Annotated in this window: 100 protein-coding genes (1 of these 100 running past the window's edge); 45 read left to right on the top strand and 55 right to left on the bottom strand. The window is 34.5% G+C overall.

All coding sequences use genetic code 11. From position 1 onward, the window contains the following. From GJJ64_RS11380 to fumC, 7 genes are all read right to left on the bottom strand, one after another. A partial coding sequence (locus GJJ64_RS11380; RefSeq protein WP_154287884.1) for a beta strand repeat-containing protein occupies positions 1 to 3655 on the bottom strand: 3655 nt, incomplete at its 3' end. A gap of 111 nt (positions 3656 to 3766) precedes the next feature. Beyond that, positions 3767 to 4981, bottom strand: coding sequence for a helix-turn-helix domain-containing protein (locus tag GJJ64_RS11375; RefSeq protein WP_154287883.1), 1215 nt, complete (start codon positions 4979 to 4981; stop codon positions 3767 to 3769). Between the two features lie 159 nt (positions 4982 to 5140). Further along, positions 5141 to 6523, bottom strand: coding sequence for a histidine--tRNA ligase (hisS, locus tag GJJ64_RS11370; protein WP_154287882.1), 1383 nt, complete (start codon positions 6521 to 6523; stop codon positions 5141 to 5143). A 55-nt stretch (positions 6524 to 6578) separates the two neighbouring features. Continuing rightward, positions 6579 to 6998: a hypothetical protein gene (locus tag GJJ64_RS11365; protein WP_039450992.1), complete on the bottom strand. Its 420-nt coding sequence runs from the start codon at positions 6996 to 6998 to the stop codon at positions 6579 to 6581. A 31-nt stretch (positions 6999 to 7029) separates the two neighbouring features. Continuing rightward, positions 7030 to 7467: a low molecular weight protein-tyrosine-phosphatase gene (locus GJJ64_RS11360; protein WP_039450990.1), complete on the bottom strand. Its 438-nt coding sequence runs from the start codon at positions 7465 to 7467 to the stop codon at positions 7030 to 7032. Between the two features lie 11 nt (positions 7468 to 7478). After that, positions 7479 to 8012 (bottom strand): hypothetical protein, encoded by a 534-nt coding sequence (locus GJJ64_RS11355; RefSeq protein ID WP_052176853.1) that lies wholly within the window; start codon positions 8010 to 8012, stop codon positions 7479 to 7481. Positions 8013 to 8078: 66 nt separating this feature from the next. Beyond that, positions 8079 to 9476, bottom strand: coding sequence for a class II fumarate hydratase (gene fumC / locus GJJ64_RS11350; protein WP_154287881.1), 1398 nt, complete (start codon positions 9474 to 9476; stop codon positions 8079 to 8081). A 159-nt stretch (positions 9477 to 9635) separates the two neighbouring features. Here fumC and GJJ64_RS11345 point away from each other — a divergent pair, with 159 nt between their 5' ends. Genes GJJ64_RS11345 through GJJ64_RS11335 form a run of 3 tightly spaced genes read left to right on the top strand, consistent with a single transcriptional unit; the run spans position 9636 to position 11942 of the window. Next, complete coding sequence (locus GJJ64_RS11345; protein WP_154287880.1) at positions 9636 to 10856, top strand: serine hydrolase domain-containing protein; 1221 nt, start codon at positions 9636 to 9638, stop codon at positions 10854 to 10856. Between the two features lie 58 nt (positions 10857 to 10914). Then, the gene (locus GJJ64_RS11340) at positions 10915 to 11238 is read left to right on the top strand and encodes a YbaB/EbfC family nucleoid-associated protein (RefSeq protein WP_154287879.1); all 324 of its coding nucleotides are present in this window, start codon (positions 10915 to 10917) and stop codon (positions 11236 to 11238) included. Positions 11239 to 11249: 11 nt separating this feature from the next. Further along, positions 11250 to 11942, top strand: coding sequence for a metal-dependent hydrolase (locus GJJ64_RS11335; RefSeq protein ID WP_154287878.1), 693 nt, complete (start codon positions 11250 to 11252; stop codon positions 11940 to 11942). A 175-nt stretch (positions 11943 to 12117) separates the two neighbouring features. On the opposite strand, the gene GJJ64_RS11330 is transcribed toward GJJ64_RS11335, so the two are convergent. From GJJ64_RS11330 to trmB, 7 genes are all read right to left on the bottom strand, one after another. After that, the gene (locus GJJ64_RS11330) at positions 12118 to 13389 is read right to left on the bottom strand and encodes a glucose-1-phosphate adenylyltransferase (protein ID WP_154287877.1); all 1272 of its coding nucleotides are present in this window, start codon (positions 13387 to 13389) and stop codon (positions 12118 to 12120) included. Next, a complete protein-coding gene (locus GJJ64_RS11325; protein ID WP_154287876.1) occupies positions 13376 to 14806 on the bottom strand; it encodes a glycogen synthase in 1431 nt (476 codons plus the stop codon). The genes GJJ64_RS11330 and GJJ64_RS11325 overlap by 14 nt, the downstream gene beginning before the upstream one ends. Before the next feature lie 73 nt (positions 14807 to 14879). After that, positions 14880 to 17681 carry a DNA polymerase I gene (gene polA / locus GJJ64_RS11320; RefSeq protein ID WP_154287875.1) on the bottom strand — a complete coding sequence of 934 codons (2802 nt, stop codon included), beginning with the start codon at positions 17679 to 17681 and terminating at the stop codon, positions 14880 to 14882. A 91-nt stretch (positions 17682 to 17772) separates the two neighbouring features. Continuing rightward, positions 17773 to 18342, bottom strand: coding sequence for a DNA-3-methyladenine glycosylase I (locus tag GJJ64_RS11315; protein WP_154287874.1), 570 nt, complete (start codon positions 18340 to 18342; stop codon positions 17773 to 17775). A gap of 51 nt (positions 18343 to 18393) precedes the next feature. Next, on the bottom strand, positions 18394 to 18738 hold the full coding sequence (locus GJJ64_RS11310) for a carboxymuconolactone decarboxylase family protein (protein ID WP_026902677.1): 345 nt from the start codon (positions 18736 to 18738) through the stop codon (positions 18394 to 18396). 73 nt (positions 18739 to 18811) lie between these two features. Then, entirely contained in the window at positions 18812 to 19153 is a 342-nt protein-coding gene (locus GJJ64_RS11305; RefSeq protein ID WP_149075154.1) for an MGMT family protein, read from the bottom strand. Beyond that, positions 19154 to 19804, bottom strand: coding sequence for a tRNA (guanosine(46)-N7)-methyltransferase TrmB (gene trmB / locus GJJ64_RS11300; RefSeq protein ID WP_317162927.1), 651 nt, complete (start codon positions 19802 to 19804; stop codon positions 19154 to 19156). 105 nt (positions 19805 to 19909) lie between these two features. Between trmB and fcl the strand changes: the two genes are divergently transcribed. Further along, entirely contained in the window at positions 19910 to 20839 is a 930-nt protein-coding gene (gene fcl / locus GJJ64_RS11295; protein WP_154287873.1) for a GDP-L-fucose synthase, read from the top strand. Positions 20840 to 20890: 51 nt separating this feature from the next. Here fcl and GJJ64_RS11290 read toward each other — a convergent pair whose 3' ends face one another. The 5 genes from GJJ64_RS11290 to GJJ64_RS11270 all read right to left on the bottom strand — a co-directional run bounded on the left by GJJ64_RS11290 (position 20891) and on the right by GJJ64_RS11270 (position 23892). After that, positions 20891 to 21640, bottom strand: a complete 750-nt coding sequence (locus GJJ64_RS11290; RefSeq protein WP_154287872.1) for a zinc ribbon domain-containing protein — start codon at positions 21638 to 21640, stop codon at positions 20891 to 20893. Beyond that, entirely contained in the window at positions 21640 to 22737 is a 1098-nt protein-coding gene (locus GJJ64_RS11285; protein ID WP_154287871.1) for a Nif3-like dinuclear metal center hexameric protein, read from the bottom strand. Before GJJ64_RS11285 ends, GJJ64_RS11290 begins: the two co-directional genes overlap by 1 nt. Before the next feature lie 80 nt (positions 22738 to 22817). Continuing rightward, positions 22818 to 23177, bottom strand: coding sequence for a TM2 domain-containing protein (locus tag GJJ64_RS11280; RefSeq protein WP_154287870.1), 360 nt, complete (start codon positions 23175 to 23177; stop codon positions 22818 to 22820). 12 nt (positions 23178 to 23189) lie between these two features. Continuing rightward, positions 23190 to 23477 carry a DUF2752 domain-containing protein gene (locus GJJ64_RS11275; protein ID WP_317162926.1) on the bottom strand — a complete coding sequence of 96 codons (288 nt, stop codon included), beginning with the start codon at positions 23475 to 23477 and terminating at the stop codon, positions 23190 to 23192. A 1-nt stretch (position 23478) separates the two neighbouring features. After that, on the bottom strand, positions 23479 to 23892 hold the full coding sequence (locus tag GJJ64_RS11270; protein ID WP_154287869.1) for a DUF4199 domain-containing protein: 414 nt from the start codon (positions 23890 to 23892) through the stop codon (positions 23479 to 23481). Between the two features lie 107 nt (positions 23893 to 23999). On the opposite strand from GJJ64_RS11270, the gene mfd reads away from it, so the two are divergent. Then, on the top strand, positions 24000 to 27350 hold the full coding sequence (mfd, locus tag GJJ64_RS11265; RefSeq protein WP_317162925.1) for a transcription-repair coupling factor: 3351 nt from the start codon (positions 24000 to 24002) through the stop codon (positions 27348 to 27350). 126 nt (positions 27351 to 27476) lie between these two features. On the opposite strand, the gene GJJ64_RS11260 is transcribed toward mfd, so the two are convergent. From GJJ64_RS11260 to GJJ64_RS11230, 7 genes are all read right to left on the bottom strand, one after another. Beyond that, positions 27477 to 28703: a DUF3570 domain-containing protein gene (locus GJJ64_RS11260; protein WP_154287868.1), complete on the bottom strand. Its 1227-nt coding sequence runs from the start codon at positions 28701 to 28703 to the stop codon at positions 27477 to 27479. Between the two features lie 9 nt (positions 28704 to 28712). Next, positions 28713 to 28934, bottom strand: a complete 222-nt coding sequence (locus tag GJJ64_RS11255) for a DUF4266 domain-containing protein (protein ID WP_154287867.1) — start codon at positions 28932 to 28934, stop codon at positions 28713 to 28715. Beyond that, a complete protein-coding gene (locus GJJ64_RS11250; RefSeq protein WP_154287866.1) occupies positions 28935 to 29885 on the bottom strand; it encodes an FAD:protein FMN transferase in 951 nt (316 codons plus the stop codon). Then, a complete protein-coding gene (locus GJJ64_RS11245) occupies positions 29872 to 30309 on the bottom strand; it encodes a thioredoxin family protein (protein ID WP_154287865.1) in 438 nt (145 codons plus the stop codon). Before GJJ64_RS11245 ends, GJJ64_RS11250 begins: the two co-directional genes overlap by 14 nt. An 83-nt stretch (positions 30310 to 30392) precedes the next feature. Then, entirely contained in the window at positions 30393 to 30821 is a 429-nt protein-coding gene (locus GJJ64_RS11240; protein ID WP_154287864.1) for a QcrA and Rieske domain-containing protein, read from the bottom strand. A gap of 144 nt (positions 30822 to 30965) precedes the next feature. Continuing rightward, positions 30966 to 32477 carry a glutamate--tRNA ligase gene (gene gltX, locus GJJ64_RS11235; protein WP_154287863.1) on the bottom strand — a complete coding sequence of 504 codons (1512 nt, stop codon included), beginning with the start codon at positions 32475 to 32477 and terminating at the stop codon, positions 30966 to 30968. A gap of 86 nt (positions 32478 to 32563) precedes the next feature. After that, positions 32564 to 33586: a dipeptide epimerase gene (locus tag GJJ64_RS11230; RefSeq protein ID WP_154287862.1), complete on the bottom strand. Its 1023-nt coding sequence runs from the start codon at positions 33584 to 33586 to the stop codon at positions 32564 to 32566. Positions 33587 to 33639: 53 nt separating this feature from the next. Between GJJ64_RS11230 and GJJ64_RS11225 the strand changes: the two genes are divergently transcribed. The 3 genes from GJJ64_RS11225 (at position 33640) to GJJ64_RS11215 (ending at position 37412) form a co-directional block, all read left to right on the top strand. Next, complete coding sequence (locus tag GJJ64_RS11225; protein ID WP_154287861.1) at positions 33640 to 34776, top strand: hypothetical protein; 1137 nt, start codon at positions 33640 to 33642, stop codon at positions 34774 to 34776. A gap of 66 nt (positions 34777 to 34842) precedes the next feature. Then, complete coding sequence (locus GJJ64_RS11220) at positions 34843 to 35616, top strand: TerC family protein (protein WP_154287860.1); 774 nt, start codon at positions 34843 to 34845, stop codon at positions 35614 to 35616. A 110-nt stretch (positions 35617 to 35726) separates the two neighbouring features. After that, a complete protein-coding gene (locus tag GJJ64_RS11215) occupies positions 35727 to 37412 on the top strand; it encodes a S41 family peptidase (RefSeq protein ID WP_154287859.1) in 1686 nt (561 codons plus the stop codon). Between the two features lie 33 nt (positions 37413 to 37445). Here the strand turns inward: GJJ64_RS11215 and GJJ64_RS11210 are convergent, their stop codons facing one another. Continuing rightward, complete coding sequence (locus GJJ64_RS11210) at positions 37446 to 38285, bottom strand: energy transducer TonB (protein WP_154287858.1); 840 nt, start codon at positions 38283 to 38285, stop codon at positions 37446 to 37448. 91 nt (positions 38286 to 38376) lie between these two features. Between GJJ64_RS11210 and GJJ64_RS11205 the strand changes: the two genes are divergently transcribed. Further along, the gene (locus tag GJJ64_RS11205) at positions 38377 to 39777 is read left to right on the top strand and encodes an MBL fold metallo-hydrolase RNA specificity domain-containing protein (protein ID WP_154287857.1); all 1401 of its coding nucleotides are present in this window, start codon (positions 38377 to 38379) and stop codon (positions 39775 to 39777) included. Positions 39778 to 39882: 105 nt separating this feature from the next. Further along, complete coding sequence (locus GJJ64_RS11200) at positions 39883 to 40869, top strand: pyruvate dehydrogenase complex E1 component subunit beta (protein ID WP_154287856.1); 987 nt, start codon at positions 39883 to 39885, stop codon at positions 40867 to 40869. Between the two features lie 72 nt (positions 40870 to 40941). Here the strand turns inward: GJJ64_RS11200 and GJJ64_RS11195 are convergent, their stop codons facing one another. Together GJJ64_RS11195 and GJJ64_RS11190 are read right to left on the bottom strand one after the other, a co-directional pair. Beyond that, complete coding sequence (locus tag GJJ64_RS11195) at positions 40942 to 42522, bottom strand: M56 family metallopeptidase (protein WP_154287855.1); 1581 nt, start codon at positions 42520 to 42522, stop codon at positions 40942 to 40944. Beyond that, positions 42519 to 42899, bottom strand: coding sequence for a BlaI/MecI/CopY family transcriptional regulator (locus tag GJJ64_RS11190; protein ID WP_154287854.1), 381 nt, complete (start codon positions 42897 to 42899; stop codon positions 42519 to 42521). The genes GJJ64_RS11195 and GJJ64_RS11190 overlap by 4 nt, the downstream gene beginning before the upstream one ends. Before the next feature lie 247 nt (positions 42900 to 43146). Between GJJ64_RS11190 and GJJ64_RS11185 the strand changes: the two genes are divergently transcribed. The 11 genes from GJJ64_RS11185 (at position 43147) to GJJ64_RS11135 (ending at position 53970) form a co-directional block, all read left to right on the top strand. Then, entirely contained in the window at positions 43147 to 43563 is a 417-nt protein-coding gene (locus GJJ64_RS11185) for a cobalamin B12-binding domain-containing protein (protein ID WP_154287853.1), read from the top strand. 2 nt (positions 43564 to 43565) lie between these two features. Further along, positions 43566 to 44342, top strand: a complete 777-nt coding sequence (locus tag GJJ64_RS11180; RefSeq protein ID WP_154287852.1) for an enoyl-CoA hydratase/isomerase family protein — start codon at positions 43566 to 43568, stop codon at positions 44340 to 44342. Between the two features lie 139 nt (positions 44343 to 44481). Then, a complete protein-coding gene (locus tag GJJ64_RS11175) occupies positions 44482 to 45912 on the top strand; it encodes a sigma-54-dependent transcriptional regulator (protein WP_154287851.1) in 1431 nt (476 codons plus the stop codon). A gap of 2 nt (positions 45913 to 45914) precedes the next feature. Further along, a complete protein-coding gene (locus tag GJJ64_RS11170; RefSeq protein ID WP_154287850.1) occupies positions 45915 to 48734 on the top strand; it encodes a PAS domain-containing protein in 2820 nt (939 codons plus the stop codon). After that, on the top strand, positions 48731 to 49138 hold the full coding sequence (locus GJJ64_RS11165) for a response regulator (RefSeq protein ID WP_154287849.1): 408 nt from the start codon (positions 48731 to 48733) through the stop codon (positions 49136 to 49138). The genes GJJ64_RS11170 and GJJ64_RS11165 overlap by 4 nt, the downstream gene beginning before the upstream one ends. 11 nt (positions 49139 to 49149) lie before the next feature. After that, complete coding sequence (locus tag GJJ64_RS11160) at positions 49150 to 50610, top strand: hybrid sensor histidine kinase/response regulator (protein ID WP_154287848.1); 1461 nt, start codon at positions 49150 to 49152, stop codon at positions 50608 to 50610. 69 nt (positions 50611 to 50679) lie between these two features. After that, positions 50680 to 51669 (top strand): OmpA family protein, encoded by a 990-nt coding sequence (locus tag GJJ64_RS11155; RefSeq protein WP_154287847.1) that lies wholly within the window; start codon positions 50680 to 50682, stop codon positions 51667 to 51669. Positions 51670 to 51747: 78 nt separating this feature from the next. Continuing rightward, the gene (locus GJJ64_RS11150; protein WP_154287846.1) at positions 51748 to 52791 is read left to right on the top strand and encodes an AI-2E family transporter; all 1044 of its coding nucleotides are present in this window, start codon (positions 51748 to 51750) and stop codon (positions 52789 to 52791) included. A 67-nt stretch (positions 52792 to 52858) separates the two neighbouring features. Next, positions 52859 to 53125 carry a YtxH domain-containing protein gene (locus GJJ64_RS11145; protein WP_154287845.1) on the top strand — a complete coding sequence of 89 codons (267 nt, stop codon included), beginning with the start codon at positions 52859 to 52861 and terminating at the stop codon, positions 53123 to 53125. Between the two features lie 42 nt (positions 53126 to 53167). Continuing rightward, the gene (locus tag GJJ64_RS11140; RefSeq protein ID WP_154287844.1) at positions 53168 to 53503 is read left to right on the top strand and encodes a phage holin family protein; all 336 of its coding nucleotides are present in this window, start codon (positions 53168 to 53170) and stop codon (positions 53501 to 53503) included. A 2-nt stretch (positions 53504 to 53505) separates the two neighbouring features. After that, complete coding sequence (locus tag GJJ64_RS11135; protein WP_154287843.1) at positions 53506 to 53970, top strand: hypothetical protein; 465 nt, start codon at positions 53506 to 53508, stop codon at positions 53968 to 53970. Between the two features lie 33 nt (positions 53971 to 54003). Here GJJ64_RS11135 and GJJ64_RS11130 read toward each other — a convergent pair whose 3' ends face one another. The 5 genes from GJJ64_RS11130 to rsfS all read right to left on the bottom strand — a co-directional run bounded on the left by GJJ64_RS11130 (position 54004) and on the right by rsfS (position 59455). Further along, positions 54004 to 55086 (bottom strand): 3-oxoacyl-ACP synthase III family protein, encoded by a 1083-nt coding sequence (locus tag GJJ64_RS11130; protein ID WP_154287842.1) that lies wholly within the window; start codon positions 55084 to 55086, stop codon positions 54004 to 54006. Positions 55087 to 55145: 59 nt separating this feature from the next. Next, the gene (locus GJJ64_RS11125) at positions 55146 to 56213 is read right to left on the bottom strand and encodes a PA0069 family radical SAM protein (protein ID WP_154287841.1); all 1068 of its coding nucleotides are present in this window, start codon (positions 56211 to 56213) and stop codon (positions 55146 to 55148) included. Positions 56214 to 56259: 46 nt separating this feature from the next. Beyond that, entirely contained in the window at positions 56260 to 56904 is a 645-nt protein-coding gene (locus GJJ64_RS11120; RefSeq protein ID WP_154287840.1) for a LutC/YkgG family protein, read from the bottom strand. A 65-nt stretch (positions 56905 to 56969) separates the two neighbouring features. Continuing rightward, positions 56970 to 59054 carry an ATP-dependent zinc metalloprotease FtsH gene (gene ftsH, locus GJJ64_RS11115; protein ID WP_154287839.1) on the bottom strand — a complete coding sequence of 695 codons (2085 nt, stop codon included), beginning with the start codon at positions 59052 to 59054 and terminating at the stop codon, positions 56970 to 56972. Between the two features lie 26 nt (positions 59055 to 59080). Beyond that, positions 59081 to 59455 carry a ribosome silencing factor gene (gene rsfS / locus GJJ64_RS11110; RefSeq protein ID WP_154287838.1) on the bottom strand — a complete coding sequence of 125 codons (375 nt, stop codon included), beginning with the start codon at positions 59453 to 59455 and terminating at the stop codon, positions 59081 to 59083. A gap of 36 nt (positions 59456 to 59491) precedes the next feature. Here rsfS and GJJ64_RS11105 point away from each other — a divergent pair, with 36 nt between their 5' ends. Genes GJJ64_RS11105 through pfkA form a run of 3 tightly spaced genes read left to right on the top strand, consistent with a single transcriptional unit; the run spans position 59492 to position 63296 of the window. Beyond that, positions 59492 to 60256 carry a biotin--[acetyl-CoA-carboxylase] ligase gene (locus tag GJJ64_RS11105; protein WP_154287837.1) on the top strand — a complete coding sequence of 255 codons (765 nt, stop codon included), beginning with the start codon at positions 59492 to 59494 and terminating at the stop codon, positions 60254 to 60256. 7 nt (positions 60257 to 60263) lie between these two features. Beyond that, positions 60264 to 62315 (top strand): protein-disulfide reductase DsbD family protein, encoded by a 2052-nt coding sequence (locus GJJ64_RS11100; RefSeq protein WP_154287836.1) that lies wholly within the window; start codon positions 60264 to 60266, stop codon positions 62313 to 62315. Further along, entirely contained in the window at positions 62316 to 63296 is a 981-nt protein-coding gene (gene pfkA / locus GJJ64_RS11095) for a 6-phosphofructokinase (protein ID WP_154287835.1), read from the top strand. A 73-nt stretch (positions 63297 to 63369) separates the two neighbouring features. On the opposite strand, the gene GJJ64_RS11090 is transcribed toward pfkA, so the two are convergent. Further along, complete coding sequence (locus tag GJJ64_RS11090) at positions 63370 to 63696, bottom strand: DMT family transporter (protein ID WP_154287834.1); 327 nt, start codon at positions 63694 to 63696, stop codon at positions 63370 to 63372. 2 nt (positions 63697 to 63698) lie between these two features. Then, positions 63699 to 65765 carry a carboxy terminal-processing peptidase gene (locus tag GJJ64_RS11085; protein ID WP_195759280.1) on the bottom strand — a complete coding sequence of 689 codons (2067 nt, stop codon included), beginning with the start codon at positions 65763 to 65765 and terminating at the stop codon, positions 63699 to 63701. A 207-nt stretch (positions 65766 to 65972) separates the two neighbouring features. Between GJJ64_RS11085 and GJJ64_RS11080 the strand changes: the two genes are divergently transcribed. Beyond that, a complete protein-coding gene (locus GJJ64_RS11080) occupies positions 65973 to 67250 on the top strand; it encodes a replication-associated recombination protein A (protein ID WP_229655521.1) in 1278 nt (425 codons plus the stop codon). Between the two features lie 40 nt (positions 67251 to 67290). Beyond that, the gene (locus tag GJJ64_RS11075; protein WP_317162924.1) at positions 67291 to 67839 is read left to right on the top strand and encodes an HPP family protein; all 549 of its coding nucleotides are present in this window, start codon (positions 67291 to 67293) and stop codon (positions 67837 to 67839) included. Positions 67840 to 67842: 3 nt separating this feature from the next. Here the strand turns inward: GJJ64_RS11075 and pepT are convergent, their stop codons facing one another. Beyond that, positions 67843 to 69081, bottom strand: a complete 1239-nt coding sequence (gene pepT / locus GJJ64_RS11070) for a peptidase T (RefSeq protein WP_154287831.1) — start codon at positions 69079 to 69081, stop codon at positions 67843 to 67845. 115 nt (positions 69082 to 69196) lie between these two features. Between pepT and GJJ64_RS11065 the strand changes: the two genes are divergently transcribed. From GJJ64_RS11065 to GJJ64_RS11055, 3 genes are read left to right on the top strand one after another with little or no spacing between them, the layout of a single operon-like run. Continuing rightward, positions 69197 to 69997: a hypothetical protein gene (locus GJJ64_RS11065; protein ID WP_154287830.1), complete on the top strand. Its 801-nt coding sequence runs from the start codon at positions 69197 to 69199 to the stop codon at positions 69995 to 69997. A 4-nt stretch (positions 69998 to 70001) separates the two neighbouring features. Beyond that, positions 70002 to 70355, top strand: coding sequence for an MmcQ/YjbR family DNA-binding protein (locus GJJ64_RS11060; protein ID WP_154287829.1), 354 nt, complete (start codon positions 70002 to 70004; stop codon positions 70353 to 70355). Positions 70356 to 70363: 8 nt separating this feature from the next. Further along, on the top strand, positions 70364 to 70987 hold the full coding sequence (locus GJJ64_RS11055) for a rhomboid family intramembrane serine protease (RefSeq protein WP_154287828.1): 624 nt from the start codon (positions 70364 to 70366) through the stop codon (positions 70985 to 70987). Here GJJ64_RS11055 and GJJ64_RS11050 read toward each other — a convergent pair. Together GJJ64_RS11050 and GJJ64_RS11045 are read right to left on the bottom strand one after the other, a co-directional pair. Beyond that, positions 70984 to 71712 carry a diacylglycerol/polyprenol kinase family protein gene (locus GJJ64_RS11050; protein WP_154287827.1) on the bottom strand — a complete coding sequence of 243 codons (729 nt, stop codon included), beginning with the start codon at positions 71710 to 71712 and terminating at the stop codon, positions 70984 to 70986. The two genes, GJJ64_RS11055 and GJJ64_RS11050, sit on opposite strands and share 4 nt — an antisense overlap. A gap of 38 nt (positions 71713 to 71750) precedes the next feature. Then, positions 71751 to 72737, bottom strand: coding sequence for a hypothetical protein (locus GJJ64_RS11045; RefSeq protein WP_154287826.1), 987 nt, complete (start codon positions 72735 to 72737; stop codon positions 71751 to 71753). Positions 72738 to 72858: 121 nt separating this feature from the next. On the opposite strand from GJJ64_RS11045, the gene GJJ64_RS11040 reads away from it, so the two are divergent. The 3 genes from GJJ64_RS11040 to GJJ64_RS11030 all read left to right on the top strand — a co-directional run bounded on the left by GJJ64_RS11040 (position 72859) and on the right by GJJ64_RS11030 (position 78410). Next, positions 72859 to 74037, top strand: coding sequence for an MFS transporter (locus GJJ64_RS11040; RefSeq protein ID WP_154287825.1), 1179 nt, complete (start codon positions 72859 to 72861; stop codon positions 74035 to 74037). Positions 74038 to 74141: 104 nt separating this feature from the next. Continuing rightward, the gene (locus GJJ64_RS11035; RefSeq protein ID WP_154287824.1) at positions 74142 to 75854 is read left to right on the top strand and encodes a glycoside hydrolase family 3 protein; all 1713 of its coding nucleotides are present in this window, start codon (positions 74142 to 74144) and stop codon (positions 75852 to 75854) included. Positions 75855 to 75899: 45 nt separating this feature from the next. After that, the gene (locus GJJ64_RS11030; RefSeq protein ID WP_154287823.1) at positions 75900 to 78410 is read left to right on the top strand and encodes a ligase-associated DNA damage response DEXH box helicase; all 2511 of its coding nucleotides are present in this window, start codon (positions 75900 to 75902) and stop codon (positions 78408 to 78410) included. On the opposite strand, the gene GJJ64_RS11025 is transcribed toward GJJ64_RS11030, so the two are convergent. Continuing rightward, positions 78407 to 78991, bottom strand: coding sequence for a hypothetical protein (locus tag GJJ64_RS11025; protein WP_154287822.1), 585 nt, complete (start codon positions 78989 to 78991; stop codon positions 78407 to 78409). The genes GJJ64_RS11030 and GJJ64_RS11025 overlap by 4 nt on opposite strands. 136 nt (positions 78992 to 79127) lie before the next feature. On the opposite strand from GJJ64_RS11025, the gene GJJ64_RS11020 reads away from it, so the two are divergent. After that, a complete protein-coding gene (locus GJJ64_RS11020) occupies positions 79128 to 79685 on the top strand; it encodes a 30S ribosomal protein S16 (protein ID WP_154287821.1) in 558 nt (185 codons plus the stop codon). A gap of 82 nt (positions 79686 to 79767) precedes the next feature. Here GJJ64_RS11020 and GJJ64_RS11015 read toward each other — a convergent pair whose 3' ends face one another. The 3 genes from GJJ64_RS11015 to GJJ64_RS11005 are packed head-to-tail and all read right to left on the bottom strand — an operon-like array spanning position 79768 to position 82264. After that, on the bottom strand, positions 79768 to 80742 hold the full coding sequence (locus GJJ64_RS11015; protein ID WP_154287820.1) for an MlaD family protein: 975 nt from the start codon (positions 80740 to 80742) through the stop codon (positions 79768 to 79770). Positions 80743 to 80744: 2 nt separating this feature from the next. Next, positions 80745 to 81524: an ABC transporter ATP-binding protein gene (locus GJJ64_RS11010; protein WP_154287819.1), complete on the bottom strand. Its 780-nt coding sequence runs from the start codon at positions 81522 to 81524 to the stop codon at positions 80745 to 80747. Continuing rightward, positions 81524 to 82264 (bottom strand): MlaE family ABC transporter permease, encoded by a 741-nt coding sequence (locus GJJ64_RS11005; protein ID WP_229655520.1) that lies wholly within the window; start codon positions 82262 to 82264, stop codon positions 81524 to 81526. The genes GJJ64_RS11010 and GJJ64_RS11005 overlap by 1 nt, the downstream gene beginning before the upstream one ends. A gap of 288 nt (positions 82265 to 82552) precedes the next feature. On the opposite strand from GJJ64_RS11005, the gene GJJ64_RS11000 reads away from it, so the two are divergent. Then, on the top strand, positions 82553 to 84238 hold the full coding sequence (locus tag GJJ64_RS11000; protein WP_154287818.1) for a glutamine--tRNA ligase/YqeY domain fusion protein: 1686 nt from the start codon (positions 82553 to 82555) through the stop codon (positions 84236 to 84238). 77 nt (positions 84239 to 84315) lie between these two features. On the opposite strand, the gene GJJ64_RS10995 is transcribed toward GJJ64_RS11000, so the two are convergent. Beyond that, on the bottom strand, positions 84316 to 85128 hold the full coding sequence (locus GJJ64_RS10995; RefSeq protein WP_154287914.1) for an N-acetylmuramoyl-L-alanine amidase: 813 nt from the start codon (positions 85126 to 85128) through the stop codon (positions 84316 to 84318). Between the two features lie 109 nt (positions 85129 to 85237). Here GJJ64_RS10995 and GJJ64_RS10990 point away from each other — a divergent pair, with 109 nt between their 5' ends. Next, complete coding sequence (locus tag GJJ64_RS10990) at positions 85238 to 85540, top strand: YtxH domain-containing protein (protein WP_154287817.1); 303 nt, start codon at positions 85238 to 85240, stop codon at positions 85538 to 85540. A gap of 38 nt (positions 85541 to 85578) precedes the next feature. Here GJJ64_RS10990 and GJJ64_RS10985 read toward each other — a convergent pair whose 3' ends face one another. Beyond that, positions 85579 to 86547: an NAD(P)H-quinone oxidoreductase gene (locus tag GJJ64_RS10985; protein WP_154287816.1), complete on the bottom strand. Its 969-nt coding sequence runs from the start codon at positions 86545 to 86547 to the stop codon at positions 85579 to 85581. Positions 86548 to 86551: 4 nt separating this feature from the next. Next, a complete protein-coding gene (locus tag GJJ64_RS10980) occupies positions 86552 to 86956 on the bottom strand; it encodes a BLUF domain-containing protein (RefSeq protein WP_154287815.1) in 405 nt (134 codons plus the stop codon). Between the two features lie 194 nt (positions 86957 to 87150). On the opposite strand from GJJ64_RS10980, the gene GJJ64_RS10975 reads away from it, so the two are divergent. Next, positions 87151 to 87873 carry a DUF4397 domain-containing protein gene (locus tag GJJ64_RS10975; RefSeq protein ID WP_195759279.1) on the top strand — a complete coding sequence of 241 codons (723 nt, stop codon included), beginning with the start codon at positions 87151 to 87153 and terminating at the stop codon, positions 87871 to 87873. A gap of 48 nt (positions 87874 to 87921) precedes the next feature. On the opposite strand, the gene GJJ64_RS10970 is transcribed toward GJJ64_RS10975, so the two are convergent. After that, entirely contained in the window at positions 87922 to 89223 is a 1302-nt protein-coding gene (locus GJJ64_RS10970) for a sensor histidine kinase (protein ID WP_154287813.1), read from the bottom strand. A 44-nt stretch (positions 89224 to 89267) separates the two neighbouring features. Further along, positions 89268 to 89690: a secondary thiamine-phosphate synthase enzyme YjbQ gene (locus tag GJJ64_RS10965; protein ID WP_154287812.1), complete on the bottom strand. Its 423-nt coding sequence runs from the start codon at positions 89688 to 89690 to the stop codon at positions 89268 to 89270. A gap of 137 nt (positions 89691 to 89827) precedes the next feature. On the opposite strand from GJJ64_RS10965, the gene htpG reads away from it, so the two are divergent. The 3 genes from htpG (at position 89828) to GJJ64_RS10950 (ending at position 93638) form a co-directional block, all read left to right on the top strand. Continuing rightward, positions 89828 to 91711, top strand: a complete 1884-nt coding sequence (gene htpG, locus GJJ64_RS10960) for a molecular chaperone HtpG (RefSeq protein WP_154287811.1) — start codon at positions 89828 to 89830, stop codon at positions 91709 to 91711. Between the two features lie 122 nt (positions 91712 to 91833). Further along, the gene (locus GJJ64_RS10955; protein WP_039450816.1) at positions 91834 to 92070 is read left to right on the top strand and encodes a hypothetical protein; all 237 of its coding nucleotides are present in this window, start codon (positions 91834 to 91836) and stop codon (positions 92068 to 92070) included. A gap of 134 nt (positions 92071 to 92204) precedes the next feature. Next, on the top strand, positions 92205 to 93638 hold the full coding sequence (locus GJJ64_RS10950; protein WP_154287810.1) for an alpha-L-fucosidase: 1434 nt from the start codon (positions 92205 to 92207) through the stop codon (positions 93636 to 93638). A gap of 75 nt (positions 93639 to 93713) precedes the next feature. Here GJJ64_RS10950 and GJJ64_RS10945 read toward each other — a convergent pair whose 3' ends face one another. Both GJJ64_RS10945 and GJJ64_RS10940 read right to left on the bottom strand, forming a co-directional pair. Beyond that, positions 93714 to 95981, bottom strand: a complete 2268-nt coding sequence (locus GJJ64_RS10945; RefSeq protein WP_154287809.1) for a Tex family protein — start codon at positions 95979 to 95981, stop codon at positions 93714 to 93716. Positions 95982 to 96078: 97 nt separating this feature from the next. Continuing rightward, the gene (locus GJJ64_RS10940) at positions 96079 to 96864 is read right to left on the bottom strand and encodes a T9SS type A sorting domain-containing protein (protein WP_195759278.1); all 786 of its coding nucleotides are present in this window, start codon (positions 96862 to 96864) and stop codon (positions 96079 to 96081) included. A 113-nt stretch (positions 96865 to 96977) separates the two neighbouring features. Between GJJ64_RS10940 and def the strand changes: the two genes are divergently transcribed. Beyond that, positions 96978 to 97547 (top strand): peptide deformylase, encoded by a 570-nt coding sequence (def, locus tag GJJ64_RS10935; RefSeq protein ID WP_154287807.1) that lies wholly within the window; start codon positions 96978 to 96980, stop codon positions 97545 to 97547. A gap of 14 nt (positions 97548 to 97561) precedes the next feature. Here the strand turns inward: def and GJJ64_RS10930 are convergent, their stop codons facing one another. The 3 genes from GJJ64_RS10930 to GJJ64_RS10920 all read right to left on the bottom strand — a co-directional run bounded on the left by GJJ64_RS10930 (position 97562) and on the right by GJJ64_RS10920 (position 99705). Continuing rightward, positions 97562 to 98191 carry a peptidase associated/transthyretin-like domain-containing protein gene (locus GJJ64_RS10930; protein ID WP_154287806.1) on the bottom strand — a complete coding sequence of 210 codons (630 nt, stop codon included), beginning with the start codon at positions 98189 to 98191 and terminating at the stop codon, positions 97562 to 97564. A 116-nt stretch (positions 98192 to 98307) separates the two neighbouring features. Further along, positions 98308 to 98598, bottom strand: a complete 291-nt coding sequence (locus GJJ64_RS10925; protein WP_154287805.1) for a NifU family protein — start codon at positions 98596 to 98598, stop codon at positions 98308 to 98310. 42 nt (positions 98599 to 98640) lie between these two features. Next, positions 98641 to 99705 carry an Mrp/NBP35 family ATP-binding protein gene (locus GJJ64_RS10920; protein WP_154287804.1) on the bottom strand — a complete coding sequence of 355 codons (1065 nt, stop codon included), beginning with the start codon at positions 99703 to 99705 and terminating at the stop codon, positions 98641 to 98643. A 128-nt stretch (positions 99706 to 99833) separates the two neighbouring features. Here GJJ64_RS10920 and GJJ64_RS10915 point away from each other — a divergent pair, with 128 nt between their 5' ends. Beyond that, positions 99834 to 101963, top strand: coding sequence for a biosynthetic peptidoglycan transglycosylase (locus GJJ64_RS10915; RefSeq protein ID WP_154287803.1), 2130 nt, complete (start codon positions 99834 to 99836; stop codon positions 101961 to 101963). A gap of 78 nt (positions 101964 to 102041) precedes the next feature. After that, the gene (locus GJJ64_RS10910) at positions 102042 to 103823 is read left to right on the top strand and encodes a glycoside hydrolase family 15 protein (protein ID WP_154287802.1); all 1782 of its coding nucleotides are present in this window, start codon (positions 102042 to 102044) and stop codon (positions 103821 to 103823) included. A 131-nt stretch (positions 103824 to 103954) separates the two neighbouring features. Here the strand turns inward: GJJ64_RS10910 and GJJ64_RS10905 are convergent, their stop codons facing one another. Next, positions 103955 to 106126 (bottom strand): bifunctional alpha,alpha-trehalose-phosphate synthase (UDP-forming)/trehalose-phosphatase, encoded by a 2172-nt coding sequence (locus GJJ64_RS10905; RefSeq protein WP_154287801.1) that lies wholly within the window; start codon positions 106124 to 106126, stop codon positions 103955 to 103957. A 126-nt stretch (positions 106127 to 106252) separates the two neighbouring features. On the opposite strand from GJJ64_RS10905, the gene GJJ64_RS10900 reads away from it, so the two are divergent. Together GJJ64_RS10900 and GJJ64_RS10895 are read left to right on the top strand one after the other, a co-directional pair. Next, positions 106253 to 107353, top strand: a complete 1101-nt coding sequence (locus GJJ64_RS10900) for a mechanosensitive ion channel family protein (RefSeq protein ID WP_229655519.1) — start codon at positions 106253 to 106255, stop codon at positions 107351 to 107353. 86 nt (positions 107354 to 107439) lie between these two features. Continuing rightward, positions 107440 to 108078 carry an NAD(P)H-dependent oxidoreductase gene (locus tag GJJ64_RS10895; protein WP_154287800.1) on the top strand — a complete coding sequence of 213 codons (639 nt, stop codon included), beginning with the start codon at positions 107440 to 107442 and terminating at the stop codon, positions 108076 to 108078. 62 nt (positions 108079 to 108140) lie between these two features. Here the strand turns inward: GJJ64_RS10895 and GJJ64_RS10890 are convergent, their stop codons facing one another. Continuing rightward, complete coding sequence (locus GJJ64_RS10890) at positions 108141 to 109043, bottom strand: hypothetical protein (RefSeq protein ID WP_154287799.1); 903 nt, start codon at positions 109041 to 109043, stop codon at positions 108141 to 108143. 239 nt (positions 109044 to 109282) lie between these two features. Here GJJ64_RS10890 and GJJ64_RS10885 point away from each other — a divergent pair, with 239 nt between their 5' ends. Further along, positions 109283 to 109986: the 5' end (the start) of a glycoside hydrolase family 10 protein gene (locus GJJ64_RS10885; protein WP_154287798.1), read on the top strand. The gene runs 826 nt beyond the window's last position; the window shows 704 of its 1530 coding nt (coding positions 1-704); it begins with the start codon at positions 109283 to 109285; its stop codon lies beyond the right edge, outside the window.

Raw genomic sequence — 109986 nt, 5'->3', positions numbered from 1 at the left:
TTGTATAAGTAAATGCTCCTGTACTGTTTGAGCTTGGTGCTGTTAAACTAAAGGATGCATCGCCAAAATTTTTAGCAATATTTGCAAAAGCGCCAATTGTTGGATTTATTTTTGAAACTGTTAAAGTTGCCGTAATAGTACCTGCACTATAACTTGTTGTAGCAGCTTGTGTTGCTGTTATCGTTGCCGTTCCAGCCCCTACTATAGTTACTGTAGAACCCGAAACTGTAGCTACCGCCGTATTGCTACTGCTGTAAGTAAACGCTCCACTACTGTTACTTGTTGGTGCTGTTAAAGTAAATGATGCATCGCCAAAGTTTTTAGTTATAGCTTGGAAGTTACTTAAAGTTGGAGCCGCTTGTGCAACTGTAAGCGTACTAGTAGCTGTTGCACTGTTATAATTACTAGTGCTTGCTTGTGTTGCTGTTATCGTTGCTGTTCCTGCACCAACTATAGTTACTGTATTTCCTGATACCGTTGCTACTGCTGTATTGCTACTGCTGTAAGTAAACGCTCCACTACTGTTACTTGTTGGTGCTGTTAAAGTAAAGGCCCCATCACCAAAAGTCTTATTCTCATTTGCAAATGCACCTAGTGTTGGGTTTGCTTTTGCTACTGTTAAGGTACTTGTTGCTGTTCCTGAATTGTAATTGGTAGTTGCTGCTTGGTTTGCCGTGATAGTAGCAGTTCCTGCCCCAACAATAGTTACCGTATTTCCTGATACTGTTGCTACTGCTGTATTGCTACTACTGTAAGTAAATGCTCCGCTACTGTTACTTGTTGGTGCTGTTAAACTAAAGGATGCATCGCCAAAAGTCTTATTCACATTTGCAAATGCACCTAGTGTTGGATTTATACTGTTTACCGTTAATGTACTGGTTGCTGTCCCTGAATTGTAATTAGTTGTGGCTGCCTGTGTTGCTGTTATAGTTGCTGTTCCTGCACCAACTATAGTTACTGTATTTCCTGAAACAGTGGCGACTGATGCATCACTACTTGTATAAGTAAATGCTCCTGTACTGTTTGAGCTTGGTGCTGTTAAACTAAAGGATGCATCGCCAAAATTTTTAGCAATATTTGCAAAAGCGCCAATTGTTGGATTTATTTTTGAAACTGTTAAAGTGCTTGTCGCTGTTCCACTATTATAGTTAGTAGTAGCTGCTTGAGTTGCTGTAATGGTGGATGTACCTGCACCAACTATGGTTACTGTATTTCCCGAAACAGTGGCGACTGATGCATCACTACTTGTATAAGTAAATGCTCCCGTACTGTTTGAGCTTGGTGCTGTTATAGTATATGCTGCGTCTCCAAAAGTCTTATTCACATTAGCAAAACTTCCTATAGTTGGATTTGCTTTTGAAACTGTTAAGGTGCTGGTTACTGAGCCCGAGGTATAATTGTTATCCTCTGCCTGAGTTGCCGTGATAGTTGTTGTACCTGCACCAACTATGGTTACTGTATTTCCTGCTATTGTTGCAACGGATGTATTACTACTGCTGTAAGTAAACGCTCCACTACTGTTACTTGTTGGTGCTGTTAGAGTATATGCTGCGTCTCCGAAAGTCTTATTCACATTAGCAAAACTTCCTATAGTTGGATTTACTTTTGAAACTGTTAAGGTGCTGGTTACTGAGCCCGAGGTATAATTGTTATCCTCTGCCTGAGTTGCCGTGATAGTTGTTGTACCTGCACCAACTATGGTTACTGTATTTCCTGCTATTGTTGCAACGGATGTATTACTACTTGTATAGGTAAAGGCTCCTGTACTGTTTGAGCTTGGCGCCGTTAGAGTATATGCTGCGTCTCCGAAAGTTTTTGTAACGTTTGCTGGACTCGAAATAAGAGGTGCTGTTTTAATAGTAACAGTACCAACGGAACTGTAGGCGGTTCCACAAGTACCGTTTTGTAATAATACCCTAAATAAAGTTGTAGAATTTACTCCAGTAAAATTATATGTGGTTAATGTATGGTTGATATCGGTCCATATTAAACCATTACTGGTTGATGACTGCCATTTAATTATTGTACCTGAATTACCTGTTAGGGTTAAAGTTCCTGAAAAATTCCCAGTACTAGAAGATAATGAATTTAGGCTTCCACCAACAGGAGGTGTTCCAGAAGTAACCGTAATAGGATATTCTGCAGATGTTACGGCACTACCACAACCTGGTATTTGAACTACAGCTCTATATAGGTAACTTCCAGCTTCACTTAAACTTTCTGTAAAACTATTTGAGGTTCCTGTTAAAGAAGTCCATGTAGATGCAGTTGATAGTTTTCTTTCCCACCTGATGATATTACCTTCTTCTCCAGATAATGTAAGATTGACTACACCACCTATACATATACTATTGTTCAGTGCTGAAATATTACCACCTATAGCTGTAGTTACATTTATAGCAACACTTCCAGTTGGTAAAGCTGTACAACCTGTTCCAGTATTAACAACCGCCCTGTAATAGGTAGTCTGAGTTAAGTTTGAAACAGTCAAATTTGGCGAAGTGTTTGATATAGGTACCCCAGCTGTGTAAAAATTATCCGCAGAGCTTTCCCATCTCACAACAGTACCAGAATATCCTGTTAAGGTTAAAGTTGTTGAATTTGTTCCAGAACAAACACTACCACCACCTGTAATTCTTCCGCTTGCAGAGCCAGAAACTAATAGCTCTTTTGTAAAAATAGTAATGCTAGAATTATCGTCTAAAGCTGAACCTCCATACTCTATAACACTTCTTAGAGAAGATCCATTTGGTAAATCATTCCATAGACCATTATTTGCTGAATATAACTGTATATAATGCTCGGATCCTGAATTATTAGGCTCTCCACTAGCCCAATTAATAAAGGCCCCATTAACACTAGATACACCATTAACACTATTACCATTACTTATTCTAGTTCCAGCCTCTGGACCTGTTACCCAATAATATTTACCTTCAGTTTCGGTAGTACTTGCAGCGTTGTAAGAAGTCCCTTGAGAACTAAAAACATTTCTTCCTAAAGCTTTATTGATTTCTAAATAATCATCTGAACCCCCAACCCATGCATCACTACTCATTAATTTCCAAATAAAATTATTCTCAGCTTGTGATGTCAAGGTTGCTAAATAACCCACTTTCCCAAAAAAAGTAGAACTTGCAGCGTTAGCTTTTGCTGTTGCCCAATTTGAACTGGTTGTACTTGCCTCATACCAATGTTGGGTTAAAGGATTGTAAAACTTATCCCCTAAAGAAAAGGTAATAAGCCTTTGCTCTGGATAACAACTAGCAGATGTAGATGTAATTGCTACATTTCTGAGAACTGTTTGCCAAGTACTTGCATTAGCAACACCTGTCAAAGACATTACACCGGTTGTATTATTGTAAGATTGCGTTATACCAGATGGTAGCGTTCCAATAACACTTAAAATATCTCCTGTAGAACCTGAGATATACCCTCCAGATATAATAACCTTAGCTCCGCTTATGGTACCATTACTTAAAACCGTAATACTATTATCTATTACGGTTCTTATTCCTTTATCAACTGGAGTTATAGCGGTACTACCTGCTATATTAGCTTGAGTGGCTGTTTGAGAAAATACGTTACCGGAAGTTAATATGAATACCGTAATAATTAGTAATTTCTTAATAATATTTACAAACTTTAAAGACATAATGATTTATTTGAAAGGGTAAAGTTATTTTAACGTTGTACTGAAGATGGCACCTTTAATTGCTTCGTTTGTGCTAAAATGATATTTAAACACAAAGTTCTATTGCAATAACTAAATGGGATTAAATTCTTCTTTGCTGATTAAAAATCTATTTTGAACTTCTAAAAAATAATCCTTTGGATTTTGTCCTACAATTGCTTTGAAAGTTTTACTAAAAGCACTTCTACTTGCGAAACCACACTCAGAAGCTAATGCTTCTATGGTACTTTTCACTAAAAAGCCTTCTTCTATCAATTTCACCGCATATTGCATTCTTAGATTATTTCTATAGCTAGAAAAACTTATTCCATAGTGGTGATTAAAGAAATAAGACAAATGATGTACAGGAGCTTCTAAATAACTAGCTAGTATGGTTATATCAAACTTTGGAGACAAATAAAGTCGCTCAACTTCTACCTTTTTTAATGAGCTATTGTACCATTCTACATGTAAACCATATTTCTCTTTTTCTTCTTCAATTATTTTACCATCGGAAAATTTAGATAGTTTATTGCGCTTGATATCATCAGGCGATGAGAATGGACTTGAGAAATTTAAAAAGGCGATTGGAAAATAAAATGGAAGTATAACCAAAAAGAAAGAACTCATAAACATAAAACTCATTAGCACCGTGTAAGAATGAGTTGAGACTAATATTTCTTCTGGAAAGCACTTTTCTACAGAAAGAACAAGGGTTAAACCTATAACAACAGAAAGTAAAGCTAAAAAAGCAGACAACCAGTTATTAGTTTCTTTATTAATTGAAGATTTCAAGAAAAAGGGTAGCTTAAACCATAATAAGCATATCGTTAAAAGTGCTATGGCGGAGCGCATTAAAAAATGCTCTTTTAAAGCAAATAGGCCATATTGCTTTTCAAATCTATCTGCCGGATTTAAAATAGCATCGTTTATGATGGCTATTTTTTCTGTATCTGGTTTTAAATAAAATAAGAAAACATCAGCTATTGCTAAAAGAAAAGGAATAAAAAGGAGTGTATATGATGCCTTCCAAGTAATACTTTTATCTAATATGGAGTTAAAATAGAAGAATATAACCACATGCATTAAGGCATAAATTGGTAGTGGCCAAATGTAAAACCAGGGTAAATCCTTTAAATAACCAGCCTCAATAACAAAACCTTGAAGTGAATATAAAAAAACAATGAAAAAGAAAACTGATAGTAAAGAATTAGCTCTTTTATCGCTCCCTTTTCTCAGTAATAGGATAGAAACCTTTACTAAACTTAATACAGAAACAATGATTAAAACTGAACTAAACAACCCCATTAATCTTTATTATTTTGATTATCAGTAGAATAAAACTTTAAAATATCACTTTAATAAGCGATATTTTATGCTACGATTTTAATCAAAATACTAAAGGGCTTTCTCCCTTAAATTAGGTATATCCTAACACTTTAATCTAATCACTGTAGATAGTAAATCTTAGGAAATCATTAGTTTTTCTATTATTTCATCAATGCTTAACTTGTCTTGCGTACCGCTTTGCATGTTTTTAAAAGTTAACTTTCCGCTTTGCATTTCATCGCTACCAATAACAATAACATAGGGGATGTTTTTGTCATTAGCATATTGCATTTGCTTTTTAATTTTTGCCCCAAATGGGTAAAGCTCTGTATGAATATGCTGTGCTCTTAAAGACGCCAAAAGTGGTAAAGCGTATTTTTCTTCTTCTTTACCAAAAACACATATCAAAACTTTGGTACTTTCTTGCGTTGTATGAGGGAAAAGGTTTAATTCTTCTAAAACATCATAAATTCTATCGGCACCAAAAGAGATACCTGCACCGGTAAGGTTTTGCAAACCAAACATCCCGGTAAGATCATCATACCTGCCACCACCACCAATAGAGCCCATAGTAACTTCGTTGGTTTTAACCTCAAAAATGCAGCCTGTATAATAGTTTAAACCACGGGCTAAGGTTAAATCGAGTTCTATTTTAGCTTTGTTAAGCTTAAAACTAGCTAAGTAATCAAACACTTCTCTTATTTCTGAAATACCTTTTAAGCTATTTTCAGATGTTTTTAAAATGGTATCTAATTGTGCTAATTTTTCTTCGTTAGTTCCGGCTAATAATATGACAGGTTTAAGCGTTTGTAAATCATCGGCTGTAAAGCCTTTGCTTAAAAGCTCTTTTTCTACCCCTTCTAAGCCAATTTTATCTAGTTTATCTATAGCAACTGTTAAATCTACAATTTGCGACGGTTTACCAATAAGCTCTGCAATGCCGGTTAAAATTTTTCGGTTATTGATTTTGATGGTGAAATCTGTTAAACCTAGCTTGCTTAAAGCTTCATCGTAAATGCAAATAAACTCTGCTTCATTAAGTAAAGAGTTTGAGCCTACCACATCGGCATCACATTGGTAAAACTCGCGATAACGGCCTTTTTGAGGCCTATCTGCTCGCCATACGGGCTGTATCTGGAATCTTTTAAAAGGAAAAGCTATTTCGTTTTGATGCATCACCACATATCTGGCAAATGGTACGGTTAAATCATAACGCAAGGCTTTTTCTGAGATTAGTGGTAGTAAGTTTTTAGATGATAACTCCTCGCCTTTTTGCTTTAAGCCATCCGCTTTAAGCATATAATCTCCACTATTCAGGATTTTGAAAATCAATTTATCGCCTTCATCGCCATACTTACCGGTTAAAGTATCTAAGTTTTCCATCGTTGGCGTTTGTATTTCTTGGTAGCCAAACTTTTTGAAAACGCTTTTAATGGTATCGTAGATGTGGTTTCTACGAATCATTTCTACCGGACCAAAATCTCTTGTACCTTTTGGGATGGATGCTTTAATACTTGCCATGCGGCAAAAATAGAAAAAAAGCTTTAGGAAAGTACAGGCTTAAGCCGATGTTGTTTTACTTCAATACATCAGAGAAATACCATTTATCTATGATATTTTGTCTTTCTGCTGGTGTGAGTTTATAAAATTCTGGGTTTTTCTTGATGAAGGTCTTAAGCGCATTTAGCTGATTAAACCAGATTTTAGCATAATCGCCACCGTTTTTCATGCCATATTTATTTAGAAACTCGGCGTAGCTTTTTTCGTTTTTTAAGATTTTAGTCTCGTTAGCCTCTAGTTCTTTAACGGCTTCCTTAGAAACTGGGAGTTTAAAGTCTACCTTTTTACTTTCAAATTCTTTTCTAGCCTTTAAATAAGACATAAAGCTTTCATCTTGGTTAAGATAATAATAAAAGTATTTGATGTCTTTCTCTTGTTTTTGAGCAAAAACTTGTAAGCCTGCAAATAAGAATAATAGTAAAATGAGATTTTTCATTAAAACGCTATTTTTTACAATGCTAAAGCTTTTACTTACTTAATTCTTGCAAAAGTTTTTCACATTGTGTGTAAACCATATCAAAAACAGGTAGAAATTCTTCGTCGTTATAATAAGGGTCTGGTACAAAACCATCAGGAATAAAGAGCTTTACTTTTTCCTCTTGTACAGGTGTTTTGGCTTGTGCGATAACATCACGGTAGTTTTGTTTATCCATCACCAAAATAAGATCAAAATCATTAAAATCAGCCGAGCTAAACTGCCTTGCTCTTTGGTTGGTGATATCAATGCCGTTTGCTTTGGCTACAGCAATAGAACGTCTATCTGGCTGATGACCAATATGCCAAGAACCTGTACCGGCCGAGTCTATTTTCCAGTTTAAACCTTTTTGTTTTACCAGATGTTCCATCACGCCATGGGCTAAAGGCGATCTGCAGATATTGCCTAAACAAACCATTAAAATTTTCATAAAAGCTTTAGTTATAATTTACAAGAAGTTCTTTCTTTAAGAACTATTAAGTGTGGTAAGGTTTGTAATTTGCTTTTAATTTGCAGGGTATCCTGATGCTTTTTCTGCATCAAAAAATCATATTCAAACTTACCAAAGCGATAACAACTATTCTCGGGTTTATATTTATAGTCTTGAGTTACAAACGCACCGTTAAGTTTCAAAGTATCAGCTACAACAGTGTATGTTCCTTTTACATACTCGCTCCAAGTATCGGTATTATAACACTCGCCGCCATATAAATTCACTTTAGAGTGTGTGTTAATCTGGAGATAAAAAGAATCGCAAGTAAATTTAAATTGATATTGCTCGTAATTAACCAATTGGTTTTTAAGCGGGATGCTATCTTCTGTCCAAGTTCCTTGTAAAAAAGCATCTCCTGTACTAGGTACTTGCTCATTAAAAGAACATGCTTGTAGAGAAATAAAAAATACGGCATAAAGTAGTTTGGATTTATGATATCTTATCATCATCTCATTAAAAAACCCAACCGTAAAATTTAGCATGTATTTGTACTTTTTATAAAAGCAGAGGCTTTTTCAAACCTCTGCTGTATGAAATTACTTATGTAACTATTTAAACGAGCCCACCATATCTTCTGGCTTTACCCACTCTGTAAACTGTTCGCTGGTTAACAAACCAAGCTCTACAGCAGCTTCACGTAATGTTTTATTTTCTTTATGTGCTTTTTTGGCAATTTTGGCAGCATTTTCATAACCAATATGCGGGTTTAAAGCAGTTACCAACATTAAAGAGTTTTCTAAATGCTTCTTAATTTCTGGTAAGTTAGGCTCTATACCTACGGCACAGTTGTTATTGAAAGATACGCAAGCATCACCAATTAAACGGGCAGATTGCAATACATTAGCCGCAATTACAGGTTTGAAAACGTTAAGCTCGAAATGCCCATTTGAGCCTCCAAAAGAAACGGCTACATCATTACCTATAACTTGTGCACAAACCATTGTTAAAGCCTCTGGTTGCGTAGGGTTTACTTTACCTGGCATAATAGAAGAACCTGGCTCGTTATCTGGGATAATGATTTCGCCAATGCCGCATCTTGGACCAGAACTTAACATTCTAACATCATTACCTATCTTCATTAAAGAAACTGCCGCTCTTTTTAATGCTCCTGATAATTCTACCATAGCATCATGTGCTGCTAAAGCTTCAAATTTATTAGGTGCTGTTACAAATGGTAAACCTGTTAAATCTGCAATATGTTTAGCCACTAAAACATCATAACCTTTTGGTGTATTTAAACCTGTACCAACTGCTGTACCACCTAAAGCCAACTCTTTTACTGCTTCTAAAGCTTGTTTAATGGCTTTAATACTGTTGGTTAGTTGTTGCGCATAGCCAGAAAATTCTTGCCCTAAGGTTAAAGGTGTAGCATCCATAAAATGGGTGCGACCGGTTTTTACAATTTCTGCAAAATCTTGTGATTTTTTTACCAAAGTAGCTTTTAAAAGCTCTAAGCCTGGTAAAGTAACTTCTACCACTTGCTTATAAGCAGCAATGTGCATAGCTGTTGGGAAAGTATCATTAGATGATTGTGATTTATTTACATCATCATTAGGATGCAACACTTTTTTATCATCATTTAAAGAACCACCATTGATAACATGCGCTCTGTAAGCAATTACTTCATTAGCATTCATGTTAGACTGTGTACCAGAACCTGTTTGCCAAATCACCAATGGAAACTGATCATCCAATTTACCTTCTAAAATTTCTTCGCAAGCTTTTGCAATTAAATCTCTCTTCTCTGTAGAAAGTACGCCTAAATCGCAATTAGCCATTGCTGCTGCCTTTTTTAAATAGGCAAAAGCATAAATTATTTCTTTAGGCATGGATGCCTCTGGACCAATTTTGAAATTGTTTCTTGAGCGTTCTGTTTGTGCTCCCCAGTATTTATCTGCCGGAACTTTAACTTCGCCCATGGTATCATGTTCTATTCTGTATTCCATTTCGCTAATTAATTTTTAAATGCCTTCAAATTTATAATTTTTGTCCGTTTTATATGATATAAACAAACAAATAGCCGAATGTTTAAAACTCATTTCTGTTTTCTTTTATATAATTTCTAATTTTCCCTCGTTTACAATTGCGAACCATATTTTTTTTAGATGATACAACGTAGCTTTTTCATAGCCTCTATTTGCGCTATTTTATGCTCTTCCTGCTCTTCTAACACAGAAAACAAGGACAAAAACCCTAAAGTTAGAACTATAGATGATGATAAAACTGATAGCCTTCTTTTAGTTTACGACGAAAAAAAAGAAGATAAATATATTGCCGAGTTTGCTCAAAGACTTCATAAACGCTCTGGTTTTAACGGAAATATACTGGTAGCTAAAAAAGGAAAAATCATATTTCAGAAATCTTTAGGTTGGGCAGATTACCTTCATCGCGACAGCTTAAAAATAAATTCTGTTTTTGAATTGGCTTCTGTAACCAAAACTTTTACTGGCGTAGCCATCATGCAGTTGATAGAACAAGGAAAACTTTCTTTAACTGATGATGTAAAAAAGTTTTATCCAAACTTCCCTTATGAGGGCATCAACATAAAGTTATTACTTACCCACAGAAGCGGCATGATGAATTATGTTTATTTTATTGATGATATCTGGCGTAAAGAAAAAAGAGATATGAAGAAAGGTCTCACTAATGATGAGGTCATGAATATTATTGCAGAACGCAAACCTAACCCTTACACCAAACCCGATAATCGGTTCCATTATAACAATTCTAACTACATGGTTCTAGGTGCCATCATAGAAAAAGTTACAGGCATGAGTTATGCCGATTACATGATGGAAAATATTTTTAAACCTGCCGGGATGAAAAATACCCACGTATATTCTAAAGCCGTTTATGATAAAATTCCGGTAGATGTTGTTGGGCATGACCGTACCTGGCGCTACTCGGTTGTGCAAAATTTCTTAGATGGCCCAGTTGGCGATAAAGGCATATACAGCACCATTCATGATTTAGTTCTGTATGATAATGCCTTAAAAACTGGCAGATTATTAAGTAAAGAAAGTTTAGACTCTGCCTATACCGGCAGAAATACACCTGTTAACGGTCATTTTAACTACGGCTATGGTTGGAGAATTTTTGATGGCGATAAAGGCGAAAAAGTTGTTTACCATACCGGATGGTGGCATGGATTTAGACACATCTACGTAAGAGATCTTAAAAAAGACATTGTTATTGTTTTATTAGGCAACTTAACCAATGGCAGTTTGTTACATTTAGATGATTTATACAAGCATCTAAAAGTACCAGTCATTAGAAAAAATGCTTACCACGGCAGCGGAAGCTTACCCGGAAGCGATGAAGATTAACATGATTTAAAACATTTTATCCATAAAATTTATTTAACCATTTAACAATAAAGCCAACATGTTTGATAAGTTATTTGAAGCACAAAAGAAAGCAGAAGAAGTTAAGAAAAGACTTGAAACCATTAGCGTAACTGGCGAGGCAGAAAACGGTGCTATAAAAGTTATTGCTACTGCTGGTAAAACCATTAAATCTATAGCTATTACTGATGATTTTTATACCTCAACAGATAAAGAAGCTTTAGAAGAATTAATAGCCGTTGCAGTAAATAAAGCTTTAGAACAGGCAGAAAAAATTTCGCAGGCAGAAACTGCCGCCATGACGCAAGAAATGCTAGGCAGCATGGGTGGCTTAGGCGCATTAGGCAATCTATTTGGTAAATAAATAAACATTTTATGAAGGTAAATTATTTAGGACACTCTTGCTTTTTACTACAAACAGGAGGAAAGAAAATTTTAATTGATCCATTCATTTCTCCTAATGAATTGGCAAAACATATTGACATCAATACCATTGAATGTGATTATATTTTAATCTCTCACGGACATGGAGACCACGTAGCCGATGTACAAAACATAGCGCAAAGAACAGGTGCTAAATTGGTAAGTTCTTATGAAATTGTAGAGTGGTTTTCTAAACAAGGTGTAGCCGGCGGGCATCCACTAAACATAGGTGGCTCTTGGAATTTTGATTTTGGCACTGTTAAGATGACTTATGCAGCGCACTCTAATTCTTTGCCAGATGGTACTTACGGTGGCACAGCAGGCGGTTTTATTATTAAAACAGAAGGAAAATCTTATTACTACGCTGGCGATACTTCTCTTACCCAAGACATGAAGTTAATTGGCGAGTTTCATGATATTGAGCATGCCTTTTTGCCTATTGGCGATAATTTTACCATGGGCGTTGAAGAAGCTACCATAGCTGCAAAGTTTGTAGGCTGTAAAAAAGTTATAGGTATGCATTACGATACTTTTGGCTATATCAAAATAGATAGCGAAGCAGCTAAACAAAAATTTGCTGATGCCGGGCAAACGCTTACGCTGATGAAAATAAGTTTAAAAGAAGAAGATAGTGTAGAGATTTAAAAATCCCTACTCCATAAAAAAAGCGTGTTTCAAATTAATGAAACACGCTTTTTTTATGATTTTTTTAAACTTCGACTCCGCTTAGGATAGCAAAAAAATTCATCCCCTACACTTCCTTCTCCTGTGTCCAGAAGAAATTCTCTTTGAAGGAAAGGGATTGAGGGTAAGGCTATCCCTACCCTATAACAGTACCATCAGCAATAACGGCTTTTTTCTTGATAACAATGATACCATCTTTACAAGTATGGGTATCAAAATCTCCGTCTTGTAAATGTGGACCACCATTAATTACTACATTATTGCCAATGAAACAATTTTTATCTAAAATGGCATTGTTAATCGTACAATTTTCGCCAATACCGGTTAAAGGTTTATGGGTTTGTTTTAAACCTTCAATTTCCTCGAGGGTTTGATAATAATCGCTACCCATAACATAACAGTTAGAAATTTTAGTGCCTGCACCAATTCTAGTTCTAATACCTATAACCGCTCTGGTAATTTCTTCTGCATGTATGATGCAACCATCGGCAATAACTGTATTGGTTAATTTTGTGCCTGATATTTTAGATGGAGGAAGCATCCTAGCTCTAGAGAAAATAGGGCAAGGACTAAATAAATTAAATTGAGGAACTTCATCTGTGATACCTAAATTGGCTTCAAAGAAAGAATCTATATTTCCTATATCTGTCCAATAACCTTCATATTGGTAACTTACAATCTTATTTACCCCAACCGCTTGTGGGATAATTTCTTTGCCAAAATCATGACGCTCGTTACCCTCTAACATACTAATCAATACATCTTTATTGAAAAGATAAATACCCATAGATGCTAGATAATGCCTGCCTTGTTTAGCCATCTCTTCGCCTACTTCAGACTCCCAACCTATAATTTTCTCGGCATTTGGCTTCTCTGTAAAAGCTGTTATAGAAAGGTTTTCATCGGCTTTTAAAATCCCAAAACTGGTTCCATCTTTGGCATTAACTGGTATAGTTGCGATAGAAATATCAGCACCTTTTTCTATATGCGAATCAACCATCGCTTCAAAATCCATCTGGTAAAGCTGGTCGCCAGATAAGATTAATACATATTCAAAATCATGCTGTTTTACATGATGTAAACTTTGTCTTACAGCATCAGCCGTACCTTGGTACCAAGTTGTATTTAAAGGAGTTTGCTCTGCTGCCAAAATATCAACAAAAGCATCGCTAAAAACGCTAAAATGATACGTGTTTTTAATGTGTTTATTTAAAGATGCCGAGTTAAACTGAGTTAAAACAAAAATCCTTTTTAAGTTAGAATTTATACAATTTGATATAGGAATATCAACCAAACGATATTTACCAGCAATAGGCACTGCAGGTTTAGAACGTGTTGCTGTTAGAGGATAAAGACGAGAGCCTTGCCCGCCACCTAGGATAATTGAAATGACTTTAGATGGTACCATTTTGTAGTATTAAGCTGTTGTATAAATGAATGTATTGCTGTGCCGATTTATTCCATGAAAAGTCTAAACTCATCATAGATTTTCTTATTTGTGTTAGTTTTTTATTGTCTTGATAGAGGTAGATAGCCCTTTCGATTGCTTTTACAATATCACTTACCTCACAATTATCAAATCTTATACCATAGCCATCAGTATCATCAATATCAATAATAGAATCTTTTAATCCGCCGGTTGCCCTTACGATAGCTACGGTGCCATATTTTAAAGCATATAATTGGTTTAAACCGCAAGGTTCTACTCTTGATGGCATCAAGATAAAATCTGCACCAGCATAAATCTGATGTGAAAGCTCCTCATTATAACCGATATAAACATTATAGTCTTTAAATTCTTCTTTTAAATCTACCAGTTGTTGCTCTATATATTTCTCGCCAGAACCCAATACCAAGACGCTAATTTGTCCATCAAAAGCTTTTAAGCTATCTCTTATGGCATCGGCAAGTTTATCTGCCCCTTTCTCTAAAACCAACCTACCTATAAATGTAAAAAGTGGTTTTGTTTCATCTAAACCAAAAGCTCGGCAAATTTCTGCCTTATTAAACGCTTTACCTTGCACCACACTAGCAGCGGTATAAGTTTTGGCAATCATTTTATCTTTAGCAGGATTCCAAACGGCTGGATCTATACCATTTAAAATACCTATTCCTTTTTGCTGCTCCAACTCGAATAAAAATTCTAATCCGTTAGCTTGATGTTTTAACTCGGCCAAATAACTTGGCGAAACGGTAGTGTAAGCCCAGCAACATTTTACTGCTGCGGCCAAAGAATTAATACAGCCACCCCAATCTAGAAGACCTGTTTTGCTGGTGTCTGCATCTGGCAAATAGTAAAATTTATCCCAACCCAACCAACCTTGGTATTGCCCATTATGGATAGTTAAAACTGTAGGAATATCTTTTAGGGCGTTAAATCTGGATGAATGCTGCATAAGAAAAGGCACTAAACCAGCATGATGATCATGGCAATGCACCAAATCTACTTGAATATTGGCTTTTACCAACCAATCTACAACAGCAATTTGATAGGCCACAAATTGCTCTATTTCATCTGGATAGCAGTATATTTCTTCGCGGTCTAATAAACTTGGTATTTTAACTAAATAAAGCTCAAAACCTAGTACATCTTTTTCTTCCTTCAGGATTTCATAATCAAAAACTCTTTGCCCCAAATTAGAAGAACTACTAAAAACGTTTATTAAATGATGCTCTTGCGTAAATTTCCGATTATAAAAAGGCATCACCACGCTTGCCTGTACACCTTCTTGCTTTTGATATTTTGGAAGTGCACCCACAACATCGCCCAAGCCACCTGCTTTGGCTACCGGATAACATTCTGCACTTAAATGTAATACATTCATTAAAGATAAATTGGTGCTTTAATTTAGTATTTTGTTATTTAAATGAAGAATTATTTCTTAATAAATTATGATTTTAATGTGCCTCTAACCAGTTTTGTCCTTCACCAATTTCTACCACAATTGGTACAGTTGTTTTTAGAGCATTTTTCATCCTGTTTTGGATAATGGTTTTCATTTGCTCTTTCTCAGAAATCAAAACATCAAAAACCAACTCATCATGTACCTGCATAGTCATTTTAGATTGTAGCTTTTGGCTGATGATATCTTGATGTATTTGAATCATGGCAACCTTAATCATATCTGCCGCAGAACCTTGTATAGGTGCATTAATAGCATTTCGCTCTGCAAAACCTCTTACAGTTTGGTTGGCCGAGTTGATATCTCTTAAATATCTTCTACGCCCCATAATGGTTTCTACGTAACCATTTTCACGAGCAAAATTCATGGTATCTGACATATATCTTTTGATACCTGCGTATTGCGTGAAGTAGTTTTCTATAATTTCTGCCGCTTCTTTTCTTGGGATGCCTAAATTTTGAGATAAACCAAAAGCAGATTGACCGTATATAATTCCAAAGTTTACCGCTTTAGCATTTCTTCTTTGTTCTGATGTTACTTCTGATAACGCTACACCATAAACCTTAGCTGCGGTTGCGGTATGGATATCTAAACCATTTACAAAAGCTTCCATCATGTTTTCATCTTTACTAATTTCTGCAATAATCCGTAGCTCAATTTGAGAATAATCGGCAGATAAAAGGATATGATTTTCATCTCTAGGGATAAATGCTTTTCTTACTTCTCTGCCTCTTTCTGTCTTTATGGGGATATTTTGCAAGTTTGGATTATTAGAACTTAACCTTCCTGTTGCAGCTACCGCTTGATTATATGAAGTATGCACCCTATTGGTTTTAGGATTTATCATCAGCGGAAGCGCATCTACATAAGTAGACTTTAACTTACATAACTGGCGGTAATCTAATATATCTCTAACAATGTCTGATTTATTGGCGAGTGCAAGTAAAACATCTTCACCAGTTTGGTACTGCCCGGTTTTGGTTTTCTTAGCTTTATCATCAAGCTTTAGCTTATCAAATAAAACTTCGCCTAGTTGTTTTGGTGAACCGATATTGAATTTTACACCAGCTTTATCAAAAACTGTAGCTTCTAAACGGTTTATTTCTACCTCTAAATCTTTAGAATAGGTTTGAAGTTGCTCAACATCTATCCTTACCCCTTCTTTCTCCATATCTGCCAAAACGTAGATTAATGGATTTTCCAAGTTTTGAGCTAAATTATCAGCTTGAACATCTTTAAGCAAAGGCTCAAAAACTTCTTTTAGTTGTAGGGTAATATCGGCATCCTCAGCAGCGTAATCTTTTGCTTTCTCTGGCTCAACATCACGCATATTACCTTGGTTTTTTCCTTTTTTACCAATCAACTCGGTAATAGAAACAGGCGTATAACCCAAATAATTTTCTGCCAATACATCCATATTATGGCGAGTGTCTGGGTCTAGCAGGTAATGGGCTAGCATGGTATCAAACAATTCGCCTTTTAGGTTAATGTTATACCATTTTAAAATGAGTAAATCGTATTTAATATTCTGACCAATTTTTCTGATGTTTTCATTTTCAAAAACAGGTCTAAACTCTTCTAAAACAGCTTTACATTCTTCCTGATTTTCTGATAGCGGAATATAATAACCCTCACCAACTTTAAAACTAAAAGATAAACCTACCAACTCTGCTTCATGGGCATCTAAACCAGTAGTTTCTGTATCAAAACAAATTTCTTTTTGTTTTAATAGTTCTTGAATAAGGTTTTGCCTACTTGCTGCATCATTAACCAAATGATACTCGTGTGGCGTATTATCAATATTTTTTGATGGTATTATAGCTTCTGCCAGCTCTGTAACTGGCTTTTGTACCAAATTACTTGCAGCCGGACTACCAAATAAATCCATTTGTCCGCTGCTGTTGGTTTTAGCATCATTTACAGAAAAATCTTCTCCAAAAACACGTTTTCCTAAAGTTCTAAATTCTAACTCGGCAAATAAAGGCTCTAAAACCTCCTTATTGGGCTTATCTAACCTAAAGCTTTCTTCATGAAATTCTACTGGAGCATCTAATAAAATTGTTGCTAACCTTTTAGAAAGTAAACCTTGAGCTGCAAAAGTCTCCACATTTTCTCTTTGTTTGCCCTTAAGCTCGTGACTATTGGCTATGATATTTTCCATAGAGCCGTATTGCTTAATTAAAGCCTTAGCGGTTTTTTCTCCAATACCCGGTATACCCGGGATATTATCAACAGCATCGCCCCAAAGGCCTAAAATATCTATCACTTGGTGGATATGCTCTATCTCCCATTTTGCCAATACCTCTTTCACCCCTAAAATCTCCATATCATTACCCATTCTGGCGGGTTTGTAAATAAAAATATTTTCTGATACAAGTTGGGCAAAATCTTTATCCGGAGTCATGCAGAAAACGGTAAAACCTTCTTTTTCTGCTTTTTTAGCTAGGGTTCCAATTACATCATCGGCTTCGTAACCATCAGAAGTAATTACTGGGATGTTAAAACCTTCTATCAGTTTTTTTACATAAGGCAGGGCAAGAGATAAATCCTCTGGCATGGCTTGCCTATTGGCTTTATAAGCTAAAAAATCAGTATGCCTTTCTGTTGGTGCTTCAGTATCAAAAACTACCGCAATATGAGATGGATTTTCTTTCTTTAAGACTTCTAACAACGTATTTGCAAAACCCATTACTGCCGAAGTATTGATACCTGTTGAAGTAAAACGTGGATTTTTACTTAATGCAAAATGGGCTCTGTAAATTAAAGCCATCCCATCTAAAAGAAAGAGTTTTTTCATTTTTATTGATTTGAGTGATGATACCTTCTTGGTTTAAAAGAGGCATCATCCAAATTTATAAATATATTAAAGATTATGGCTGTTGCCGATGCTATTTATGTGTACAAGTAATTAAATGATCATTCACCATACCAGTTGCCTGCATGTGTGCATAGCAAATGGTTGTACCAAAAAATTTAAAGCCTCTTTTTTTCATATCTTTAGCAATGGCATCAGATATTTCTGTACGGGCGGGAACATCTGCCATGCTTGAAGGAAAATTTATAATGGGCTTTTGGTTAGGCATAAAGGAATATAAGTAGGTATCAAAAGAGCCAAATTCTTGCTGCACCTTTAAAAACAGCTTTGCATTGTTAACCGCCGAAACTACTTTTAAACGATTACGAATGATGCCCGGGTCTTGTAAAATACGTTCTATATCGGCATCAGTAAATTGAGCTACTTTTTCTGCATCAAAATTGGCAAAAAGCCTGCGGTAGTTTTCTCTTTTACGTAATACAGTTATCCAACTTAAACCTGCCTGTGCTGCTTCAAGAATTAAAAATTCAAAAAGTATTTTATCATCATGAACTTCTTTGCCCCACTCTTCATCGTGGTATTTTACATAAAGTGGATCTGTGCCACACCATGGGCAACGAGGGTTTAATTGGGGTTGGTTCATGAGATGAATTTATAAAAATTGTAATAAATGTTTAAATACGATGGTATATACTTAACCCGCATTCAACTCGTCCCAATACTCTACTGCCCTTCTATAGTGTGGAATTACAATAGAACCGCCAACCAAATTAGCAATCATAAATATTTCATTCATTTCGGCATGGTTTACACCAGCTTCATGACATTTTCCTAAATGGTATTTGATACAATCATCACAACGTAAAACCATAGAGGCAACCAAACCCAACATTTCTTTGGTCTTTACATCTAAAGCACCTTCTGCATAGGTTGTAGTATCTAGCGCAAAAAAACGTTTGATATTGGTATTTGCACTTTCCATTATCCTATCGTTCATTTTTGTACGATAGCTATTAAAATCATCAACCAGTTTTCCCATGTTATTTTTTTATTACGAATATAAAGATGCTAGGTACTAACCTTGCTATAGCTTTGTGTAAAAAAGATGATGCTTACTTTTCTAAATCAATTTCTACTGCCGGATCCCAAAAAAGCTGTTTAAAGTTTATAATTTGATCGTTTTCTACCTTGATACCCTCTTTTTCTAATAACTCTTGCATCGCGGTAGCTGTACCAAAATAAAACTTACCGGTTAGTAAACCATTTCTATTCACTACCCGATGAGCCGGAACTGGCGGATGCGCTGTAAAAGAACTATTCATGGCGTAACCTACCATTCTAGAAGAACCCTTTGCACCTAAAAAACCTGCAATTGCCCCGTAAGAAGTAACCCTACCTTTTGGAATAAGCCTCACTACCTGATAAACCTGTTCAAAAAAAGTAGCTTTGTCCATTTAAGAAAATTTAAACCTTACGTAATTGATGTTTTTTCCTTTTTGCAGATACAAACGTTCGTAATGCGTTTTTATAGATAAAATCTCATCAGTAGGATGCGTTTTGTAAACATCAGTAGTTTGCTCTTCTATAGGGAAATTAAGTTCTGTAATTTTTTCTAACGTGTAATCGTAAAAACCATCATTATCGGTTTTTAGATGCATAGCACCATTGGCTTTGGTTACGGTTTTATACTTTTCTAAAAATGTAGGATTGGTTAATCTTTTTCGTTCTAAAGGACTTTGCGCTTGAGGGTCTGGGAAGGTAAGCCAAATTTCATCAACCTCACCAGCCTCAAAATAATCTAGTAAATTCTGAATCTGTATTCTTAAAAAACCTACATTATCTAAATTTTCATCTAGAGCCATTTTTGCTCCAACCCAAATTCTGTTACCTTTATAATCTATCCCTAAAAAATTCTTATCAGGGTATTTACGACCTAAATTAACGCTATACTCGCCTTTTCCGCAGGCCAGCTCTAATATCAAAGGATTATTGTTCTTAAAAAATTCTTTCTTCCAGTTTCCTTTAAAAGGTTTTCCGTTTTCTAGCTGCACCACATTTTTAAAAGTGCCTATCTCTGCAAAGCGCTGTAATTTTCTTTTTGCCACGTAATTAGTATTTGCACAAAAATAACCTTTCTTTAAAATTTAGCGCTAACAATAATAGCAACTGCCAAAAGAATTATATTTTTGCAGACATCTTAATATAAAGTTTTGGAAAAATCAGCAAAAATTTATGTAGCAGGTCACCGTGGTATGGTTGGCTCTGCCATCACCAGAAAACTTCAAAAAGAAGGTTATACCAATATCATTACCAGAACATCTGCCGAACTTGATTTAAGAAACCAGCAAGATGTTACTGATTTTTTCGCTACAGAAAAGCCAGAATATGTTTTCCTAGCAGCAGCAAAAGTAGGTGGCATTGTAGCTAATAATACATACAGGGCCGAGTTTTTGTACGATAATTTACAAATACAAAACAACATCATACACAACGCTTATTTAAATAACGTTAAGAAATTATTGTTCTTAGGTTCTAGCTGTATTTATCCGAAATTGGCCCCACAGCCTTTAAAAGAAGAGTATTTATTAAGTGGTTATTTAGAAGAAACAAACGAGCCCTACGCTATAGCTAAAATTACAGGCATAAAAATGTGCGATGCTTACCGCAGCCAATACGGTTGTAATTATATATCTGCAATGCCAACCAATTTATATGGTTATAACGATAATTATCATCCACAAAACTCGCATGTTTTACCTGCTTTAATTCGCAAGTTTCATGAGGCTAAGGTTAATAATTTATCTAATGTTACCATTTGGGGAACCGGAAGCCCTATGCGTGAGTTTTTATTTGCTGATGATTTAGCCGATGCTTGTTATTACCTGATGTTAAACTATAATGAACCTCATTTAATTAATATTGGTACTGGCGAGGATATTACCATTAAAGATTTGGCTTTAACCATTAAGGAAATTGTAGGTTTTGATGGCGAATTAAAATTTGATACTTCTAAACCCGATGGTACGCCACGTAAATTGATGGATGTAAGTAAACTACACAGCAAAGGCTGGAAACATAAAATAGAGTTAAAAGAAGGTATTAAATTAGCTTATGAAGATTTCTTAAGCAAACATGCTTAAAACAAAAAAGGTGGTTGAAATTTCAACCACCTTTTTTATGCTTTTAACAGTTTAAACTGTAACGTTTTTAATATCCTCAGACATCGTCTCGTCTATTAAAATACGTCCGCAATGCTCGCAAACGATAATTTTCTTACGTTGGCGGATATCAGACTGACGTTGAGGTGGAATTTTATTGAAACAACCAGAGCAAGAATCTCTCTCGATAGTTACTACCGCCAAACCATTTTTAAAGTTACCTCTTAAACGGTTGTAGGCAAATAATAAACGCTCTTCGATTTTTTCTTTAGCTTTCTCTGCTTGACTTAGTAAAACTTCCTCTTCTTTTTGAGTTTCAGCAGTAATTGTCTCTAACTCTGATTTTTTAGCTTCTAAGTCTTTTTTACGATCTTCTAAGTTCTGAGCAGCATTCTCATAAACATCAGTTTTAGTTTTAATTTCATACTGATGTTCTTTGATTTTCTTCTCGCAAACTTGTATTTCTAAACCTTGGATTTCAATTTCTTTTGCAAGAGCATCAAACTCGCGGTTATTTTTTACATTGTTTTGTTGTGTTTCGTATTTTTTGATTAAAGCCTGAGCTTCTTTAATCATATTCTTACGATTTACAATCGCATCTTCCAGATCATCAAGCTCTGCTTTGATTTTTTGTATACGGGTTTCTAAACCAGCAACATCGTCTTCTAAATCAGCAACTTCCATCGGAAGCTCGCCTCTTGTCTGACGAATTTTATCAACTTTAGTATGAATTGTCTGCAGTTCGTATAAAGCTTCAAGCTTTTGTTCTACGGTTTGTTCCATTAAGACAAATATTTTATTGGGTTTGTATTATGTACAGTTAAACGGAGTGCAAAGTTAGGAAAATTATTTTGAATTATTTCCAATAGTAACTCTTGCGTAAATTGCTCACTTTCAAAATGTCCGATATCGGCAATTATAATTTTCCCATCCGCATCAAAAAACTCGTGATATTTAAAATCTGCGGTTATAAATATATCGGCCCCAGCCTGTATAGCCTGTTGTAACAAAAAGCTTCCAGAGCCGCCACAAACCGCTATTTTACTTATTTTCTTACCTAAAAGTGCAGTATGTCTAATCACAGAAACCTGCATATTTTGCTTTAATAACTGTAAAAATTCTAGCTCATCCATAGGTACTTCTAATTCACCAAACATACCTGCACCTACTGTTTTTAAGGTATTAGAAAGTAAAAATAAATCGTAAGCTACTTCCTCATAAGGGTGTGCTTGCAGCATAGCTGCTACAATTTTATGCTCTAAATGTGCTGGAATTAATACCTCTAAACGATACTCTTCTTCTGTATGTCGTTTATTTTTTTCGCCTAAAAACGGGTTAGCACTTTCATTGGCCTTATAATTCCCTTGCCCTACTTGTTCAAAACTACACTCGGTATAATTTCCAATACTGCCAGCACCAGCATTAAATAGGGCTTCTTTTACTTGTTCTTTATGCTGCGTAGGCACAAAAACAACCAGTTTTTTTAAGAGTGCTTCTTTAGGAGCTAATATCTGGGTATTTATTAAACCCAATTTATCGGCTATTTTTTTATTTACACCATTGTAAACATGGTCTAAATTGGTATGGATGGCATAAATGGCAATATCATGTTTAATAGCCTGCATAACCACACGCTCCACATAATTTTTACCATTAAATTTCTTTAGACCTTTAAAAACTATAGGATGATGAGCAATAATGACATCACATTGCTCATCAATAGCTTCTTGTACAACGGCTTCTGTACAATCTAAACATATTAAAGCTTTTTTTATTTCTTGATGAGGATGACCAACTATTAAACCTGCATTATCATAAGCCTCTTGATAAGAAGCTGGTGCTATAGTTTCTAGAAAAGTGCTAAGCTCTTTAATCTTCATAAGCACTAAGTTAGTTTTTTATGGCAAATCATCTGCAATAAAAGCTAGTCTTAATACCTAACTGCATCCAATCAATAAAATTACATACTAGCCATACCAACAAAATGACGACTTTCTAAAGCCATTTTATGGTTGTACTCGTTTGCTAAGCTTTTATAATTGATTAAATCTACAATAGTACCTATAAAGCATAAACCTGCTGTTAAGAAATATAGAATACCCATACCCATTTGGTTGGTTACAAAACGTTGTATACCTGCTATCCCAAAAAAGCCCAGAATAGTAAATAATAAAACGTGTTGAGGGTCGCGGCGTTTACCTGTATAAACTAACTCGAAGTTTCTTACTTGGTTTTCATTTAAGTCTTTCGTTATCTCTTGTATGAAGATCATTTCTTCAGTAGTAACGTTAGCCAAGTGGAAAAGGAAATTATGTTTCATTTGCTCCATTTTTTAAGGTTCAGAAAAGTATGTTTTTCTAATTAGAGTGTAAATGCGAACAATTATTACAACAAAAGCAAAAAAACCTAATGGATGCATCTTCCACGATGCCGAAAACTGAAAATGTAAGAGGTAATAAATAGAACGTCCTAAGCCACAGCCAGGGCAAAAACCTATCTCAAAATAGGCTAAAGGGCAAATAGAATGATGCTCTTGACTTGGATTTAAAAAGTACAAGGCAATAATTGCAGCAGAAAAAAATAAAAGCTCGAGCGGAATTTTTACTATTTTTTTAATCACTTTACAACTGCTTTGGCTTTGTCATTAATAACAATGAGCTAGCTAAGGTAACTAAGAAACCTATAATTGCAGCACCAAAAATACGTTCCATATAATCAGAAGAAAACTCTAAGTTTAAAAAACTAAAATAAAGCGAGCTAAAAGCACCAGCAATTAAACCACTAATAGCCATTATTTTAAAGCCTTCAAATACGCCTTCAAAAAAAGTTAAGCTATTATTGTTTCTATTTTTAAAGCCTCTAATTCCTAAATATAAACCAATTATTGGGATAATAACAGAAGTATACTCTAGCCATCTATTATCGCTTTCCTTTACATTTTCTGGGTTAATACCTGCAAAATGCATGATGATTACCCATATTACTGAAACTACACCAATGATGATACCTGATAATATTGCGTTTTTCATTTTCATAATAAGATGTTTTTAATGTTGAAGGTATTGATAATTGAAGAAGCTAATTTGATGCCATTTACAGATTATAATTATGCTTTGGTATATTTGTAGCAAGAGATTTTAAAGTGAACATCAGAGAGATTTTAGAAAGATATAAGCAAGATAACCGAGTTGAGCAATTAACTCAGGCATTACAGCAAAAGAAATCACGTGTACATTTAAAGGGTTTAATTGGTGCTCAAGATGCTTTTGTAGTAGCTGCAAACTATTTTCTTACCCATAGAAATATGGTTTTTGTACTACCAGACAGAGAAGAAGCTAATTTTTTCCAGGCCGATTTAGAAAATCTGATGGATAAAGATATCCTACTTTTTCCATCGTCTTATCGCAAATCTTTTGATTTTACCCAAACAGATTCTGCTAATGTACTTTTAAGAGCCGAAGTGTTAAACGAGCTTAACCATACACATGAGTATGGAAATTTGATTGTTACCTACCCTGAAGCTTTAGCAGAAAAAGTTATTGATAGAAACGCACTTGAAAAGAATACGCTTGAAATTATCTTAAACAACAAACTTAGTATTGATTTTATCAACGAGTTTTTAATTGAATATGATTTTGAACGTACCGATTTTGTATATGAACCAGGACAGTTTTCTATTCGCGGTGGCATCGTAGATATCTTCTCTTTCTCTAACGATTTACCTTACCGGATAGAATTTTTTGGTGACCATGTAGAGTCTATCAGAACTTTTGAAATAGAAAGTCAGCTTTCTGTAGAACAGGTAAAATCTGTTACGATAGTTCCAAACGTACAAGCTAAGTTTCTTACAGAAAGTAACATCTCTTTATTAGAGTTTATTGATGATGATGCCGTTATCTGGTTTAAAGATGTGGTTTTCACTTTAGATACCATCAAAACCGGATACAAAAAAGCTACAGAACTATGGAAAGCTTTATCAGCAAATGATAAGCAAACCAACCCAGAGTGGCTAGACCCTAAGTTTTCTTTTACTGATGAAAAACTACTGGCAGACCAACTGAGCGATTTCCCTCTGATAGAATTTGGGAAGCAGTTTTTTTATCCTGCAACGCAAACAATCTTGTTTGATACCAAGCCTCAACCTTCTTTTAACAAAGATTTTAATCTGCTTATCCATAACCTAAAAGAAAACGAAAAGCAAAAAATAGAGAATTTTATCCTTACTGATTCTTCTAAACAACAAGAACGTTTATTTGCCATTATAGAAGATTTAGGTAAGCAAATTACTTTTACACCTATCAATATATCTATCAGAGAAGGTTTTATAGATTATGAGCAAAAACTGGCTTGTTATACAGACCATCAGATATTTGACCGCTATTATAAATACAAACTTAAAAGAGGCTATACCAAATCTCAAGCCATCACCCTTAAAGAGCTTAGAGATTTAAAACCTGGCGATTTTATCACCCATATAGACCATGGCGTTGGTAAATACGGCGGCTTAGAAAAGGTTGAAGTAAACGGTAAAATACAGGAAATGATTAGGCTTATTTATGCCGATAATGATTTGCTGTATGTAAACATCAACTCTTTAAACCGTATTTCTAAGTATTCTGGTAAAGATGGGCATATTCCTAAAATGAATAAATTAGGAACCGATGCTTGGGATAAACTCAAGAAAACCACAAAAAAAAAAGTTAAAGACATTGCCCGCGACCTGATAAAACTTTATGCCCTGCGTAAAGCACAAGAAGGTATGGCTTTCTCGCCCGATACTTACTTACAAAACGAACTGGAGGCTTCTTTTATTTATGAAGATACGCCAGATCAAGAAAAAGCTACCGCCGATGTAAAAAAAGATATGGAATCGCCACACCCTATGGACCGTTTAGTTTGTGGCGATGTTGGTTTTGGTAAAACAGAAGTAGCTATAAGAGCAGCATTTAAAGCCGCTACAGATGGTAAGCAGGTTGCTATTTTGGTGCCTACAACCATTTTGGCTATGCAACATTACAAAACCTTTAATGAGCGTTTAAAAGATTTCCCGGTAAGGATAGATTATATCAACCGATTTAAATCTACCAAGCAAGTAAAAGATACTTTAGAAGCCTTAAAAGCCGGAAAAGTAGATATCATTATTGGCACCCATAAATTGGTGAGTAAAGATGTTAAGTTTAAAGATTTAGGCCTTTTAATTATAGATGAAGAGCAAAAATTTGGTGTTACCGTAAAAGAAAAATTAAAACAATTTAGGGCTAATGTTGATACGCTTACATTAACTGCAACACCAATTCCTAGAACGCTCCATTTTTCTTTGATGGGTGCTAGAGATTTATCTATCATCCAAACGCCACCACCAAACCGCCAACCTGTTTTAACAGAACTACATGTTTTTAATGAGAAATTGATTAAAGAAGCTGTGGAGTTTGAATTAGATAGAGATGGGCAAGTTTTCTTTATCCATAACCGTGTTGCAGATTTACGTCAGCTGGGCGGTTTAATACAAAAGCTGGTGCCTAAAGCAAGAATAGCAATTGCACATGGCCAGTTAGAAGGCGATAAGCTTGAAGATATCATGCTTGATTTTATTGATGGAAAGTATGATGTTTTAGTTGCTACTACCATTATTGAAGCCGGATTAGATGTACCAAACGCCAATACCATGCTTATAAACCATGCTCATATGTTTGGTTTAAGCGATTTACATCAGATGCGTGGACGTGTTGGCCGCTCTAACAAAAAGGCGTTTTGTTATTTGTTAAGTCCGCCTTTGTCTACCCTTACACCAGAAGCCAGAAAGCGTTTAAGCGCCATAGAAGAGTTTTCTGATTTAGGTAGCGGATTTAACGTGGCTATGCGAGATTTAGACATCCGCGGAAGCGGAAACCTTTTAGGTGCAGAGCAAAGCGGTTTTATTGCTGAAATTGGCTTTGATATGTACCACAAAATCTTGGATGAAGCTATACAAGAATTGAAAGAAGATGAGTTTAAAGGACTGTTTCAGGATGAAAAACCTCGTCCTTTTGTAAGCTTTACCCAAATAGAAACCGATATGGAACTACTTATTCCTGATGAGTATGTAACCAATATCCAAGAACGTTATAATTTATATACCGAGCTTTCTAAAATAGAGAATAAAACAGTTTTAGATGCTTTTGAAAAAGAACTTCACGACCGTTTTGGACCACTACCAAGACAAGTGAAAGACCTACTCAGAACGGTAGAATTACAGTGGATTGGGAAAGAAATAGGCTTAGAAAAAATCAGCTGGAAAAAAGGAACTTTAAGGGGTTATTTTATTACCGATAAACAATCTAAATATTTTGAAACAGATATGTTTGGGCGTATCCTTCAATATGCGCAGCAGCATCCACGTAAAGTAAACCTGAAAGAGGTTAAAAACACCTTGCGTATAGCTGTTGAGGACATCAAAAATATTGATGAAGCTATTTGGGCTTTAGAGCAAATGAGAGACCCAGTTTTGATATAAACTGACTGAATTAACGTAAATTAAGTCAGTTGATTGACTGAATTAATGTTTTTCCAAAAAAATTATCCCAATGCTAAGTTTAACCTCATCCATCGGGATAATTATATAGATTTTATTGTGGCAGAGCTACTTAAATCTTAAGTTCATACTTATAATATTAGAGCTTAAGCCATTACTTCTGCTGTAGTGCCCGTAACGTAACTCAACCATGGTAATTCTTTGTAATTTTAATACGCCTGCTGGAGGTGCAAAACGTATACCTGCTCCAAAATAATTGCTATTAAATTTAGATAAGTCGTAATCACTGGTATAAAAAGTATTAGACAGCTGATGCTGATTGATACCTGCAAAATATTCAGAAGCACTTTGCTGATAATATCTGTAAAAAGGACTTACAGATGCAAATGGAGTAATTTTAACTACTGTTTCTAACTCGGCAGTGCTAGAGTTTATTCCCCAATCATCTGTATAGTAACGGGCAAAAGATCTTAATACTAAATGATCTCCCCAGAAATAGTTTAGCCTAGCGCCTATAGGTAATTTCAATCTATTATCAGGTAAAAATTCTGATTTTAATGTTCCTCTTGAACCATCCGGATTAAAATTATTGATATCATTAAAATAAACCCTTTGGTAACGTGTAGAAAGTAAACCGCTTTGATAAGCCGGCTCTACCATAATTAGAACCTGTAAATCTTTACTGATAACCTGTGCTAAAGACAATGCTGCACTAAAAGAATTTCGCGGAGCGTTATCACCTTGCGTATAGCCTTCAAACCGATAATTAGACCTTAGCTCTATAGGCATAATAACCGCCCAAGTATCAAAAAAGGCTTGTAATTTTACAGAAAAATCGCGGTTTTTATCTTTAGATGATTTGGTATAATTTAAACCTCCGCCTATAGAAGTGTAATCATACTCGCCAGAGAAAGAGGCCGAAAAACCAATGCTATTTCCTTTTTGTTCGTTTGCGATATTCCAGCTTAAAGAAGGATAAATTCTTACATCAGAGTAAGATGCTGAAGTTACTGTTGCAGGGTCTATTTTATCAGACGATGCCGAGGTATAAGTATCAAAACCTACTTCAAAAGTATAAGTATGCTTTAAACCTGTCTTCCCATAACGGGATAATTTTAAATCAAAGCTATTAGAAATATCGGTTAGTTTTTCTGTACCAACACCACCCGTTACGGCAGAATTATTACCATCTTGACTGTAATAGCTGTTTACCAAATTAGCCTCTTCAAACTTAAGTTTTCTTTTCTCAAAAGAAGCCTCGGGCGACTTTATTTGCGCAAAGCTTGCTATAATACTGAGGTAGAAAAATACAATGGTTAAAGATATATATCTCATACTTCTACATTAATTACATCCACAACCACCACCACTTTTACCACCATTTGCGCCAGAAGAGCCTTCGCGGTAAAGTTGTGAATTTTGTTCAAATTTTTCTGCCTTACGGGCTGATAGCTCCATCTCAGAATCATTCAATTTAATTTTCTCATAGGCCTTTACTGCCGTACATGAGCTCATTCCCGAAACATAAAATGCTGCAAGAATAAAAAGTAAACCTATTTTTTTCATTTAACTGATATTGATGTTTTTAGAAGTATGTAACCTGTTATCGTCATCTATCACAATACACGCTACGCCTTTCAATTGGTTTATTAAATCTAAACCCACATGAACGCCCATCACCATAACCGGTGTGGCTAGTGCATCGGCAAGCTCTGCTTGTGGACAAATAATACTTACGCTTTTTATCCCGCTAACGGGCAAACCTGTTTTAGGATTTATTGTGTGCGAGTATTTTTTTCCTTTTATAACAGCAAATTTTTCATAGTTACCAGAAGTAGCTATAGCCATATTACTGATGTTTAGGTAAGAAAAAGCTTGTAGTTTTTGGTCGGGGTTTGCAATGGCCGCTGTCCAAGGTTTACCATCAATTTGGGTACCCCATGTTACTAAATCGCCAGAAGCGTTAACAATACCACTTTTTATGCCCAACTGTTGTAAAACTAATTTTGCTTTATCCGCCGCGTAACCTTTACCTATCCCTCCAAAGCCTATACGCATTCCTTTTTGCTTCAAGAAAACAGTTTGTTGCGCTTCATCTAACACCACATTCCTATAATTGATTAAAGCAACCGTTTTCTTAGCCGTTTCTGCATCTGGCATGGCAGTCATGTTTACATCAAAGTTCCAAAGGCTTTTATCTATAGAACCATAAGTAATATCAAAAGCGCCTTGTGTAATTTCTGATATTTTTAGGGCTCTTTTTATCAAATCAAAAACCTCTTTATCTACTTTAACAGGCTTAATTCCGGCAAAATCATTAATTAAATTGGTTTGGCTATGAGCTTTAAAGGTGCTCAATAAATCTTCTATTCTACTTATCTCTGCAACTGCTTTTGCTATATACTCGTACGCTTCTTGCTCTTGGTGATGAACTATACTGATTTCAAAATGGTTACCCATTAATTTCATTCCCTTTTTATAAACTTGGGGAATTAGTATTTCATCAGTTTTTAGCATGCTGAGTTTTATCTATCTGAGCAGTAAATTCTTGAGCATTTGCTTGAGGAAAACCATCCCATTTTTTCACAACTTTTCCTTGCTCATCTAATAATAATGTGAGCGGAAAAACACCATCAGGATTATATTTTAAAGCTAAATCGTTATTTTTCTTGAGCTGTTCTGCTGGTAATTGATTTTTCTTTAAGCGAGGGAAATCTGCCCTAAGAAGTACTAAATTTTCTGATGCATATTTTTGAAAGTCATTAGCTTCAAAAATCTCTTTATGCATGCGGATACAAGGCCCGCACCAATCAGACCCGGAAAAATTTAAAAGGATATATTTCTTGGAGTCTGCTGCTTTCTTTTGCGCAACATTAAAATCATTCTCCCAAATATTTCCGAAGAAAAACATGGATATAAAAAGTGTGAGTACTAATTTCATTTCAAAAATCTTTCTATCAAATTTAGGTAATAAATATCCAAGTAAAAGTGATATTCATCACAGTAGATAATATTTATCAGAACTTAAGAAAAAACTCTCAAAGTTGTGCCATTTAAAGAGGTATTATATCTTTTTAAAGCTACCGTAGCGGGACCCAAAGTTACTGCGCCATTTTCTGCAAACTGCGCCCCGTGGTTTGGGCATACAAACAATCTTGCATTTGAATTATAGGTTACTGATGTACCTTCATGCGTACAAGCTTGAGCTACTGCTAAAAAAGCTCCACTCATGCTTCTAGCAACAATAATACGGTTGATGTAGATAAAGCCTCCATTATTATTTAAAGCGGCATTAGAGGCTGCTGTTAAATCTATGGTAAAATCTACACCTGTTGGAGGATTAGTTGAATTTGAGGGTCCTTCATTGTCAGATTTTGAACAACCAACGCAGCTAAAAACAACTGCTGATGCTGCGGTAAGCCCAATAGCAGATAAAAATTCTTTACGGTCCATAATTTTAGGTTTTTATTTTCTATAAAGAAACGTGAAAATTGAGCTTTGGTTTTTTAAATTTTCAAAATAATTACAATTTTTTTTATAAAAAAGCCAGTTAGCTTTGAATACTAACTGGCTACTTATCAAGAAGATATTTTTAGCTTACTTAAAAAAAGCTAAAGCATTTTTAATCCTGCTTATTGTTTCTGCTTTACCTAACATCAAAGCAATATCAAATACTTGTGGACCAAATTTTCCGCCTACTAACATCACTCTAAAAGGTAGCATAACTTCGCCAATTTTTAAGTTTTTATCGGCAGCTAAAGCTTTAAACAACACTTCTAAAGCAGTACTGTTTTGAAACTCAATTTCCTCAAATTTTTCTATCAAGGTAGAGAAAAATGCTGCTTTTTCTTCGTTCCATTTTGGCTTTACAGCATCTTCATCATAAGCCGTTGGTGCTTTAAAAAAGAAAGCACCTTGCTGATAAAAATCAGGCAATAAAGTGCAGCGTTCTTTCACGGCATCAATAACTTTTTCTAAATATGTATCGTTTGGAGTAATGCCTTTTTCAGCTAAAAGTGGTTTTACATAAGGCAATAAATGACTTGACGTACTTCTCTTTATCCACTCGGCATTGTACCATTTGGCTTTTTCATAATCAAATTTAGCACCGCCTTTATGGATACGATCTAAAGAGAATTTTGAAATCAATTCATCTAAAGAAAAAAGCTCTTGGTCTGTACCATCATTCCAACCTAGCATAGCCAAAAGGTTTATCATGGCTTCTGGCAAGAAACCTACATCTTTAAAGCCATCTGCTTTTTCTTGAGTTTTTGGGTCTATCCAATCTATAGCGTAAACAGGGAAACCTAATCTTTGACCATCACGCTTACTTAATTTACCATGGCCATCGGGCTTTAATATTAAAGGTAAATGTGCCCATTCTGGCATATCTGCCTCCCAACCTAAATATTTCCACAATAAAATATGAACCGGGGCAGATGGTAGCCACTCTTCGCCTCTAAAAGCATGAGATATCTTCATCAGATAATCATCAACCACAACTGCTAAATGGTAAGTAGGCATCCCATCGGCTTTAAGCAAAACTTTATCATCAACATCGTTACTGTTAAAACTTACATCGCCACGTATTAAATCTTTAAAATAAACCTGCTCGTCTTTTGGCATTTTTATCCTAACAACATGCGGAGCACCTTCTTTAATTAAGCTTTCTGCTGCTTCATGAGGTATGGTTAAAGAATTTCTCATTTGTAAACGATGGTTATGATCGTACTTAAAGTTTTCTATAACCTGTCTTTTGCTTTCTAATTCTTCTGGCGTATCAAAAGCATAATAAGCATAACCGTCTTTTACCAGTTGCTCTGCATAAGCTCTATAAATTTCTTTACGTTCGCTTTGTCTGTAAGGACCATAAGCGCCCCCAACATGCGGACCTTCATCTGGGTTTAGTCCGCACCATTTTAAGCAATTGATGATATAATCTTCTGCGCCTTCAACAAAACGAGTTTGGTCTGTATCTTCAATTCTTAAAATAAACTCGCCTTGCTTTTGCTTTGCAAAAAGGTAATTAAACAAAATGGTACGTACACCACCTATATGTAAGCCTCCAGTTGGGCTTGGGGCAAATCTTACCCTTACTTTTTTATCCATAGCCTTTGAAAATGTAAGCAAATGTTGATGCTTTTCTCAGAAGCCAAAGTTAAGAGATAAGCTTGTACAAACCAGCTTTTTTATCATTAATCACGATTTTTAAGTCCTAAACCTGGTTCATCGCTTAAAATATATTTACCGTCAATAAAATCTGGCGTTTTAAAAGGGTTATTAGTGGTCATGAAAGGTCCGTCTAAATCGGCCCAATCACATAAAGGAGCCAAAGCCACCCCGGCTAAGGTAGCTACACTGGTTTCACTCATGCAACCAATTAGTATTTTCAAATCATTAACTCTGGCCATTTTTATCATCTCATATGCTTCATATAAACCTGCAGATTTCATTAGCTTGATATTAATACCATGATAAACACCTTTAGCTTTTGAAACATCTGCTAAGCGCTGTACAGCTTCATCGCCAATAATTGGGATAGGGCTGTGAGATGTAATCCAGGCATTTCCATCTATGTTTTCTTTAGGCATAGGTTGCTCTATTAACACAACACCTTGCTCTTTTAGCCAAAAAGCCATATCTAAACCTTCATTTTTATCGGCCCAGCCTTGGTTAGCATCAACAAACAAAGGTAAATGGGTAATATTTCTTATGGTTTGAATGATTTGCTTATCGTTTTCTCTACCCAATTTTACCTTTAAGATTTTAAAATCGTACTTTAAAGCATCTTCAACTTTCTTGATAATCATTTCGGGCTCATCAATACCAATAGTATAAGTTGTTTCTGGCATATTTTGAGGTACCGAGTCAAAAAAATTATAACAAGGCTTTTGGGCTATCTTACCCGCTAAATCATACAAGGCAATATCAATAGCTGCTTTTATGGCTGGCATTCCGGCTGTTATATCATCCATATATTGATGAATAGCGGCGAAATCAAAAGGATAGGTGAATTTTGATAAATCTAATTTTGACAAAAAAGAACTTGCTGTTTCTTCATTTTCGCCCATATAAGGTACCATAGAGGCTTCTCCAATACCAGTATATCCTTCATGAAAAATTTCTACCAGCATAATAGGTGTGCTGGTTCTAGAGAACTTAGCTATAGTAAAAGGAAATTTTAGTAAAAGATTAAAACTCTTGTAACTTATTTTCATGTATTTTCGTCTAAAAATTAAATGTAAAAAATTAGCTTTTAATTCAACCTTAAATGATAAAGAAATACTCTCTTAAAATTATTCTTTTTCTGCTTATAACCATTTTAGGCGCTTGTAGTAGTGGGAAAAAACTATTAGAACAAGGCGATTATGACCGAGCTGTATATACCGCTGTTGACCGTTTAAAGGGCAGCCCTAGTAACAGAAAAGCCCGTCAAACTTTAACCGCAGCCTTTTCTTATGCTGTACAAAGGCACCTAAAAAGGATTGATGAAGCTAAACTAAGTACAGCCCCTTTTAAATGGGAAAGTATAGTAAGTGATTATTCTGCTTTAAATAATTTAGCTAATGCAGTAGAAAATTGTCCGGCTTGTTTAGAACAAATTCCCGATACTAGAAAATTCATTAAAGAACTTGATGATGCCCGCTTCTACGCAGCTGAAGAACGTTATAATGCCGGCAAAAAATTATTAGCACAAGGCACCAGAGAATCTGCCAGAACTGCTTATGATCATTTTGACAGAGCAAATCAGTTTTATCCTGATTTTAAAGATGTTAGAAAGCTTTTAGATGATGCTTATTTAGCTGCTGTTTTAAAAGTTATTGTTGAGCCTGTGCAGGTAAACTCTAGACTTTACCAATTGAGTAACGAGTTTTTTCAAGGTAAAATAGCTGAGTTTATGGCCGCTTATGAAGAACGTAGCTTTGTTAAATTCTACAGCCCTGAAGAAGCAAAAAAAATAAAATTAAAAGCAGACCATTTATTAAGTTTAAGCTTTGATGATTTTGTAGTTGGACAAACTTATGTAAAAGAGCGCATTCAAGATGTAAAAAGAGATAGTGTAAAACTTGGCGAAACTGCACAGAAAAGACCTGTATATGGAACAGTAAAAGCCCGAGTTACTACATTTGAAAAAACTATCAGCTCTTCCGGATTACTAGATTTTAGGATAAGAGACTTTAACAATGGCAGAATTATATCCCAAGAAAAAATGCCGGGCACTTTTATTTGGAGAGACGTTTGGGGAACCTTTAATGGCGATGAAAGAGCTTTAACAGAAGAAGAAAGGAGAATTTGCAGAAGAAAAGAGATTATGCCTCCGCCACCACAGGATCTGTTTATAGAGTTTACTAAGCCTATTTATAGCCAGTTAACTACTAAAATTAGAGGTTTTTATAGCAGATATTAATTTTGGTATAATTTTATATTAAACTTGTAAAAACAATAAAAATTAACGCAAACAACACACATCAATATGGAATGGATAACTAATCCAGAAATCTGGATTTCACTACTTACCTTAACAGTTTTAGAAATCGTATTAGGTATAGATAATATTGTATTTATATCTATTCTGGCAGGAAAATTACCTGTAGACCAACAAAAAAGAGCTCGCTCTTTAGGGCTAGCTTTAGCCATGATAACTAGAATTTTACTATTGTTATCTTTAAGTTGGGTTATGTCTTTAACGGCTACGCTTTTTAACCCGGCAGAATGGTTTGGAGTTAGCGATAGCACTTTATTATCAAAATTCGCCATCTCGGGTAGAGATTTAATTCTACTTCTAGGAGGTTTATTCTTGATTTATAAAAGTACCCACGAAATTCATGAAAAACTAGAAGGTGCAGAAGAAGATAACACTGTTAAGAAAACTTATTCCTTTACAGGAGTTATCATCCAAATTTTAATTCTGGATATTGTATTCTCTTTAGACTCGGTAATTACTGCGGTTGGTATGGCCGATGAAATTATGGTCATGATAGCCGCTGTGACCATAGCTGTTGTAGTAATGATGTTCTCTGCAGCTGCCATTTCTAACTTTGTAAACCAGCATCCTACGGTAAAAATGTTAGCTTTATCTTTCTTATTACTTATTGGTTTTTCTTTAGTAGCAGAAGGATTAGACCAGCACATACCTAAAGGATATATTTATTTTGCAATGGCTTTCTCTGTACTGGTAGAAGTACTAAACTTAAAGTCAAAGAAAAAATCAAAGCCGGTTGAGTTAAGAAATACCCCGCAAGAATAATTAAAAGCCTCCTTCATGGAGGCTTTTTTTGACATCTATTTAAAAACTACTACCTTAATAGCTTGTTATATTAAAGTCTTCAAAACGCTGCGCATCTTAACATATTCAACATGTATAAAAAAATTAAGCTCCTAACCGTTTTGTTTAGCATTGCTTTTATAGCATTTTCTTTCAAAACAGACTTATTTCAAGTTTCTAAAAACCTTGACATTTTTGCATCGGTATATAAAGAACTTAATCTTAATTATGTGGATGAGGTTAACTCGGCTAAGCTTATCAGAACCAGTATTGATGCGATGCTAAGTGATTTAGACCCTTATACAGAGTTTGTTCCAGAATCTGAGATTGAAGATTACCGCATGAAATACGTTAGTACCCAATATGGCGGTATTGGTGCAGCAGTTATACATAGAGATGGGCGTGTTTTTATATCAGACCCATTTGAAGGTTACCCAGCACAAAAAGCAGATTTAAAAGCTGGTGATGAAATTATTGCTATTAACGACCAAATCCTAAAAGGTAAAAATAACGACCAAGTAAGTTTGCTATTGAAAGGACCAAAAGAAACTCCTGTAAAATTAAAACTAGCTAGAGATGGTAAGGTATTTGAAAAAGAGCTAAAAAGAGCTGATATTAAACAACCCAATGTTAGTTATTATGGTATGATTGGCAATACAGCCTACATCAGATTAGATAAATTTTTAGAAAATTCCGCTCAAGAAGTTAAAGATGCCCTAATAGACCTTAAAAAGAATAATCCAACAGGGCTTATTATAGACCTGAGAAATAATGGTGGTGGCATTTTGCAAGAAGCAGTAAAAATTGTAAATCTGTTTGTAGGTAAAGATGTTGAAGTGGTTTCTCAGAAAGGGAAAAACCCTGAAAAAAACATCAATTACAAAACATTTTTATCAGCCCTAGAGCCAGATTTACCTTTAGCCATTTTAATTAATAATAGGTCTGCATCGGCATCAGAAATTGTAGCTGGCTCTTTACAAGATTTAGACAGAGCGGTTATTATTGGTCAGCGTAGTTTTGGAAAAGGCCTGGTGCAACAAACTTTTAATTTACCTTATAATACTCTGGTAAAAGTAACGGTAGCTAAATATTATACTTCATCCGGAAGGTGCATTCAAGCTTTAGATTATACCCACCGTACAGAAGATGGTGTGGTAGAAAAAGTGTCAGATTCTTTAATTAACGAGTATAAAACCAAAGGTGGCCGTTTAGTTTATGATGGCAGCGGTATTTATCCTGATATCAATATTGATCCTTATAAGTATCATCAAATTACACAAACCTTAGTATCAAAATATCATGTATTTGATTTTGGAAACTTATTTGTAAAAAACAACCCTACCATTGCTCCTGCCGCAGACTTTAAGCTATCTGATGCAGATTATGATAGTTTTTTAAACTTTATAAAGGATAAGAATATCTCTTACAAAACATCTTCAGAAAGGCTATTAGCTAACTTAAAAGAGGAAGCACAAAAAGAAAAGAAATTAAACGATGTAAAAGCAGAAATAGAAGCTTTACAAAACACTTTAAGTAATAGTAAAAAGGCAGATTTAACAACCTATAAAGCAGAGATTATGCGAGTGTTAGAATCTGAAATTGTACAACGTTATTATTACGAGAAAGGCCGTATTGTACAAACTTTCCAGTACGATGAAGAGATAAAAAAAGCAAAAGAGTTTTTTAATGATAAACAAAAATATAATGCTGTTTTAGCTGGTATTGGTAGCTATAAAACTATAGGTAAACCAGTAAAAGTTGTAGCTAAAGCTGATTAAAATAAAAAGCGGTTTTTAGCCGCTTTTTATCATTTATCTTTTCAATGGTTCTGATATTTCTATGGTTTTAAAGGATGTAAATTTAAAAGCCATAGTTTTACTACTCTTAACTGGAATTTCATTGATAGAACCTGACACCCATTTAGGAGATAGAGCTAATAACCTTGTTATTTCCTCATCAAAACCAAAACCGCCAGGTCTTAACACTTTTATATCCGTTAAACTACCCTCTTTATCTACAACAAAACTCACAAGCACCATTTTTTCCAAATTCTTATTTAATGCTCCTGCAGGATATTGTAAATTCTTATTTAAGAAAGCCTCAAATTCTTTTAAGCCTTTAGCTGGTTCTGCTTGATTATGATTTAATGTATAAACTGCATCTAAATTTTCAGGTAAGGGAGGGCTAAAAAGCTTAATTTTAAGGTCTGGATTATTGTTTTCTAAGGAAAATGTAATATTTAATCTCCTATTTACCCGAACTTTTTCTCCATTTCTAACTCCACTTTTCCATTTCTTTGCTAAGGATAACAATCTTTTAGCTTCTTCTCCAAGACCAGAACCTTTAACATTTCTAGTTATAGAAATATTACTTAAACTCCCGTCTTTTTCTACTATAAAATCCAAATGAATTAATCCTACAATATTATTCTCTAAAGCATTTTTAGGATACTTAAGATTTTCTTTCATCAACTTTTCAAGCCCCTCTAAGCCATCCAGATATACGGGGCTTTCATCTACTTGTACATAAACATAATCGGCTTTATGATTAGCTTCCTTTTGTTGAGCGTAAAAATCATTTGCATTAGAGTAAGAGAAAGTTGACAACATAAAACATGTTGTACAAGCTATAGCCTTGATTAAATTTTTCATAAATAGGGTAATTGGTTTAAAAACCAAAGAAACATATTGTTTTCTAAAATATCAATAGTTAATACCTAAATTGCTTTTTTAAAAATCAGATATGAAAATAACTTTTCATGGTGCTGCACAAACAGTTACCGGCAGTAAACATTTATTAGAACTAGCCAATGGCCAAAAAATTCTTTTAGACTGTGGCATGTTCCAAGGGCATGGAAAACAAACGGGAGAATGGAATTTACATTTCGGTTTTCAGCCTTCTGAGATAGATTTTCTGATTTTATCTCATGCACATATAGACCATTCTGGTTTAATACCTCGCTTAGTTGCGGAAGGTTTTACTGGCGATATTATTTGCACACCAGCTACGAGAGAGCTTTGTAAAATCATGCTTCAGGATGCAGCAAAAATTCAAGAGTCAGACGCTAAATTCATCAACAAAAAAAGAACAAAACTGAATAAAAATTTAGTAGAGCCACTTTATACTATGGAAGATGCTTTGTTAGCCCTTTCATTTTTTAAAAGGGTAAAATACAACCAGCCTTATACGATAACAGATGGTGTTGAACTTTTATTTACAGATGCTGGCCACATTATAGGCAGTGCAGCCGTACATTTAGATATTACAGAAAATAATAAAACCACTAAAATAACCTTTAGTGGCGATGTTGGCCGTTATAACGATTTACTATTAAAATCTCCTGCAGCTTTTAGGCAGGCAGATTATGTAATTCTAGAAAGTACCTATGGAGATAGTTTACATGATATGGCTATGCCAACAGAAGGCAGACTTTTAGAGGTCATACAAGATACTTGTATCCAAAGAAAAGGAAAAGTTATTATCCCAGCGTTTAGCGTTGGACGCACACAAGAGATATTATATGCGCTTAACGGTTTAGAATTAAAAGGCGTATTGCCAAAAGTAAAATACTATGTAGATAGCCCTTTATCAGAAAAAGCCACATTGGTGGTAAAAGCCCACCCTTGGAATTTTAATGACCAGGTACAAGAGGTCTTAAAACAAGATGATGACCCCTTTGATTTCGAGGGTTTATCTTTCATTGAAGATACCGAAGCTTCAATAGCTTTAAATGAAGACCAAACACCGATGGTTATTATCTCGGCATCCGGTATGGCCGAAGCAGGCAGGGTAAAACATCACATTAAAAATAATATTGAAAATCCAAATTGCACCATTTTACTGGTTGGTTATAGTGAGTCTGGCTCCTTAGCCGGACGTTTAAAGAGTGGTGTTAACCCGGTATCTATTTTTGGCGAATATTATCAAGTTAATGCCAAAGTTATCAGCATACAAACCATGAGCGCCCACGGAGACCAAAAAGATTTAATTCGTTTTATAGAAAATCAGGATAAAAGCCTAGTAAAAAAAATATTTTTAGTGCATGGCGAGCCTGATACACAAGAAATTTTCAAGCAAAAACTGTATGAAAAAGGCTTTCAGAACATAGAAATACCTTATCGTCACCAAAGTTTTGAACTTTAAGCCACATTTTAGTAAAAAATAGATTTCTAAGCATATAAGACTAATTGTAATTCAGGCAACAATCTTTATATTTGCCTCCGTAAATTCAGATTTTAAGACATAATCATGAGAGTAATACAATACAGAGAAGCACTTCGTGAAGCCATGAACGAAGAAATGCGCAAAGACGATAAAATTTTCTTAATGGGTGAAGAAGTTGCCGAGTATAACGGTGCTTACAAAGTTAGCCAAGGCATGCTTGATGAATTTGGTCCGAAAAGAATTATTGATACGCCTATTGCCGAGCTTGGCTTTGCTGGTATTGCTATTGGTGCTGCTATGAATGGCTTGCGCCCAATTGTAGAATTCATGACTTTTAACTTTTCTTTAGTTGCGATAGACCAAATTATCAACGGTGCAGCTAAAATGTTATCTATGTCTGGTGGTCAAATTTCTGTACCAATTGTTTTTAGAGGTCCTACTGGTAATGCTGGGCAATTAGGTGCGCAACACTCTCAAAATTTCGAGAATTGGTTTGCTAACTGCCCTGGTTTAAAAGTAGTAGTTCCATCAAACCCTTATGATGCAAAAGGTTTATTAAAATCATCTATTCTAGATCCAGACCCGGTTATTTACATGGAGTCTGAATTGATGTATGGCGATAAAGGTGAAGTGCCAGAAGAAGAATACTATATTGAAATAGGAAAAGCAAAAGTAACCAGAGAAGGTTCTGATGTTACCATTGTTTCTTTCGGTAAAATGATGAGCAGAGCTGTACAACCTGCTGTAGAAGCTCTGGAAAAAGAAGGTATTAACGTAGAAGTTATAGATTTAAGAACTGTAAGACCAATTGATTTTGAAACTATTTTAACTTCTGTTAAGAAAACAAACAGACTGGTAGTAGTTGAAGAGGCTTGGCCTTTAGCATCTATTTCATCTGAAATAGCTTTCCATGTACAAAAAAATGCTTTTGATTATTTAGACGCACCAGTTTTACGTATCACTTGTGCTGATGTTCCTCTACCTTATGCTCCAACCCTAATTGCAGCCAGCTTACCAAACGCAGAGCGTATTGTTAAAGCGGTAAAAGAAGTAATGTACATCAATAAATAATCTTATTCAAGATATATGAAAAAGCCGAGTTGTGATAAACAGCTCGGCTTTTTTTGTGGATAGGGTTTATAATTATTGCTTTTCCTTTAGCGTAATGACAACAACTCCATTCTTACCTTGCTCGCCATATTTATCTGTAGCATTTTTATCTTTCAAGACTTCTACTTTATCGATGTTTTCAGGCTTAATTTTTTTCATATCCTCTTCAGTAATTACTTTTCCATCTAAAATAAATTGAGGTTTAGGAGTATAACCTGTTAGATTAAAAGAAATAGGTAAAGCAAAGTTTACCCTTACAACTTTTCCATTCTGTTGACCTGGCTCCCAGTTTGGTGAAAGTTTTATTACCCTTAAAGCTTCTTCATCCAATTCCTTACTCACACCTCTTAAAATTTTAATATCACTTAAAGAACCATCTTTCTCTACAATAAAGTTAACAATAACTCTTCCTTCTATTTTTTTTTCTTTAGCTTCTATCGGATATTGTAAATTTTTCATTAAAAATTCCGGAAATTTTTGAGGCCCACCTTTAAACATCGGTAAAACATCTACATCATTTGACACAACCTCCTCATTTTTATAGCCATACACTTTTACTTCTTTTAAAATTGGTGCATCTAAAGCAGGTTCTTTAGTAAGTTCTTTTTTTATTGTGTCCCTATTAAAAGAAGCTTCCGTCTCATCAAAATCAACTATAGTTTCAGATTTTGGCTTTAGCTGCTCTGTTTTAATCTTGTATAAGGTAGTTTCTTTAAAAGTAGGAATCAAGGTTTGAATTGATTCTTGAAATTCTATTTTGCTAGCCACGTTTTTGAGTGTTTTATTTTCATTGATGGTAGCAGAAGATAGTATCAATGCTAATAGAAATAATGGAACAGACAATCCATACTTTAGAATGGCTGCTTTACTTGATTTTTGCTTTTGTAACATAAGGATTCTCCTTTTTAATAAAGATTGGTTAAAAAATGTGTTGGTTAACTTATGTGGATTTATACCGAGGCTTTCACTAAATAGGAGTAAAGCATATTCTTTTTTACTAGACGCAGATTGTACAACTACCTCATCAGCAATAAATTCATGAATTTGCTTTATTGCAACTTTATAGAAATATACAATCGGGTTAAACCAATTTATGATGCTAATTATCTCAAAAAATAAAACATCAGCTGTATGTAATTGCTTAGCATGTGTAAGCTCGTGTTTCAAGATTATATCTTTCTGAGGAAGGTTTTCATCAATTTTAATTTGATTGAAAAATGAAAATGCTTGCTGATGGTTATCGGTTTTTAAAAGCCTCCTTAATTTTACAAGCCTGTAAACAAGTCTTGTAAAACATACAAGAACACCACCTATATAAATGAAAGTTACATAATCACTCAAGGTATGAGCTTGTGTATTTATTGGTTTAGCAAAACCTTCTGTAACTGCAATGTAAACTCCAGACCATCCTTGCTCTACCTTATCTGTAATAAAAAATTGGCGTATCCAATCTAGGTAAAACAAGGGTATACATAAAGAAATTAAAGCCGACCCTACCAAGTATATCCTGTTAAGCTGAAAAAAGGTTTCATTTCTTAAAAACAAGAAGTAAAATCCATAAAATAACATCAAGTAAATGTTGATTTGAATAAGGTAGTTTGCCCAGTTCATCATTTATCGTTTTTAAGTTTTTCAATAAGTTTTAATATTTCATCCGCTTCTTTTAAATCAATTTTTTGCTTTTTCACAAAAAAGGAGAACATACTCTCTACAGAGTTTTCAAAATAACCGTTCAGTAGCTTATCAGTTGCGTAGTGTTTATATTCTTCTTTTGTAATTGATGGTAAGTATTGATGACTTTTACCAAAAGCTTTATGCTTAACAAAACCCTTAGTTTCTAAAATCCTAATGATGGTTGATACTGTATTGTAAGCCGGTTTAGGTTCTGGCAAATGCGCTATAACATCCTTAACAAAGCCTTGTTGTATCTCCCAAATCACCTGCATAATTTGTTCTTCTGCTTTTGTAAGTTCTTTAAATTCTCTTTCCATATGATTTGCTAACGTTTAAACTAATGTATAACTAATTTTTTAGTTATACAACTAAAAAATTAGTTATTTTAAGAAAATATAATTTAAAATTTTGAAAATCAGACAACTAAAGTGATTACAATGATAAAACTACTTCATCACATGAACTTTCAGAAAATATTACTCCCATAAGATTAATACAAATAGACTCAACTCAACAGCCAAAATTTTGTTTACATTTATATAAAACCAATGAAACCTGTTTGATATGAAAGAACTCAACAGACCAGTAAGAGTTTTAGTTGCCAAAGTTGGCTTAGATGGACATGACCGTGGAGCCAAAATAATAGCGACTTCTTTAAGAGACGCCGGTATGGAAGTTATTTATACAGGCTTAAGGCAAACGCCAGAAATGGTGGTTAATACAGCCTTACAAGAGGATGTTGATGCTATAGGTGTATCTATATTATCAGGTGCGCACATGACTGTTTTTCCAAAAATCATCAATCTTATGAAAGAGAAAGGTATGGATGATGTATTGGTAACAGGTGGTGGTATTATTCCGGATGAAGATATGCAAGCGCTAAGGAAAATAGGTGTTGGCGAGTTATTTCCGCCGGGAACTAATACAGTAACCATTGTAAATTATATTAAAGATTGGGTTCTAAAACACAGAGACTTTTAATTATGAAAAACTATCTTAACCTTCTTACAGACTTACAAAACAATATTCTCTATTTAACTATCAACAGAGAAGAGAAACTTAACGCTCTTAATAAAGATACTTTAGCCGAATTACATGATTGTTTTATAGCCGCATTAAATGATGAATTGATAAAAGGTATCATCATTACTGGTAAGGGAGAAAAAGCATTTGTGGCTGGTGCCGATATTAAAGAATTTTCTGATTTTAATGCTGAAGAAGGAAAAAACTTAGCTAAAGAAGGTCAAACAAAGGTTTTTGATCTAATTGCTAACAGTAAGAAACCAGTTATTGCTGCTATTAATGGCTTCGCTTTAGGAGGTGGTTTAGAATTAGCTATGGCTTGTCATATCAGAATAGCATCGCAAAATGCCAAATTAGGACTTCCAGAAGTTAGTTTAGGGTTAATTCCGGGTTATGGGGGTACTCAAAGATTAACAGAATTGGTGGGTAAAGGAAAAGCACTTGAAATGATTTTAACTGCTGATATGATTTCTGCCGAAGAAGCAGAAAAATTAGGATTAATAAATTATGCGGTATCTGCAGCAGATTTATTACCAAAATCAACAGCTTTAATGCAAAAAATACTTAGTCGCTCGCCAGAAGCTATTGCAGCCGCCATACAGGCTATCAATGCGTTTAACCATAGTCAAAGTGGTTACCAAGCAGAAATAGATGCTTTTGGAAGTTGTTTCTCTACCTCCAATTTTAAAGAAGGTGTATCCGCATTCTTAGAAAAGCGTAAGCCCAATTTTCGCTAATATGATTTTATCTATCATATGAATTAATTTTACTATAATTAAAATTAATTATGTAGAATTATTTTCCCATTTAAAATAAATATCTATATTCGCTTAAAAGAAGCTTGATGGTTTCTTGTTCTGGCAAGTAAATACAGATATGAAAAAAATACTAATCGTTGATGATGAAGTTAACATTGGGTTACTTCTCTCTAAATTTCTATCAAGAAATGGTTTTGAAATAAAGACTGCTACTTCAGGAACTTCAGCCTTTGATATCCTCAGTAAAGAAACTTTTAACCTTGTGCTTTGCGATTTTAGGTTGGAAGATACAGATGGCCGAGAAGTATTAAAAAAAATCAAATTACTTTATCCAAGAACAGGTGTTATCATTATTACAGGTTATTCTGATATAAAATTAGCTGTAGAGCTCATTAAAATGGGTGCCTATGACTATATAACCAAACCTCTTTATCCAGATGAGATTCTCAACACCATCAATAAAGCTATTGAAACTCAACAAGCTTTAAATGAAGAATTAGACAATCCTTCTACTATTGCAGAAGAAACCCCTAAAACAAAAGAGGCTAAAAAAACTTCAGGAAGTTTTGATGAATATGTAATAGGTCAAAGTACTGCCGCTAAAGAACTAATGAGGCAGATAGAATTGGTGGCTCCTACCAATTACAGCGTTATTTTAATAGGAGAAAGTGGAACAGGTAAGGAATCGGTTGCTAAAAGTATCCATATGAAAAGTAATAGAAGAGACAAACCTTTTATTGCGATGGATTGCGGTTCTTTAACTAAAGAATTGGCAGGATCAGAGTTTTTTGGGCATGAGAAAGGCTCTTTTACTGGCGCATTATACACCAAAATTGGTCACTTTGAAATGGCAAATGGTGGCACACTATTTTTAGATGAAGTAGGAAACCTTTCTTACGAAATACAAGCCGCTTTATTAAGAACGGTACAAGAAAGAAAAGTAAAAAGAATTGGCTCTACTAAAGAAATAGACCTTGATGTAAGAATTATTGTTGCTACCAATGAAAACTTAATTGATGCTATATCTAAAGGTAAATTTAGAGAAGATTTATATCACAGGTTTAATGAATTTGGAATCTATATGCCTCCCTTAAGAGAAAGAGGAAAAGATATCTTAATTTTTGCAGAACACTTTCTAAACGCAGCAAATGCAGAACTTAACCGAGATGTTAAAGGCTTTAGTGAAGAGGTAGAAGAATGTATACTTACTTATACATGGCCAGGTAACGTTAGAGAGTTAAAGAACGTTATGCGTAGAGCAGTTCTGTTAACTGAGGGAGATTATATCCTTTTAAAAGCCTTACCATTAGAAATTTCAACCTTCACAAAAATATCAGCATTAGAAACCATTTTAGACAAACCATCAGGAGGTGGGGAAGGTAGAAGAGAGAAAAAACTAGATTTAAAAAATGCAGCCTTAGAGGCAGAATACGAAACCATTTTAAAAGTACTTAAAGAAGTAAATTTCAATAAAACTAAAGCAGCCAAACTTTTAAATATTGATAGGAAAACGCTTTATAACAAAATGAAAGCTATTAATCTAGAATAATAATGACTTCTAACCTCTCATTTTTAAAATCTAGAAAAGGATTTGATATCCCTATTCCGTATTTCATAGCAATATTTACGCTATGTATTTTTCCGTTCATGCTTTCAGTTTTAAGGCTTGATATTGATTTACTTGGCTATCATATCATATCTTTTGAAAACAATACTATCCACAGAAATATGAATGTTGGCAAAGCATTTAATACAGCTTGGATATTATTTAGTGTTGCTACCGGATTATTTACCTGCATCTTAACTTTAATTGATTTTAAGGTTAAAAAAGATATCGCAGCCCCCATTATTGGCCTAGTACTACTTTGCACAGCAATGATAGACTTATTACATCTTATAGTTGCCGCTGATTTAATTCAACTAGCCATTAATGATACAGATGCACTTTATATTACATGGTTTGCTAGTAGGATTCTACAAGTTACATTTTTAATTGTAGGTACAGGACTCATCCTAGTTGTTAAAACTAAAACCATCAGAAAAATAGAGCAAAAAGTTAAACTATTGCAAAGTTTAACACTCATATTTGCTATTATAACTGTAACTGTAATATACTTTCTACTTACAGTAAAAACTCTACCAGATCTACTTAAAACCAGCAATTCTTTTCTGATACATCCAACAGAATTAATAATTATAGGATTATTCTTTTTATGGGGTTCGGTTATCATGCCAAATGTGATAAAAACCTACCCTAGTATATTTTCGCAACTTTTAGTTTTAAGTATGATTCCTGCAATTTTTGCAGCCGTACATATGTCTATTTCAACCTTTCCTTTTGATGCTAATTATAATGTTGCGCAGTTTTTAAGGCTAATAACCTATTTTATTCCTTTAACAGGAATTAGCCTAAACTATTCAAGAAGCATCTCTAAACAACACCATACTAATTTAAAATTAGATAGAGAGATACAGGAAAAAAAGAAAATACAGCAAAACTTAGAAAGCAGACAAAATTTGCTAAAATATGCCGAGTCTATGGCTAATATGGGTAGTTGGGAAATGCAAACAACTACCGATAAGATGATATGGTCTGATGCACTATACCACGTTTTAAATTTAAATCCACAACAAACCCAGCCAACTCTTGAAGCTATTCTTCACCTTTTTCAGGATGATGATAAAAACAACTTCAAACAAGCTTTACAAAACTGTATCAAAACTCAAGGTTCTTTTCAGTTAGAGTATCAAATTACAGATCATCATACATCGAAACAGCGCTTTTTACAAATAAAAGGACAGTATATCCAAACAGAGAACAAAATTATAGGCACCTGCCTTGATGTGACCAAACTTAAAGAAGCCACATTTAAACTAGAACAAAATGAGGCCATTTTAAAAGAAGCAGAATCAATTTCTCATAATGGAAGTTTTGAATGGAATCAAGGCTCTTCTTCTATTTTTTGGTCTGATGAACTTTATAGGATACACGGCTTAGACCCACAAAATATTAAACTAGATTTTGGCTTTTATAAAACCTTAATTCATCCAGAAGACCTTAAAAGATGCGAATCTACAGTAGAAAAAGCTTTTAATCTGAAGCGTAACTTTGTTATTGAGTACCGTATTATTAAACCAGATAAAGAGGTTAGATTCTTGTATGGAACAGCAAAAATTATCATCGATAAAAAAACCGAGGCCATAAAAGTTTTAGGTACCATTCAGGATATTACAGAGCTTAAAAACACAACCATATTATTAGAAAAAACAGAAAGTATTTATAAAACTATTGCCAAAAATGTTCCAGATTCTGCTGTGATGATGTTTGATAAAGATTACAAATTAATCTTATTAGATGGCCCAATAGTTAAAGACTTAAACTTTAAAACCCAACCACAAACTGGTATTTTTCTACCTGATTTATATCATGATGAACTAGCATCAAAAATTAAAAAATCTCTCGATAAAGCATTTGCAGGTTTAGAAGTATCTTTTGAAAAAGAAGAGAATAATCGTTTTTACAAGATAGACTACGTACCGGTAAGAAACGTAGCAGGAGAAATTTTTAGTGTGATGGTGGTAAAGCATGATATTTCTGAGATTAAAGCCGCACAAAAAGATTTAGAATCTAAGGTTGATGAGTTAAATAGGTCTAACCAAGATTTAGAACAATTTGCTTATGTAGCCTCTCACGATTTACAAGAACCCTTAAGAAAGATAAGAGCTTTTGGAGACCGTTTGCAAAACAAATATGCCCAAGAAATTTCTGAAGAAGGTTTAGATTACATAAAAAGGATGCAAAGTGCATCAGAGAGAATGCAAACTCTTATTGATGATTTACTTACCTATTCTAGGGTTACCCGCGGAGACGAAGGTTTTGTAGAGGTAGATCTACATGAGCAAATACAAATGACTTTAGAAAATCTTGAATTTGCTATAGAGAAAAAAGGCGCTACCATAGATATGATGGTAAACCATACCGTAAAAGCAATACCTGGGCAAATTAGACAGCTTTTCCAAAATTTATTTAGTAATGCTATTAAATTCAGTAGAGAAAATATTGCTCCGGTAATAGAAGTAAAATCTGAAATAATAAGTGGTTCTTTACTTCATATACCAGGAGTTTATCCCAACAAAGATTACTGTGTTATTAAAATTAAAGATAACGGTATAGGTTTCGACCCTCAATACGGCGATAAAATATTTGCACTTTTCCAAAGATTACATACCAGAAATGAATACGAGGGAACAGGTATTGGATTAGCTGTTTGTAAAAAAATAGTTGAGAAACACGATGGTTTTATACAAGCTGATAGTAAACCAGGAGAAGGCACATTATTCACCATCATTTTACCTTACAAAGCTTCATGAGTAAAAAAATAATAAATAGTACTATTTGGATTGCAGAGGACGACCCTGACGATAGATTAATGCTTAAAGAAGCTTTTGAGGAAGTTAATTATACCAAGCCTTTAGTTTTTTTTGAGGATGGCGAAAAAGTTATTGAAAGCTTAAAAAAGAAACGCATTAAATTAAGGCCAAATCTTATTTTGCTGGATTTGAATATGCCTAAAATAAACGGACATGAGGTATTAGCCTTTATTAAAGCTAATGAAAACACCAAAAATATACCGGTTATAATTTTTACTACTTCTAAAAGCGAAGAAGAAAAAATAGAAAGCCTAAAACTAGGTGCTAGTGATTTTATTACTAAACCCTATAAATTTAAAGATATGATAAAAATTGCCGGAGATTTAATCAAATCATACGGATAAATGATAATAATATGAAGCCTGTTAAAGTATTATTAATAGATGATGATGAGGATGACTACATCCTTACCAAAGAAATATTTAACGATATTCCTCAAAAAGAAAAATATCAGTTAAGCTGGATTAACAACTATGAAGAAGGTATTAATGCCATGCTCAAGAGCCATTATGATATCTACCTGGTAGATTATCGTTTGGGTAAATATACTGGTATTGATTTGCTGAAAGAAGCTATAAAATCTAACGTTGGAGAACCTATTATCATCTTAACAGGAAAAGGTGATTCTAAAGTAGATGACGAAGCTTTACAAATTGGTGCAGCAGATTATCTTATCAAAGATAAAATAGACCCTTACACTATAGAACGCTCTATACGATATGCTTTAAAACATACTTTAGCCTTAAAAGCGTTAAAAGAAAGTGAAAACAAGTTTAAAATTATTTTTGAGCGCTCTAAAGAACCATTTGTAATTATAGATTCTTTTGGTGCCATTAGAGATATTAATGAAGCTGGTTTAAGATTTTTCAAATACACCAGAGAAGAACTTGAGCTCATAAAAGGTGTTGATTTATACCTTAACCGTAAAGATAATACCCAATTTGTTCAGCAAATGGATGAAAAAGGTTCTGTTAATGATTTTGAAACCCAGCTCATCACCAAAGAGAAAGAAATAAGAACAGTAGCCATATCGGCCTTTTTACAAATAGACCAACACGCCACACAAGAGCTTTATTACTGTATCATCCATGATATCACCAATAGAAAAAAAGAAGAAAAAGCTATTGTAGATATTGAAAAGCTAGCCGTAACAGAAAGAATTGTTAAAGGCTTATCAAATGAAATAAGAAATCCTTTATCTAACATCAACTTATCCTTAGAACAACTTAAGCTTGATTTAAATACAAATGATGAAACCATCAATCTTTATTTAAACATCTTAAAAACAAATTTTGATAAGATTAACCTATTAGTTTCTAATTTAGTTAGCTCTACACAAAACAGAGAACTTAATATTCAAACTAAAGTTATCAACCATATTCTAGAAGAGAGCATTATCAAAACAGAAGATGAGTTAACTCACCAATCGTTAAAAATAGATAAAGACTTCAATACTACTGATATTATGGTTGATGTTGATGAGGAACAAATTTTACAAGCTTTACAAAATGTTTTCATCAACGCTATAGAGGCAGGTGCAAACTATATATCAGTAAAAACAGCAGTAAAAAATAATGAAGTAGAAATACTTATTTCTGATAATGGAAGCGGAGTACAACCAGAAGACCAAAAAAGAATATTTGAGCCATTTTTCACCCATAAAGCAAAAAGCTTAGGTATGGGTTTAGCAAATGCTCAAAAAATTCTTTTGAATCATAAAGGTAAAATTAGCTTAGAGGATACTTCAGCAAATGGTTCTACCTTCGCTATTTCAATACCTGTAAGTAAACAAATAAATTTATGGGATGCTTTATAATTAAATTTTTTATTATTTAGCATATTATAATCAAGAAATTTATTAACATTGCAAATTAAAATAATAGAGATGAGAAAAAACATTAAAAATTTTTTAGCATTATACACGCTTTTTGCATCAACAACCTTTGTAGCTCTTGCTCAAGATACTAAAATGTCTACAGCAAAAACTTTTGGCGGCAGAGGTCAATACAGAACTTGGTCTGTAGGTGTTAATGCTGGAGCTTTAACTCCGGTTGTATTAACAGGAGGTTCAAATGACTTTACCAATTGGGATGCTAACTTTGGATATGGTTTAAGCCTAAACAAACAAGTTGCACATTCTTTCAGCTTACAAGCTAATGCTTTTTTTGGTGATTTATCAGGTAATAATGCTGATGCACCAGGCGGTAGAGTAGGCAACTACAGATCTTTTGAAACACAAATAGGCTTCGGAATAGATTTAAGAGGTGTTGCTAACGTAGCTACTGTTGATTTCCTTAAAAGAGAAAATGCACTAAACTTTAGTGTTTCTACTGGTTTAGGTGTCTTAGGTTACGCTCCTAGCTATGTAAACCAAGCTAATGCAATTATAGATTGGAAAGGTGTTTCTGGTGCTTCTGGCGATAAAGATTTTATAAAGAGTGCTTATGTACCTGTAGGTGTTGGCGCAAAATTCAAAGTTTCTGAATTGGTAAGCTTTAACTTAGGGTATACTATGAATTTCTTAGATGCGGATAATCTAGATGCTAATTCTGCTAAAGAAAATTCTAAAGATAAATTTTCATACACTCATGCTGGTTTAGAATTTTCTTTAGGTTCTAAAAGCAAACCAAATTTAACTTGGGCTAATCCAGTAGCTACCATGTATGATGAGCTTAACGATTCAAAACTACGTGAAGATGTTAACAAGTTAAAAACTCGTACTTCTACAGCAGAGCAAGATGTACAAGATCTTAAAAAAGATACCGATGGAGATGGTGTTGCTGACCACCTAGATAAGTGCCCTGGAACACCAGTAGGCACCAAAGTAGATGGTGCAGGTTGTGCATTAGTTGTTCCTCAAACTAAAGCAAAATAATCTTTACCATCATCATAAAAAAGCTTCGAAATAATTTTCGGAGCTTTTTTTGTTTTAAAAGCTTTCATATATTTAATTATGTCAGTTTTTACTTATAAGCAAAGAAATTCTATTGTTCTTATCGTACTATTAATTTTAGCCGCGGTAATACTGTACAGTTTAAGAGACTTATTTACTGCTTTCTTAGGCGCTATTGTAATTTACACCATTTTCAAACCGCTATATCTATATCTGGCTAAAAGAATAAAGAGTTATTTAGCTGCTGCAACGGTTATTTTATTATCCTTTATCATCATTATTTTACCTTTTTTTGCTCTCAGTTATATGATTATAGATCGTGTAACTGATTTAAAACAAAATCAGTTTCAACTTAAAGCCTTAATTTCCAGATTAGATGATTTTGTAGGACTTCAGTTAAATCAACCTCATTTGGTAGATAAATACGTAAATAAGCTTTCCATATTAATTCAAGAGCTATTTCCAACTTTTGTTGGAGGCGCATTTTTCATATTTCTTGCCCTTACGCTGATGTATTTTATACTTTACTTTATGTTGGTAGAGATGGAATCATTCGAAAATATCCTTTTAAAATATGCACCATTAAGAGAACATCATGCCAAACAATTTGCAGAAGAACTCAAAAACACCACCTATTCTAACATTTTAGGTCAAGGTTTAATAGCTCTAGTACAAGGTATGCTGGTAAGTCTATCATTTTTCATTGTTGGGATAAACGATGCCATATTTTGGGGTGTGTTGGGTATATTTTTATCATTTTTACCTGTTGTTGGTGCCCCACTGATTACCTTGCCTGCTGCCATTATTTTATTTTTAAACGGAGAAACGGGGAATGCTATTTTTCTAAGCATTTTTACGCTAACTATACTTATCAATATAGACAATATCATTCGTTTTATCATCAATAAAAAAGTAGCTGATACGCATCCTATCATCACTGTTATAGGTGTTATTATTGGTATACCCATGTTTGGTTTTGTGGGTTTAGTATTTGGTCCTTTGCTACTCTCTTGGTTTATACATTTAGCTGCCATCTATGAAATAGATATCATAGCAACAGAAAGATTAGAAAATCATTTAGAAAACAAAAATTCAAATTCATAGCATAAAAAAACATTTTGGCAGGATATTTTCTTGTTAAACATAGTTATTCACATTAAAAAAAATCATCATGACAGAGAATTCAAAAACAGTTATAGCACTTTTAGCCGGATTAGCTGCTGGTGCTGCTTTAGGTTTATTATTTGCTCCAGAAAAAGGTTCAGACACAAGAGATAAACTTGCTGAATCTTTAAAGAATTTAGGCGATAGTATCAAAGAAAAAGCCGCAGAAGAAATTGATAATCTTACAGATTTAAAGGAAAAAATTGTAGGTAATATAAAATCAAAAATTAAGCAAGCAGAACATGAATATGCTGATGATACGGAACACGCTTAATTTTTAATCATCTAATTTTTAATGACAGACACACGTTAAGTAATGGAAGAGTTAATAGAAAAAATAAAAGAGCATTTAAATACAAGAATGAAGCTTGCTAAGCTTACACTTGTAGAGAAAGGAGTACTGCTCTTCGCCAATTTAATTACGGATGGTTTAGTAATTATATTCATTGTACTTGCATTTCTTTTCGTGAGTCTGGCATTTGGTTTTTACTTATCAGAATTGCTTGGCAATAGTTACGGAGGCTTCTTCTTGGTTTCTCTTTTCTATTTTTTAATGGCAGTATTAGTATATGCTACCAAAGACAAATACCTAGAAAAACCTATAATTAATAACATGATTAAGAAAATTTTTAAGAAACAAGAGGAGGAATAGCAGTGGAAACTCAAGTTAAAATAGAGAATCTTCAACAGTTAAGAGCTCAAATAAAAACATTACGCTTACAACAAGCAGAACAAGAGCTTTATTTCTTAGAAAAAAAGCAGAGTTTTCAAGAAGCAATTAAATCTCCCTTTAAGTTCTTAAAAAAAGTAGGTTCATTTTTAGGTTTTAATAGTAAAGAACAGCAAGGTGTAAGCCCTAAAAACGCAGATTGGGTTACCTCTCTAGCAAGAATATTTGTACCATTTGTACTTAATAAAACCTTATTAAGAGGTAATGGCTTGTTTTTAAAATCTGTACTTACGCTTATCTCACAAAGGGCTATTAACCCACAAAATGTTAATCAACATACATTAAGTAGTTTAATAGATAAAGTAAGCTCTTGGATAAACTCTACCCTAAAAAGTAAAAAGAAAAAAGATATAGATTATGGCATCCCGCCAGATAGCGAAACTTTTTAACAAAAAAGAGAGCTTTTTATAAGCTCTCCCTTTTTAAAATTTATAGACAACAGTATTGATATTCATACCTGCACCTACAGAGGTAAATAAGACAACATCATCTTTCTTAATTTCATGCCCCTGATATTTAGTTTTCAAGATTAAGTCTAATAAAGTTGGCACTGTAGCTACTGAAGAGTTACCAAGTTTTGCAATAGACATCGGCATTACATCTAGTGGAGCATCATCAATATCATAAAGCTTGAAAAATCTTTTTAAAATAGCCTCATCCATTTTTCCATTGGCCTGGTGGACTAAAACTTTCTTTACATCACTTGGTGTTAAATTGGCTTTTTCTAAAGCTGTCTTCATCACCAATGGTACATTTTTTAAAGCATATTCATACACTTTACGTCCGTCCATTTTTAAGAAAATATCAGTGTAAGCAGCATAATCTTCTTTACTACTGCCTTCCATTCTTAAAAACCAAGCTTCATTTTGCGTATGTGTTTGGGCTTTATGAGATAGCATACCCACATTTTCATTTGTTTCTACAGCACTTAATATCACAGCACCAGCACCATCAGCATAAATCATGCTATCTCTATCATGTGGGTCGGTAATTCTTGATAATGTTTCTGTACCTATTATTAAGACATTTTTTGCATCGCCAGCTTGGATATAGTAGTTAGCTTGTATTAAACCTTGCACCCATCCTGGGCATCCAAAAGGTAAATCATAAGCTATACAGTCTGGATTTTGTATTTCTAATTTATGCTTAATACGACTAGCTAATGTTGGCACCATATCAGAGCGGTTTGTACCATAATTTATATCACCAAAATTATGTGCTACAATGATATAATCTAAAGACTCTGGATCTATCAAAGAAGATTGTAAAGCATCTTGCGCAGCTAGAAAACCTAACTCAGAAGCTGTTTGATTAGGCTCAGCATATCTTCTCTCTTCTATATCGGTAATGGTAACAAATTTCTTAATAATGTCTGCATTACTACGATTGATGCGTTGCCCGTCTCTTTCAAAGAATTCATGGTTAATAAAATCTTCGTTCTTAACTACAACACCAGGAATATAACTCCCAGTTGCAGTAATAACAGCTTTAATTGATTTAGTCATACGTTAAATTTGAACTATATACCAAATTAGTATAAAGTATCGGAATTAGGAAATATTTATTAAAACAAACTCGTTTGCCTATTAAAATCATTCCTAAAAAGATCTAATCTTTGAATTTTCATTGATCTTCCTGTTAGATATTTTTTAACAGCTAAATTAAAAAGTTGATGTATGGCTTGAGCCTCTATCCCATCTCCAGAGATACGCTTACCCCACCTTGTATCGTTTAACTTACCTGCATGGCAAGCTTGTATTTGGTGCAACACTTTTTGGGCCGCATCCGGAAAGGCTTTTTCTATCCAATCTGTAAAAATATGAGCGATGGCACCATTTAAACGCACAATAGTAAAAGCAGCAGCCTGCGCCCCATGAGATGCGGCTGCCTTAACAATATCCGTAATTTCATGACTATTTAAGCCTGGTATAATGGGGGCAACCATTACTCTTACAGGTATATCATACTTTGCCAACGTTTCAACAACTTTTAGTCTTCCTTTACCAGTAACAGTTCTAGGCTCTAGTTTCAGGCGCAAATCCTCATTCAATGAAGTAATAGAAATATTTACATGCAGTAAATCATGCTTGTTTAATTCTTGTAATAGGTCTAAATCTCTAAGGATAAGATTATTTTTAGTGATGATACTAACCGGATGCTTGTATTTTAGTAATACTTCTAAAAGCGACCGTGTTATTTTAAATTTTCTTTCTGCAGGCTGGTAGCAATCTGTATTTCCGGATAGTAAAATAACTTTAGGTTGGTAGTTTGGCTTATTTAATTGCTGTTCTAATAGCTTGGCAGCATCAGGCTTTATGATGATTTTACTCTCAAAATCTAAACCTGCATCAAAACCCCAATACTCATGCGAGTTTCTTGCATAGCAATAAATACAACCATGCTCGCAACCATGATATGGATTAACTGATGCTACAAAAGATAAATCTGGACTGTTGCTTTCGCTGATGATTTTTTTTGGATATTCTTTGATGAATTCTGTCTTTATTTCATCAATAAAAGGTTCATCTAAACCTTCAATATGCTCTAAACTATATTTTAAATTTTGGAATTTATTATTGATATTTCCCTGCGCTCCACGACCTTTTAGGTAAGATTCTTCATTATTCAACATAACCTAAAAATACTAAAATTTTTAGTATTTTTAGATGGAAAATAAATTATTGATAAGAATCATCTAACAAGAAAACAAAAAGTTCTTTAGGGCCATGAGCGCCTATAACCAATGTTTTTTCTATATCAGCAGTACGACTTGGACCGGTAATAGTACTAATCATTGTTGGTAAGTTATTGCCGTATTTATCTTTTAATAATTTAAACCCGTCTTTTAAATCCATTACCAATTGTGAGGTATAAGCTATTACTACATGAAAATGCGGGTAAATACTTAATCTCCTACCAGCAGCACCGGCATTGCTTACTAATATAGAACCATTTCTGGCTATAAGTGCTTCGCATAAAGTAAAACCTACTTCTGCAAGTTCAAAATCTTTATCGCTTTCGTAAAATGGATACTCGTACTTTCTTAATAAATCTTGTAAAGGTTTTTCCCAGCAGTATATTTTACGCCACTTTTTCTCATCAGCTAAAAGCAAAATATTTTCTATGAGTTGTATTTCATCTTCGCAAAAAACAAACTGACCGCTTACGTTTATAAATTGTTCGGCAAATACTACTTCTGGTACTTCATTTACCGGTGGATATAAAGGAAGATCTTCCAGATTTGGATATGGATTATCTCTTTTCTCTAATAAAGCTTTTCGTATTTTTTTTAATAATTTCTCTTTCGAGGTACTTTCCTTCATTTCCTATGATATAAGCTGCAAATTTAGGATATAAAAAATCCCCTGAAAACAGGGGATTTAAAATTTTATATTTCAGATGATTCTGATTTAAGAGGTTCTGTACTATCGCCTACAGGCTCTGGATGTATATTTTCTGCAATTACACCCTGCTCACCACCTTCTTTACCGTTCACAAATTCATCGTAAGTGGTTCTGTGGTCAAATGGTCTTTTACCTAAAATCTCTTCTAAATCACTTTGGAACAAGATTTCTTTCTCCAAAAGTTTTTGAGCTAATAACTCTAAACCTTCTCTTTTTTCGGTAAGTAATTGCTTAGTTCTATTATATATACCTTCAATTAATAACCTAACTTCTGTATCAATAAGCTCAGCAGTTTTATCAGAATAAGGTTTGCTGAAATTATATTCGTTATTAGGATCGTGGAAAGAAACATTACCTACTTTAGGGTTCATACCATAAATGGTAACCATGGCGTAAGCAAGTTTGGTGATACGCTCTAAATCGTTTTGTGCACCTGTAGAGATTTTCCCGAAGATGATATCCTCTGCAACACGCCCACCCATAGTCATACATAAACCATCAGAAAGTTGTTCTGTAGTGTACAAAAACTGTTCTTTTGGTAAATATTGCGCATAACCTAAAGCCGCTACTCCACGTGGAACAATAGAAACTTTAACCAATGGATCTGCATGTTCTAAAAACCAACCTGCAATGGCATGGCCAGCTTCGTGATAAGCAACAATTTTCTTTTCTTCTGGAGATATGATTTTATTCTTTTTCTCTAAACCACCAATTACACGGTCAATCGCATCCTGAAAATCTTGCATATCAATAGCTTCTTTGTTTCTTCTAGCTGCAATAAGAGCGGCCTCATTACAAACATTAGCTATTTCTGCACCAGCAAAACCTGGGGTTTGTGCCGATAATTTTTTAGGATCTATCTCTTTAGCAAGTTTTAAGGGCTGCAAATGCACTTTAAAGATTTGCTCTCTACCAACTAAATCTGGCTTATCAATAGAAATTTGTCTATCAAAACGACCTGGACGTAATAAAGCGCTATCCAATACATCTGGTCTGTTAGTTGCTGCCATAATGATGATACCAGAATCGGTACCGAAACCGTCCATTTCAACCAATAACTGGTTTAAGGTGTTTTCACGCTCATCATTACCACCAACCATACTATTTTTGCCTCTAGCTCTACCAATAGCATCAATCTCATCAATAAAAATAATACATGGCGCTTTTTCTTTAGCCTGCTTAAATAAATCTCTTACCCTTGATGCACCAACACCTACAAACATCTCTACAAAGTCTGAACCTGATAAAGAGAAGAAAGGAACTTGAGCTTCACCTGCAACAGCCTTAGCCAATAAAGTTTTACCTGTACCAGGCGACCCCACTAACAAGGCTCCTTTAGGGATTTTACCACCCAAATTAGTGTATTTTTTAGGGTTTTTAAGGAAATCTACAATTTCCATTACCTCTTGTTTAGCTTCTTCTAAACCAGCAACATCATTAAAAGTAACGGTTACCTGAGATTCTTTATCAAAAAGCGTAGCTTTTGATTTACCAATATTAAAGATTTGACCACCAGCACCACCTCCGGCACCGCCACCCATTCTTCTCATGATAAATATCCACAACAAAGCAAAAAGGATAATAGGGAATATCACACTCCAGAACCATCCAGAAATTGGGTTGCTTCTAGTTTCTGGGATAACATTAACACGTTGGCCATCAGGAATACCTTCTTGTGAAGCCTGTAAACGTTTCTCTAAGGCCTCAAAAGAGCCATCCTTAAAATAATACTGAGGACTTGTGCCAGTTACAGAGAAATTAGAATTATCTCTAACATCTTTAAACTTATCCTTTTTTAAACTATCCTTTTTAATATAAACCTCTGCAATGTAAAGGTCTTCTTGCTTGTAGCCAACTAGTTTATCTACATCACCAGTTTTAAGCATTTCTTGCTCAAATTTTTGGTAAGTAATTAACTTAGAATTGTTACCACTCATGAAAAACTGAACCGCCAAAATAGCCAGTATAATGATACCATAAATCCACATGATATTGAATTTTGGTGGCTTTGGAACTACACGTTTACCCGGAACTTTTTTTATTGATTTTTTATCTTGATTTTCTTTCATTTTCTTCTTGATAATACTTCTTTGGTTTAGGCGCTTTGATAAAATTTAACTTCCGCGTCTCCCCATAAATCTTCTATACCATAGAAAGCTCTTTTATCGGTTTTAAAGATATGTACTACAACGTCCGAATAGTCTAGAATTACCCATTCGGCATTGGTTAAACCCTCTTTTCTTGAAGGCTCTTGCCCAGTTGCTTTATAAACTTCTTCTTCTACGCTATCAGCTATTGCTCTTATTTGAGTAGATGATTCTGCATGACAAATCACAAAAAAATCTGCAACAGAACTATGAATATTTCTAAGGTCTAACCGCACTATTTCATTCCCTTTTTTTTCCTGAATTCCGTGGACCACGAGAGCAGATATATCTGTAGATGAGATTTCTGTTTTATTTTTTACCATTAAAAAATTTTAGTTTTGAACTTTAATTAAAACATATTGCAAAATAACACTTTTTCATCACTATTTGTTGGACAAAATATTGTAAAATTAAAGGAGATTGATTCTACAAACAATTACCTTAAACATTTACTTTCAAATTGCGAGCCACTTCAAGAAGGTACTGTTATAATGGCAGATACGCAATTTGCTGGAAGAGGGCAAAGGGGTAATGTTTGGCTAAGCGAAGCTGGAAAAAATCTAACCATAAGTATTCTTTTAAAACCTGTATTCTTAGCTGCATCACAACAGTTTGAACTTACAAAAGTTATTTCCTTGGGTGTTACAGATTGTTTAACGAAATTATTAGGTGAAGATTGTAAAGTTAAATGGCCCAATGATATTTATGTTAAAGACCAAAAGATAGGTGGTATTCTGATAGAAAACACCCTTAAAGGAGCTTTTTTAAAGGATAGTGTGGTGGGTATAGGCTTAAATGTTAACCAGAACATTTTTGCAGATGGGCTTAAAGCCACCTCTGTTGCTAATATTTTACAAATAGAATATCATCTTAACCAGTTATTATCAGAACTTTGTTACTATATAGAAGGTAGATACTTACAACTTAAAGCCAATAAAAAAGATTTACTTTATGCCGATTACATGAACCGGTTATTTAGGTTTAACCAGCTGTCAGACTTTATCATTAATCATGAAAAAGTGTCTGCCAGAATTATTGATGTTAACCAAGATGGCAAGCTTGTGGTAAGTATAGCCGGAGATATACAAGCATTTGATTTTAAGGAAATCACTTTCGTAATTTAATGTTACAATGAAAAAAAATATTTTATTCACCCTCTTCCTTCTCAGTTTAACTGTCACAAGCTGGGCTCAAATTTTAAAACCTGTAAGTTGGTCTTTTACAACAGAAGCTATCAATGATAAAGAAGCTTATGTTGTTGCTACAGCTAAAATTGATAAAGGTTGGCATGTATACTCATTAAATATTGAGGATGGTGGACCAATTGCAACATCATTAACATTAAGCCCTAGCAAAAGCTATACGCTGGTGGGTAAAACCACAGAAGCGCCAGAAGCTGAAAAAGCCTTCGACCCAAACTTTAATATGAACATTGCTTGGCATGAAGACCGAGCTGTTTTTAAACAAAAAGTTAAACTTAACACCCAAGAAGCAACTATAAATGGCGTTTTAGAATTTATGGTTTGTAATGATAAGCAATGTCTTCCTCCTGAGGAAATAGAGTTTAAAGTTACAGCCTCATTAGCGGGTAAAGCCACCACAAATGCATCTGCAACGCCTGCAAGCACCCCATCGGCTGATAGTTTAAATTTATCTACATCTGCAACAACAGATAGCGCTATTAAAGACACTACATCTAAACAATTTCTTGTTAATGCTATTGATACAGAACCTTTAGCACAAGAAGAACAAAGTTTATGGGCTATTTTTTTAGCAGGTTTTATTGGTGGTTTTTTAGCACTCATAATGCCATGTATTTTTCCTATGCTTCCTCTAACCGTTAGCTTTTTTACCAAAAAAGCAGGCAGCAAGGCAAAAGCAGTTACACAGGCTGGTTTATATGGTCTATTTATTATTGTGATTTATGTAGCCTTGGGCTTATTAGTGACCATTATTTTCGGTTCTGATGCTTTAAATGAAATGGCCAGTAATGGTATTTTTAACTTTGTATTTTTCTTGATGCTGGTAATATTTGCTATCTCTTTCTTTGGAGCATTTGAGCTTACCTTACCATCATCATGGGTTAATAAAGTTGATGAAAAATCAGATAAAGGAGGCTTAGCCGGATTATTTTTTATGGCATTTGCCTTAGCTTTAGTTTCTTTTTCTTGTACAGGCCCAATCATAGGAACTTTATTAGTACAAGCTGCCTCAATGGGCGAGTTGATGGGACCTGCCATAGGTATGTTTGGTTTCTCGCTTGCTTTAGCTATACCATTTACGCTTTTTGCGGCATTCCCATCTTTACTTAAATCTTTACCAAAATCTGGCGGATGGCTAAATAGCGTAAAAGTTGTTTTAGGTTTTATTGAGCTTGCTTTAGCCTTTAAATTCTTATCAAATGTAGATTTAGCTTACCACTGGGACATATTAGACCGCGAAGTTTTCTTGGTTCTTTGGATTGTAATTTTTGCTTTATTAGGATTATATCTCTTAGGAAAAATCAAATTCTCTCATGATACTGATTTACCTTTTGTAAGTGTACCACGCTTATTTCTAAGTATTATAGTTTTCTCTTTTACCCTTTACATGGTACCCGGTTTATGGGGTGCACCACTAAAAGCTATAAGTGCTTGGTTGCCGCCACAAACCACTCAAGATTTTGACCTTTACACAAATAGCTTATCTTCGCCCTCTGAAAAAAGTAATGTAGCTAAAAAGTACGCTGGCTTATTTGAGGCACCGCATAACTTAGAAGCCTTTTTTGATTATGAAGAAGGTATGGCATATGCTAAAAGTGTGAATAAACCAGTTCTTATAGATTTTACAGGACATAGCTGTGTAAATTGCCGTAAAATGGAAGCTAGTGTTTGGAGCGACCCTGAGGTATTAAACATCCTAAAAAAGGATTACGTTTTGATTTCACTTTACGTGGATGATAAAACAGCTTTACCAGAAGCAGAACAATACACTTCTACTTTTTCTGGTAAAAAGATTAAAACTTTAGGTAATAAATGGAGCGATTTCCAGGCATCTAAATTTAAAGTAAACTCACAGCCCTATTATGTTATTGTGAATGATAAAGAAGAGCTACTTACCAAACCAGAGGCTTTTAACTTAGATATCAGTAACTATATCAGATTTCTTAATGAAGGGAAATCTAACTATCAAAACAAAAATTAAATGACAAGTACCATCAAAAAAATAGGCGTTTTTACATCCGGAGGCGATTCACCAGGTATGAATGCAGCAATTAGAGCTGTAGTACGTACTGCTTTATATCATAATATAGAAGTTGTTGGTATTAGAAGAGGCTATGAAGGGATGATTAATGCCGAGTTTCAGGATATGGACCGTAAATCTGTAGCTAACATTATACAGCGTGGCGGAACCATTTTAAAAACAGCCAGAAGTCAGGCTTTTTTAACTCCAGAAGGTAGACAGATTGCTTACAACAACCTTAAAAAAATAAATGTTGACGCTTTGGTTGCCATTGGCGGCGATGGTACTTTTACAGGTGCTAAAGTATTTGGCGAGGAGTTTGACATGCCAATTTTAGGCTTACCAGGCACCATAGATAATGATTTATTTGGCACAGATTTCACCATAGGTTATGACACGGCTATTAATACTGTTATAAATGCGGTAGATAAAATTAGAGATACAGCAGAATCTCATGATCGTTTATTTATTGTTGAAGTAATGGGTAGAGATTGTGGTTTAATAGCACTAAGAAGCGGCATTGGTGTAGGTGCAGAATCTATTTTGATACCAGAAACAAAAACAGATATTAACGCTATTATCCATAGATTAGAGATTAGTAGAAAAGACAAATCTTCTAAAATTATTATGGTTGCCGAAGGCGATGACGCTGGTGGTGCTTTTGAAGTAGCAGAAATCATTAAAGCTCGTTTCCCTAATTATGATACCAAAGTTTCTATACTAGGGCACATCCAACGTGGTGGAACACCAACTTGTATGGATAGAGTTTTAGCAAGCCGTGTTGGCGTTGCAGCTGTTGAAGGTTTGTTAAAAGGAGAAAGAGCTCAAATGGTAGGTTTAATACACGGAAAAATTGCTTTTACATCTTTTGAACAAGCTATTAAACACCATGTAGAAGTAAATGAAAATCTATTAAAAATAGTAGAGGTACTTTCCCTATAAACACAAAAAATATATCATCAAAAAAGCCGTAAGATTATATCCTACGGCTTTTTTATATCTTAAACTTTTTAGTTTAGTTTGATACAAACTTTAATCCTATAATAGAACCTATAAGAGTGATGATAAAAAATATCCTCCAGAAAGTAGCAGGCTCTTTAAAGATAAATATCCCTACCAACACAGTTCCTACAGCACCAACACCAGTCCAAACGGCGTAAGCAGTTCCAATGGGCAAAGTTTTAGTTGCTAAATACAATAAGTACATGCTGATGGATAAACAGATGAAGAAACCTCCTATCCACCATAAAGCAACATGGCCAGATGTTTCTTTCGCCTTTCCTAAACAAGATGCGAAACCAACTTCAAACAAACCAGCAATAACTAATAAAAGCCAATTCATGCTTATTTTACTTTAGCTACTTTATTAAATCCTATAAAATCGGTAAGGATTTGTAAAGCCTCTTGTTGCATAAAGTCAAATGCTTCTTCTTTTGCAGGTTTAGATTCGCCTTTCTTTAAAGCTGGTAAACCTCTGCTAACTCTTCTGGCATTTTCTTGCGCAAAACTTTTTTGCTCTAGGTCTTCACGCTGTTTTTTAAGTGCCTCCTCGTTTAACGGAACTGAGTTTTCTTTATCTCTCCTTTTAAATTCCTCAATATCTTCTAACAAAAACTTAAACTCTTGGCTAGTCTTCATTCTTTGCTGATGCATTGCTTTAAGCGAGCTTATATCTTTACTTAAATCTTTAATTTTTGTGTAGTTACTACTCTTAATCTCATCCCAAGGTAAAGCAGCAGGCTCTGAACTTTCTCCATATTTATCAGCAGGGAAAATAGCCGGAAACTCTATGTCTGGCGTTACACCTTTATGTTGGGTAGAGCTTCCACTAATGCGATAAAATTTACCTGTTGTAAGGTTAATTTGCCCACCTTTCTCGCCTAAATTAGGGTTTACCCTACGCATATCAATAGCAGATTGCACTGTTCCCTTACCATAGGTTGTATTGCCTATTACAATACCACGACCGTAATCTTGTATAGCGCCTGCAAAAATTTCTGATGCGGAAGCACTAAATCTATCTACCATTACTGCTAATGGACCATTCCATACAACGGTAGGGTCATCATCACTATCTACTTCAACTCTATTTCTTAAGTCTCTAACCTGTACCACAGGACCTGTAGAGATAAACAAGCCAGTTAAATCTATAGCTTCTACTAATGAACCGCCTCCATTAGTTCTCAAATCTATCACTACAGCATCAACATTTTGTTGCTTTAAACTATCTAAAAGCAGCTTAACATCTCTAGTAGTTGATTTATAGTTGGGGTCTCCGGCTTGCATAGCTTTCCAATCTGCATAAAAAGCTGGAATTTCTATTATACCATACTTATAAGTTTTACCATCTCTGGTAACAGTTTTAATTGATTTTTTTGCAGATTGATCTTCCAAGATAATTTTCTCGCGAACCATTTCTACAATTTTTGGCTTCGCAGACATGTCTTGTTCTTTAGACAAGATTTTTAAGCGAACAATAGTTCCTTTTTTACCTCTAATTAATGAAATAGCATTGTCTAATCTCCAACCGATCACATCCACAAACTCATCATTTCCTTGGGCTACACCAATAATCTTATCATCAATTTTTAATTGCTTACTTTTATCTGCAGGGCCACCTGTAACTATACTTTTAATGGTTACAAATTCGTTTTCTGATGATAAAGTTGCACCTATACCCTCTAAAGATCTAGACATATCGATATTAAAATTGGCAGCATTTGCCGGATTAAAATAACTGGTATGTGGATCTATAGACTCGGTAAAAGCTGTCATTATTACCTGAAAAGCATCTTGATTATTGATTTTTGAAGATTGAGTTATTAAGTTCTCATAACGCTTCTTCAAAGATGATTTTATTGCTGTATCTGCTTTTTGAGTAAGTTTTAGATTTAAATAATCATACTTTACTTTTTTTGTCCAGCTGGCATCGCTTTCTGCTAAATCTTTAAACCAAGGTAGTTTTTCACGACTAAATAGATAATCTTCTTTCTTAGTAAAATCAAAATTATTATTTAAGTTTTTGATAGAAAAAGTCATCCTTTCGTTATACCTTTTTTGGTATACATTAAACATGTAAAAAGGTGCTGTTAAATCACCAGCTTTTAAATCATCATCAAAAGTAGATCTAAACTGTGCGAACTCTGCAATATCGGCAGCTAAAAAATAATTACGATTGGGATCTAAACTTTTTAAATAGTTATCATAAATAACACCGCCTAAAGAGTCATTTAAGTTTAACTTTTTATAGTTAAAACTGGTAACCAGCTCGGCTATCTCTTTAGTAATTAAAGCTTGCTGCTCATCAGGTTTTAGGTTGTTAGACCCCGGAACATCTTTTATAATTCTAGGTGTTGCGGTACAAGCTACAGTAGCAGCTATTAAAATCCCTGAAAAAATTCTTCTTAACATATATTTTATCTTTTCAAATCCCGTGAGAGAAGTATTCATTACAACGTATTTTTTTGCAAAATAATGCTTTAAAGCTAAACAAAAAACATAGAATACAAAGCCTGACAATAAAAGGAAAAATCTATCATATCTACTTTAAATTTTAGCTTAAAACTGGTTAATATGCTATCTTGTACGATATTTGTTATCCATCTAAAAAAATAAAAATTGGCTATCACAGACCCTTTAGCAGAGCGCATGCGCCCTACTTCATTAGACAATTATACCGGGCAACAACATTTGGTTGGCCAAGGAGCTGTTTTGCGTAAGGCTTTAGAGAACGGAAATATACCTAGCATGATATTTTGGGGCCCGCCCGGAGTGGGTAAAACTACCTTAGCTTATATCATTTCTAAAAGTTTAGATAGACCATTTTTCTCTTTAAGTGCCATTAACTCTGGTGTTAAAGATGTGAGAGATGTGATAGAAAAAGCTGCTCAATACAAAAAGGGAGGCATTGTACCAGTTTTGTTTATTGATGAGATTCATAGGTTTTCAAAATCTCAGCAAGATTCTTTATTGGGTGCAGTAGAACGTGGCTTGGTTACTTTGGTGGGTGCTACTACAGAAAACCCTTCTTTTGAGGTGATATCAGCTTTATTATCAAGATGTCAGGTTTATATTCTTAAAAATTTAAATGAGGATGATTTGCTTCAGCTCTTAAAAAGAGCTTTAGAAAATGATGAAATTTTAAAAACCAAACCTATTGATTTAAAAGAAACAGAAGCTTTATTTAGGTTATCAGGAGGCGACGGTAGGAGACTACTAAACGTTTTTGAGTTAGTGATAAATGCAGCTGAAGATGATAAAATAAGCATCACCAATGAATTTGTATTAAAGCATGTACAACAAAACATGGCTTTGTATGATAAAACTGGCGAACAACATTATGACATCATATCGGCCTTTATCAAGTCTATCCGCGGAAGCGACCCTAACGCAGCTGTTTATTGGCTAGCCCGTATGATTGAAGGCGGCGAAGACCCCTCTTTTATTGCCAGAAGATTGCTCATTTTAGCTTCAGAAGATATTGGTAATGCTAATCCAAATGCTTTATTATTGGCCAATAATTGTTTCCAAGCGGTGAATGTGATAGGTTGGCCCGAGTCTAGAATTATCCTCTCACAAACGGTTACTTATTTAGCAAGCTCGGCAAAAAGTAACGCATCTTACGAAGCTATTGGTAAAGCACAACAATTGGTTAAACAAACCGGAGATTTACCAGTACCCCTACACCTTAGAAATGCACCAACTAAACTGATGAAAAACATTGGTTACGGCGAAGATTATAAATACGCACATGCTTATGAAGGTAATTTTGCTGAGCAAGAGTTTTTCCCCGAGCAGTTAAGTGGCACAACGCTTTATGAACCTCAAAACAACCCGGCAGAAATCAAGATTAAAGAACGCTTAAAAAGCTTGTGGAATAAACGCTATAAGTATTAAACATTATTGATAATTTTGCCAGCGCAAAACTACCCGACTGGTGAAAAAGAGATTGAAAAGAAGTTATCGCGTTGCTAAATATGTTGTTTATAAACAAACCATTATAGACCCCATTGACCATTTTTGGACATTTATAGGTGCTTTTTTGGGTATTGCTACCATAGGTTTTTTTCATAACCAAAAGTTTAACGATTTAGATAATGTTTTCCTGATAGGTTCTTTTGGAGCATCGGCGGTATTGGTTTTTGGCGCAACCAATAGTCCATTGGCACAACCTAGAAATTTAGTTGGTGGGCATCTACTATCAGCCATTATAGGTGTGGTTATCTATAAACTTTTACCAGATCAAATCTGGATTTCATCAGCTTTAGCTGTAGCCTTATCTATAGTGGCTATGCAAATTACTAAAACTATGCACCCTCCGGGTGGTGCAACGGCATTAATAGCTATTATTGGCTCTGAAAGGATAAAAGACCTCGGTTTTAACTATATTATTTCTCCGGTTTTAAGCGGTATCATCATTTTATTGTTGATAGCTTTAATCGTTAACAACATCCCGAAAGGAAGAAATTATCCTTATAAACATTAAAACTTAGGCTTTTTCTTCCCAAATAAGTGCTAAATTAATGATAGTTCTTACGGCCGCTTCCATATCCTGAACACTAACCCATTCTTGTTTACTATGGAAAGCATGCTCGCCAGCAAAAATATTTGGGCAAGGCAAACCCATGAAAGATAAACGAGAACCATCTGTACCGCCTCTAATACTTTGAGCTTTAGGTTTTATTCCTGCCCTTTGTATGGCTTCCAGAGCATAATCACTCACTTTAGGATATTTCGCAATGATGTTTTTCATATTGCGATATTGCTCTTTTACCGTAAAAGTCACTTTAGCAGAAGGGTAGTTTTCTAGTACTTTTAAAGAGATTTTCTTCACCAATTCTTCATGCTTCGGCAGCATGGCATCATCAAAATCGCGGATGATAAATTCTATCACAGACTCCTCAACTTCGCCCTTTATAGCTACCGGATGTATAAAACCTTGTTTATCGCTGGTGTGCTCTGGTGATAAATCTTTAGGCAATGCAGCTACGATATTAGCCGCTATTTTAATGGCACTTTCCATCTTATTTTTTGCAAAACCTGGATGTGCACTAACGCCTTGAATATGAACTATCATACCATCAGCAGAGAAGGTTTCATCTTCAAAAGAACCTAAAGTTTCACCATCAATGGTATAACCAAAATCAGCTTTAAGCTTAGCTAAATTTACATGGTCTACACCTCTTCCAATTTCTTCATCGGGGGTAAACAAAATCTTAATTTCACCATGTTTTAGCTCTGGATGGTTCATCAAAAAACTAACAGCATCCATAATTTCTGCAATACCCGCTTTATTATCGGCACCAAGTAAAGTTTTTCCGCTTGCTGTGATGATATCATTTCCAATTTGATGAGCTAAATCGGGATGTTCGGCCATTTTTAGGATAACCGAAGTATCATCAGGTAAAATGATATCCTCGCCTTGATAATTTTTATGGATAATAGGTTTTACATTTTCGCCAGAGCAATCTGGTGAAGTATCCATATGCGAGCAGAAAAATATAACCGGAACTTGCTTATCTGTATTAGAAGGAATGCTGGCGTATACATAACCATTTTCATCCATTTCTGCGTCTTGAAGACCTATTTCTTGTAATTCTTTTACCAATAATCTCCCAAGATTCTTTTGTTTTTCTGTAGACGGGACAGTCTCAGAATAAGGATTAGATTGTGTATCTATCTGAACGTATCTTAAAAATCGCTCTACAACTTGATATCGTATATCCATTTTGATGATTTATATTTTGATAAGCCAATTTTTTGCAATATTTTTAACCTGATTGCATAAAGCAGTATATCTGGTTTTTTGCATAAAAGTATGATTTAAGATTCAAAACAATACTTTGAAAAAGATATTAACAATCATTTTACTTCTGAGTTCTCTTTCTGGTTTTTCCCAAGCTAACTATTTTCAGTTTGGAATAGGTTTACAAGGAGGAATTAGTACTGCTTATACAGGCTTAAGTTATGGCAATTTAAAAGTTACAAATCCTATAACAGGTAAGGATACCATATTTACAGCAAAAGATGGTTTAGCCCTAAATAAGAGTAAAAACTTTGGATTATCAATAGATTATAATATTACTCCTTTTATTTCTGCTGGTTTAGAATATAATATGGTAACTCTTAAAGATGGTCCTGATAGACATAATAGGCAATTCGTTGCAGATTTCTCTAATATAGAGCTAAGAGGTAATATAGCAGCTGGGCAATTTTTTGATTACTCTTACAATCCTTTAGTTTATGCTTTAAGAAACGTAAATCTTTCTTTAGGTTTAGGAATGATAAATGGGAAGAATAATGTAAAACCATATAATCCGGCATTAGATTCAAGATCAACCGGTGGAAAAAATGAGCAGGATCCTTTTAGTAGACAACATAGAAACGACTTAGGTCAGAGCAAATACAGCACAGTCTTAAATTTACCCATGACTATTGGCTACAGGATAAATGTTTATGATGCTTATAATGTAGCTTTTTTACAAATAGGTATTAATTACAAAATGGTTTTTACCTTTTCTGATGATATTGATGGTTACAACGATAACCCTTCTATCTATCAAAATAACTCTAAAGATGCCTACACAACTTTAGGTTTCTCTGTTAAATATTTATTTGGACCAACCAAAATTTTCTACAGATAATTTCATGAACATTGAAAGTTTAAGAAATTATTGCCTTGGTCTAAAAGGTGTAACAGAATCTTTCCCTTTCGGGGATGATACCTTGGTGTTTAAAATCGTAAACAAAGTATTTTTATTAGCCAGTTTAATAGAGCCTCGTAGCTTTAACGTAAAATGCGACCCAGAAAAAGCTATACAACTTAGAGAAAGTTTTAGCGAAGTGATACCAGGTTACCATATGAACAAAAAACATTGGAACACAGTTTATTACAACGGCAGCCTTTCTGATAAACAACTTATAGAAATGATAGACCATTCTTACAAACTGGTTCTAAAAAATTTACCAAAGAAACAGCAAGAAGAAATTAATAATCTTTAAATTACAGCATGCTAGATATCTTAAATGAAACGCCTGTGGCGGCCGTTATATTCATTTTCACCATTGTTACCAGTATTTATGCTTTTAATAACGAAACGCTTTATGGTAAGTTTATGCTTCACCCTTACAGCGTTGCAAAAGGAAAGAATTTATACCAACTTATCAGTAGTGGTTTTATTCATAAAGATTGGTCGCACCTGATATTTAACATGCTTTCTTATTATTTCTTTGCCTTTAACCTAGAAAAAATAATAGGGCATTGGCAATTTGGCTTACTCTATATAGTGAGTTTAATTTTAAGCGATTTACCTACTGTACAAAGACATAAAGACCATTTCTGGTACAATAGCTTAGGCGCATCTGGAGCGGTTTGCGCAGTGGTTTTCAGTTTTATAGTTTTTGCGCCGCTAACCAAGATGATTATTTTTCCGCTGCCTATCCCAATACCAGCAGTTATTTACGGTTTCTTATTCTTGATTTATACTTCTTATGCAGGCAGAAAATCTAATGATGGAATAAACCACGATGCACACTTTTATGGTGCCATAACCGGAGTTTTAATCACCATTATTTTATACCCCAGAGCTATTGCTCATTTTATAAATAGTATTTCGGCAGGTTTAGCTTCTTAAGTAAGTAAATAATAACTTGCTGCAGCGGCACTAAACTGCATGGTAAGATTATCTAAACCATGGCTACTAAAAGCCTCAACCAAAGTGGCTATAAAAGCACAAACTATGGCATAAACAAGTGCATTATGCAATTGATATCCATAAAAGCGGTATATCAAAAAACAAATAAGTGCGCTTATTATAAAAATAGCTAAAGAACCTTCATAAGTTCTGGTAGCTTTTACACCAAAGAGCGTTGGCACTTGGTAAGGATGTTTCCCCAATTTAGAACCTACAGGTTCGCCGATAGCATCGCCCCAGCCACCTACCAAATAACCTATAAAAGCAAAACCCGGAAAAAATAAATTGCTTAAAACACCACCAATAGCTGTAGCAAATAAAGGTATGATAATGAATCTATCAGCATAAGGTTCATCTTTCTCTCGGGCTAAAGCCTGATAGAAAAAACTTTTTTTACTCTTTAAAACGGCAAATATCACCCAAAGGAAAACAATAACACCCATTAAAACCGCTGCCGGCAAACCATATAAAACCTGTAAAACGGCAGCCGCAGTAAAAATGAGAAAATGATATATCTTACGTGAATATGCTGTTTTGATATTGAACTTAGCTTTAAGTACAGAAACCAATAAAACGGCTAAAGCAACATAAGCCAACAAGTATAGTCCCAAATGAGAAACTAAATCTAATGATGGGATGAATTTTTCTATATCTGGTACATTCATAAATAGGCTATACCATTAAAGATAGAAATTACAGCTCGTTATTTTGATAAATTAATCTCTTCTGCCTTTATAAGTTCTTCATTTTCATTGAAAAGATAACTTACTGGTCTTTCGGGATTTTTAATAATCTCGAGTAAAAGGAAATTCCAACGCTTCCAAAAATTCTCTAAAACTTGGCCGTAAGTTTTATTGTTCCATAAATCAAAAACTGGTTTTGCTTGCATACCTCTTAAAGGCATAGCTTCAATATGAAGTTCGTCTTCTACAGGCATAATATGATATTCTGGCAACCTGTTAAATAAATAAGCCGAATAAAAAACTCTTGCACACAACTCTTCAAACTGAATAGGATGTAACTTGACTCCTCCAATTTTCTCCCAAAGCTCTTCGTGGTATTTTTTGTTAGCACCATTATCTTGCAAACAAAGGATAATGCCAAAATCTTGCATCCTTAAAGAAAAAGTAAGCGTATTAATTTCATCCCGATAGGAAAACTCTTCTTCGGCATTATCTACTTCGCATATCCAGATACTCCAAGGTTTAAAACCATCTAATTTAACTGGTTTAATAACCGCCTGCAGCATGCTATGCAACATGCTAAACTTATGTATAAGGCCTTGTGACATGTGGAATTGCTCTCCGCTGGCTTGCTGCTGCCTTGCTGCAATTTGCAATTCTTTAAAAATAATGCCGTATACAGTTTTAGCAACCCACAAAAAAAGCTGTTGCTCATCTAATGCAGAAACCGCTTTATAGCCTTTTAAAAAAGCATTCTCAATAGTACTTTCTAATTTCTCAAAAGCCTCTGCTGTTTTCACACTACACGGAATTTTAATATCAGCGTAGCTTACCATGCTTTCATCTAAAAGCTTAAATGGCCTTTCATCTAATTTGTACTTACTAATGAGCCAAGGTGCAAAAACATTTAAGGTTTCTTCTGTTGAGTTGAGTTTATCTCCGCTAAGGAAACAAACAGAAGACTCAAATCGCATTCTTTGAAAAGGTTGGTAAAGTGGCTCTTGCATAGGGCAAAAATACAAAGCGCACTTTAATTAATACTTACCCATACTAATTATTACAAAAAGCTGTTTTTATTCATCATCTGTTCATACAGAATGGCTAAATTTGCAACAAATATTGTGGGTTTTGGAGGTACAGGAACAAAAATCAATTTACACATTACAATTTTCATTAGTTTGCCTAAGCTCTTTTCTCTTCTCGGCCAGCTTTAACATGCTTTTACCAGAACTACCTTCTTATTTAAGTAGCTTGGGTGGTGCAGAGTATAAAGGATTAATCATAGCTTTATTTACCTTAACAGCAGGAATATCCAGACCTTTTAGTGGAAAATTAACAGACAAAATTGGGAGAATCCCTATTATGGCGGTGGGCTCTTTGGTTTGTTTCGTTTGCGGGTTTTTATATCCTATTTTAACCAGCGTTGCCGGATTTTTATTTCTAAGATTGATACATGGTTTCTCCACAGGTTTTAAACCTACCGCAACAGCAGCTTATGTGGCAGATTTAGTTCCCTCAACCAGATGGGGAGAAGCTATGGGTATACATGGCTTAGCTTTTAGCACAGGCATGGCTATTGGGCCAGCTATTGGTAGTGCTATTACCTTGTATTATTCTATTGATATTCTTTTTTACTGCTCTTCTTTATTCGCATTACTTTCTATCGTGATTTTGTTTAATATGAAAGAAACTTTAGCTACTAAAGAAGCATTCAAGTGGACTTTCATGACCATCAATAAATCAGAAATTATAAACAAACAAGCCATGCCTGTATTTTGGGTAACGCTTTTTAGTTATGTAAGCTATGGCGCTTTAATAACGCTTATCCCCGATTGGAGTGGGCATATTGGTATCAAAAACAAAGGTTTGTTCTTTATGGTCTTTACCATTGCATCTTTATTAATGAGGTTTATTGCAGGTAAAGTTTCTGACCAATATGGCCGTAAACCTGTCTTAAGAGTTTCTATTATCTTACTTTGTGTATCGCTCACTTGGCTAGCCACATGGCAAACAACTATGGGTTTCATTACAGGTTCTATCATTTATGGTATGGCAACTGGTATGTTCTCTCCTGCCATTTCTGCATGGGCTATTGATTTAAGTGATGATGATAAACGCGGAAAATCTGTTGCCACCATGTATATTGCCTTAGAAGCGGGTATTGGCTTTGGCGCTCTTTTTGCCGGCTGGTTTTTTAGAGATATTATCGCTAGAGTTCCTTTTGTATTTTATGGCGCCGCATTATGTAATTTCTTAGCTTTACTTTATTTACTAGTTTATATGAAAAAAGAGCGTAAAGTAATCTAACCGTTTTAATTTCCGTTATAAAATCTGCTTCATGAGCAACAATCATTTAAGGCTTATATTTGTTCATTGGCAAATCAAAAAAAATCTTTAAGCAAAAGATATACATGAAGAAAATAATATGTTTAATAAGCTTAGCGCTGAGTTTTTCATTATTGCAAGCACAAACTAAAGTTCCTTTTATCAGTACTGTAAATGCCACTAACCGCTGGGTAGATTCTGTTTTTAAAAAACTTACCCGTAACGAGAAAATTGGCCAGTTATTTATGGTAAGAGCCCATACCAATTTGGGGCAGGCTTATTCAGATTCTGTTGCTAAAGTTATTGCCAAACAACATTTAGGTGGTGTAGTGTTTTTCCAAGGTGGCCCAAAAAGACAAGCTTTGCTAAGCAACCAATATCAAAGCTTATCTAAAAAAGTACCTTTAATGATCGCTCAAGATGCAGAGTGGGGTTTAGGAATGCGTTTAGATAGCACTTTATCTTACCCTTATCAAATGACATTGGGCGCCATCCAAAACAATAACCTAATATATAAAATGGGGCAAATAGTAGCTAAAGATTTAAAACGCTTAGGTGTTCATATCAATTTTGCTCCTGTAATGGATGTTAATAATAACCCTAGAAACCCAGTAATCAACTACCGCTCTTTTGGTGAAAATAAGTATAACGTTGCCGATAAAAGCATCGCCTATATGAAAGGTATGCAAGATGCTGGCTTGTTTACAACCGCTAAACACTTCCCAGGTCATGGCGATACTGATGTTGATTCTCATTACGATTTACCACAACTACCTTTTAGCAAGCAAAGGCTAGACTCGTTAGAAATGTACCCCTTTAAACAAGCTATAGCCGCAGGTTTAAACGGTGTAATGGTAGCACACATGAGTATCCCGGCATTAGATAATACTAAAAATCTTCCTTCAACACTTTCTAAGCCCATTATTACCAATTTGCTTAAAAATGATTTAGATTTTAAAGGATTGGTTTTTTCTGACGCCATGGATATGAAAGGCGTTGTTAAATTTTTCCCTAATGGCGAGGCCGATGTAAAAGCCATTATAGCGGGTTTAGATGTGATAGAACTTTCTCAAGATTCTGAAAAAGCTATTCATTTAGTTCGTAAGTCCATCAGAAAACATCAATTAAGTTGGGATGATATTAACCAAAAAGTGAAACGCATTTTAGCGGCAAAATACTGGATGAACTTACATCAATACCAAGCTATTGATACTACCAAACTTGTTGAAGATTTAAATAGCGCAGAATCTAAAGTTTTGACACAAGAGCTAACAGATGCTGCTGTAACAGTACTAAAAGGTTCTGAAAATTTCCCCATCGCAACAGATTTTGTAAGAAAAATAGCTATTCTAAGCATCGGGCCAAAAGATCCAACAACTTTTTCAGAAACTATTAAACGTTTTTTCCCTGACGCTACTTTATTCATCATCCCAAAAGATATCAGCCTAAAAGAATTAGAAACTGTAAAAACAGAAATAGCAAAATTTGGACAAGTTGTAATGGCTATTCACGATACCAGATTACGACCGGCTGGTACTTTAGATTATCAAAATAACTTAAAGCTATTTATTGCCGATATGACCAAATTTAACCCCATTACTGTAGTTTTTGCAAACCCTTATACTTTAGCCGGTTTACCAGGAATTGAGCAGTCTAAAGCATTGGTACTAGGTTATCAAAACAGTAAAGAAATGCAATCTTCTGCGGCAAGGGTAATTTTAGGAAAGCTAAGCGCTAAAGGAAAATTGCCTATAACCATAAATGCTTATTATAAATTTGGTGCTGGCGAAGTAAAATAAAACCCAAAGCAAACATTTTGGCTTAGTTTTAATTCTTCTATACAAATGAGCCCGGGAGAAAAAATCATAAGCAATTGGTATAAGCAAAAAAAGTGGCAGCAATTTGCTTTCCAACAAGAAATGATGGATGCCTATTTAAAAGGCTATTCGGGCTTGTTAAATGCTCCAACAGGTAGCGGTAAAACTTTTGCCTTGTTTTTGCCCTTTCTTGCAGATTATATCAATCAATATCCAAACGATTACCAAAGCAGAAAAAATAATGGTTTGCTAATGCTATGGATAACGCCATTAAGAGCTTTAACCAATGATATCCAAAAGGCTATGCAAGCCGTTGTTGATGATTTAGGAATCCCCTGGAAAATTGGCACCCGCACTGGCGATACTAGCAGTGCCGATAAGCAAGCCATTAAAAGGAAACCACCAGAAGTTTTATTAACTACGCCAGAGAGTTTACACCTCATGTTGGCTCAAAAAGATTACCCTAAAACTTTTGAAAAATTAAGAGTAGTTGTAACCGATGAATGGCATGAACTCTTAGGCACAAAACGCGGTGTACAAATGGAGCTAGGCTTAAGTAGGTTGAAAGGATTGAAGTCGGAAACTTCAAGACCCAAGACCGAAGATAAGTCAGATTTTCCAACTTCCTACACCGATTATCAAACTTTAAAAATTTGGGGTATTAGTGCAACCATTGGTAATCTTGAAGAAGCGGCTCAAGTGCTTTTGGGTGTTAACTTCCCTAAAGAGCGGCAAAAAATGGTCAAAGCTGATATCGATAAAAATCTCGTTATCACTTCTATCATCCCTCAAAATATAGAAAATTATAGTTGGAGCGGGCATATTGGTTTAAAGTTACTACCAGAAGTGATGGAGATTGTGGCCCAAAGCAAAACCACGCTCATATTTACCAATACCAGAGCGCAATCAGAAATATGGTATCAAGCCATTTTAGATAAATATCCAGAATATGCTGGCATTATGGCTATGCACCACGGCTCTTTAGATAACGATTTACGCAATTGGGTAGAACAAGCTTTACATGCCGAGATTTTAAAAGTAGTAGTATGCACCTCCAGTTTAGATTTGGGTGTAGATTTTAGACCAGTAGACACCGTTATACAAATAGGTAGCCCTAAAGGGGTAGCCCGTTTTATGCAAAGGGCAGGCAGAAGTGGGCATCATCCCGGTGCAACTTCTAAGGCTTGGTTTGTGCCAACGCATTCTTTAGAATTACTGGAAGGCGCTGCCTTAAAATACGCTATCAAACAAAAAACTTTCGAGAGTAGAGACCCCATCATTTTAGCTTTTGATGTTCTTATCCAATATTTAGTTACCCTAGCTGTTTCTGATGGCTTTAAAGCCGATGAAATCTATAAAGAAATAAAAAGCACTTTTGCTTACGCGGATATTTTGCCTCAAGAATTTGATGATTTACTAGATTTTATCAGCAAAGGAGGTAAAACACTCTCGCAGTACGATGAGTATTTAAAAGTAGAATACGAAAACGGTTTGTATAAAGTAAACAACCGTAGAATAGCCATGCGACATCGTTTAAGCATGGGAACCATCACCAGTGAAATAAGCATGCGGGTAAAATTCCAAAGCGGAGGCAGTTTAGGCACTGTTGAAGAAGGCTTTATTGCTAAACTTAAAATAGGCGATAACTTTTGGTTTGCAGGCAGAAACTTAGAATTGGTACGTGTAAAAGAAATGACTGCCTATGTTAAAAAATCAACCAAAAAGAAAGGTGCTATTGCTACTTGGGCCGGAGGCAGAATGCCATTATCATCACAACTATCAGCAGTTTTTAGAGAAAAACTTGATGAAGTGGCTATAGGAGTAGAAGAAGACAAAGAAATTATTGCTTTAAGGCCGCTATTTGCTCAACAAAACTCTTTATCCCATTTACCTCAAAAAACCGAATTCCTGATAGAAAAATTAGAAACCAGAGATGGTCATCATTTATTCTTTTATCCTTTTGAAGGCCGATTAGTTCATGAAGGTATGGCCTCTTTAATAGGTTTTAGATTATCTAAATTTAAAAAAGCTAGTTTCTCTATAGCCATGAATGATTATGGTTTTGAGTTATTAACTGATGATGAAGTATTGTTAGAAAAAGCTTTAGAACATCATTTATTTAGCGATAAAAATCTAATAGACGATATACAAAATAGCCTTAACGCTAATGAAATGGCCCGTAGAAGATTTAGAGATATTGCACATATTTCGGGCTTAATTTTCACAGGATTTCCGGGCAAACCCATGAAAAACAAACATTTGCAATCTTCAACATCCTTATTATTTGATGTTTTTAGCGAATACGAGAAGGATAACTTATTAATAAGACAGGCTTATAATGAAGCTTTAGCTTTTCAACTAGAAGAATTTAGATTAAGAGAAGCTTTGCAGCGGATACAAAAACAAAAAATTATAGTTAAAGAAACGGCACAACCTAGTCCTTTTGCTTTCCCTATCATGGTAGATAGGCTTAGAGAAAAAATGAGTACCGAGTCTTTAGAAGAAAGAGTGGCTAAAATGGTAGAAAGGTTAGCTTAGTAAACTGTAATAATATTCAGTTTATAGTCTTTCCCCACCTTTTTCTTTGGTTTACTTGGATAAAACATATTAACGGTAATGATACTGGCCGGAAAAATTGCTGCCACTGCACTAAAAGCAGTAATGGCTGGGTTTACATCTAAACTTTGGGTTAAAGCAATAGCCGAACCTCCTAAAATACCATAGCTTAATAAAAATACGCCTAATGTGCCACCAAAATTACTTTTTTGTATAGCTGTAATATCTTTAACGTTTAAAGCCAAATTATCTTTAGCACCTTTTCTTATTTTTAAATAAATGGTTTCTTTCCTTATAGAGTCTATTAAACCCCTTAAACCAGCCTCTTCACCTTTAAATTTCCTACCTAAATTTAACTTGTTTACCGGGTATGCTAACCTAACCATTTCGCCAGCCTTAATAACCTCTGTTTTATTATCATTATAAGTGATTAAAATTCGATGGCTTTCTGAGAGCGCTGTTACAGAGCCCATCTGTGCTATTTGAATTTCATTTTTCTGAGAAAAACCTAAAAAAGAGCATATTAAGGCAAAAAGTGTTAAAAAAAGGCATTTCAAATTCATACAATAAAGGTAAAGAGAATTTTAAACCTAACACAGGAAAATAAAAAATTGATTACTAGCAAAATACAATTATAAATCTTACATTTGCGTCCCTTTACGTGTAAAGGGGTATTGCAAAAATTTAATGTATTAAAAAATGGCAACTAAAATTAGATTACAAAGACACGGTAAAAAAGGAAAACCATTCTACTACATCGTAGTAGCAGATTCAAGAGCACCAAGAGATGGTAGATTTATTGAAAGATTAGGTTCTTACAATCCAAACACCAATCCTGCTACAATTGACTTGAATTTTGATCAAGCTGTTAAATGGGTTACTAGCGGAGCTACACCTACAGATACAGCTAAGGCTATTCTTTCTTACAAAGGTGTTCTTTACAAAAAACACTTAAATGGTGGTGTAACTAAAGGCGCTCTTACTCAAGAGCAAGCTGATGCAAAATTTGCAGAATGGTTACAAAGCAAAGAAGGTAAAATCGAAGCTAAAAAAGCAGGTTTAGTTTCTAAAAAAGAAGAAGCTAAAAAAGCTGCTTTGGTAGAAGAGGCTAAGAAAAGAGAAGCTATCGAGGCTGCAATTGCAGCTAAAAATGCTCCTGTTGAAGAAGCAGCTCCAGAAGTAGAAGAGGAAGCAGCATCAGAAGATGCAGCTGTTGAAGCTTCTGCAGAGGAAACTGAAGCTCCTTCAGCAGAATAATATTATTTTCTTTTAACAAAAAAGGGTGATTTGAATATTCAAATCACCCTTTTTTGTTAAAGACAAGTTTTTACTTGTATTGCTATTTAGCCTCTTCTTTAGCTTTCTTCTTAAAGTAGCCTCTTAATAAGAAGTTATGTTGTAAAGCTTCTAAATCTTCATCAAGCTTTTGGCTGCTGGTTTCTAAATTTCGCATAATTACTTTAAGCTGCTCGGCAGTTTGCTTATCATTCAACATTAAACCTAAAGCGTTATCATTTGCATTTAACTTTGCCGATGCTACTTTTAAATTCTCGGTAAGCTTAGCAGCAGCTGCTGCTGTTTGTTGGAACTCATTTACTGATGTTTGTAATTTTGCAAATACCGCAGTATCTGTAAAAAGCTTATCGGCCAAGCCACCTTTGGTATTCATTTTTGCAGTAAAGCTATTGAGTTCTTTAGCCATTTTATTGGTAGAAGCGGCTGTAGTTTCTAAATTAGCCACCATAGCTTTAAAATCTTTAGCAATTTGCTCATCAGCTAATAATGCCCCTGCAGCACCTTTTCCTTCTACTAAGTTTCTAGCAAGAATCTTAAAGTCTGAAGTTATATCTACTAAGTTCTTGTTATTAGTTTGTAAGGTCTTCATCATATCATCCGTAGATAAAGTTTTGTTAACCTGTAGTCTATCGCCATCCTCAACAAAAGGAAAACTAGGCGAACCTCCGTCAATCACAATAATCTTATTACCTATCAAACCATCAGAATTGATACTTGCTTTAGCATCTTTATGGATGTATTGATGAGCAGCTTCCTCTATACTTAAAAAAACTTGAACTTGGGAAGTTCCATAAAACTGAATTTTTTTGATAGTACCTACCTTAACGCCAGAGAACCACACGTTGTTCCCTACTTTTAATCCTTGTATATCATCAAAAACAACATTTACAGTAAAAGATTTTACGAAAGTCTTCTTTTGTCCTCCTAAAGTTAATATCCCGATAAGGAAAATGGCAAGGCCAATAAAAATAAATATTCCAACGGTTACACCGCGTTTTCTGTCTGCTATTTCAGTCATTTTTACTCTATAAAATTATATTCATAGAAAGATTTAACTCTTTCATCATCTGTATTAAAAACTTCTTCAAAGGTGCCAACTTTATTAAAATGACCATCAAGAAGCATGGTTATACGGTCTCCGGTTTGTTTGGCACAAGTAAGATCATGGGTAATGATAATAGAACTGGTATGATATCTTTCTTGTACCTCGTTTATTAAGCCATTAATTTCTAAACATGTTATAGGATCTAAACCCGCTGTTGGTTCATCATACAACATAATTTTAGGTTGTAATATAAGGGTACGGGCAATACCAATACGCTTTCTTTGCCCTCCGGATAATTCAGAAGGCATTTGGTTAATGGTTTGCCCTAAACTTACGGCATCTAAAACGGTTTCAACAGCATAATCTTTCTCCTTTTTAGTTAGGTTTTTACGATTTCTCACCAAAGGAAATTCTAGGTTTTCTCTTACAGTCATACTATCGTAAAGCGCACTATTTTGGAAAGAAAAGCCTATATGTATTCTCAATTCTTGTAATTCTCTTTCGTTTAACTGGCTAACTTCTTTACCCAAAACTTCTACCGTACCGCTATCTTGTTTGAGTAGGCCTGATATAATTTTAATCAGAACAGATTTCCCTGTTCCTGATTTACCCAATACCACAAGATTTTCTCTTTCATACAAATCCAGATTAACACCTTTAAGCACATGGTAATCTCCAAAAGATTTATTTAAATCCCTGATAATAATTACCTTATCTCTTTCTTCCGGATGTTCTATTCTGTTATTTTTATGCATTATGTACGGAATAAAAACGTGATTTGCGTTGCTAATACTTCTTCAATAAACACCAAAAACATACCAATAACTACCGATGAATTTGCTGCTTTTCCTACACCTTCTGTACCTTTTGATGAGTTAAAACCTTGGTAACAACCAACCATACCAATGGTAAACCCAAATAGGATAGCCTTTATAGTAGATGCAATAATATCAAGAAAAGTTATAGACTCTAGTGATGATGAAATAAAACCGTTGAAGCTAGTATCCTCAAACATGGCAACGTTTACAAAACTCCCTAATAAACCTACCAAAGCAGTATAAAAAGTTAAAATAGGAATAGTAATGGTGGTTGCTAAAACCCTAGATACTACTAAAAACTTAAAGGGGTTGGTAGCAGAAACTTCCATAGCATCTATTTGCTCGGTTACCTTCATAGAGCCAAGCTCGGCACCAATACTAGACCCAACTTTACCAGCAGAAATTAAGGCCGTTAAAAGTGGTGCTAATGTTCTCAATAAAGCAATACCCACCAAAGATGGCAACCATGATGTTGCCCCAAACTCGGCCAGAGATGGTCTGGATTGTTTGGTAAAAACTATACCGGTTATAAATCCTGTTAAAGATATTAAGGCTAAAGAGCGGTAACCAACTTGGTAACATTGACGCATAATTTCTTTACCCTCATAAGGCGGTAGAAGTACTTCTTTGAAGAATTTCATCACGAACTGATATACTAAATACAGTTCGTAAAACATACTATGTAATTTTTGTACGAAACGTGATTTTGGTGCTTCCAATTATTCTTATTCAATTAAGCTGCGTAAAAGTAGATAATTATATCAAAAATGATGCTAAAGACATAAAAACATAACAATTAAATCACAAAATATTGAGCTAAGCGTTTATCGATTCAAAATTCTAACCCTATTATAAAGCCTTTACATTTAACTATATATGCCATTTAGCGTAATTTATTTGCTAGAAATTTAGCAGAGGCTGATAAATCCGGCTGTTTTTTTACTTTTGTAGGTAAAGCAAAAGATATGTCAGAGGAAAAATCATTAAATTTTATTGAAGAGATTATAGAAGAAGATCTTAGAAATGGCAAGCATGGCGGTAGAGTTTTAACACGTTTCCCTCCAGAGCCAAATGGCTATTTACATATTGGTCATGCTAAATCTATCTGCCTAAACTTCGGGATAGCCAAGAAGTATAATGGCACTACCAACCTAAGATTTGATGATACCAACCCTGTTACGGAAGATACTGAATATGTAGAAAGCATAAAAGAAGATGTAAAATGGCTAGGTTTTGATTGGAAAGAAGAACTTTATTCTTCTGATTATTTTGACCAATTATATGATTTTGCGGTTGCCCTGATAAAAAAAGGATTGGCTTACGTAGATGATAGTACAGCAGAAGAAATTGCTGCTGGAAAAGGTACACCTACAGAAGCAGGAACTCCAAATATTTACAGAAGCAGATCTATAGAAGAAAACTTACAGCTTTTTGAAGAAATGAAAGCTGGTAAATATCCTGATGGTGCCAAGGTTTTAAGAGCTAAAATTGATTTGGCTAACCCAAACATGCACCTACGTGACCCCTTGATGTACAGGATAAAACATGCACATCATCACCGTACTGGAGATAAATGGTGTATTTACCCGATGTATGATTTTGCGCATGGGCAGTCTGATGCTATTGAAAAAATTACCCACTCGGTTTGTACGCTAGAGTTTATTCCACACCGCCCATTATACGAGTGGTTTATAGAACAACTGGATATTTTCCCATCAAAACAATATGAATTTGCTCGCTTAAACATGAGCTATACGGTTATGAGTAAGCGTAAATTGATGCAGTTGGTAAATAACCAGATTGTTGCCGGTTGGGATGACCCTCGAATGCCTACCATTAGTGGTTTAAGAAGACGTGGGTTTACGCCAGCATCCATCCGTAATTTTTGCGAAAGAATAGGTGTAGCTAAAAGAGATAACTTAATTGATTTTAGTTTGCTAGAGTTCTTTATCCGTGAAGATTTAAATAAAACATCGTGGAGGAGAATGGTGGTTCTTGACCCTATAAAAATGGTTATTACCAATTATCCTGATGGGCAAGAAGAAATTTTACATGGAGAAAACAACCCAGAAGTTGAAGGCCATGATGGCGAAAGGGCAATACCATTTAGCAAAGAGTTATGGATAGAGCGTGAAGATTTTATGGAAGAACCTCCAAAGAAATTCTTCAGACTTGGCGTAGGCTTAATGTGTCGTTTAAAAAATGCTTACATCGTACAATGTGATGATTTTGTTAAAGATGCCGATGGTAATGTAACTGAAATTCATTGTACTTATTTCCCTAACTCAAAATCTGGCGAAGATACATCAGGATTAAAAGTAAAAGGAACCATGCATTGGGTAAGTGTAAAACACGCTAAAACTGCCGAAGTAAGATTGTATGATAGGCTATTTAAAGTAGAACAACCAGATGCAGAAGATGGTGATTTTAAGGATTACATTAACCCAGAAAGTTTGGTAGTAGTTAAAAACGCTTATATAGAACCAGACTTAACATTAGCTATCAAGCAATTACAAGAAAACCCAGACAGGAGATACCAATTTATTAGAAAAGGTTATTTCTGTTTAGACAAAGAAGCCACAGCAGAACACCTAATTTTTAACAGAACTGTTGGTTTAAAAGATAGTTGGGCTAAAGAAGCCAATAAATAATCATAAAAACAAAGTATAAAGTATGTAAATCAGCATACTTTATACTTTATACTTTATACTTTATACTTTATACTTTATTAATACTTCTTGTACAGGTTATAAAGTATACATCTATCCCAAGTAGAAAGAATAGGAAACAAATCTGTCTTGGTAAAATGCCTTTTAAAAGCTACTATTGCGGCAGCCATATCTGTAGTATCATAACCAATTCTTTTTAAAGCAGCTTCTTCATCAAAATTAACTGGTGGTGGCATATCAGGTAAATCATACCATAAACCAAAACCATTTTTAGCTAAAACATCCCAAGGAAATAATATACTCGGATCTGCTTTTCTTTTAGGTGCGATATCGCCATGTCCAATAAAATTTGCTGTAGGGATATTATAATCCTTTTTAAGTTTAGCCAAAAGCAATAACAAAGTATTTATTTGTGCTTCGGCAAAAGGTTCTCTACCATTATTATCCAACTCAATACCAATAGAGCAAGAGTTCATATCCGTAATATTACCCCATTTACCCGCACCTGCATGCCATGCTCTTAGCTCATCATTTAACATCTGAACTAAAAAACCATCTCTACCTATCACATAATGCGCACTTACTTGGGTGCTTTCCATAGTAAAGGTTTTAATGGTTTGCGCTAAAGAGTCTTGTGCAGTATGATGAATGATGACATAAAAGGGTTTTCGAGCGCCAAAATTTACGGTAGGTATATATGCAGATGGTATTGCATTACCAGAAGAATCTAACACCATTGGCGCCGGATTTACCACAATACTAGCGGTAACCTCTTCCATTTTTGCGGTTTGTATTTTTTCTGCTTGTTTGTAGGGTTTAGGAGAACAAGAGACAATGATGAATGCTGAAAAGAGAACGATAAAATACTTCATATGCTTAAAACGCATAAATATAAGATTTAACGGTTTTTATTTTAATAATTTCTAACTCAATTTTGGCAAGGTCTTAGCTTTAAATAACTTAAAGTAAAACCTTAAGAAAATGGAAAACAAATCAAAAATAGCAGCAGTGGTGGTAGCCGGCATTGCTGCAGGAGCAGCAGCTTGGTATTTTCTAAAATCAGAAAACGGAAAACAAAATTGGTCTTCTTTGGTAGATGGTGTAAAAGACTTTACAGACCATTTAAAAAATACAGCTTCTAAACAAGCAAGCAAGATAAATGATTTATCTAAAGAAACCTCAGATTATCTAACCTCAAAAGCACATGAAGCTTCGCATTTCTCTGATCATACTTTAAATGATATCTCTGCTAAAGTTGCTCAGGATTCAAAATCTTTATCTTAATGATTTTTAAAGGAGATATATAAAAATATGTATCTCCTTTAAAATTTAAGCATAATTTTACCAATATGCCTGCTGCTCTCCATTAATTGATGGGCTTTTATAACATCAGCGTAAGCAAAAACCTGATGGATAACAGGCTTCACTTTTTTATCTTCAAAAAGCGGCCAAACATACTTTTCTATTTCTCTGGCTAAAAAAGCTTTAAATTCTGGTTCTCTTGCTCTTAAAGTACTTCCGGTAATTTGTAATCTCTTCTGCATAACTTTAAGAATATCTAGCTCTCCAATTCTATTTTGCATCGCATTGATATAAACCAAACGCCCTTCTAAACTTAAAATATTGATATTTTTAGGCAGGTAATTCCCTCCTACCATATCTAAAACAACATTTACCCCAGTTTCTTTAAGTAAAAACTCAAAATCTTGCTCTTTATAATTAATGGCCATATCGGCACCTAAGGCTAAACAAGCATCACATTTCTCTTTAGAACCTGCGGTAACTATTATTTTACAGCCAAATGCTTTAGCTAATTGGATAGCCATAACGCCTATGCCGCTAGAGCCACCGTGTATCAAAACTTTTTCTCCAGCCTTTAATTTGCCTAGTATAAAAAGGTTATACCAAACTGTAAAAACAGTTTCTGGCAAAGAAGCAGCTTCGATAAAGTTTAACCCTTTGGGGATGTTTAAACAACTTCCCTCTTTTGCAACCACATACTCCGCATAAGCGCCACCTGAAACTAATGCGCAAACATAATCTCCAACTTTATATTTATTAACAGCCGAGCCACAAGCAACTACTTCACCCGCTAATTCTAAACCTAAAATATCAGGAACAGCCCCAGCCGGAGCGGGATATTTCCCTTGCCTTTGCATGATATCTGGTCTGTTAATACCAACGGCAGCAACTTTTATTAAAACTTCATCATCTGCTACATGTGGTATAGCTCTTTCTTCTAACGTTAAAACTTCCGGACCACCATAATGATGAACAACTATAGCTTTCATAAATTTATAATAGCGGATTATTAGCAATAAGCTTTATTAGTCTAAATGGCGTAGCATTTTTAAGATACTCCTTCACTCCAGGATGCTCGCACTGTTCCATTTGGTTTATATCTGCTAAAGATATTTTCTCATATGCCATAGACCAATCAGGAAAATAACGTGTTTTTGCGGGCCCTTCTATTACTACTTTAAGTGCAATAATTCTCTTATCTTTTTCTATAGAACTAAAAATATGCTTTACTGCCTCTTTATCTCCTTCTAACAATTGTATAAAGGTGCCCTCCACATAAAGAAGCTTACCCGTTACATTATATTTTGCGTTTTTATCTCTTGCTTGAACCAAAAGCTCTTCTAAACCAGTAGGTGTAAAAGGAGAAGACTCGTAAGCAAAATAAATTAAGTAGTACATGATGTTTAAATTTTAAGGTAAATTCTTGAAAGCTTCTTGCTAACTATCTCTCTTAACCAGTTTAAAAACTATTCTTTTTGATGCTGTGGCAAAAAAACTAAAAAAAACCAGAAAAAAATTGTTTCTTCTGTAACAGATTGATGATTGTCTCCGTTATGTTCTGTAATGTCTACCAAATACTAAATTTTACAATGATGATTAATTTTAAAACTTCTAACAATCTTAAACGATTGACCACAGCAAAAACGCTGCTAGCAGCTGCCTTACTGTTAACTTTAACTTCGTGTTTAAAAAACGACAACGATTATACCCCACAACAAGTAGCTGCAGTAAGCATATTCCATGCTTCGCCAGGTACACAGGCTTTTAATTTTATAACAGACCGTGGTACTGGTAGTGGGCCATTTACATTTAGCCAAAGAACTTTTTACAATTTATATGCAGCCGGACTACGTAGGATAAGCATTCGCAAAGTAGGTGGTACACAAGATACTTTAAGAACAGGCTCTGTAAATCTTGAGGCTGATAAATTTTATTCTATCTATGTAGTAGATGCTGCGCCAAATCCAAACTTTTTAATTATTAAAGACTCTTTAAGTAACCCTACTGCTGGCAAAGCAAAAGTCAGATTTATTAATTTAAGTCCGGATGCTGGTTCTTTAAGCTTAACAACAGCTACCGATAGTTTGATATTTAATACCACAGCTTATAAAGTTCATACCCCTTTTAGTGAAATATCAGGTAATAGAACCTACACTTTTAAAATTAAAAATAATGGTACTGATAAAGCCATCAAACAAAATGTAGAGATTAAGACCGGAAGAGTTTATACTATTTGGGCTAAAGGAATTGATAATACTACCAATGACACGCTTAAAACAGCTATACAAGTAAGTGAGCATTTAAGCGATTATTAAAACCCTATTTTCTTCCTGTTTAAAAGGCTGCTTTAAAGTAGCCTTTTTTTATGTCTCCTTTTTTGGAAAAGATAGGTAAAAGCTTGTTCCTTCTTTTTCTTTACTGGTAAACCATATTTTACCACCTTGCATATCGGTATACTCTTTACAAAGCATTAAGCCCAAACCCGTTCCTTTTTCTTTATTGGTTCCGTAATTGGTTTTTGTACTGATAGTAAAAATAGAAACCTGCTCTTCTTCTTTAATTCCTATTCCATTATCCTTAATAGAGATATGATAATTATGCTCATCAGTATCAAAACATATATTTATAGAACCATTGTTTGGTGTAAATTTTATAGCATTATGAATAAGATTTCTAAAAATCAACTTTAGCATTTCAACATCGGCGTAAAGCTCATTATTCTTTATTTCTACTTCTAAAAGTATACCTTTTTTCATAGCTATACTTTTCATCAAATTAAAAGTAGGACTAAACTCTTCTAGCACCAAAATTAAACGCTTATTTGCAGTATTACCTTTCATTTGGTTTTTAGACCAATGCAACAGATTATTTAGTAACTCTTGCGCATTTTTAGTTAGCTCAAGTAAATCTTCTTTAATTACCTTTCTTTCATCCGGGGTGAGTTCTACGCTACCCGCCAATTCTAGATACTGTTGAACGTTAGCTAAAGGTGTTCTTAAATCATGCGAAATCACAGAAAAAATCTTATCCTTTTCATCATTAAGTACTTTTAAAGCTTCTGCTTTTTCTGAAACTATTTTCTTTTGCGTGATATAACTTTTTTTAAGGTATAGGGTTCCAACGTAAATCAAAACCAAACAAATAAAATAGGTTGATATCATATCAAAAAGCCTACTTTCTGCACTTGGATATGGAGTTATTAATTTTTCGCCATAATAATATTCTAAAGCAACAACAATAGCTACAAAAACAATATTAAGCATTAACCAATAAGGTAATTTATTAAGCCTTGAAATAGAAAGCAGCAAGAATAAGCTTACAATATAAAGTAATAAGCTAGGGCCTTCTATTCCGCCATTATGTAAATAGTTTACAGCAAGTATAAGGTTGATATTTACGGCAGAAATATCTATAGCTAAAGCTAATTTATTTCTAAATCTACTTATGCAGTAGGTTACACATTGTATAAGAAGTATTTCTAATGTAAGTAAAAAAGAAGGAATTAAATTATTATAATAATTGATAGGAGTAACAAAAAGAACTGCCGATATCACAACAAAACTAAAAGAATGAAAAATACGGCTTTCAAGTGTAAAGTTTAAATTTTCACCTGTCCACCATTTCCAAAAAAGAGAAAAATTTTTTTCCTTCTGAAGGTTTTGCATTAATATTTTTATCTAAAACATTATAATTTTTACCAAAGTTAACATTAAATTCCCCAAGCTGTTAATATAATATTTCTACTTCCTCCGTAATCTCTATGCTCACACATGTAAATACCTTGCCAAGTACCTAAACATAATTTACCATTTGATATAGGAATTTGTATTGATGGCCCTAACAAAGATGCTTTTATATGGGCAGGCATATCATCTGCCCCTTCATAATCATGTAAATAATGTGTAGCATTTTCTGGTACCATCATATTAAAATGCGATTCAAAATCTTGTCTTACTGTAGGGTCTGCATTTTCATTAATGGTTAATGATGCTGATGTATGCTGCATAAAAACTTGCAACTGCCCAACTTCTATTTCCTGAATTTGTGGTAAAGCCGCTAAAACTTCTCTGGTGATTAAATGAAAACCTCTTGAAAAGGGTCTTAACCTTATTTGTTGCTGAAAAAATTTCATCTTTAAAGTTATTGAAATTATACCAAACAAGTAGCTGCGAAATACTTGCCGGCTGTCAACATGTCACTTAAAAAGCATTGGTACAGCGCTTGATAAGGCTAGGTGAAACATAAAAATCAATCTAACAACATAGAGCTATGCAAGAAAAAGGAACCATTTCAATCCACACCGAGAATATTTTTCCGATTATTAAAAAATTCTTGTATTCGGATAATGAAATATTCTTGAGAGAGTTAGTATCAAATGCTTCAGATGCTACACAAAAGATAAAAAGATTAGCCTCATTAGGGCAGTATAATGGCGAATTAGGCGAACTAAAGGTTGAAGTAGCTTTTGATGAGAAAAAGAAAACCATTACCATAAGTGATAATGGTATAGGGATGACTGCCGAAGAGATTAAAAAATATATCAACCAAATTGCTTTTTCTGGCGCTACAGAATTTGTTGAGAAATTTAAAGATGCTAAAGACGCCAATGAAATTATCGGAAAATTTGGTTTAGGATTTTACTCGGCCTTTATGGTTGCAGAAAAGGTAGAAATCCAAACCCTTTCTTACCAAGATGGTGCAGAACCTGCTAGCTGGATTTGCGATGGAAGTACAGAGTTTGAGATTGCTAAGGGTACAAGAACAACCCGTGGTACGGATGTTATCTTATACATTAATGCAGATTCTGAAGAATTTTTAAGTAAATATAAGCTTCAAGAAATTTTAGATAAATACTTTAAGTTTTTACCAACCAAGCTTGTTTTTGGTACTAAAACAGAGAGTGAGCCAGACGGAGAAGACAAAGATGGTAAGCCACAATATAAATCTGTAGAGAAAGAAAACATCATTAATGGCGCTAAACCTATCTGGACTTTAGCACCTGCTGATTTAAAAGATGAAGATTACCTACAATTTTACAAAGAACTTTATCCTTTTTCTGAAGACCCACTATTTTGGATTCATCTAAATGTTGATTATCCTTTTAATTTAACAGGTGTTTTATACTTTCCTAAACTTAAAAATGATGTTGAATTTCAACGTAATAAAATCAAATTATTTAGCAGACAAGTTTTTATTACTGATGAGGTAAAAGACATTGTACCAGAGTTTTTAATGTTATTACATGGTGTTATAGACTCTCCAGATATCCCTCTAAACGTTTCTAGAAGTTTCTTGCAAGCAGATGGAAATGTTAAAAAAATCAATAGCTATATTACTAAAAAAGTTGCCGAAAAATTGGCTGAACTTTTCAAAAAAGACCGCCCAGCTTACGAGCAAAAATGGAATGATATTGGCATTTTTGTGAAATACGGAATGATAAGCGAAGAGAAGTTTTATGAAAAAGCAAAAGACTTTGGCTTATTTAAAAATACCGATAACCAATACTTCACTTTAGAAGAATACAAAGAAAAAGTTAAAGCAGCACAAACAGATAAAGATGGTAATGTGGTTTATTTATACACCATAGACCCAGCTAAGCAAGATGCCTTTATACAATCGGCTAAAAAGAAAAATTACGATGTATTATTGATGGATACCCCTATTGATAATCATTTTGTAAGCCATATAGAGCATAAGCTAGAAAAGGTTCAGTTAAAACGTGTTGATGCTGATGTTGCTGATAAATTGATTGATAAAGGCGAGAAACTTGAACATGCATTAAGTGAAGATCAAACTAAAAAAGTTAAAGAGATATTTGAAAAAGCTATTAATAAGCCAGCTTATCAGGTAAATATAGAAGCTATGAACCCAGAAGAATTGCCAGTTACCGTTACCATGGACGAGTTTATGCGCCGTATGAAAGATATGGCTGCTATGGGTGGCGGTATGAGTTTTTATGGCAATATGCCTGACAGTTATAAAGTTGCTATCAACGGAAATCATAAACTGGTAAGTAAAATTTTACAAGCCGAAGATGAAAACACTCAAGCCGAGTTAGCAAAACAAGCATTTGATTTAGCTTTACTATCTCAAGGTTTATTAACCGGAGCAGATTTAACAGCTTTTGTAAACAGAAGTGTTTCTTTAATCTAAAGAGATTGCTAAATACATCATTTAAAGCTTCCTTAGTAATAGGGAAGCTTTTTTTATTTCATATTAAGGATGCTAATTAACATGGCAAAGATTTTGTTTTACCAAAATCAAATTTAACAGCCATGGAAACACAAGAAAAACATTGGGAATCTGGTCCTAACCAAGACCACTTAGATAAACGAGTTAAAGAACAAGCAGAAAGAGCACTTAAAGAATCAGAACGCCGTAAAGAAAATTTAGATGACAAAGGGGAAGGCAGCTATAAAGAAAAAAATGGCGATGAAGATGAGCAATATGAAGGTCTTAAGAACGAACCTAAGATAGACCAAAAGCCAACCCACCCGCAAACAGAAGAATAAAAAATCACCCCGATAATTCGGGGTTTTTAATGGCTATTATCCTTATATTATAGCTATGTTATTTGGTTGATTTCTATTACTTTAGTAATGGTTTACTAATTATCCGCAACTGGTAAACCTTAACCATAATAACCATGAACCTAAAAAAATTATACCCCCTTTTAGTGCTGTTTTGTGTAAGTATTTCGGTTTTTGCACAACCCATATCGCAAGATGAAAAAATGAAATGGTGGCGAGAGGCTCGTTTCGGTATGTTTATTCACTTTGGGGTTTATGCACAAATGGCCGGAGAATATAAAGGTCATCAACAGGCTCGTGGTGGGGCAGAGTGGATTATGAACAGAATGAAAGTACCTGTTTCAGAATATAAAGAGGTTGCTAAAAAATTTAATCCGGTAAAATTTGATGCTGATGAATGGGTGAAAATGGCCAGAGATGCTGGAATGAAATATCTAATCATTACAGCTAAACACCATGATGGCTTTGCTTTATTTGATTCTAAAGCTAGTGATTGGGATATTATGGATGCAACGCCATACAAAAAAGACCTGTTAAAACCTTTGGCAGAAGCATGTAAAAAATACAAGATAAAATTAGGCTTCTACTACTCTCAAGCCCAAGATTGGGTAAACCCAGGAGGTTCTGCAGCCAGAAAATTAATGGCAGAAGGCTGGCCTAATCCAGATAGTACCAAAATCAATAATTACACACAAGAGCATGAGGGCCATTGGGACCCGGCACAAGAAACCAAAACATTTGCACAATACATTGATGAAGTTGCAGTTCCACAGGTAAAAGAATTAATGACTAACTACGGTGATATTGCGGTTTTATGGTGGGATACGCCGGTAAAAATGACTGATGAAGCTGCTCTTAAGTTACAAGAACAGTTAAAAAAGCAAACTCATATTATTACAAATGACCGTTTAAAACGCCCAAATTTTCCTGGAGACACCAAAACACCTGAACAAAAAATTCCGAATTTAAGCGAACTAGATGGTAAAGATTGGGAAACTTGTATGACCATGAATGGTACCTGGGGTTTTAGAAATTCTGATACTAAATGGAAATCATCTGAAACCTTAATTCGTAATCTGGTTGATATTGCATCAAAAGGGGGGAATTATTTATTAAATGTAGGACCAAAACCAGATGGTTCTTTCCCTGATGCTAGTGTAGAACGCTTAAAAGATTTAGGTAATTGGATGAAGATTTATAGCGAAGCCATTTATGCTACAGAAGCCAGTCCGCTACCTAGCCAAACTTGGGGGCGTGTAACCACAAAAACACAAAATGGAAAGACTACCCTTTATCTTTCTGTATTTGAGTGGCCAAAAAATGGTATACTTAGCATCGATGGGCTAAATCAAGAAGTGATATCAGCAGGAATGCTGCACAATGGTGAAAAACTAAAGTGGAATAAAAACAGCAACCAAGTGATGTTAAAAATACCATCACAAGCACCGCATGCTGTGGCAAGTGTTATAAAGGTTGAAGTAAAAGGAGAAATGAAAACTTGGTTTGAACAATCAGGAAAAGAAAAAATGAAAACTGGGGCTCTTGACTAAGTGGCTTCTAGGTGAAAAAGTATCAAGCTGATTGAAATTAATTAAGCTTTATCCCAATCAGCCTGATACAAAATTTTATTTAAACTTACCCATCAGGGCTTTTAGCTTATGCTGCATATCTGTTTCAGCATCTTTTTGTACTGGCTTTTTAAACCCTTCTTTACCTGATGATTTTTGAACGCTAGCTGGTTTATCTGCCTTCTTTACCGGGCTTGTATTACCCTTCATACTCAATGCTATACGCTTACGGGCAACATCAACCTCTGTAACAGTAACTTCTACCCTTTGCTGTACTTTTACAACTTCATTAGGGTTTTGTATAAACCTATCTGCCATTTGGCTAAGGTGCACTAAACCATCTTGATGAACACCAATATCAACAAAGGCACCAAAATTTGTTATGTTAGTTACAATGCCTGGTACTTTCATCCCTACCCTTAAATCTTCAATTTTATTAATCCCATCAGCAAAATTGAAAGATTCAAATTGCTCACGTGGGTCTCTGCCTGGTTTGGCAAGCTCGGCTAAAATATCTTTTAGCGTTGGCAAACCTACTTCATCAGAAATATACTTTTGTAGGTTTATCTGCTTTCTAAGTGCATCATTAACCAATAAATCTTCTACTTTACAGCCTAAATCTTTAGCCATTTGCTCTACCAAAGCATAACGCTCTGGGTGTACTGCACTGGCATCTAAAGGATGCTCGGCATTTCTGATTCTTAAAAACCCTGCAGCTTGTTCAAAAGCTTTATCACCTAAACGAGTAACCTTCTTTAATGATTCTCGGTTTTTAAAAGCTCCGTGAAGGTTCCTATATTCTACAATGTTTTGTGCCAATTGCGGCCCCAAGCCAGAAACATAAGATAAAATTTGTTTAGAAGCCGTATTTAGCTCTACCCCAACAGCATTAACACAACTTATAACCGTATCATCTAAAGAGCTTTGTAACTTGTTTTGGTCAACATCATGTTGGTATTGCCCAACACCAATAGATTTTGGATCTATTTTAACCAATTCTGCTAATGGGTCCATCAACCTTCTTCCAATAGAAACAGCTCCTCTAACGGTAATATCATGATCTGGAAATTCTTCTCTGGCTACCTCAGAAGCAGAGTAAATAGAGGCTCCGCTTTCATTAACCATCACCACTTGTACATTTTTTAAACCTTGCTTACGTACAAATTCTTCTGTTTCTCTACTAGCTGTTCCGTTACCAATGGCTATGGCTTCTATTTCATATTTGTTAACCAAGTAAACCAAAGTTTGCTCTGCCTCTTTTAAGTTTCCGGCTCCTGTAAAAGGATATATAGTAGTGTTTTCTAATAATTTACCTTGTTTATCTAGGCAAACCAATTTACAACCCGTTCTAAAACCAGGGTCTAAGGCTAATACATTTTTTTGTCCCATTGGTGCTGCTAACAATAACTGGCGAGCATTTTCTGCAAACACTTTTATAGCTTCCTCATCTGCTTTTTGTTTAGATAACAGCCTGATTTCTGTTTCCATACCAGGCTTAAGCAATCTTTTATAACCATCTTCTACGGCTAGCTTTACTTGTTGAGATTTTGCTTGATTAGCCTTGATGAAAAGTTTTTCTAAGAGTTCTATAGCATCTTCTTCGGGAGGTAAAATATCTAATTTTAAGATAAGTTCTTTCTCTCCTCTACGGATAGCCAAAATACGGTGAGAAGGAGCAGTCTTTAAAGGTTCTTCCCACTCAAAATAATCTTTGTATTTGATACCTTCCTCTTCTTTACCTTTAAAAACTTCTGCTTTTAAGGTGGCTTTCTCCCAAAATAAATCTCTCATCTTAGCTCTCGCATCAGCGTTTTCTGCTATCAACTCTGCTATAATATCTCTTGCGCCTTGTAAAGCATCGGCAACAGCGAAAACACCTTTTTCTTCATTGATATATTGCTCTGCCTCAGCCTCAGGATCGTTTCTATCTTGTTCTAAAATACTTAATGCTAGGGGCTCTAAACCTTTCTCGCGGGCAACAGATGCTTTGGTTTTACGCTTTGGTTTATAAGGCAGATAAATATCTTCTAAAACAGCCATAGTGGCTGCTTCCATAATTTGCTTTCTTAAATCATCGGTTAATTTACCTTGTTCTTCAATAGATTTAAGAATAGCCTCTCTTCTTTTATCTAATTCTCTTAGCTGCTGTATCCTGTCTCTTATGGTAGCTACCTCAACCTCATCTAAACTTCCAGTAAGTTCTTTGCGGTATCTAGAAATAAAAGGTACGGTAGCACCTTCATCTAACAAGGCTAAAGTTGCATCAACCTGTTTAGTACCAATACTTAGTTCCTGCGCTACAAGCTGTATATGTTGGTCTCTCATGTAAATTTTATTAGTCTACGAAGTTGTAAAAAACTGTAGGTAGCGCAAAATAAAATTCCTAACAAAAAACCCAGCTTTAAACTGGGTTATGTCTTGTTTAGTTGATGATGATTTTTCTAAAGGCGAGCTTTCCTTCGCTTTCTACTTTCAGCAGGTATATGCCCGAATTTAATTTACTTGTTTCGAGCTCTTGCTTACCCTTTAAGCTCTTTTGGTTTAAAACCGATTTACCAGTCATATCAATAAGCTCTATATCATAAGTGTCAGAAAACATTACGGTTAAAGTATTTCCAGCTTCTATAGGATTAGGATAATAAGCAAAACCTACAAATTTTGGATCTTCTTTAACAGAAGTAGAAAAATAAGGAAAATCTTCTGAATAACTTTTACAGCCCGCAGAATTTGTAATCTCAACAGCATAAAACCCTGTATTTTGAATAGGAAAAGATGTTGTATTAGCACCAGAAACAAGAGTTCTGTTAAAATACCACTGATAAGTGGCACCAGCTACAGCAGCTGTTGTTAAAGTATTACTATTTACTGCCCTGTTGATAACTGGCTTAGCAGGTTGTGCTACAACTGTTACCAGTTTTGAAATAGTTGAGCCATCACATACACCTCCGGTTATAGTTACAGCTATATTAAAAGTTGCCCCAACAGTGGTTGGAACAAGAACGGTATATTGGGTATCTGAAACTCTGCTACTGGTTGCGCCTGTTATAGCCCAAGTGTAGGAAGTAGCACCGGTAGCACCTGTTATGGTGTATGTTGTAATATTGTCTAAACAACCTGATGTAGGACCAGAAATAGTTGCTGTACACTGCGCTTTTACAATGGTGTGCAAACAGCAAATGAAGAAAATAGTTAATAAATTTTTCATCATAATTAGGAAATTTTCATGGTAAATATAAAAAAAATACATTGTTTATTACGTTAGATTAGAATTAAGGTTGTCTCTGCATCTTACAAAAACTATTTTTTTACTAATTTTACATCATGAAGTTACCCATAGTTGCATACGGAGACCCTGTTTTAAAAAAAATCGCTACGGATATTAATCAAGATTATCCAGATTTAAATGTTTTGATTGAAAACATGTTTGAAACCATGTATGCGGCTAGTGGTGTAGGTTTAGCAGCACCACAAATAGGTTTACCCATTAGACTTTTTATTGTTGATGCTACTCCTTTTGATGATGATGAGCCTGAATTAAGTAATTTCAAAAAGGTATTTATCAATGCCCGCATTCTAGAAGAAACCGGTGAACCTTGGAAATTTAACGAAGGCTGTTTAAGCATCCCGGATGTTAGGGAAGACGTAAGCAGAAAACCCGAAATACGTGTTTCTTATTACGATGAAAATTGGGAGCTTAAAGAAGAAAACTTTAAAGGTCTTGCAGCAAGAGTTATACAACACGAGTATGACCACATAGAAGGAAAGCTTTTTACAGATCGTATTAGCTTATTGCGTAAAACGATGCTGAAAAACAAATTAGAATCTATATCTAAAGGAGCTGTTAAAGTAGCTTATAAAATGAAGTTTCCATCTTTAAAGAAAAAAAGATAAGACTTCCTTTTTCTTTACTTTTTGTTTCTCTCTTTATTACCTTCTGTAATTTGTTTAATAAGCGCACCCCATGCAAATGGGTTCAGCAAAGGATTTGTTTGAACCATATTTTTATTGGTAAGCCCAATATGGTTATTCTGAAAATTGAAAGATTGCATTTCTGTACCATCTCTAGGTAAAGAAACATATAAATCTCTTAAGCTTTTGCTAGACAAGTTTTTCTTGGCAATTTCTAAATCATCATCGGCAAATTTCATGGTTAAGAAATCTCTTTTAAACTCATCATAACTTGCCCAAGGAAAAACTCTTACGGTTGGTAAAATAATGTTATCAGACTTCATTTTAACAACCGCCGTAAATTTTCTTTCTTTGAGATTTTGTGGTATTACCAATACCAATTTTTTATATCCAACGGAAGAAAACTGTATGCTATCTCCTTCATGAGCAACAAAAGAGTAATAACCTTTATAATTAGCAGAATGGGTCTTTTTTTCTGATAAATTATTTAACGTAACATAAGGAACAACAGTATTACTATCTATATCATAAATAACACCAGAAAATTGCACCAAAGGCTTTCCTTCCTTTTGTGCAAAAGTAGTGCTAGCTATAAGACAAAATATAACAACTAATATGCTCCTCATTATTAAAATAAAAATATTAAAAGCTTCTTAATTTATCTGTTAAATTGTGTTAAAGAAAAAAGCCTTCATCATTTTAACGATAAGGCTTTTTATATGTTTTAAAATAAATTGTAAAATTATTGAAGGTTTGCTGGTAATACAGCTGAAGGATCATCCATAGCTGTTAGGTTAATAGCCTCAACAGCAGTTATAGAGGGTACAGCTTTTTTAACAGCTTGTTCTATGCCTGCCTTTAAAGTCATGATACTCATTGGGCAAGAACCACAAGAACCCAATAATTTTAATTTAACGATATAATCATCTGTAATTTCTTCTACGGATACATTCCCACCATCAGCTTCAAGATACGGTCTTATGGTATCTAATGCTGCTTCTACTTCGTTCCTTAAATTTTCTTTAGGGTCCATTATTGATAATTTTTTATAAAAATAACAAAATCAAAAGGAAAATTATGCTTTTGCCATGTCATTTTTAATTGCCAATTGTTGTGCTACTTTTTGTGCAAGCTCTATATATGCTTGGGCAACTAAACCTTTATCGGCTAAGATAATAGGTTCACCGCTATCGCCTGCTTCGCTTACACTTTGTACCAAAGGTAATTCGCCAAGGAAAGGGACATTATATTTTTTTGCCATATTTTTACCACCATCTTTACCAAAAACATAATATTTATTGTTTGGCAGCTCGGCAGGAGTAAAATAAGACATATTTTCTACCACACCTAAAATAGGTACGTTAATGCTATTCATCATAAACATACCAATTCCTTTAGTTGCATCTGCAACAGCTACTTGCTGTGGTGTAGTTACAATAACGGCACCAGCTATTGGGAAAGTTTGGGTAATGGTAATATGAATATCGCCTGTACCAGGAGGTAAGTCAACAATTAAATAATCTAATTCGCCCCAGTCAGCATCGTTAAAAAGCTGCTTTACAGCAGTTGAAGCCATTGGACCTCTCCATGGCACAGGTTGGCCCGGGTCTGTAAAGAAACCAATCGATAATAGTTTAATACCATATTTTTCTATAGGCTCTATACTGGTTTTTCCATTAACCTCACTTGCATTAGGTCTAGCATCTTCTAAGCCAAACATGATAGGTACCGATGGACCATAAATATCAGCATCAATTAAGCCTACTTTTGCACCAGTTAAGCTTAAGCCAATCGCTAAATTTGCTGCTACGGTAGACTTTCCTACTCCGCCTTTACCTGATGAAACCGCAATGATATTTTTTATTTGAGCAGAAAACTGTGTTTTAGGTGTTGTTACACGACTTGTCATGTGGATGTTGAGTACTGCATCTTGGCTAACAAAATGTTTAATGGCGTTTCTACAAGCGTTCTCTAACATGTCTTTCATTGGACAAGCTGGTGTAGTAAGCACTACAGAGAAACTGATATTTTGGCCATCAATTACCAAGTTTTCTATCATATTAAGCGTCACCAAATCTTTCTTTAAATCTGGATCTTCTACATTTCTTAAAGCATCTAATACTTGTTCTCTAGTAAACATCGTTTTATAATTTCAAGTAAAATTAACAAAAGGCTTATAATTAAAATTTTGTTTCGGTGCTGTTTTTGAGATAATTTGGCATCTTCAATTTTTATATCAAAAGATTTTTATACTTTTCTAAGTATTATATGAGGTTTTTCACGAGCAGATTTAAGTATTTCAAATATAAAAAAACAGTCATCATTACGCTATCAGTACTGTTTTTGCTATTTATAGCGGGAGGTATTACGGCCTATTTAAAGCGTGAAGCTTTGCTAGAAAAGGTCATAAATAAGGCGGTTTATAAAGCAAAATCTAAGTATAATTTAAATGTAAAAATTGGTTCTTACGCTTTTTCGGGCTTAAGCACCGTACATTTTAGTGATATTACCGTTATACCAGAGGACAGAGATTCTTTAGCAAACATTGCTGATTTTACTGTGGGTATTAAACTTTTCCCGCTCCTTTTTGGGGATGTTAAAATATCTGAACTAAAGCTTAACCATGCACTTATTTCTTTGGTAAAGAAAGATAGCATCAGCAATTACGATTTCTTGTTTAAAAAAGATACCACTACAAAAACCGAGAAAAAAGAGGTAGACCTTGCAGACTTAGCCAATAAACTTATCCACCAGGCATTAGATAAAATACCTGATGATATGGCTATCCAAAACTTTAAAATCACTTTTAAGGAAGATACCACACAGTTAAGTATCCTTACTAAAACGGCTACCATTGTGGATAATGATGTAAAATCTACCATTATCATTAATGATAATTTAGCCACTTGGCATGTAGAGGGCACAGCAGAACCTAGCGACCAACAACTTGATTTAAAATTGTATGCTAACAACAAAAAGGTAGAGTTTCCCTATTTGGAAAATAAATATGGCCTGAAATTAAATTTTGATACTGTAAGAACGGTGATGAGTAGCGCAGAAAAATCAGGCTCTGATTTTGAAATTACAGGAAATTGGTCTGTTAAAAATTTATTAATTAACCACCCAAAAATTGCTGCTAATGACATTGTAGTACCAGATGGAAGTATAGATGCTAAATTGGTTATTGGAGAGAATAGTGTTGCGGTTGATAGCAGCTCGGTAGTGCATTTAGGTAATGCTACCCTTCATCCTTTTGTGAAACTAACTTTAGGAGAACATAAAATTTACGAGCTTAAACTAAGCGCCGAGGAACAAGAAGCACAAGAAATTTTTAATGCTTTTCCGCATGGTTTGTTTGAATCTTTAGAAGGTATCCAAGTAAAAGGAAAATTAAAATATGATCTTAACTTTTATTTAGATAGTAAAAAACCAGATGATGTGGTTTTTACTTCTTCTCTAACAGCCAGCCCTGACTTTAAGATTACCAGATTTGGTAAAACCAATTTCCAGAAAATTAATAAAGAGTTTGTTTACACGCCTTATGAAAAAGGAAAACCTGTTAGAGATATTATTGTGGGACCACAAAATCCAAATTTTGTGGCGATTGAAGATATTTCTCCGAACATTAAAAACGCTTTATTAACTTCAGAAGACCCATCATTTTACTCGCATAATGGTTTTGTTGAGGAATCTATCAGGCAATCTATTGCTACTAATTTTAAGGCAAAATCTTTTAAAAGAGGTGGTAGCACTATTTCTATGCAATTGGTAAAAAACATCTACCTCAACAGACAAAAAACTTTAGCTCGTAAAATTGAAGAAATATTAATTGTTTGGCTGATAGAGCATGAAAATTTAAGCTCTAAAAACCGCATGTATGAGGTTTATTTAAATATTATTGAGTGGGGCAGGAATGTATATGGGATTGGGGAAGCTGCCAACTATTATTTTGGTAAACACCCATCACAACTAAGCATTGGCGAGGCCATTTATTTAGCTTATATCGTACCTAAACCCAAATCTTCTTTATATGCTTGGCAATCAGACGGTAGCTTAAAACCCTATTTAAGAGGCTATTTTAACTTAATTGGCGGTTTAATGGCTAGAAGAGGATATGCCCAGCAAGATTCTAGTGTATATGGTTATTATGGTGTGAGATTAAGAGAAAGTTTAAGACAGCAAATAGCTCCTTCTGATACCATTCCGGATAGTTTAGCCCAGGATGAGGAAAATAGCTTGTTTAACCTCTTCAACATTAAAAAAGATTCTACTATAGTACCTAAAGAGAAGTTTTTAAAACAACTTTTTGAAGCTGATAAGAAAGATACTGCTTCAAAATCTCCGAGAGAAATAAGGCAAGAACGCAGACAAAGAAGAAAAGAAGGTTTAAATAATTAAGCTTTTATCCTCTAAAAAACCAAATAGGTATAGTTTTTATTGATAAATAGGGGTCTTAGCATCATAAAACTATTTATTATGGAAAAACATACTTACCAAACTGGTATTATAGGAAACTGTTCTTACTTGGCTCATGTACATAAAAATACCAATATCACTTGGTTATGCTGGCCTAGGTTTGATAGCTCTTTTGTTTTTGGAAGTATGCTTGACACTAAAAAAGGTGGAGAATTCTCTATAGCTCCTTCATCGGCATATACCTCTAAGCAATATTATTTAGAGAATACCAATATTTTGTGTACAGAAATAACGACAGAAAGTGGTAGGTATAAGGTTACAGACTTTGCTCCAAGGTTTCAGCAGTTTGAAAGGTATTTTAAACCTTTAATGCTGATAAGAAAAGTTCAACTTTTAGAGGGAAACCCTCATATAAAGATAAAATGCCAACCAGTTTATGATTATGGTAAAAGTGAATTAACAGTTATTAGAGGCTCTAACCATATTGAATACATGGGTTGTGGCGAAAAGATAAGACTATCTACCAATGCACCTCTTTCTTATATTTTAGAAGACCAATATTTTATTCTTAAAGATACTTTATACCTGTTTTTAACTTTTGGAGAGCCTTTAGAAGGTCCTATACAAACCACTGCAGATAGATTTTTAAATCAAACCATTAGCTATTGGCGAACATGGGTAAAGCGCTCATCAATTGGAGATTTTTATCAAGAACAAGTGATAAGATCGGCCTTAGCCTTAAAAATACACCAGTATGAAGATACCGGAGCTATTATTGCTGCTAGTACCACAAGTTTGCCAGAATTCCCCGGTAGTGGTAGAAATTGGGATTATAGATTTTGTTGGCTAAGAGATACTTATTATGTGATAAATGCCTTACACCATATTGGCCATTTTGAAGAAACAGAGAAATACTTTGATTACATCACCGATATATCTTTTGAAGAAGGTTTGCGCTATCAGCCACTTTATAGCATATCCCGACAAAAAAATTTAGTTGAGGAAATTGCAGACCATTTAGAAGGCTATTTAGGAAATGGCCCGGTAAGAATTGGCAACCAAGCTTATGAGCATATACAGAATGATATTTATGGCCAAGCACTTATTTCTTTATTGCCTTTATATACCGATCATCGCTTTGTTTTTTCAGAAAGAAAAGATTCTGCTTCTTTAGTTGAGGTAGCTTTAAGAAGGATAGAGCATACCATAGATGAAGTTGACGCCGGCATTTGGGAGTTTAGAAATAGTGCTTATTTACATTGCTATAGTAACCTTTTCCAATGGGCTGGTTGTAGCGCAGCCGCAAAAATTGCCAGAACTATTAATAATGAAGCCTTAGAAGAAAAAGCAGTTTCTTTGATGAAAAGGGCCGCAAAACATATTGAAGATTGTTATGACCCCGTTCGTAAAGTTTATACACATGCCGTTGGTAGTCCGCATTTAGATGCAAGCACTTTGCAGCTGATTATGATGAACTATCTAGACCCACAATCTGAAAGAGCAAAAAACCATTTAATAGCTTTAGAAAACGAATTAAAAACCCCAAATGGTTTATTTTATCGTTATTTACATGCTGATGATTTTGGAAAACCAGAAACCACTTTCTTGATATGTGCTTTTTGGTATGTAGAAGCTCTGGCTTGTGTTGGTCGTGTGGATGACGCTATTAGAGAGTTTGAAAAACTGATGAAATACGCCAACCACTTAATGCTCTTTAGCGAGGATGTTGATGAAGAAACAGGTAGCCAATGGGGTAATTTCCCACAGGCTTACAGCCATGTTGGTTTAATGAATGCTGCTTATAGGATTTCTAATAAATTAAATAGACCTCTGTATTTATGATTTTAAGATTAACTAGCAAAAATTAACGTTCACTGTTTTTGAGTGTGAGTAAGCGATGTGCATCAAAGGCTCCTGTGGTAAGAAGTTTTACATGTCAGGATTTAATAGTTTCTCTTTTTAAAGCTTCATCTCTACACCAAAAACTTTTTAAGAAAGCTGCGTACTTCTTCTATGCTATTGATATAATAATTAGCTGCGGATACGCTGCTTCCTACTTTTATGGTGATGGCTCTTTGCGGAAGCTGCTGAAAGGTGTCTTCGTCGGTATGGTCATCACCTAAAGCCATAATAAAATCAAAATCTTTATCTAGGATGTAAGAAAAAGCGGCTTTCCCTTTATTAATATCGCTGCTTTTGATTTCTAAAACCTTGTTTCCTGCCAACACTTGTAAACCCATTTCGCGGGTAAGGTAACGTAAATTACTTTCTAGTTCATTGGCTCTTAATTCGCCCAAGCCTTTTTCTACTTTTCTAAAATGCCAAGCTAAAGAAAAACGCTTTTCTTCTATAAAAGAGCCTGGCGTACGGTCTGAATAGGCTTCTAACATAGACCTTACTTTGGTTTTCCAGTTGTCTGATAAGCCGGGTATAGTAGCCCAATATTGGCCGTTTATTTTTTGCCAAGCTCCATGCTCAGCAATTAAATCAATATCTAAATGACCAAACCATTGCTCTAAGGTTTCATATTTTCTTCCGCTGATGATGACTAACTGATTACGAGCATCGGCATTTAAATCTTTCAAAAGTTCGTATAATTCCTCATCTGGATAAGCTTTATCAATCTCGGCTTTAAAGCCAACCAAAGTACCATCATAGTCTAGAAAGAAAACTCTCTTTTGTGCTTCTCGCATTTGCTTTACAAAGGTTTCTTGTAAGTTAGCGTTTACACTTTTTGCTTTTCTAATACCTTCGGCTACTTTAATATCTGCTAATTGATCCATAAATATCTTTACCCAATGGTGTATATCAAATTTGTTTACTAAATCTTTTAAAGCCAACATTCTAGATTTTTGCTCTTCTTCTGGCATTTCTATAGCTTGGATGATGGCTCGGTACATCTCGCCCAAATTATTTGGATTTACAATAAGTGCATCGGCAAGTTCTTTAGAGGCCCCTGCCATTTCACTTAAAATAAGAACACCCTTATCTTTTCTGCTAGCGATGTATTCTTTGCTCACTAAATTCATCCCATCTCGCATCGGGGTAACCAAACAAATATCTGCCCTGCTGTATAAAGCCACTAAGGTTTCTACCGGAAAAGAGCGATAGAAATAATGGATAGGATGCCAAGATGATGTTCTGAAACGAGCATTGATGTTGCCAACCATTTTATCAATATCATCTCTGAGCTCTTTATACTGTGCTATACTATCTCTTGATGGCACTACAATCATGTGTAAAGAGATTTTCTCTACATACTCTGGGTTATCTGTTAAAACTTTCTCAAAAGCCATCAGGCGTTGTAAAATGCCTTTGCTGTAATCTAGCCTATCTACAGAAAGTATCACTTTAGAGTCTTTTAGAATCTCGTTATAATTCGCTATTTCTTCTTGTACTTTGCTGTCTTTAGTTAAGCTTTCAAATTTTGCAGCATCAATACCCATCGGGAAGGCATCAACCAAAACATTTCTATCTGCCACTTGAATAATATTTGCTGTTGCATGAACCGGAATAGAACGTGTTGCAGAGCTGGTAAAATGCCTTACATCATCGTAAGTATGGAAACCAATTAAATCAGCACCAAGCATACCATTCAGCAATTCGGCCCGCCAAGGTATCAACCTAAAAAGCTCAAAAGATGGAAAAGGGATGTGCTGAAAAAAGCCTATAGCAACATCTTTTAACTCGTCTCTTATCAATTTTGGGAGTAATAGAAGTTGGTAATCATGTATCCAAATGGTATCGCCGGGCTGTGCTACAGCTAAAACTTCTTGTTTAAATTTTTGATTTACCGCTTGATAATAGTCCCAATACTTCTGCTCAAACTGAGCGTAGGTACTCATGTAATGGAAAATTGGCCAAAGTATTTCGTTAGAAAAGCCTTCGTAATAATTTAAAATTTCGTCCTCGCTTAAAAAAACTGGCAATAGGTTTTCCTTTTGGAGAAGCGCTATCACTTGAGCTTTCTCGTCATCATCATTAATTTCTGTACCGCACCAGCCTATCCAAATGTTATCGTCTTGTTTATACACCGAACCTAAACCTGTTGCCAATCCTCCTTCGCTCACTTTAAGATTAAAACTGTTTTCTTCTTTAGAAATTTTTACGGGTAATCTGTTAGATACGATAATGGTTCTGCTCATGATGGTAAAAGGATAAACTTGAAAAACTATGAAAAACAAAAACCATGCAAAATGAAAAGCATAACAATTATCCTAATAAAATTTTAGCATGACTATTGCCTATTTTATCCGAAAAAACAAGCATTTATGGAGAATTTGAACAGCTATTTAGAAAAAGTATCAGGCTATATGCCCGATTATGTCTGGAATCTTATGGTTTTAATGGTTGCATTTGTAATTGGCTCTATAATTAAACAAGTTATTCTTAAAGCCGGCAGTTATTATAAAAATGAGGATGGCTTTTCTTTCATTAAATCGGCATTGCGCTACGCCAGTAAGCCATTAAGTTTGCTACTTCCTTTATTTGTTTTTAATTTGATGATTCCTTTATTGAATCTTAATCGGGTACTTATAAATATCATCAACAAAAGTGTAGAAATTGCCTTTATCATTGTTTTTGCATACTTCTTAATTAATATCATCAACATCATTCAGGATTTTATTTTACACTCTTATAGCCTACAAAAAGATGATAATTTAAGAGAAAGGCGTATTCTTACACAGCTTCAATTTATCAGGAAATTTTTTGTGGCATTTATCATCTTGCTCACCATTGCAGCTGTACTTTTTAGTTTTGAGGGGATGCGTAAAATAGGTGCCGGTTTGCTTACTGGTGTAGGTATTGGAGGCATTATTATAGGTTTTGCGGCACAAAAATCTTTAGGAAACTTATTAGCAGGCTTTCAAATTGCTTTTACGCAACCTATACGTATTGATGATGTTTTGGTAGTTGAAAACGAATGGGGTAAGGTAGAGGAAATTACGCTTACTTATGTGGTTTTACATATTTGGGACCACCGCCGTTTAATTTTACCCATTAATTATTTTATTGAAAAACCATTTCAAAACTGGACCAGAACCTCTTCTGATATTTTAGGAACTGTTTTCATTTATACCGATTATAATATCCCTTTAGATACTTTAAGAGAAGAATTTATAAGATTATTAAACCAAACAAAGCTTTGGGATAAAAAAGTACAAGTGATACAGGTAACCGATGCTAAAGAGCAAACCATAGAAATTAGGGCTTTAATGAGTGCTAGTAATTCATCAAAAGCATTTGATTTAAGATGTTATATCAGAGAAAATTTAATCGATTTTATACGAAAGAATTTCCCTGATAGCTTACCAAAATTAAGAGCAAGTTTTAGTGCAGAAACCTTAGCCACCAAAATCAAAGAAGCTTAAAATATCAGAAAACTGTCAAGAAGTAGTATAAAATTTAAAATACGTGTTTAAACACGTATTTTTGTCCTGATTAAAATTTAATACACATGAACGCACAAAATATTATTGATAAATTAAATTGGAGATACGCTACCAAAGCATTTGATGCTTCACGTAAACTAAGTGCAGAACAGCTAGACCATTTACTAAGTGCTGTACAACTTGCACCAAGCTCTTTAGGTTTACAGCCTTATAAAGTGTTGGTAATTAGTAATCCAGAAGTTAGAGAGAAACTAAAAGCAGCAGCTTATAATCAAACACAAATAACTGATGCATCAGAAATTATTGTTTTTGCTACATACAAAGACTTTAATTTGTCTCATGTAGATGATTTTGCAAACAACATAGCTGCAACAAGAGGTATCACAAAGGCAGATATACAAGGCTATATTGATATGATGAATGGCGCTGTAAGCTCTAGAGACCAGCAACAATTACAAATCTGGAATGCTAGACAAGCTTACATAGGCTTAGGTGTTTTATTAGAAACAGCAGCTTTATTAGATATTGATGCTTGCCCTATGGAAGGTTTTAGTGTAGAGCAGTTTGATGAAATTTTAGGTTTATCAGCTTTAAACTTAACTAGCGTTGTTATTGCTGCTGTAGGTTACCGTTCTGCAGAAGATGGTTACCAACACTACAAAAAAGTAAGAAAATCTAAAGAAGATTTATTCATTAAAATTTAAGGTTTGAAAACAGAAAAGGCGGATTTTCATCCGCCTTTTCTGTTTATATAGTCTATTTAACCTTATCTTAAAGTAAATCCGCCTCTACCCATAGTAGCACCGTCTGCATATAATAAAACAGTATAATTTCCTGGTTCAAAAGCGTTTCTATTGGTCCAATCTAAATTGAAACTTTTAGCCTCTCCACTAAACTCAATAGCCGTTTTATATGTGTATTGTAACTCTTGATTATTGGCTATAAACATACCACCTTCACCAATAATTAAGTTTCCGGCTGGGTCCATAACTCTTAAGTAAATATCATGCATACCTTTTGTAGCAATTGGATTGGTATTGATAGTGAAAGCAATACGTATTTTTTGAGTAGCACTTGCTTTACTTACATCTGTTTCTCTACCGCTAGATTTTACTCTTAAAGGAATAATCTGAATGTTACTCGCTTTTAAGGCCGCACCTGCTTTTACTTTATTATTTAAAGAATCGTTTTGCTTAGATAAGTTCTCGGCAAATTTGCTTACTGTATTTACGGTAGATTTTAAACTATCTCTTTCTACTGTTAAAGCAGCATTTTTTTGTTGAAGCTCGTCAATATCTGCTGTGTATTTAGTAACAAAATACTTTAACTGCTTTACATCTTCACGAGCTTTAGAAAGCTCTCCGGCTGTTAATTGACCTCTGTTTAGCGCTTGTCTTAACTGTGCAATCTTTGCCCTTAGCTCTTCATCCTTTGCTTTTAATTCTTCTGATAATTGGGTACCTGTATTGTTAGCTTGTTCTAGTTCTGTTTCTAGCTTTTCTAACTCTGTTTGTAAAGCAGTACGCTCGTCACTAACAGTTACAACTCGGTTATCCGATTTATTTTTCTGAAAAAATAAATAAGCATTTAAGCCTAAAAGGGCTACAATTACAGCAATAAGGAAATAAATCTTATTGGTATCTTTTTTCTTTTGTTCTTGAGTTTCCATTTTCTACTCTTTGCGTTTATTTTGGTTGTGGTTGTTAAGCAAAAATTATTCCATCAGTAATATTACAAGTTTTTTAAACGGCAAAACTTAAAATTTCTGATTATTTCTTAGCAATTTTTTTTCTAAAATAGCTTGTTTTTTTAAAACTACAAGTTTAAACACTAAAATAATGTAATGATAGCAGAGATTAAACGTTGCTAGTTTGTTATATTTACAATTTTGAATTTCAACCAACTTTCATGAACAAAATCAGTTTAGCTGCTTTATCTATCTTGTTTTTTATCAGTTTTACTACTCAATCTCAAATAGTGTCTGGTCCTAAAAGAGAATTCAGAGGTGTTTGGATTGCTACAGTAGTTAATATTGATTGGCCTTCAAAAGCTGGTTTAAGCACAACTCAACAGAAAGATGAGCTTATCAATATCCTGAATCAACATCAAAAACAAGGCTTAAATGCTGTATTTTTTCAGGTAAGGCCAGCATCAGATGCATTATATGCAAAAGGTACAGAACCTTGGTCTATTTGGTTAACTGGTACACAAGGCAAAGCACCAGAGCCATTTTACGACCCTTTAGAATTTGCCATAAAAGAATGTCATAAAAGAGGGATGGAATTACATGCTTGGTTTAACCCTTACCGAGCAACTTTTGATAGCCAGTTTGATAAACTTCATAAAAACCATATCACTAATTTAAAACCCGATTGGTTTATTACTTACGGAGGTAAAAAATTATTTAATCCGGGTTTACCCGATGTTAGAGCATACATTACCCAAGTAATTATGAATGTGGTACGAAATTACGATGTGGATGGAATCCATTTTGATGATTATTTCTATCCATATGGTGTAAAAGGACAAACTATTGAGGATACAGAAGCTTACATCGCTTATAACAATGGCATTAAAGATGTTGCCGATTGGCGCCGAGATAATGTAGACAA

Source organism: Pedobacter puniceum (assembly GCF_009674685.1).
Lineage (GTDB): Bacteria > Bacteroidota > Bacteroidia > Sphingobacteriales > Sphingobacteriaceae > Pseudopedobacter > Pseudopedobacter puniceum.
This window is presented reverse-complemented; position numbering and strand designations above follow the sequence as displayed.

Excerpts from the sequence above, each read along its gene's own strand:
- GJJ64_RS11375 (WP_154287883.1), bottom strand. The coding sequence starts at position 4,981 with ATGGGGTTGTTTAGTTCAGTTTTAATCATTGTTTCTGTATTAAGTTTA.
- hisS (WP_154287882.1), bottom strand. The coding sequence starts at position 6,523 with ATGGCAAGTATTAAAGCATCCATCCCAAAAGGTACAAGAGATTTTGGT.
- GJJ64_RS11365 (WP_039450992.1), bottom strand. The coding sequence starts at position 6,998 with ATGAAAAATCTCATTTTACTATTATTCTTATTTGCAGGCTTACAAGTT.
- GJJ64_RS11360 (WP_039450990.1), bottom strand. The coding sequence starts at position 7,467 with ATGAAAATTTTAATGGTTTGTTTAGGCAATATCTGCAGATCGCCTTTA.
- GJJ64_RS11355 (WP_052176853.1), bottom strand. The coding sequence starts at position 8,012 with ATGCTAAATTTTACGGTTGGGTTTTTTAATGAGATGATGATAAGATAT.
- fumC (WP_154287881.1), bottom strand. The coding sequence starts at position 9,476 with ATGGAATACAGAATAGAACATGATACCATGGGCGAAGTTAAAGTTCCG.
- GJJ64_RS11345 (WP_154287880.1), top strand. The coding sequence starts at position 9,636 with ATGATACAACGTAGCTTTTTCATAGCCTCTATTTGCGCTATTTTATGC.
- GJJ64_RS11340 (WP_154287879.1), top strand. The coding sequence starts at position 10,915 with ATGTTTGATAAGTTATTTGAAGCACAAAAGAAAGCAGAAGAAGTTAAG.
- GJJ64_RS11335 (WP_154287878.1), top strand. The coding sequence starts at position 11,250 with ATGAAGGTAAATTATTTAGGACACTCTTGCTTTTTACTACAAACAGGA.
- GJJ64_RS11330 (WP_154287877.1), bottom strand. The coding sequence starts at position 13,389 with ATGGTACCATCTAAAGTCATTTCAATTATCCTAGGTGGCGGGCAAGGC.
- GJJ64_RS11325 (WP_154287876.1), bottom strand. The coding sequence starts at position 14,806 with ATGAATGTATTACATTTAAGTGCAGAATGTTATCCGGTAGCCAAAGCA.
- polA (WP_154287875.1), bottom strand. The coding sequence starts at position 17,681 with ATGAAAAAACTCTTTCTTTTAGATGGGATGGCTTTAATTTACAGAGCC.
- GJJ64_RS11315 (WP_154287874.1), bottom strand. The coding sequence starts at position 18,342 with ATGAACCAACCCCAATTAAACCCTCGTTGCCCATGGTGTGGCACAGAT.
- GJJ64_RS11310 (WP_026902677.1), bottom strand. The coding sequence starts at position 18,738 with ATGGGAAAACTGGTTGATGATTTTAATAGCTATCGTACAAAAATGAAC.
- GJJ64_RS11305 (WP_149075154.1), bottom strand. The coding sequence starts at position 19,153 with ATGGACAAAGCTACTTTTTTTGAACAGGTTTATCAGGTAGTGAGGCTT.
- GJJ64_RS11290 (WP_154287872.1), bottom strand. The coding sequence starts at position 21,640 with ATGGAACAAACCGTAGAACAAAAGCTTGAAGCTTTATACGAACTGCAG.
- GJJ64_RS11285 (WP_154287871.1), bottom strand. The coding sequence starts at position 22,737 with ATGAAGATTAAAGAGCTTAGCACTTTTCTAGAAACTATAGCACCAGCT.
- GJJ64_RS11280 (WP_154287870.1), bottom strand. The coding sequence starts at position 23,177 with ATGAAACATAATTTCCTTTTCCACTTGGCTAACGTTACTACTGAAGAA.
- GJJ64_RS11270 (WP_154287869.1), bottom strand. The coding sequence starts at position 23,892 with ATGAAAATGAAAAACGCAATATTATCAGGTATCATCATTGGTGTAGTT.
- GJJ64_RS11260 (WP_154287868.1), bottom strand. The coding sequence starts at position 28,703 with ATGAGATATATATCTTTAACCATTGTATTTTTCTACCTCAGTATTATA.
- GJJ64_RS11255 (WP_154287867.1), bottom strand. The coding sequence starts at position 28,934 with ATGAAAAAAATAGGTTTACTTTTTATTCTTGCAGCATTTTATGTTTCG.
- GJJ64_RS11250 (WP_154287866.1), bottom strand. The coding sequence starts at position 29,885 with ATGCTAAAAACTGATGAAATACTAATTCCCCAAGTTTATAAAAAGGGA.
- GJJ64_RS11245 (WP_154287865.1), bottom strand. The coding sequence starts at position 30,309 with ATGAAATTAGTACTCACACTTTTTATATCCATGTTTTTCTTCGGAAAT.
- GJJ64_RS11240 (WP_154287864.1), bottom strand. The coding sequence starts at position 30,821 with ATGGACCGTAAAGAATTTTTATCTGCTATTGGGCTTACCGCAGCATCA.
- gltX (WP_154287863.1), bottom strand. The coding sequence starts at position 32,477 with ATGGATAAAAAAGTAAGGGTAAGATTTGCCCCAAGCCCAACTGGAGGC.
- GJJ64_RS11230 (WP_154287862.1), bottom strand. The coding sequence starts at position 33,586 with ATGAAAATAAGTTACAAGAGTTTTAATCTTTTACTAAAATTTCCTTTT.
- GJJ64_RS11225 (WP_154287861.1), top strand. The coding sequence starts at position 33,640 with ATGATAAAGAAATACTCTCTTAAAATTATTCTTTTTCTGCTTATAACC.
- GJJ64_RS11220 (WP_154287860.1), top strand. The coding sequence starts at position 34,843 with ATGGAATGGATAACTAATCCAGAAATCTGGATTTCACTACTTACCTTA.
- GJJ64_RS11215 (WP_154287859.1), top strand. The coding sequence starts at position 35,727 with ATGTATAAAAAAATTAAGCTCCTAACCGTTTTGTTTAGCATTGCTTTT.
- GJJ64_RS11210 (WP_154287858.1), bottom strand. The coding sequence starts at position 38,285 with ATGAAAAATTTAATCAAGGCTATAGCTTGTACAACATGTTTTATGTTG.
- GJJ64_RS11205 (WP_154287857.1), top strand. The coding sequence starts at position 38,377 with ATGAAAATAACTTTTCATGGTGCTGCACAAACAGTTACCGGCAGTAAA.
- GJJ64_RS11200 (WP_154287856.1), top strand. The coding sequence starts at position 39,883 with ATGAGAGTAATACAATACAGAGAAGCACTTCGTGAAGCCATGAACGAA.
- GJJ64_RS11195 (WP_154287855.1), bottom strand. The coding sequence starts at position 42,522 with ATGATGAACTGGGCAAACTACCTTATTCAAATCAACATTTACTTGATG.
- GJJ64_RS11190 (WP_154287854.1), bottom strand. The coding sequence starts at position 42,899 with ATGGAAAGAGAATTTAAAGAACTTACAAAAGCAGAAGAACAAATTATG.
- GJJ64_RS11185 (WP_154287853.1), top strand. The coding sequence starts at position 43,147 with ATGAAAGAACTCAACAGACCAGTAAGAGTTTTAGTTGCCAAAGTTGGC.
- GJJ64_RS11180 (WP_154287852.1), top strand. The coding sequence starts at position 43,566 with ATGAAAAACTATCTTAACCTTCTTACAGACTTACAAAACAATATTCTC.
- GJJ64_RS11175 (WP_154287851.1), top strand. The coding sequence starts at position 44,482 with ATGAAAAAAATACTAATCGTTGATGATGAAGTTAACATTGGGTTACTT.
- GJJ64_RS11170 (WP_154287850.1), top strand. The coding sequence starts at position 45,915 with ATGACTTCTAACCTCTCATTTTTAAAATCTAGAAAAGGATTTGATATC.
- GJJ64_RS11165 (WP_154287849.1), top strand. The coding sequence starts at position 48,731 with ATGAGTAAAAAAATAATAAATAGTACTATTTGGATTGCAGAGGACGAC.
- GJJ64_RS11160 (WP_154287848.1), top strand. The coding sequence starts at position 49,150 with ATGAAGCCTGTTAAAGTATTATTAATAGATGATGATGAGGATGACTAC.
- GJJ64_RS11155 (WP_154287847.1), top strand. The coding sequence starts at position 50,680 with ATGAGAAAAAACATTAAAAATTTTTTAGCATTATACACGCTTTTTGCA.
- GJJ64_RS11150 (WP_154287846.1), top strand. The coding sequence starts at position 51,748 with ATGTCAGTTTTTACTTATAAGCAAAGAAATTCTATTGTTCTTATCGTA.
- GJJ64_RS11145 (WP_154287845.1), top strand. The coding sequence starts at position 52,859 with ATGACAGAGAATTCAAAAACAGTTATAGCACTTTTAGCCGGATTAGCT.
- GJJ64_RS11140 (WP_154287844.1), top strand. The coding sequence starts at position 53,168 with ATGGAAGAGTTAATAGAAAAAATAAAAGAGCATTTAAATACAAGAATG.
- GJJ64_RS11130 (WP_154287842.1), bottom strand. The coding sequence starts at position 55,086 with ATGACTAAATCAATTAAAGCTGTTATTACTGCAACTGGGAGTTATATT.
- GJJ64_RS11125 (WP_154287841.1), bottom strand. The coding sequence starts at position 56,213 with ATGTTGAATAATGAAGAATCTTACCTAAAAGGTCGTGGAGCGCAGGGA.
- GJJ64_RS11120 (WP_154287840.1), bottom strand. The coding sequence starts at position 56,904 with ATGAAGGAAAGTACCTCGAAAGAGAAATTATTAAAAAAAATACGAAAA.
- ftsH (WP_154287839.1), bottom strand. The coding sequence starts at position 59,054 with ATGAAAGAAAATCAAGATAAAAAATCAATAAAAAAAGTTCCGGGTAAA.
- rsfS (WP_154287838.1), bottom strand. The coding sequence starts at position 59,455 with ATGGTAAAAAATAAAACAGAAATCTCATCTACAGATATATCTGCTCTC.
- GJJ64_RS11100 (WP_154287836.1), top strand. The coding sequence starts at position 60,264 with ATGAAAAAAAATATTTTATTCACCCTCTTCCTTCTCAGTTTAACTGTC.
- pfkA (WP_154287835.1), top strand. The coding sequence starts at position 62,316 with ATGACAAGTACCATCAAAAAAATAGGCGTTTTTACATCCGGAGGCGAT.
- GJJ64_RS11090 (WP_154287834.1), bottom strand. The coding sequence starts at position 63,696 with ATGAATTGGCTTTTATTAGTTATTGCTGGTTTGTTTGAAGTTGGTTTC.
- GJJ64_RS11085 (WP_195759280.1), bottom strand. The coding sequence starts at position 65,765 with ATGTTAAGAAGAATTTTTTCAGGGATTTTAATAGCTGCTACTGTAGCT.
- pepT (WP_154287831.1), bottom strand. The coding sequence starts at position 69,081 with ATGGATATACGATATCAAGTTGTAGAGCGATTTTTAAGATACGTTCAG.
- GJJ64_RS11060 (WP_154287829.1), top strand. The coding sequence starts at position 70,002 with ATGAACATTGAAAGTTTAAGAAATTATTGCCTTGGTCTAAAAGGTGTA.
- GJJ64_RS11055 (WP_154287828.1), top strand. The coding sequence starts at position 70,364 with ATGCTAGATATCTTAAATGAAACGCCTGTGGCGGCCGTTATATTCATT.
- GJJ64_RS11050 (WP_154287827.1), bottom strand. The coding sequence starts at position 71,712 with ATGAATGTACCAGATATAGAAAAATTCATCCCATCATTAGATTTAGTT.
- GJJ64_RS11045 (WP_154287826.1), bottom strand. The coding sequence starts at position 72,737 with ATGCAAGAGCCACTTTACCAACCTTTTCAAAGAATGCGATTTGAGTCT.
- GJJ64_RS11035 (WP_154287824.1), top strand. The coding sequence starts at position 74,142 with ATGAAGAAAATAATATGTTTAATAAGCTTAGCGCTGAGTTTTTCATTA.
- GJJ64_RS11030 (WP_154287823.1), top strand. The coding sequence starts at position 75,900 with ATGAGCCCGGGAGAAAAAATCATAAGCAATTGGTATAAGCAAAAAAAG.
- GJJ64_RS11025 (WP_154287822.1), bottom strand. The coding sequence starts at position 78,991 with ATGAATTTGAAATGCCTTTTTTTAACACTTTTTGCCTTAATATGCTCT.
- GJJ64_RS11020 (WP_154287821.1), top strand. The coding sequence starts at position 79,128 with ATGGCAACTAAAATTAGATTACAAAGACACGGTAAAAAAGGAAAACCA.
- GJJ64_RS11015 (WP_154287820.1), bottom strand. The coding sequence starts at position 80,742 with ATGACTGAAATAGCAGACAGAAAACGCGGTGTAACCGTTGGAATATTT.
- GJJ64_RS11010 (WP_154287819.1), bottom strand. The coding sequence starts at position 81,524 with ATGCATAAAAATAACAGAATAGAACATCCGGAAGAAAGAGATAAGGTA.
- GJJ64_RS11005 (WP_229655520.1), bottom strand. The coding sequence starts at position 82,264 with ATGTTTTACGAACTGTATTTAGTATATCAGTTCGTGATGAAATTCTTC.
- GJJ64_RS11000 (WP_154287818.1), top strand. The coding sequence starts at position 82,553 with ATGTCAGAGGAAAAATCATTAAATTTTATTGAAGAGATTATAGAAGAA.
- GJJ64_RS10995 (WP_154287914.1), bottom strand. The coding sequence starts at position 85,128 with ATGAAGTATTTTATCGTTCTCTTTTCAGCATTCATCATTGTCTCTTGT.
- GJJ64_RS10990 (WP_154287817.1), top strand. The coding sequence starts at position 85,238 with ATGGAAAACAAATCAAAAATAGCAGCAGTGGTGGTAGCCGGCATTGCT.
- GJJ64_RS10985 (WP_154287816.1), bottom strand. The coding sequence starts at position 86,547 with ATGAAAGCTATAGTTGTTCATCATTATGGTGGTCCGGAAGTTTTAACG.
- GJJ64_RS10980 (WP_154287815.1), bottom strand. The coding sequence starts at position 86,956 with ATGTACTACTTAATTTATTTTGCTTACGAGTCTTCTCCTTTTACACCT.
- GJJ64_RS10975 (WP_195759279.1), top strand. The coding sequence starts at position 87,151 with ATGATTAATTTTAAAACTTCTAACAATCTTAAACGATTGACCACAGCA.
- GJJ64_RS10970 (WP_154287813.1), bottom strand. The coding sequence starts at position 89,223 with ATGCAAAACCTTCAGAAGGAAAAAAATTTTTCTCTTTTTTGGAAATGG.
- GJJ64_RS10965 (WP_154287812.1), bottom strand. The coding sequence starts at position 89,690 with ATGAAATTTTTTCAGCAACAAATAAGGTTAAGACCCTTTTCAAGAGGT.
- htpG (WP_154287811.1), top strand. The coding sequence starts at position 89,828 with ATGCAAGAAAAAGGAACCATTTCAATCCACACCGAGAATATTTTTCCG.
- GJJ64_RS10955 (WP_039450816.1), top strand. The coding sequence starts at position 91,834 with ATGGAAACACAAGAAAAACATTGGGAATCTGGTCCTAACCAAGACCAC.
- GJJ64_RS10950 (WP_154287810.1), top strand. The coding sequence starts at position 92,205 with ATGAACCTAAAAAAATTATACCCCCTTTTAGTGCTGTTTTGTGTAAGT.
- GJJ64_RS10945 (WP_154287809.1), bottom strand. The coding sequence starts at position 95,981 with ATGAGAGACCAACATATACAGCTTGTAGCGCAGGAACTAAGTATTGGT.
- GJJ64_RS10940 (WP_195759278.1), bottom strand. The coding sequence starts at position 96,864 with ATGATGAAAAATTTATTAACTATTTTCTTCATTTGCTGTTTGCACACC.
- def (WP_154287807.1), top strand. The coding sequence starts at position 96,978 with ATGAAGTTACCCATAGTTGCATACGGAGACCCTGTTTTAAAAAAAATC.
- GJJ64_RS10930 (WP_154287806.1), bottom strand. The coding sequence starts at position 98,191 with ATGAGGAGCATATTAGTTGTTATATTTTGTCTTATAGCTAGCACTACT.
- GJJ64_RS10925 (WP_154287805.1), bottom strand. The coding sequence starts at position 98,598 with ATGGACCCTAAAGAAAATTTAAGGAACGAAGTAGAAGCAGCATTAGAT.
- GJJ64_RS10920 (WP_154287804.1), bottom strand. The coding sequence starts at position 99,705 with ATGTTTACTAGAGAACAAGTATTAGATGCTTTAAGAAATGTAGAAGAT.
- GJJ64_RS10915 (WP_154287803.1), top strand. The coding sequence starts at position 99,834 with ATGAGGTTTTTCACGAGCAGATTTAAGTATTTCAAATATAAAAAAACA.
- GJJ64_RS10910 (WP_154287802.1), top strand. The coding sequence starts at position 102,042 with ATGGAAAAACATACTTACCAAACTGGTATTATAGGAAACTGTTCTTAC.
- GJJ64_RS10905 (WP_154287801.1), bottom strand. The coding sequence starts at position 106,126 with ATGAGCAGAACCATTATCGTATCTAACAGATTACCCGTAAAAATTTCT.
- GJJ64_RS10900 (WP_229655519.1), top strand. The coding sequence starts at position 106,253 with ATGGAGAATTTGAACAGCTATTTAGAAAAAGTATCAGGCTATATGCCC.
- GJJ64_RS10895 (WP_154287800.1), top strand. The coding sequence starts at position 107,440 with ATGAACGCACAAAATATTATTGATAAATTAAATTGGAGATACGCTACC.
- GJJ64_RS10890 (WP_154287799.1), bottom strand. The coding sequence starts at position 109,043 with ATGGAAACTCAAGAACAAAAGAAAAAAGATACCAATAAGATTTATTTC.